This is a genomic window from Brenneria izadpanahii (assembly GCF_017569925.1).
In the GTDB taxonomy this organism is placed as follows: domain Bacteria; phylum Pseudomonadota; class Gammaproteobacteria; order Enterobacterales; family Enterobacteriaceae; genus Brenneria; species Brenneria izadpanahii.
Window position 1 is genome coordinate 4550612 of the sequence record NZ_CP050854.1, and the last position, 115343, is coordinate 4665954.

At 51.2% G+C, this 115343-nt stretch carries 114 protein-coding genes, 3 tRNA genes and 4 pseudogenes (1 of these 121 cut by a window edge); 52 read left to right on the plus strand and 69 right to left on the minus strand.

Going from position 1 to position 115343, the window contains the following annotated elements:
* The 5 genes from licT (HC231_RS20275) to HC231_RS20290 all read left to right on the plus strand — a co-directional run.
* Positions 1–376: the end of a BglG family transcription antiterminator LicT gene (gene licT / locus HC231_RS20275; protein WP_208228481.1), read on the plus strand. It extends 458 nt beyond the left edge of the window; the window shows 376 of its 834 coding nt (coding positions 459–834); its start codon lies off the left edge, out of view; it ends in the stop codon at positions 374–376.
* Between the two features lie 190 nt (positions 377–566).
* Positions 567–914, plus strand: a complete 348-nt coding sequence (locus tag HC231_RS24065; protein WP_246494587.1) for a PTS transporter subunit EIIB — start codon at positions 567–569, stop codon at positions 912–914.
* Positions 914–2440: a glucose PTS transporter subunit IIA gene (locus HC231_RS20280; protein ID WP_246494588.1), complete on the plus strand. Its 1527-nt coding sequence runs from the start codon at positions 914–916 to the stop codon at positions 2438–2440. Before HC231_RS24065 ends, HC231_RS20280 begins: the two co-directional genes overlap by 1 nt.
* A 121-nt stretch (positions 2441–2561) precedes the next feature.
* Positions 2562–4214 (plus strand): carbohydrate porin, encoded by a 1653-nt coding sequence (locus HC231_RS20285; RefSeq protein ID WP_208228482.1) that lies wholly within the window; start codon positions 2562–2564, stop codon positions 4212–4214.
* Between the two features lie 11 nt (positions 4215–4225).
* The gene (locus HC231_RS20290; RefSeq protein WP_208228483.1) at positions 4226–6874 is read left to right on the plus strand and encodes a glycosyl hydrolase; all 2649 of its coding nucleotides are present in this window, start codon (positions 4226–4228) and stop codon (positions 6872–6874) included.
* 272 nt (positions 6875–7146) lie between these two features.
* On the opposite strand, the gene HC231_RS20295 is transcribed toward HC231_RS20290, so the two are convergent.
* The 6 genes from HC231_RS20295 to rlmE all read right to left on the minus strand — a co-directional run bounded on the left by HC231_RS20295 (position 7147) and on the right by rlmE (position 12892).
* Positions 7147–7233: transfer RNA gene (locus HC231_RS20295), tRNA-Leu, on the minus strand.
* Positions 7234–7296: 63 nt separating this feature from the next.
* A complete protein-coding gene (secG, locus tag HC231_RS20300) occupies positions 7297–7635 on the minus strand; it encodes a preprotein translocase subunit SecG (RefSeq protein WP_208228484.1) in 339 nt (112 codons plus the stop codon).
* Between the two features lie 340 nt (positions 7636–7975).
* Entirely contained in the window at positions 7976–9310 is a 1335-nt protein-coding gene (gene glmM / locus HC231_RS20305; protein ID WP_208228485.1) for a phosphoglucosamine mutase, read from the minus strand.
* Positions 9311–9318: 8 nt separating this feature from the next.
* Positions 9319–10152: a dihydropteroate synthase gene (gene folP, locus HC231_RS20310; protein WP_208228486.1), complete on the minus strand. Its 834-nt coding sequence runs from the start codon at positions 10150–10152 to the stop codon at positions 9319–9321.
* A gap of 119 nt (positions 10153–10271) precedes the next feature.
* Complete coding sequence (ftsH, locus tag HC231_RS20315) at positions 10272–12215, minus strand: ATP-dependent zinc metalloprotease FtsH (RefSeq protein ID WP_208228487.1); 1944 nt, start codon at positions 12213–12215, stop codon at positions 10272–10274.
* 47 nt (positions 12216–12262) lie between these two features.
* On the minus strand, positions 12263–12892 hold the full coding sequence (gene rlmE / locus HC231_RS20320; protein ID WP_208228488.1) for a 23S rRNA (uridine(2552)-2'-O)-methyltransferase RlmE: 630 nt from the start codon (positions 12890–12892) through the stop codon (positions 12263–12265).
* A gap of 227 nt (positions 12893–13119) precedes the next feature.
* On the opposite strand from rlmE, the gene yhbY reads away from it, so the two are divergent.
* Complete coding sequence (gene yhbY, locus HC231_RS20325; RefSeq protein WP_208228489.1) at positions 13120–13413, plus strand: ribosome assembly RNA-binding protein YhbY; 294 nt, start codon at positions 13120–13122, stop codon at positions 13411–13413.
* Positions 13414–13541: 128 nt separating this feature from the next.
* Here yhbY and greA read toward each other — a convergent pair whose 3' ends face one another.
* Positions 13542–14018, minus strand: coding sequence for a transcription elongation factor GreA (gene greA / locus HC231_RS20330; RefSeq protein WP_208228490.1), 477 nt, complete (start codon positions 14016–14018; stop codon positions 13542–13544).
* Positions 14019–14286: 268 nt separating this feature from the next.
* On the opposite strand from greA, the gene dacB reads away from it, so the two are divergent.
* Complete coding sequence (gene dacB / locus HC231_RS20335; RefSeq protein ID WP_208228491.1) at positions 14287–15720, plus strand: serine-type D-Ala-D-Ala carboxypeptidase; 1434 nt, start codon at positions 14287–14289, stop codon at positions 15718–15720.
* Between the two features lie 169 nt (positions 15721–15889).
* Here dacB and cgtA read toward each other — a convergent pair whose 3' ends face one another.
* From cgtA to rplU, 4 genes are all read right to left on the minus strand, one after another.
* On the minus strand, positions 15890–17062 hold the full coding sequence (gene cgtA, locus HC231_RS20340; RefSeq protein WP_208228492.1) for an Obg family GTPase CgtA: 1173 nt from the start codon (positions 17060–17062) through the stop codon (positions 15890–15892).
* A 293-nt stretch (positions 17063–17355) separates the two neighbouring features.
* Positions 17356–18315 carry a DMT family transporter gene (locus HC231_RS20345; RefSeq protein ID WP_208228493.1) on the minus strand — a complete coding sequence of 320 codons (960 nt, stop codon included), beginning with the start codon at positions 18313–18315 and terminating at the stop codon, positions 17356–17358.
* Between the two features lie 88 nt (positions 18316–18403).
* Positions 18404–18661 carry a 50S ribosomal protein L27 gene (gene rpmA / locus HC231_RS20350; protein WP_208228494.1) on the minus strand — a complete coding sequence of 86 codons (258 nt, stop codon included), beginning with the start codon at positions 18659–18661 and terminating at the stop codon, positions 18404–18406.
* Positions 18662–18680: 19 nt separating this feature from the next.
* Positions 18681–18992, minus strand: coding sequence for a 50S ribosomal protein L21 (gene rplU, locus HC231_RS20355; RefSeq protein ID WP_048636291.1), 312 nt, complete (start codon positions 18990–18992; stop codon positions 18681–18683).
* A 260-nt stretch (positions 18993–19252) separates the two neighbouring features.
* Between rplU and ispB the strand changes: the two genes are divergently transcribed.
* Complete coding sequence (gene ispB / locus HC231_RS20360; protein WP_208228495.1) at positions 19253–20224, plus strand: octaprenyl diphosphate synthase; 972 nt, start codon at positions 19253–19255, stop codon at positions 20222–20224.
* A gap of 29 nt (positions 20225–20253) precedes the next feature.
* Here ispB and HC231_RS20365 read toward each other — a convergent pair whose 3' ends face one another.
* Both HC231_RS20365 and HC231_RS20370 read right to left on the minus strand, forming a co-directional pair.
* Positions 20254–20625, minus strand: coding sequence for a DNA-binding protein (locus HC231_RS20365; RefSeq protein ID WP_208228496.1), 372 nt, complete (start codon positions 20623–20625; stop codon positions 20254–20256).
* Positions 20626–20893: 268 nt separating this feature from the next.
* Complete coding sequence (locus tag HC231_RS20370; protein ID WP_208228497.1) at positions 20894–21280, minus strand: DNA-binding protein; 387 nt, start codon at positions 21278–21280, stop codon at positions 20894–20896.
* 186 nt (positions 21281–21466) lie between these two features.
* Here HC231_RS20370 and HC231_RS20375 point away from each other — a divergent pair, with 186 nt between their 5' ends.
* Positions 21467–21748, plus strand: a complete 282-nt coding sequence (locus HC231_RS20375) for a helix-turn-helix domain-containing protein (protein ID WP_208228498.1) — start codon at positions 21467–21469, stop codon at positions 21746–21748.
* A gap of 41 nt (positions 21749–21789) precedes the next feature.
* Here HC231_RS20375 and mdh read toward each other — a convergent pair whose 3' ends face one another.
* Complete coding sequence (gene mdh, locus HC231_RS20380) at positions 21790–22731, minus strand: malate dehydrogenase (protein WP_208228499.1); 942 nt, start codon at positions 22729–22731, stop codon at positions 21790–21792.
* 470 nt (positions 22732–23201) lie between these two features.
* On the opposite strand from mdh, the gene argR reads away from it, so the two are divergent.
* Positions 23202–23672 (plus strand): transcriptional regulator ArgR, encoded by a 471-nt coding sequence (gene argR, locus HC231_RS20385; RefSeq protein ID WP_208228500.1) that lies wholly within the window; start codon positions 23202–23204, stop codon positions 23670–23672.
* A gap of 44 nt (positions 23673–23716) precedes the next feature.
* On the opposite strand, the gene tsaD is transcribed toward argR, so the two are convergent.
* Positions 23717–24733: a tRNA (adenosine(37)-N6)-threonylcarbamoyltransferase complex transferase subunit TsaD gene (gene tsaD / locus HC231_RS20390; protein ID WP_208228501.1), complete on the minus strand. Its 1017-nt coding sequence runs from the start codon at positions 24731–24733 to the stop codon at positions 23717–23719.
* A gap of 226 nt (positions 24734–24959) precedes the next feature.
* Between tsaD and rpsU the strand changes: the two genes are divergently transcribed.
* From rpsU to rpoD, 3 genes are all read left to right on the plus strand, one after another.
* Positions 24960–25175 carry a 30S ribosomal protein S21 gene (rpsU, locus tag HC231_RS20395; RefSeq protein ID WP_001144069.1) on the plus strand — a complete coding sequence of 72 codons (216 nt, stop codon included), beginning with the start codon at positions 24960–24962 and terminating at the stop codon, positions 25173–25175.
* A gap of 136 nt (positions 25176–25311) precedes the next feature.
* On the plus strand, positions 25312–27066 hold the full coding sequence (gene dnaG, locus HC231_RS20400; protein ID WP_208228502.1) for a DNA primase: 1755 nt from the start codon (positions 25312–25314) through the stop codon (positions 27064–27066).
* A 155-nt stretch (positions 27067–27221) separates the two neighbouring features.
* The gene (gene rpoD / locus HC231_RS20405) at positions 27222–29060 is read left to right on the plus strand and encodes an RNA polymerase sigma factor RpoD (protein WP_208228503.1); all 1839 of its coding nucleotides are present in this window, start codon (positions 27222–27224) and stop codon (positions 29058–29060) included.
* A 93-nt stretch (positions 29061–29153) separates the two neighbouring features.
* On the opposite strand, the gene mug is transcribed toward rpoD, so the two are convergent.
* Positions 29154–29651: a G/U mismatch-specific DNA glycosylase gene (gene mug / locus HC231_RS20410; protein WP_208228504.1), complete on the minus strand. Its 498-nt coding sequence runs from the start codon at positions 29649–29651 to the stop codon at positions 29154–29156.
* A gap of 148 nt (positions 29652–29799) precedes the next feature.
* Here mug and HC231_RS20415 point away from each other — a divergent pair.
* A tRNA-Ile gene (locus HC231_RS20415) sits at positions 29800–29875 on the plus strand.
* A gap of 310 nt (positions 29876–30185) precedes the next feature.
* Here HC231_RS20415 and HC231_RS20420 read toward each other — a convergent pair.
* From HC231_RS20420 to HC231_RS20520, 23 genes are all read right to left on the minus strand, one after another.
* Positions 30186–30944, minus strand: coding sequence for a reverse transcriptase domain-containing protein (locus HC231_RS20420; RefSeq protein WP_208228505.1), 759 nt, complete (start codon positions 30942–30944; stop codon positions 30186–30188).
* A 1031-nt stretch (positions 30945–31975) separates the two neighbouring features.
* Entirely contained in the window at positions 31976–33631 is a 1656-nt protein-coding gene (locus tag HC231_RS20425) for a hypothetical protein (RefSeq protein ID WP_208228506.1), read from the minus strand.
* Between the two features lie 3 nt (positions 33632–33634).
* Entirely contained in the window at positions 33635–34168 is a 534-nt protein-coding gene (locus HC231_RS20430; protein ID WP_208228507.1) for a baseplate complex protein, read from the minus strand.
* Positions 34140–34874, minus strand: coding sequence for a hypothetical protein (locus tag HC231_RS20435; RefSeq protein ID WP_343073005.1), 735 nt, complete (start codon positions 34872–34874; stop codon positions 34140–34142). Before HC231_RS20435 ends, HC231_RS20430 begins: the two co-directional genes overlap by 29 nt.
* Complete coding sequence (locus tag HC231_RS20440; RefSeq protein ID WP_208228508.1) at positions 34871–37144, minus strand: phage tail-collar fiber domain-containing protein; 2274 nt, start codon at positions 37142–37144, stop codon at positions 34871–34873. Before HC231_RS20440 ends, HC231_RS20435 begins: the two co-directional genes overlap by 4 nt.
* A 7-nt stretch (positions 37145–37151) precedes the next feature.
* The gene (locus HC231_RS20445; protein WP_208228509.1) at positions 37152–37784 is read right to left on the minus strand and encodes a phage tail protein; all 633 of its coding nucleotides are present in this window, start codon (positions 37782–37784) and stop codon (positions 37152–37154) included.
* Positions 37777–38961, minus strand: a complete 1185-nt coding sequence (locus HC231_RS20450) for a baseplate J/gp47 family protein (protein ID WP_208228510.1) — start codon at positions 38959–38961, stop codon at positions 37777–37779. The genes HC231_RS20445 and HC231_RS20450 overlap by 8 nt, the downstream gene beginning before the upstream one ends.
* Positions 38951–39286: a DUF2590 family protein gene (locus HC231_RS20455; protein ID WP_208228511.1), complete on the minus strand. Its 336-nt coding sequence runs from the start codon at positions 39284–39286 to the stop codon at positions 38951–38953. Before HC231_RS20455 ends, HC231_RS20450 begins: the two co-directional genes overlap by 11 nt.
* Positions 39286–41550, minus strand: a complete 2265-nt coding sequence (locus tag HC231_RS20460) for a phage tail tape measure protein (protein WP_246494589.1) — start codon at positions 41548–41550, stop codon at positions 39286–39288. The genes HC231_RS20455 and HC231_RS20460 overlap by 1 nt, the downstream gene beginning before the upstream one ends.
* Positions 41551–41618: 68 nt before the next feature.
* Complete coding sequence (locus HC231_RS24440; protein WP_390290705.1) at positions 41619–41801, minus strand: DUF6890 family protein; 183 nt, start codon at positions 41799–41801, stop codon at positions 41619–41621.
* Positions 41802–41809: 8 nt separating this feature from the next.
* Positions 41810–42067, minus strand: a complete 258-nt coding sequence (locus HC231_RS20465; RefSeq protein ID WP_208228513.1) for a putative phage tail assembly chaperone — start codon at positions 42065–42067, stop codon at positions 41810–41812.
* Positions 42064–42243 (minus strand): hypothetical protein, encoded by a 180-nt coding sequence (locus tag HC231_RS24070; protein WP_246494591.1) that lies wholly within the window; start codon positions 42241–42243, stop codon positions 42064–42066. Before HC231_RS24070 ends, HC231_RS20465 begins: the two co-directional genes overlap by 4 nt.
* On the minus strand, positions 42200–42556 hold the full coding sequence (locus HC231_RS20470) for a hypothetical protein (protein WP_208228514.1): 357 nt from the start codon (positions 42554–42556) through the stop codon (positions 42200–42202). Before HC231_RS20470 ends, HC231_RS24070 begins: the two co-directional genes overlap by 44 nt.
* Positions 42556–42897 carry a M15 family metallopeptidase gene (locus HC231_RS20475; RefSeq protein WP_208228515.1) on the minus strand — a complete coding sequence of 114 codons (342 nt, stop codon included), beginning with the start codon at positions 42895–42897 and terminating at the stop codon, positions 42556–42558. The genes HC231_RS20470 and HC231_RS20475 overlap by 1 nt, the downstream gene beginning before the upstream one ends.
* The gene (locus tag HC231_RS20480) at positions 42884–43189 is read right to left on the minus strand and encodes a phage holin family protein (protein ID WP_208228516.1); all 306 of its coding nucleotides are present in this window, start codon (positions 43187–43189) and stop codon (positions 42884–42886) included. Before HC231_RS20480 ends, HC231_RS20475 begins: the two co-directional genes overlap by 14 nt.
* Positions 43190–43198: 9 nt before the next feature.
* On the minus strand, positions 43199–43654 hold the full coding sequence (locus HC231_RS20485; protein ID WP_208228517.1) for a DUF2597 family protein: 456 nt from the start codon (positions 43652–43654) through the stop codon (positions 43199–43201).
* Positions 43654–44793, minus strand: a complete 1140-nt coding sequence (locus HC231_RS20490; RefSeq protein WP_208228518.1) for a DUF2586 domain-containing protein — start codon at positions 44791–44793, stop codon at positions 43654–43656. The genes HC231_RS20485 and HC231_RS20490 overlap by 1 nt, the downstream gene beginning before the upstream one ends.
* Before the next feature lie 2 nt (positions 44794–44795).
* Positions 44796–45500 (minus strand): phage virion morphogenesis family protein, encoded by a 705-nt coding sequence (locus tag HC231_RS20495; RefSeq protein WP_208228519.1) that lies wholly within the window; start codon positions 45498–45500, stop codon positions 44796–44798.
* Positions 45497–45997 carry a phage tail protein gene (locus HC231_RS20500; RefSeq protein WP_208228520.1) on the minus strand — a complete coding sequence of 167 codons (501 nt, stop codon included), beginning with the start codon at positions 45995–45997 and terminating at the stop codon, positions 45497–45499. Before HC231_RS20500 ends, HC231_RS20495 begins: the two co-directional genes overlap by 4 nt.
* Positions 45994–46446: a head completion/stabilization protein gene (locus tag HC231_RS20505; RefSeq protein WP_208228521.1), complete on the minus strand. Its 453-nt coding sequence runs from the start codon at positions 46444–46446 to the stop codon at positions 45994–45996. The genes HC231_RS20500 and HC231_RS20505 overlap by 4 nt, the downstream gene beginning before the upstream one ends.
* A gap of 95 nt (positions 46447–46541) precedes the next feature.
* The gene (gene gpM / locus HC231_RS20510; protein WP_208228522.1) at positions 46542–47243 is read right to left on the minus strand and encodes a phage terminase small subunit; all 702 of its coding nucleotides are present in this window, start codon (positions 47241–47243) and stop codon (positions 46542–46544) included.
* Between the two features lie 2 nt (positions 47244–47245).
* Positions 47246–48283 (minus strand): phage major capsid protein, P2 family, encoded by a 1038-nt coding sequence (locus tag HC231_RS20515; RefSeq protein ID WP_208228523.1) that lies wholly within the window; start codon positions 48281–48283, stop codon positions 47246–47248.
* 69 nt (positions 48284–48352) lie between these two features.
* The gene (locus tag HC231_RS20520) at positions 48353–49180 is read right to left on the minus strand and encodes a GPO family capsid scaffolding protein (RefSeq protein WP_208228524.1); all 828 of its coding nucleotides are present in this window, start codon (positions 49178–49180) and stop codon (positions 48353–48355) included.
* Between the two features lie 156 nt (positions 49181–49336).
* Here HC231_RS20520 and HC231_RS20525 point away from each other — a divergent pair, with 156 nt between their 5' ends.
* The 3 genes from HC231_RS20525 to HC231_RS20535 are packed head-to-tail and all read left to right on the plus strand — an operon-like array spanning position 49337 to position 52451.
* Entirely contained in the window at positions 49337–51109 is a 1773-nt protein-coding gene (locus HC231_RS20525) for a terminase large subunit domain-containing protein (RefSeq protein WP_208228525.1), read from the plus strand.
* On the plus strand, positions 51106–52134 hold the full coding sequence (locus HC231_RS20530) for a phage portal protein (protein ID WP_208228526.1): 1029 nt from the start codon (positions 51106–51108) through the stop codon (positions 52132–52134). Before HC231_RS20525 ends, HC231_RS20530 begins: the two co-directional genes overlap by 4 nt.
* Positions 52131–52451, plus strand: a complete 321-nt coding sequence (locus HC231_RS20535) for an Ogr/Delta-like zinc finger protein (protein WP_208228527.1) — start codon at positions 52131–52133, stop codon at positions 52449–52451. Before HC231_RS20530 ends, HC231_RS20535 begins: the two co-directional genes overlap by 4 nt.
* Here the strand turns inward: HC231_RS20535 and HC231_RS20540 are convergent.
* The 6 genes and pseudogenes from HC231_RS20540 to HC231_RS20565 all read right to left on the minus strand — a co-directional run bounded on the left by HC231_RS20540 (position 52428) and on the right by HC231_RS20565 (position 56454).
* A complete protein-coding gene (locus HC231_RS20540; RefSeq protein ID WP_208228528.1) occupies positions 52428–52637 on the minus strand; it encodes a hypothetical protein in 210 nt (69 codons plus the stop codon). The two genes, HC231_RS20535 and HC231_RS20540, sit on opposite strands and share 24 nt — an antisense overlap.
* 89 nt (positions 52638–52726) lie before the next feature.
* A pseudogene (locus HC231_RS20545) lies at positions 52727–54789 on the minus strand (replication endonuclease).
* 1 nt (position 54790) lies between these two features.
* Positions 54791–55597: a Dam family site-specific DNA-(adenine-N6)-methyltransferase gene (locus HC231_RS20550; protein WP_208228530.1), complete on the minus strand. Its 807-nt coding sequence runs from the start codon at positions 55595–55597 to the stop codon at positions 54791–54793.
* Positions 55594–55827, minus strand: coding sequence for a DUF2732 family protein (locus HC231_RS20555; protein WP_208228531.1), 234 nt, complete (start codon positions 55825–55827; stop codon positions 55594–55596). Before HC231_RS20555 ends, HC231_RS20550 begins: the two co-directional genes overlap by 4 nt.
* Positions 55828–55900: 73 nt before the next feature.
* The gene (locus HC231_RS20560; RefSeq protein ID WP_208228532.1) at positions 55901–56251 is read right to left on the minus strand and encodes a hypothetical protein; all 351 of its coding nucleotides are present in this window, start codon (positions 56249–56251) and stop codon (positions 55901–55903) included.
* A gap of 2 nt (positions 56252–56253) precedes the next feature.
* Positions 56254–56454, minus strand: a complete 201-nt coding sequence (locus tag HC231_RS20565) for a phage filamentation protein Fil family protein (RefSeq protein WP_208228533.1) — start codon at positions 56452–56454, stop codon at positions 56254–56256.
* An 85-nt stretch (positions 56455–56539) separates the two neighbouring features.
* Here HC231_RS20565 and HC231_RS20570 point away from each other — a divergent pair, with 85 nt between their 5' ends.
* On the plus strand, positions 56540–56791 hold the full coding sequence (locus tag HC231_RS20570) for a hypothetical protein (RefSeq protein ID WP_208228534.1): 252 nt from the start codon (positions 56540–56542) through the stop codon (positions 56789–56791).
* 108 nt (positions 56792–56899) lie between these two features.
* Here the strand turns inward: HC231_RS20570 and HC231_RS20575 are convergent, their stop codons facing one another.
* On the minus strand, positions 56900–57406 hold the full coding sequence (locus tag HC231_RS20575; protein ID WP_208228535.1) for a phage regulatory CII family protein: 507 nt from the start codon (positions 57404–57406) through the stop codon (positions 56900–56902).
* Between the two features lie 33 nt (positions 57407–57439).
* Positions 57440–57658 carry a regulator gene (locus tag HC231_RS20580; RefSeq protein ID WP_208228536.1) on the minus strand — a complete coding sequence of 73 codons (219 nt, stop codon included), beginning with the start codon at positions 57656–57658 and terminating at the stop codon, positions 57440–57442.
* A 115-nt stretch (positions 57659–57773) separates the two neighbouring features.
* Here HC231_RS20580 and HC231_RS20585 point away from each other — a divergent pair, with 115 nt between their 5' ends.
* From HC231_RS20585 to HC231_RS20610, 6 genes are all read left to right on the plus strand, one after another.
* On the plus strand, positions 57774–58337 hold the full coding sequence (locus HC231_RS20585; protein WP_208228537.1) for a phage repressor protein CI: 564 nt from the start codon (positions 57774–57776) through the stop codon (positions 58335–58337).
* Between the two features lie 16 nt (positions 58338–58353).
* Entirely contained in the window at positions 58354–59523 is a 1170-nt protein-coding gene (locus tag HC231_RS20590; protein ID WP_246494594.1) for a DUF262 domain-containing protein, read from the plus strand.
* Positions 59504–60106, plus strand: coding sequence for a HEPN domain-containing protein (locus HC231_RS20595; protein WP_208228538.1), 603 nt, complete (start codon positions 59504–59506; stop codon positions 60104–60106). Before HC231_RS20590 ends, HC231_RS20595 begins: the two co-directional genes overlap by 20 nt.
* A gap of 91 nt (positions 60107–60197) precedes the next feature.
* Positions 60198–61262, plus strand: coding sequence for a phage integrase (locus tag HC231_RS20600; RefSeq protein ID WP_208228539.1), 1065 nt, complete (start codon positions 60198–60200; stop codon positions 61260–61262).
* Between the two features lie 699 nt (positions 61263–61961).
* Positions 61962–62477: a type VI secretion system amidase effector protein Tae4 gene (locus HC231_RS20605; protein WP_208228540.1), complete on the plus strand. Its 516-nt coding sequence runs from the start codon at positions 61962–61964 to the stop codon at positions 62475–62477.
* Between the two features lie 2 nt (positions 62478–62479).
* Entirely contained in the window at positions 62480–62863 is a 384-nt protein-coding gene (locus HC231_RS20610) for a hypothetical protein (RefSeq protein ID WP_208228541.1), read from the plus strand.
* A gap of 349 nt (positions 62864–63212) precedes the next feature.
* Here HC231_RS20610 and HC231_RS20615 read toward each other — a convergent pair whose 3' ends face one another.
* Positions 63213–64172, minus strand: coding sequence for a YopT-type cysteine protease domain-containing protein (locus tag HC231_RS20615; RefSeq protein ID WP_208228542.1), 960 nt, complete (start codon positions 64170–64172; stop codon positions 63213–63215).
* A 537-nt stretch (positions 64173–64709) separates the two neighbouring features.
* On the opposite strand from HC231_RS20615, the gene HC231_RS20620 reads away from it, so the two are divergent.
* Entirely contained in the window at positions 64710–66098 is a 1389-nt protein-coding gene (locus HC231_RS20620; protein ID WP_208228543.1) for a glycoside hydrolase family 1 protein, read from the plus strand.
* A 115-nt stretch (positions 66099–66213) separates the two neighbouring features.
* On the opposite strand, the gene HC231_RS20625 is transcribed toward HC231_RS20620, so the two are convergent.
* The 8 genes from HC231_RS20625 to rlmG form a co-directional block, all read right to left on the minus strand.
* Entirely contained in the window at positions 66214–67677 is a 1464-nt protein-coding gene (locus HC231_RS20625; RefSeq protein ID WP_208228544.1) for a DUF1593 domain-containing protein, read from the minus strand.
* Positions 67678–67690: 13 nt separating this feature from the next.
* On the minus strand, positions 67691–69286 hold the full coding sequence (locus HC231_RS20630) for a carbohydrate porin (RefSeq protein ID WP_208228545.1): 1596 nt from the start codon (positions 69284–69286) through the stop codon (positions 67691–67693).
* 291 nt (positions 69287–69577) lie between these two features.
* Positions 69578–70411 (minus strand): BglG family transcription antiterminator LicT, encoded by an 834-nt coding sequence (gene licT, locus HC231_RS20635; RefSeq protein WP_208228546.1) that lies wholly within the window; start codon positions 70409–70411, stop codon positions 69578–69580.
* A 131-nt stretch (positions 70412–70542) separates the two neighbouring features.
* A complete protein-coding gene (locus HC231_RS20640) occupies positions 70543–72468 on the minus strand; it encodes a beta-glucoside-specific PTS transporter subunit IIABC (protein WP_208228547.1) in 1926 nt (641 codons plus the stop codon).
* Between the two features lie 369 nt (positions 72469–72837).
* Positions 72838–73197: a CopM family metallochaperone gene (gene copM / locus HC231_RS20645; protein WP_208231454.1), complete on the minus strand. Its 360-nt coding sequence runs from the start codon at positions 73195–73197 to the stop codon at positions 72838–72840.
* A 166-nt stretch (positions 73198–73363) separates the two neighbouring features.
* The gene (gene spy / locus HC231_RS20650) at positions 73364–73852 is read right to left on the minus strand and encodes an ATP-independent periplasmic protein-refolding chaperone Spy (RefSeq protein WP_208228548.1); all 489 of its coding nucleotides are present in this window, start codon (positions 73850–73852) and stop codon (positions 73364–73366) included.
* A gap of 231 nt (positions 73853–74083) precedes the next feature.
* A complete protein-coding gene (locus HC231_RS20655; protein ID WP_208228549.1) occupies positions 74084–74380 on the minus strand; it encodes an MbeD/MobD family mobilization/exclusion family protein in 297 nt (98 codons plus the stop codon).
* A 164-nt stretch (positions 74381–74544) separates the two neighbouring features.
* A complete protein-coding gene (rlmG, locus tag HC231_RS20660; protein WP_208228550.1) occupies positions 74545–75684 on the minus strand; it encodes a 23S rRNA (guanine(1835)-N(2))-methyltransferase RlmG in 1140 nt (379 codons plus the stop codon).
* Between the two features lie 182 nt (positions 75685–75866).
* On the opposite strand from rlmG, the gene HC231_RS20665 reads away from it, so the two are divergent.
* The 3 genes from HC231_RS20665 to sstT all read left to right on the plus strand — a co-directional run bounded on the left by HC231_RS20665 (position 75867) and on the right by sstT (position 79629).
* Positions 75867–76865 (plus strand): Gfo/Idh/MocA family protein, encoded by a 999-nt coding sequence (locus HC231_RS20665; RefSeq protein WP_208228551.1) that lies wholly within the window; start codon positions 75867–75869, stop codon positions 76863–76865.
* Positions 76866–77192: 327 nt separating this feature from the next.
* Positions 77193–78146, plus strand: coding sequence for a TerC family protein (locus HC231_RS20670; protein ID WP_208228552.1), 954 nt, complete (start codon positions 77193–77195; stop codon positions 78144–78146).
* 235 nt (positions 78147–78381) lie between these two features.
* Positions 78382–79629: a serine/threonine transporter SstT gene (gene sstT / locus HC231_RS20675; protein WP_208228553.1), complete on the plus strand. Its 1248-nt coding sequence runs from the start codon at positions 78382–78384 to the stop codon at positions 79627–79629.
* Between the two features lie 98 nt (positions 79630–79727).
* Here sstT and HC231_RS20680 read toward each other — a convergent pair whose 3' ends face one another.
* The 4 genes from HC231_RS20680 to uxaC form a co-directional block, all read right to left on the minus strand.
* The gene (locus HC231_RS20680) at positions 79728–80270 is read right to left on the minus strand and encodes a YgjV family protein (RefSeq protein WP_208228554.1); all 543 of its coding nucleotides are present in this window, start codon (positions 80268–80270) and stop codon (positions 79728–79730) included.
* Positions 80271–80360: 90 nt separating this feature from the next.
* Entirely contained in the window at positions 80361–81851 is a 1491-nt protein-coding gene (locus HC231_RS20685; protein WP_208228555.1) for a UxaA family hydrolase, read from the minus strand.
* Positions 81852–81868: 17 nt separating this feature from the next.
* Complete coding sequence (locus tag HC231_RS20690; RefSeq protein ID WP_208228556.1) at positions 81869–83320, minus strand: tagaturonate reductase; 1452 nt, start codon at positions 83318–83320, stop codon at positions 81869–81871.
* 122 nt (positions 83321–83442) lie between these two features.
* Complete coding sequence (gene uxaC / locus HC231_RS20695) at positions 83443–84852, minus strand: glucuronate isomerase (protein WP_208228557.1); 1410 nt, start codon at positions 84850–84852, stop codon at positions 83443–83445.
* A 400-nt stretch (positions 84853–85252) separates the two neighbouring features.
* Between uxaC and HC231_RS20700 the strand changes: the two genes are divergently transcribed.
* The 10 genes from HC231_RS20700 (at position 85253) to HC231_RS20745 (ending at position 92647) form a co-directional block, all read left to right on the plus strand.
* Entirely contained in the window at positions 85253–86554 is a 1302-nt protein-coding gene (locus tag HC231_RS20700; protein ID WP_208228558.1) for an MFS transporter, read from the plus strand.
* 409 nt (positions 86555–86963) lie between these two features.
* The gene (gene exuR / locus HC231_RS20705; RefSeq protein WP_208228559.1) at positions 86964–87740 is read left to right on the plus strand and encodes a transcriptional regulator ExuR; all 777 of its coding nucleotides are present in this window, start codon (positions 86964–86966) and stop codon (positions 87738–87740) included.
* 448 nt (positions 87741–88188) lie between these two features.
* The gene (locus HC231_RS20710; RefSeq protein WP_208228560.1) at positions 88189–88863 is read left to right on the plus strand and encodes a DedA family protein; all 675 of its coding nucleotides are present in this window, start codon (positions 88189–88191) and stop codon (positions 88861–88863) included.
* Positions 88864–88865: 2 nt separating this feature from the next.
* The gene (gene mzrA / locus HC231_RS20715) at positions 88866–89246 is read left to right on the plus strand and encodes an EnvZ/OmpR regulon moderator MzrA (RefSeq protein ID WP_208228561.1); all 381 of its coding nucleotides are present in this window, start codon (positions 88866–88868) and stop codon (positions 89244–89246) included.
* Positions 89247–89250: 4 nt separating this feature from the next.
* On the plus strand, positions 89251–89628 hold the full coding sequence (locus HC231_RS20720; RefSeq protein ID WP_208228562.1) for a DUF1090 domain-containing protein: 378 nt from the start codon (positions 89251–89253) through the stop codon (positions 89626–89628).
* Positions 89629–89903: 275 nt separating this feature from the next.
* Positions 89904–90209 (plus strand): ElaB/YgaM/YqjD family protein, encoded by a 306-nt coding sequence (locus HC231_RS20725; RefSeq protein ID WP_208228563.1) that lies wholly within the window; start codon positions 89904–89906, stop codon positions 90207–90209.
* A 14-nt stretch (positions 90210–90223) separates the two neighbouring features.
* Entirely contained in the window at positions 90224–90619 is a 396-nt protein-coding gene (locus HC231_RS20730) for a phage holin family protein (RefSeq protein WP_208228564.1), read from the plus strand.
* Positions 90616–90900, plus strand: a complete 285-nt coding sequence (locus tag HC231_RS20735) for a YqjK-like family protein (RefSeq protein WP_208228565.1) — start codon at positions 90616–90618, stop codon at positions 90898–90900. Before HC231_RS20730 ends, HC231_RS20735 begins: the two co-directional genes overlap by 4 nt.
* A gap of 259 nt (positions 90901–91159) precedes the next feature.
* Positions 91160–91555 carry a DoxX family protein gene (locus tag HC231_RS20740; RefSeq protein WP_208231455.1) on the plus strand — a complete coding sequence of 132 codons (396 nt, stop codon included), beginning with the start codon at positions 91160–91162 and terminating at the stop codon, positions 91553–91555.
* A 99-nt stretch (positions 91556–91654) separates the two neighbouring features.
* A complete protein-coding gene (locus tag HC231_RS20745; protein WP_208228566.1) occupies positions 91655–92647 on the plus strand; it encodes a glutathione S-transferase family protein in 993 nt (330 codons plus the stop codon).
* Positions 92648–92704: 57 nt separating this feature from the next.
* Here HC231_RS20745 and HC231_RS20750 read toward each other — a convergent pair whose 3' ends face one another.
* Positions 92705–93601, minus strand: coding sequence for a LysR family transcriptional regulator (locus tag HC231_RS20750; RefSeq protein ID WP_208228567.1), 897 nt, complete (start codon positions 93599–93601; stop codon positions 92705–92707).
* Positions 93602–93723: 122 nt separating this feature from the next.
* Between HC231_RS20750 and HC231_RS20755 the strand changes: the two genes are divergently transcribed.
* Together HC231_RS20755 and zur are read left to right on the plus strand one after the other, a co-directional pair.
* Positions 93724–94425: a pirin family protein gene (locus tag HC231_RS20755; protein WP_208228568.1), complete on the plus strand. Its 702-nt coding sequence runs from the start codon at positions 93724–93726 to the stop codon at positions 94423–94425.
* A gap of 110 nt (positions 94426–94535) precedes the next feature.
* The gene (gene zur / locus HC231_RS20760) at positions 94536–95045 is read left to right on the plus strand and encodes a zinc uptake transcriptional repressor Zur (protein WP_208231457.1); all 510 of its coding nucleotides are present in this window, start codon (positions 94536–94538) and stop codon (positions 95043–95045) included.
* Between the two features lie 763 nt (positions 95046–95808).
* Here zur and lexA read toward each other — a convergent pair.
* Both lexA and HC231_RS20770 read right to left on the minus strand, forming a co-directional pair.
* Entirely contained in the window at positions 95809–96417 is a 609-nt protein-coding gene (gene lexA / locus HC231_RS20765; RefSeq protein WP_208228569.1) for a transcriptional repressor LexA, read from the minus strand.
* Positions 96418–96525: 108 nt separating this feature from the next.
* Positions 96526–96891, minus strand: coding sequence for a diacylglycerol kinase (locus HC231_RS20770; RefSeq protein ID WP_208228570.1), 366 nt, complete (start codon positions 96889–96891; stop codon positions 96526–96528).
* A 127-nt stretch (positions 96892–97018) separates the two neighbouring features.
* On the opposite strand from HC231_RS20770, the gene plsB reads away from it, so the two are divergent.
* Positions 97019–99484: a glycerol-3-phosphate 1-O-acyltransferase PlsB gene (gene plsB, locus HC231_RS20775; RefSeq protein ID WP_208228571.1), complete on the plus strand. Its 2466-nt coding sequence runs from the start codon at positions 97019–97021 to the stop codon at positions 99482–99484.
* Positions 99485–99547: 63 nt separating this feature from the next.
* On the opposite strand, the gene ubiA is transcribed toward plsB, so the two are convergent.
* The 5 genes from ubiA to HC231_RS20800 form a co-directional block, all read right to left on the minus strand.
* A complete protein-coding gene (gene ubiA / locus HC231_RS20780; RefSeq protein ID WP_208228572.1) occupies positions 99548–100411 on the minus strand; it encodes a 4-hydroxybenzoate octaprenyltransferase in 864 nt (287 codons plus the stop codon).
* Between the two features lie 24 nt (positions 100412–100435).
* A complete protein-coding gene (gene ubiC / locus HC231_RS20785) occupies positions 100436–100957 on the minus strand; it encodes a chorismate lyase (RefSeq protein ID WP_208228573.1) in 522 nt (173 codons plus the stop codon).
* A 333-nt stretch (positions 100958–101290) separates the two neighbouring features.
* Positions 101291–102943 carry a chaperonin GroEL gene (gene groL / locus HC231_RS20790; protein ID WP_208228574.1) on the minus strand — a complete coding sequence of 551 codons (1653 nt, stop codon included), beginning with the start codon at positions 102941–102943 and terminating at the stop codon, positions 101291–101293.
* Between the two features lie 46 nt (positions 102944–102989).
* Positions 102990–103283 (minus strand): co-chaperone GroES, encoded by a 294-nt coding sequence (locus HC231_RS20795; protein ID WP_208228575.1) that lies wholly within the window; start codon positions 103281–103283, stop codon positions 102990–102992.
* Between the two features lie 219 nt (positions 103284–103502).
* Positions 103503–103973 (minus strand): FxsA family protein, encoded by a 471-nt coding sequence (locus HC231_RS20800; protein ID WP_208228576.1) that lies wholly within the window; start codon positions 103971–103973, stop codon positions 103503–103505.
* Positions 103974–104357: 384 nt separating this feature from the next.
* Here HC231_RS20800 and aspA point away from each other — a divergent pair, with 384 nt between their 5' ends.
* The 9 genes and pseudogenes from aspA to ccdB all read left to right on the plus strand — a co-directional run bounded on the left by aspA (position 104358) and on the right by ccdB (position 111024).
* Complete coding sequence (gene aspA / locus HC231_RS20805; protein ID WP_208228577.1) at positions 104358–105797, plus strand: aspartate ammonia-lyase; 1440 nt, start codon at positions 104358–104360, stop codon at positions 105795–105797.
* Between the two features lie 183 nt (positions 105798–105980).
* Positions 105981–106313, plus strand: coding sequence for a divalent cation tolerance protein CutA (gene cutA, locus HC231_RS20810; RefSeq protein WP_208228578.1), 333 nt, complete (start codon positions 105981–105983; stop codon positions 106311–106313).
* Complete coding sequence (locus HC231_RS20815) at positions 106289–108007, plus strand: protein-disulfide reductase DsbD (RefSeq protein ID WP_208228579.1); 1719 nt, start codon at positions 106289–106291, stop codon at positions 108005–108007. Before cutA ends, HC231_RS20815 begins: the two co-directional genes overlap by 25 nt.
* 313 nt (positions 108008–108320) lie before the next feature.
* On the plus strand, positions 108321–108896 hold the full coding sequence (locus HC231_RS20820; protein WP_208228580.1) for a transcriptional regulator: 576 nt from the start codon (positions 108321–108323) through the stop codon (positions 108894–108896).
* A 128-nt stretch (positions 108897–109024) separates the two neighbouring features.
* Positions 109025–109100, plus strand: a tRNA-Phe gene (locus HC231_RS20825).
* 161 nt (positions 109101–109261) lie between these two features.
* Positions 109262–110011: pseudogene (locus HC231_RS20830) on the plus strand (tyrosine-type recombinase/integrase); the annotation flags it as partial.
* Positions 109966–110439, plus strand: a pseudogene (gene mobC, locus HC231_RS20835) (MobC family replication-relaxation protein); the annotation flags it as partial. The pseudogenes HC231_RS20830 and mobC, both read left to right, overlap by 46 nt.
* A 58-nt stretch (positions 110440–110497) precedes the next feature.
* Positions 110498–110716: a type II toxin-antitoxin system antitoxin CcdA gene (gene ccdA, locus HC231_RS20840; protein WP_208228581.1), complete on the plus strand. Its 219-nt coding sequence runs from the start codon at positions 110498–110500 to the stop codon at positions 110714–110716.
* Positions 110717–110718: 2 nt separating this feature from the next.
* A complete protein-coding gene (gene ccdB / locus HC231_RS20845; protein ID WP_208228582.1) occupies positions 110719–111024 on the plus strand; it encodes a type II toxin-antitoxin system toxin CcdB in 306 nt (101 codons plus the stop codon).
* A 258-nt stretch (positions 111025–111282) separates the two neighbouring features.
* Here ccdB and HC231_RS20850 read toward each other — a convergent pair.
* Positions 111283–112445 (minus strand): IS3 family transposase gene (locus HC231_RS20850; RefSeq protein WP_208228314.1). Its coding sequence is split into 2 segments (ribosomal slippage): positions 111283–112187 and positions 112187–112445, totalling 1164 coding nucleotides; the frame shifts between segments, so codons are not numbered across the junction.
* 53 nt (positions 112446–112498) lie between these two features.
* On the opposite strand from HC231_RS20850, the pseudogene HC231_RS20855 reads away from it, so the two are divergent.
* Together HC231_RS20855 and HC231_RS20860 are read left to right on the plus strand one after the other, a co-directional pair.
* Positions 112499–112753: pseudogene (locus HC231_RS20855) on the plus strand (IS3 family transposase); the annotation flags it as partial.
* Between the two features lie 122 nt (positions 112754–112875).
* Positions 112876–115227 carry a hypothetical protein gene (locus tag HC231_RS20860; RefSeq protein ID WP_208228583.1) on the plus strand — a complete coding sequence of 784 codons (2352 nt, stop codon included), beginning with the start codon at positions 112876–112878 and terminating at the stop codon, positions 115225–115227.
* Positions 115228–115343: the final 116 nt, after the last annotated feature.

Below are 115343 nucleotides of genomic sequence, written 5' to 3' on the forward strand. Positions count from 1 at the left end.
GGGGTTTATCGCCATGCATCTCGCCAACGCCAGTCACGACGGCAGCTGGAATGAAACCATGCTGGCGACGGAGATGATCAAAGACATCCTCAATATCATCAAATTCGAGCTGTTTATCAGCTTTCACGAAGAGGATGTCGATTATCAACGCCTGATCACGCATCTGCGTTTTTTTACCCTGCGGGTACTGAAACGGCGCCCGGTGGATCATAAGGATCTATCTATTTACCAAGGCATTAATGAAATGATGCCCAAGGCTCATCACTGCGCATTAAAAATTGCCGACTACATGAAGGAGAAACACAGCTACAAGTTGACCATTGATGAAATCATGTTCCTGACCATACATATCAACCGGATTATGCATTCCAGCTAAGGCGTACCGGTCGGCAGGAAAAGACAAAAGACAGTCATATTTTGTTCAAGGCGTAACTTCGACACAGGCGCAACTTGACACAGGGAACGCGGGTTCCCCCCCGCAATTGGTTTTTATGGCGCGCTAGCTCTGGCCGCCGCCTTATTTGCGCCGCCGCGAGCGGCCATGAAGTTAATGGACCTTGACAGATATGAACGATAAAGCATTGGCGCAAGCCATAATAGAAAATGTCGGCGGAGAACAGAATGTGCAGTCCGTGGTGCATTGCGCCACGCGGCTGCGTTTCTCACTCAAAGACGATCGTCGGGCGAATCCCGACGCCATCAACGCCATGGACGGAGTTATCACCGTCATCAGCAGCGGCGGCCAGTTTCAGGTCGTTATTGGCAACCGTGTGCCGCTGGTATACCGCGCCATCGGCGAGTTCACCGCGTTAACCGGCGATACCGCGCCGGCCGGCGGCGACGGCAAGAAAAAGACCGTCCTTGAAGGGATAGTAGATATTGTTACCGCTATTTTCACCCCGCTGCTGGGGTGATGGCCGGAGCCGGTATTCTTAAAGGGTTGCTGGGTATTTTCATCGCGCTGGACTGGATGGCCAAACAGGATCCCACCTATATCATTCTGTATGCGGTATCCGATGCGCTATTCTTCTTCCTGCCCGTTTTCCTCGCCATTACTTCGGCGCGCCACTTCAAGGTCAACGTGTTCGTCGCCGTCACTCTGGCGGCGGCCATGGTCTACCCCTCGATCCAGACGCTGTACCAGACCCATGCGGACGTCAATTTCCTCGGGCTTCCCGTGGTGATGATGAATTACAGCTCCTCGGTATTTCCCATCATTATCCTGGTGTGGCTCAGCGGCTACGTGGAACGGTTCTTCAATCGCCATATCCATGAAAGCGTCCGCAATTTCGTTACCCCCTTCCTGATACTGGTCATCATGTTCCCGCTGCTGCTGCTGACCTTCGGCCCCTGGGGAATTTACGCCAGTGAATTTATCGCCTCGCTGTTCAAAACGCTGTACGGCACGTCGCCGGTGCTGGCCAGCGCAGTCCTGGCGGGAACGTCGCAAATGCTGGTAATCCTGGGCGTACACTGGGGGTTCGTGCCGGTGTATATCAATGACGTCGCCTTTATGGGGCGCTCCTACCTGAAAGCCGCGGCGGCGCCGGCTATCTTCGCCCAGTCCGGCGCGGTACTGGCGGTGATGCTGAAAACCCGCAACAAAAAGTTCCGCGGCCTGGCCGCCTCCGCTTTCGTTTCCTCGCTGTTCGGCATCACCGAACCTGCGGTGTACGGCATTACCCTGAAGCTAAAACGCCCGTTCCTGTGCGCCTGCGTCGGCGCTACGGCGGGCGGCGCCATCGTAGGGTATTTCCAGAGTTCGGCCATCTCCATGGGGATGACCAGCCTGCTGACCATTCCCATCTTTTACGGCCCCGGTTTCGGCGGATTCCTGGCGGGTCTGGCGGTGGCGTTCGTCGTCTCCGCAGTGCTTGCCTGGTTCGTCGGCTTCGAAGATGTGCCTGAAGAGGGTGAAGCGGCAACGGCCGGCACGCCTCCGGCACGCGCCGCAGACCTGGCGGCGGATAAGGCTGCGGCGTTCGGCGAGGATGACGACATCATAATGCCGATCAACGGCACATTGGTTCCCCTGTCGGAAGTGAACGATAAGGCATTTTCCAGCGGCGTGGTGGGAGAAGGCATCGCCATCATACCGGAAGAAGGCCGCGTCTACGCCCCGGTCGACGGCGTGGTCGCCATGACCTTCGACAGCGGTCATGCCGTGGGGATCCGTTCGGCGCGGGGCATCGAAATCCTGATCCATGTGGGAATCGACACGGTGCGCTTACAGGGCCGCCACTTCACCTGCAAAGTCACGGAAGGACAGTCCGTCAAACAGGGGGAACTGTTGATTGAATTCGACCTGGAAGCGATCCGCCGGGACGGGTTCGATCCGGTCACGCCGGTGATCGTCACTAACCCCGGCGAGTTCAGGCGGCTGGAAATCCAGCGCCAGCCTGGTCTTCAGGTGGGAGATATCCTGATGAGGGTCGCCTGACGCCCTCCATACCATTCGTCTCGTCTGATAGTTAACCATTTTCGAAATGACGCCTGTCGTTTCGCGGGTGACGTGCGTCCGAAAAACACGTCGGTGATCTCTGGAATGAAGGAAAACGACAATGCATAACACATCTGTATCCTATAGAAAAATCGGCGTTGGCCTGGCGCTGGCCGCGGCATCGTGGTCCACGCTGGCCGAAGCGGCGCCGTTAACGGTGGAGCAACGGCTGGCGGCGCTGGAAAAACATTTACAGCAAACGGAACAACGGCTTGCCCAGACCGAAAAAGAACTACAGCACTATAAACAGGCGGAGAAGTCTGCCGCCGCCCCGGCCGCGGCGCGCCCCGCGCAACCTGACGTTTCCGCCGCTGAACGGCCCGCGCAGGTTGCCGCCGTCACTTCGGCTCCGGCTGCGAAAACCGCCGCGCCGGATGGCCGGCAAAGCGCGGACGGCGCCGCGGGAAATCTGACTCTACAGCAGATCAGCGATTACGTAAAAAACGACATCGGCGTGGTATACAGCGGCTCTTTCCGCACCGGCTGGGCAAGTACGACCAATGGCGGCCCGAAATCCTGGGCGATCGGATCGCTCGGCCGTTTCGGCAACGAATACGACGGCTGGTGGGATCTGAACGTCAATAAACGGGTGTACGAACAAGGCAACAAGAGCGTCTGGGCCAATATCAAGATGGAGGGGGATTTGGGGCTGCAACAGACCAATGAAACCTTTGAAAAAGGTTACGCCGGGGGCGCCTTCGCCAAATTCAGCAAAATGTACATCAATACCAAAGGGTTCCTGCCCTTCGCTCCCGAGGCGAGCTTCTGGCTGGGCAAACAGAATCTGCCGATGTATGACGTGCAACTGCTGGATTGGAAGAGCTTGCGCACCAGTTCGGGCGTCGGCGTCGGCATCGACGACTGGAAAGTCGGCCCCGGTACGCTCGCCATGTCGCTAACCCGCGCCGATGTGGATAACTATAAGATCGCCTGCAAAGAGTCCGCCACCAGCTGTAGCGATACCACCCAGGTCAACGTCAATGCGGTGGAGCTGCGGTATAAAAACCTGCCGCTTATCGGTAAATCGACGCTTGAACTCGACGGCAAGTATGTAACGTCCAACAAGACCGATGAACAGAGCAATCAGGAAAGCAGCGGCGAATACTATCAGGTGAAACCTGCATGGCTGTTGGGCGGCATCGTGCGCAACACCTTCTCCGGCGGGAAGAATGAATCGTCCCTGCAGGTCGCCAATAACTCTCTCGCCAGCCAGTTCATGAATATTTCCGATGCCAATCCCGACTACGACAGCGGCAGTTCGTATTACGGCCGTCACAGCGGCGGCGTCGGCTGGCGTCTCATCAATCAGGGCGAATTTATGCTGGGAGACAGAATCATCATGGCCCACGCCGCCGTAATTGGAGCCGGACAGGATCTCTACTCGTATAATACCGGGGCGCATACCGACTTTAAAACCCTGCGCTTAGTGGCGCGGCCGGCCTGGATATGGGATACCTTCAATCAGACGGCGCTGGAACTGGGCTGGTTCAAACAGAGAAATACGGTCGACGATAGCGACTATGATGAACAAGGTTATAAGGTAACGCTGGCCCATACCTGGAAGATAGCAACCAGTATCATGGATTCACGCCCCGAGATCCGCTTCTACACCACGTACCTCAAGGCGTTGCAAAATGACATCGATAGCGTGAACTTCAACGATGGGAAAGACCATCAGATCAGCTTTGGCATACAGACGGAAGTGAACTGGTAAAGGAAATCGACATGATGAAAAAGCTACATGAAATCAACCGGGGCGAAGAGGGAAATTATCTTTTCCCTTTCTTGTGGCTGCATGGAGAGGATGAAGCGACGTTGACCCGCCATGTCGATGCCATCGCCCAGGCCGGCATGCGGGCTTTCTGCGTCGAGGCCAGGCCGCACCCCGATTTTCTCGGCGAACGCTGGTGGCGGGATATGGATGTGGTAATGGACCGCGCGCGGCAAAAAGGCATGCGGGTATGGCTGCTGGATGACGCCCACTTCCCCACCGGCGGAGCTAACGGACGCGTGCGGCGGGATTTTCCGCATTTACAGAAAACCTTTCTGAAAATTCATCAAAATGATTTTCACGGACCGCGATCGCACACCCACTTCCTGTTGGATTGGGCGCGGGCGATCCCGCGGCCGGGGATTCTATCCGCGCATGACAACCCCTATCTGCAACCCGATTACCCCAACCGTATCGTCGGCGTGGTCGCCGCCCGGCTGCTGGATTATGAGCGGGTGGATCCCGCCAGCCTGACGGACCTGAGCGACAGAATGCGCAACGGCGTACTGTACTGGGATTTGCCGGAGGGCGACTGGCGGTTGTTCACCCTGGTAGAGACTCAACAAGGGGGAGAGAAGGCAACGGAGGGTTATCTGGACCCATTGCGCGCGGAGGCGACGCAGGTATTGATCGATACGGTGTACGAACCGCATTTCCAACGCTACCAGCAGGATTTCGGCCGCACCTTCGCCGGTTTTTTCTCCGATGAACCGCGCTTTGGCAATACCAGCGGCGCCGGCGCCATTGTGGGACAACAAGAGATGGTGCTGCCTTGGAATGATGAAGTGCTGGATCTGCTGCGACAACCGTTAGGGGCCGAAGCACTGAAGCTGCTGCCGCTGTTGGCCGTCGAAGGCGGTGAGATAGCGCATCGCGTGCGCTATCACTACATGGATATCGTCAGCGGGCTCTATAGCGCAAGGTTCAGCGGGCAATTGGCCGCCTGGTGCCGCCGGCATCAGGTCCAATATATCGGGCATATCATCGAGGACAACAACGCCCATGCCCGGCTGGGATATGGCGCGGGCCATTTCTTCCGCGCCTTGCGCAATCAGGATATGGCGGGCATCGACGTGGTGCTCAATCAGATCGTGCCAGGGATGGATAAAGGATATTTCAAGGCATTCACTTCCCAGGGATGGGACGGCGAGTTCTTTCACTATGCGCTGGCCAAGCTGGGATCTTCCCTGGCCCACGTTACGCCGGGCATGAAGGGCAGAGCATTTTGCGAGATTTTCGGCGCTAACGGCTGGGCGGAGGGGCTCTCGCTGATGCGCTGGCTGACGGATCATATGCTGGTGCGGGGCATCAACGCCTTTGTGCCCCACGCCTTCAGCGCGGCGCCGTTCCCGGACGCAGACTGTCCGCCGCATATCTATGCCGACGGTCACGATCCCTTGTACCGCTTTTGGCCTTACTTTACCCGCTACGTAAACCGGGCGGCGCACCTGCTTTCCGGCGGGCGCAGCGCGGCCCGGGTGGCGCTGCTCTACCATGCGGAAGCCGAATGGTCCGGGCGGGCCATGCTGCTCCAGCAGCCGGCGCGCGAGCTGATGCAGCGCCAGATTGATTTCGACATCCTCTCTCTGGACGATGTGCTGGCGGGCGAAACGGCGCGGGGCGGCCTGCGGGTAAACCAATCCACCTACCAGACGCTGGTGATCCCCTGGTCCGAGGCGTTGCCGGCCGCAGGTATCGAACGGCTATTAACTCTCGCCCGGCATCAGGTCAATCTGAGATTCATTCGGGAACTGCCAGAGCGCTACAGCGATCAGCCGCTGGATAAAGGCCTGGCGCAGTTGGCTAACGAGCCCGCCGTATGCGCAGTCGAACTAACCGGACTGGCCGACCATCTGGTCGGGCTGGGCATGGCGGAAGCCCGGTGCGATGAGGCGCAGCCCTGGCTGCGTTATTACCACTACTGCCAGGACGACGGGGATATCTTCATGTGGTTCAACGAACATCCCGGCGCAACGCTGACGACGGAGATCGCCCTGACGCGGCCGGAGCCGCAAGCGCTGTATTTCTACGAACCGCAGGATAATGCTTTCAGCGCCGTCGACGTCCGCTGGCAGCAAGGAAGCGCCGTGTTCACCCTGAGCCTGGAGCCAGGCGAAAGCCGTTTCATGGTGACGGGGCGGAAATTTGAGCCGGTGCAGAAAACGCCCCCGATGCGGGCAAGCCGATCGTTGGATGGACCTTGTATGGTTTCGCTATCCCGGACGGAGGATTACCCGCGTTTTAGCGCCGAGTTCCCCCTGGAGAAACGCCTCGATCTGGCTGCTCCCGAACGCTTCCCTGATTTTGTCGGAACGGTGCGCTACGAATACCGGCTCCAGTTGGAGAAAGAGACGGAGTTGGCCTGGCTTCACCTGTCCCAGGGCGTCGAGGCGGTAGAAGTCTTCGTCAACGGCAGCGCTGCCGGAGTGCGGATAGCGCCGCCCTACCGCTTCCCGCTGGGGAATAAGCTGGTGGCGGGCGAGAACCGCATTGTGCTGGAGATAACCAATACTTTGGTGAAATCGCAGAAGGACTATCTGTCTCACTTTCTTCCCCAGGATCCTACCGGCATCGTAGGCGATATCCGAATCGAGCTATATTGAGCGCACGGTTCGGCGCCATTACCAGGTTAGAGGTGAGAGCAGAAGAAGCGGAGCCATCGGTTAGTAAGTGGATACCAACCGTTAAAATGCCCCGCTTTCTTCGAACCGCGCGTCCGCAAAGCTGGAAGCATCGAACTCCCCCTATTACAGCAGGCCGATGCAGGTTGCATCAGGTTGAGGCCGGGGGGAAGCTGAACAGAAGGGAAAGCCGGTAAATCCGTAGGGTTGAGATAAAAAAAATAGACGTCCATCGACGTCTATTAATTTTGTATTGGTACCGAGGACGGGACTTGAACCCGTAAGCCCAATCGGGCACTACCACCTCAAGGTAGCGTGTCTACCAATTCCACCACCTCGGCATCACAATTACTGCTATGTCACAACAGTGACGAGCACTGCCGTTACATTACTCGTTACAACGATTACTGCGGAATATCGCTCGCTGGCGCTGAAGGCGCGGCAGGCGTTGTTGTCGGCTGCTCTACCTTTTCAGGCTGGCTCAGGTTTTCCCATTCGCCGCCAGTCTTATTATGCTGTGAACTCATGTTGCCCAGCACCAGACTGATAATGAAGAACAAAGTCGCCAACGCCGCAGTCATGCGAGTCATGAAATTCCCGGAGCCGCTCGAACCGAACAAAGTGGCAGAAGCACCTGCTCCGAACGAGGCTCCCATATCAGCGCCTTTACCTTGTTGCAGCATAATCAAGGCAACCAGCCCGATCGCTATCAACAGGAAAATGACTAACAGAGCTTCGTACATAGTTGTACCTGTAACCGTTTTCCCCATAGATCTATGGAGATTTTAAATTCTTGCGGCAGAGAACGAGAGCCGCGTCTAATCCGCTAAAGCCGATGAGAACTGTCATCCCTTATTAAGCGGGTCTGAATACTAACCAAAGGCTGCTGCGTAAGCAAGGGTAATTTAGCCGCCGTTTGCTGATTGAAGAAAAAAACATCGGCTTTCGCTACGCCGGCCTCACGGAGCGCCTTATCTAGTTGATTGCTAAGGTTAGCCAACCGCTAACCGAATCGGTAATTATTTAAAATAGCGGTATCGCCAGAATAACGGCGGCGCCGTTTTCTGGCTCATCCCGACGGGTTTAAACCGCTTTTACCGCATCGGCAATCCGATTGGCCAACGCAATTACCGTTGCCTCATCTTCGCCTTCAACCATAACGCGAATCAGCGGCTCCGTGCCGGATTTTCTCAGTAATACCCGCCCCCGGCCTGTCAGCTCTTTCTCAACATCCTGTGTTACCTGCTGCACCGTCTTGTCCTCAAGGGGATCGTTCTCGCCGGAGAAACGAACGTTCACCAGAATCTGCGGGAACAATTTCATGCCGCTGCACAGGTCATGTAGACTCATATGGTTTCTGACCATCGCAGTGAGCACTTGCAAACCAGCGATAACCCCATCGCCCGTCGTCGTTTTATCCAGAAGAATAACATGACCGGAGTTTTCAGCGCCGATGCGCCAACCTTTGGCCTGCATCATTTCCAGTACATAGCGATCGCCGACTTTGGCGCGGGCAAACGGAATTCCCAGTTGTTTTAATGCGAGCTCTAATCCCATATTACTCATCAGGGTTCCCACCGCGCCGCCGCGCAGCTGTCCCTGACGTAAACCTTCGCGAGCGATGATATACAGGATCTGATCGCCGTCGACTTTGTTACCCTGATGGTCAACCATAATCAACCGGTCGCCATCGCCGTCGAATGCCAGCCCCACATCGGCTTTTTCCGCCACGACACGCGCCTGTAGCTGCCTGACATCCGTCGCGCCGCACTCTTCATTGATGTTCATTCCATCCGGTTCGCAGCCCATGGAAATGACTTTCGCCCCCAGCTCGCGCAATACGCTGGGAGCGATGTGATAGGTTGCGCCGTTCGCACAATCAACCACGATTTTCAGGCCATTCAGGTTCAATTCACTGGGGAATGTTCCTTTGCAGAATTCGATATAACGCCCGGCGGCATCAACGATGCGATTCGCTTTCCCCAATTCCGCCGATTCAACGCAGGTCAGCGGCTTCTCTAATTCAGCTTCGATCGCTTCTTCCACTTCATCAGGCAGTTTAGTCCCGTCGATGGAGAAAAATTTAATACCGTTGTCATAGTAAGGGTTGTGAGAGGCGGAAATGACAATACCGGCTTCCGCTCTGAACGTTCGCGTCAGATAAGCCACCGCCGGCGTCGGCATCGGTCCGGTAAAAGAGGCGGATAAGCCGGCCGCGGCCAGCCCGGCCTCTAACGCAGACTCCAGCATATAACCGGATATTCGGGTGTCTTTGCCGATAATAATTTTACGCGAACCATGCCGTGACAGCACTTTTCCCGCGGCCCATCCCAGCTTCAACACAAAATCGGGGGTAATGGGGCTATCGCCCACTTTGCCCCTCACACCGTCAGTCCCAAAATATTTACGGTTACTCATAATAATTTTTATTCCTTTGCTGAAAGAGTCGCTTCAACTATGCGCATCGCATCTACGGTTTCTTTTACGTCATGAACGCGAATAATTTGCGCCCCCTGCATCGCCGCAATCACCGCGCATGCCACACTACCCTGCACCCGTTTTACCGGCGGAACCTTGAGCAGTTGTCCAATCATGGACTTTCTGGACATCCCGACCAGCAGCGGCAATCCGAAACGGTGCAACTCGCTCAAGCGAGCCAGAAGCTGATAATTATGGGCCAGATTTTTACCAAATCCGAATCCAGGATCCAGCAGCAGCTTACTTTTCGGGATATTGCCGTTCACACAGCGCTCAATCTGCTGTTGAAAAAAATCCCCGATCTCCGTCATCAGATCATCATAATGGGGATTATTCTGCATCGTTTTTGGCAATCCCTGCATATGCATCAGGCACACCGGCAGGCCGGCGGCGGCGGCGGCGGCCAAAGCGCCCGGTTCTTGCAATGAGCGAATGTCGTTAATCAGGTGGGCGCCCGCTTGCGCGGAAGCGGTGATCACTTCCGGTTTTGAAGTATCGACGGAAATCCAGGTTTCAAAACGTTGAGCCAATGCCTCGACGACAGGAATCACACGTTCCAACTCTTCTTCCACGCTCACTTCATCCGCCCCTGGACGGGTCGACTCGCCGCCAATATCAATCAGCGTCGCGCCGGCGGCAATCATCTCCTGCGCATGAAACAGCGCCGCATCCAGCGTATTGTGTTTACCGCCATCAGAAAATGAATCAGGAGTGACGTTAAGAATGCCCATCACATTGGGTCGAGAAAGATCCAGGGTTGATCCTCTGGCGATCAATTGCATGATTGTCCCTCAAATCGTTGGCTTAAAACTTATCCGGCAGGCAGTTTAGTAAAAAACCCCGGACAAGTCCGGGGTTTGTAGTTGCAACCGTGTGTAATGCAATCAGCATACTGGTTGAATTATTTCTCGCCTAACTGCTCGGATATTGTGTTACCCGGATTGGGCGTACGGGATTCATCAACCGGCGTCGGCGCTTTGGGCGAGCCGCCGCTGCCAGAACTGCTATCCGGTTTCTGCTCTTCCCAACCGGCCGGCGGGCGAACATCTTTACGCGCCATCAGATCGTCAATCTGGGGCGCATCAATGGTTTCATACTTCATCAATGCATCCTTCATTGAATGAAGGATATCCATATTCGCCATCAGTAATTCACGGGCACGTTGATAGTTACGCTCAATCAGCGACTTAACTTCCTGGTCGATGATTCTGGCCGTTTCATCCGACATATGCTTGGCTTTCGCTACGGAACGGCCCAGGAATACTTCGCCGTCTTCCTCTGCATACAGCAGCGGACCGAGTTTTTCGGAAAAGCCCCACTGCGTTACCATGTTGCGGGCGATAGACGTCGCAACCTTGATATCGTTTGACGCGCCGGTGGAGACTTTCTCCGCACCGTAGATGATTTCCTCGGCCAAACGGCCGCCGTACAGGGTGGAAATCTGGCTCTCCAGCTTCTGACGGCTGGCGCTGATCGCATCACCTTCCGGCAGGAAGAACGTCACGCCCAGCGCACGGCCGCGCGGAATAATCGTCACCTTATGCACCGGATCGTGTTCCGGCACCAGACGGCCGATAATCGCGTGTCCGGCTTCATGATAAGCGGTGGACTCTTTCTGCTGTTCCGTCATCACCATGGAGCGACGTTCCGCCCCCATCATGATCTTGTCTTTGGCCTTCTCAAACTCGACCATCGACACAACCCGTTTATTACCGCGGGCCGCGAACAGCGCGGCTTCGTTGACCAGGTTAGCCAGATCGGCGCCGGAGAATCCAGGCGTGCCGCGGGCAATCACGGAAGCATCGATATCCGGAGCCAAAGGTACGCGGCGCATATGCACTTTCAGAATCTGTTCGCGGCCACGGACATCCGGCAAGCCTACAACCACCTGACGGTCAAAACGGCCTGGACGCAGCAGCGCCGGGTCAAGCACATCAGGACGGTTAGTCGCGGCGATAACAATGATGCCTTCGTTACCTTCAAAGCCATCCATTTCAACCAGCATCTGGTTCAGCGTCTGTTCACGTTCATCGTGACCGCCGCCCAGACCTGCGCCACGTTGACGGCCTACCGCGTCAATTTCATCGATAAAGATGATACAAGGCGCGGCTTTCTTTGCCTGCTCGAACATATCACGAACGCGGGATGCGCCCACACCAACGAACATTTCAACGAAATCTGAACCGGAAATGGTAAAGAAAGGCACTTTCGCTTCACCGGCAATCGCTTTCGCCAGCAGGGTTTTACCTGTCCCTGGCGGACCGACCATCAGAATGCCCTTCGGTATTTTACCGCCCAGTTTCTGGAAACGGCTCGGTTCACGCAGATATTCGACCAGTTCACTGACTTCTTCTTTTGCTTCGTCACAGCCAGCGACGTCGGCGAAAGTCGTTTTGATCTGATCTTCGGTCAGCATACGAGCCTTGCTCTTGCCAAAGGACATGGCGCCTTTACCGCCGCCGCCTTGCATTTGGCGCATGAAGAAGATCCAGACACCGATCAGCAACAGCATTGGGAACCAGGAAATAAAGATCGAAGCCAGTAAACTCGGCTCTTCCGGCGGCTCACCAACGACTTTCACATTCTTCGTTAGCAGGTTATCCAGTAGCTTGGGATCGTTGACAGGAATATACGTCGTGTATCTGTTGCTATCTTTTTTGACAACATTGATCTCACGCCCGTTAATGCGTGCTTCACGGACCTGATCCTGATTCACTTCAGTTAAAAAGGTTGAATAATCCACCCTACGGCCATTCGACTCGCTGGGCCCAAAGCTCTGAAAGACAGACATCAGCACGACTGCGATGACTAACCAGAGAATCAGGTTTTTCGCCATGTCACTCAAGGGATTAACCTCATATTACAACTGTGTTAAAAAACAGCGTTAGGGTACTACAGTTTGCGCCCTGTCGCTACGATATACACTTCACGAGATCTGGCACGCGAAGCGTCTGGTTTACGAATTTTAACCTTCGTAAACAGGGAGCGAATTTCCCGCAGGTATTCATCAAAACCTTCTCCCTGAAACACTTTTACCAGGAAACTTCCGCCTGGCGCTAAAACATCCCGACACATACCAAGTGCTAATTCAACCAGATACATCGCTTTCGGAATATCAACTGCCGGAGTACCACTCATGTTCGGGGCCATGTCGGACATCACCACCTGAACTTTGTTGTCCCCAACCCTTTCAAGAAGGGCGTTAAGGACTAATTCATCACGAAAATCCCCTTGTAGGAAATCGACGCCAACAATAGGATCCATAGGCAAAATATCACATGCAATGATGCGGCCCTTACCGCCGATCTGCGTCACGACATACTGTGACCAGCCGCCAGGCGCCGCACCTAAATCCACAACAGTCATTCCGGGTTTAAACAGTTTGTCGCTCTGTTGTATTTCATCAAGTTTAAACCAAGCTCGCGAGCGGAGCCCTTTTTTCTGCGCCTGTTGCACATATTTATCGCTAAAGTGTTCCTGCAACCAGCGACTGGAACTTGCAGAACGCTTTTTAATGGCCATCTATTTTCCAACTATTCTCAGTAAGGCGCTATACCCTTTATCTTTCAAGCCGCATCTCTGCGTTGGCAGCCCTTCGGCCGCCGCCCTGATGCATCTCGAAATCTTTTGGGCGTAATTGGTAAGTAGAAACCTCGCTCTCAGCCTCCAATCCGTATAACCAATTTGGTTATAATCATGAGATGGCGGTAGAATGAGCCGTTTTCAATCCCAACCTAAGCAAAAAGACAATGAATCTAAGTAATAAACAAAAACAACACCTGAAAGGTCTGGCGCATCCGTTAAAACCGGTGGTCATGCTGGGCAATAACGGCCTCACCGAAGGTGTTCTGGCTGAGATCGAACAAGCATTGGAACATCACGAACTGATCAAAGTTAAAGTCGCGGCTGAAGAGCGAGAAACCAAAAATTTGATCATTGAAGCTATTGTTCGTGAAACCGGGGCCAGCAACGTTCAGGTTATAGGTCACACGCTGGTACTCTATCGTCCTTCGAAAGAACGTAAAATAGTGTTACCACGATAACATTTTTTATTTCAGGATACTCAGTTTTAACGGAAAGGTGCCACGCCTATCCGTTAGAGAAAAGGCCGCAAGCGGCCTTTTTCTTTTCTTTACAAACTTTGTTGGTTTTATCATCAAGGCAATGAAAATTACAGGTATTCAACGCTGACGATTTCATATTCGACGTCGCCGCCCGGCGTGCGGATTACGACGATATCGTCCTGTTCCTTGCCGATAAGCCCGCGGGCGATAGGCGAGTTCACGGAAATCAGATTCTGCTTAAAATCAGCTTCGTCATCGCCAACGATGCGATAAGTTTGTTTTTCTTCGGTATCCAGATTAAGGATCGTAACGGTCGCGCCAAAGATAACGCGCCCGGCGGCTGACATTTTCGTCACGTCGATAACTTGCGCATTGGAAAGTTTGGCTTCGATATCTCGGATACGCCCTTCGCAAAAACCCTGCTGCTCACGCGCGGCATGGTATTCCGCATTTTCTTTCAAGTCGCCATGCTCACGAGCTTCAGCAATCGCGGCAATGATTTCAGGCCGGCGGACGCTCTTTAAAAAATCCAGCTCTTCGCGTAATTTTTCGGCACCACGTAACGTCATCGGAAATTGTTTCATATTATCTATACCTCTAGAAAATCCGTACGCCTCAAATAATCGTCATCCTGACACGTTAAAAATCAAATACGACGGAGTATCTACTTACATGCCAGTGTTTTCCGGCAATTAAACAAAAGTAACCAGCCCCGGAAGAAAATTTCCAGGCCGGAAGCGGTTTTGCATTTTGATACGTATTTTAACTCAGAGTTCCATAGGGATCATCGTTTACTTTAGACCTTATTGCGCCGTAGTATGACCGCACGTTACCCCGTTGTTAGCTGAGATTATGCGTTTTTCATCGATCATTCCCGGACTTGCCTGCGCTTTTGTCCTGCATGCGAATGCAGCGACTGTTGAAGATCATATCCAGTATCTGCCTGACGGCGCCAATCTGGCTCTGGTCGTACAGAAAATTGGCGCGACGACCCCTACGCTGGCCTTTAACAGTCAACAGATGGCGCTCCCCGCCAGTACCCAAAAGGTGTTGACCGCGCTGGCCGCGCTCTTGCAGCTAGGTCCAGATTATCGTTTTGTCACCACGATGGAAAGTCATGATCCGATCTCTAATGGGCAATTGCGCGGTAATCTGATCGTTCGCTTCAGCGGAGACCCGACGTTGAAGCGTCAGCAAATACGCAACATGGTACAGGAACTGAAAAAAAGCGGAGTGCGGGAAATCGAGGGCGACGTTATGATCGATACCTCCGTTTTCGCCAGTCACGATAAGGCTCCCGGCTGGCCCTGGAACGATATGACGCAGTGCTTCAGCGCGCCGCCTTCGGCGGCGATCGTCGATCGCAACTGTTTCTCCGTCTCGCTCTATAGCGCCCCTAAAGCGGGCGATAACGCATTCATTCGCGTCGCGTCTTATTATCCGGTGCAAATGTTCAGCGAGGTTCGTACGCTGGCTAAAGGCTCCCCTGACGCGCAATACTGCGAATTGGATGTGGTTCCCGGAGAACTGAACCGATTTACGCTCACAGGCTGTCTGACGCAGCGAGAAGAGCCGCTCCCGCTGGCCTTCGCGATCCAGGACGGCGCCAGCTATGCCGGCGCGATTGTCAAAGACGAGCTACTACAGGCGGAGATCAGAATAAAAGGCAGTTTACGCCGTCAAACGCGGCCGAGCCCCGCCGGCAGCATACTGGCGCAAACCCAGTCCGCGCCGTTGCACGACCTACTGACCATTATGCTGAAAAAATCCGACAACATGATCGCCGATACCGTTTTTCGCACCATCGGTCATGAACGATTCAACGTACCCGGCACATGGCGCGCCGGCGCTGATGCGGTTCGTCAGATTTTACGTCAAAAAGCCGGGGTGGATTTAGGCAATAGCATCGTGGTTGACGGCTCCGGGTTGTCCCGTCATAACCTGATCTCACCGGCCACCATGATGCAGGCGTTACAGTATATCGCCCAGCACGATAACGAGCTGAATTATATAGAAATGCTGCCGCTTGCCGGCTATGACGGCACGCTGCAGTATCGCGGCGGCTTACATGAAGCGGGCGTGGACGGTAAAGTTTCTGCGAAAACCGGCTCGTTGCAAGGCGTTTATAATCTGGCGGGATTCATCACTACGGCCAGCGGACAGCGAATGGCCTTTGTCCAATACCTTTCCGGCTATGCGGTGCCTCCGGAAGATCAACGCGCGCGCCGCGTTCCCTTGGTGCGTTTTGAAAGCCGCTTGTACAAAGACATCTATCAGAACAACTAAAATAATACCGCGCCTATTTTTGCGCAGTATCATGAGGCTCTGAGAGAGGAAAGAAATCGGGAATTTATCGCCGAAAATCAAATAAATTCCCGATATGACAGAAAGGAACCGGCGGCCTGACCAGATGGAAAACCTATTGTTTTCCATCGAAGCCTTCCGCGGCGCATCATCAGTGTTGATAAATGGTTTCGACGCCTTCTTCGTCTTCGTCGTCCCAATCATCATCCCAGTCATCTTCGGCTTCGCTTTCTGCTTTCGCCAACTGCTCGCGATGATAATCGTCCCACATGAACTCGACTTTTTCCGGCGCGCTTTCTTCAATCGCCATCGCTTTAGGCTGTACTTTCAGGAAGTTCATCACATCCCAGCACAACGCGTTAACCCCTTCGCGATTAGCCGCTGAAATCAGATAATACTTCTCTTCCCAACCTAATGCCGCGGCAATATCTTTAGCCCGTTTTTCCGCTTCGGCCTTATCAAGCAGATCGACCTTATTGAATACCAGCCAACGCGGTTTTTCAGACAGCCCCGCGCTGTATTGCTGTAATTCATTCACGATCACTTTGGCGTTTTCCACCGGATCGGACTCGTCAATCGGCGCCAGATCGACCAGGTGCAGCAATACCCGACAGCGCTCCAGATGCTTCAGGAAGCGAATACCTAGCCCTGCGCCGTCAGAGGCGCCTTCAATCAGCCCTGGGATATCGGCGACGACAAAGCTTTGCTCGCTGTCCATGCGAACAACGCCGAGGCTCGGAACCAACGTGGTAAAGGGATAATCGGCCACTTTCGGCTTGGCCGCTGAAACCGCGCGGATGAAGGTCGATTTACCGGCATTAGGCAGCCCCAGCATACCGACGTCCGCCAGCAGCAGCAGCTCCAGCATCAATTCACGTTCTTCCCCCGGCGTACCGTCCGTTTTCTGACGCGGCGCGCGGTTGACGGAAGACTTGAACCGGGAGTTCCCCAATCCATGCCAGCCGCCTTTGGCGACCATCAGGAGCTGTTGATGACGAGTCATATCACCCAACACTTCGCCGGTTCCCTTATCCAGCACCCGGGTGCCGACAGGAACCTTGATCGTAATGTCTTTACCGCGTTTGCCCGTACAGTCGCGGCTCTGACCGTTTTGTCCGCGCTCGGCCCGGAATGATTTTTCAAAACGGTAGTCAATCAGCGTATTCAGGTTTTCATCGGCCAACAAATAGACATCGCCGCCGTCGCCGCCGTCGCCGCCGTCAGGGCCGCCATTTGGAATATATTTTTCGCGGCGGAAGCTAACGCAGCCATTACCGCCATCACCCGCCACAACCAGAATTGTGGCTTCATCTACAAACTTCATTCATTCTCTCCGCAAAAAACCAATAGAGAACATCTACTTGTTTTAGGCTATTTATTGGTTCTTTTTGGCGTAACTTTTTGATTTCAAGGAATACCGGCATAAATGCCATCAACCATTAAAAACCGACGCACCAGAACCTATTTCCGGCAAAGGGGCGGATTGTACCCGCTTCCCTCAACATTTTCATCTGTATTAAAAGTAAACAGTATAGAAGGAATATCAAAACGGCACTACCACATTACCGTTACGGGCCGCTATCGCCCCGTTTTCATCGCTCGTTCGGCCACTCCGCCCTATTTAGGCAACACTATGGAAACGGGTTCTTTTCCCCCTGGGAAAAAACGGTGTCCGACCGCAGAGAACATCGCTCCCGCCACAACGACCAAAGCGCCGACATACCCTAGCAAGTTAAGCGCGGTAATCCCAAAATACGCGGGCCAGAACAAAGCCAATAGATCGGAGAAAAACAGCGAGAATAGCGGCGTGAGCGTAATCACAGCGCTCACCTGGGCTGACTGCCAACGCGCCATCGCCTCCGCCAGCGCGCCATAGCCTATCAGCGTATTCGCGCCGCAAAACAGCAGACAGGCGAACTGCAGGCTATTGAGCCGCAGAATAACCTCCGGGTGGGCAAATGGCGTAATGAGCAAGACGCAAAGCACATAAAGCAAGAGCAAAATCTGCTGCGACGTCAGACGACGCAGCAATACCTTCTGCGCAACGCCGTACATTACCCATACCGCGGCGGCGCAAACGCCCAGCAGTACGCCCAAAGTGTAATCGGTAAGGCGGGTGAAAATTTCAATCAGGCTGGCGTTAAAGAATAAAACCAGTCCGCACACCAGCGTCGCCGCGCCAATAACCTGCGTAACGCGCATCTTTTCTTTCAGGATGAGTACGCTGGCGAACATCATGCCGACAGGCGAAAGTTGACCAATGACCTGAGAAGCCGTGGGACTGAGATATTGCAAAGATGAGCTGAAAAAAACGAAATTCCCCAGTAATCCACAGGTTGCCGCCACCAATACAATCAACCAGCGGCGGCGACGAAAAATCCGCAGCGGGGGCAATTGCTTCCGAGAGAACAACATAAGCCCCAGGCCGATCGACGCGATGAGAAACCGATACCAAACAACCGTATAAGGTTCCATCACGGCCAGAACCTGTTTCATGGCGATCGGTAAGGCGCCCCAGCATATTGCCGTGGTCAACGCCAGACAAAGACCGATACCAGTCTGTTGCTTAGTGTTCATGTTCGTCTCAGGTGATTGAACGGGATCAGAATGTAAAAAGCCCCGCAACGAATTGCGGGGCTTAAATCTGTAGACCTAACGCGAAAAATTATTCAGCGACGATGCTGATATATTTACGGTTTTTAGGGCCTTTTACTTCGAACTGAACTTTACCGTTAGACAAAGCGAACAGCGTATGGTCCTTACCGCAGCCTACGTTGCTGCCAGCGTGGAATTTGGTTCCGCGCTGACGAACGATGATGCTGCCCGCCAATACTGCTTCGCCGCCGAAACGTTTTACGCCCAGGCGTTTGCTTTCTGAGTCACGACCGTTACGAGTCGAACCGCCAGCTTTCTTGTGTGCCATTTATCCGCTCTCCTAAATCTTAAGCGCTGATGCCGGTGATTTTCACGTCAGTGAACCACTGACGGTGGCCCGCTTGCTTACGATAGTGTTTACGACGACGAAACTTAACAATCTTAACTTTCTCGCCACGACCGTGAGCAACAACTTCAGCTTTAATTTTACCGCCATCGACGAAAGGAACGCCGATTTTGATTTCTTCACCATTGGCAATCATCAGAACCTGATCAAACTCAATAGCTTCACCAGTTGCGATGTCCAGCTTTTCCAAGCGAACGGTTTGCCCTTCGCTTACTCGGTGTTGTTTACCACCACTTTGGAAAACTGCGTACATAAAAAACTCCGCTTTCCGCGCACTCAACGTATGATTATCCAGAGTGCACTATAAATATTCACAATAGGGCGCGAATTCTACGCAAAAATACCGAGGATGACAAGTGCAGAATCACAGGATGTGCAGAAAAAGAGTACAACATATTAACTGCCGTTTATCTCTCCCATTTTTCCAGTACAATCAACTCAACAAATCCCATCATATGCCGATATGAGACAGAAATCTTACGGCGATGTTGAAGAAATCAGCTGGCACAAACCATGAATCTAGAACAAATCACAGCGTTAACTGCCCAGGACATGGCGGCCGTTAATAAGGTAATTATTGAGCAACTGAACTCTGATGTCGTTCTCATCAATCAACTCGGCCACTATATCATCAGCGGAGGCGGAAAGCGTATCAGACCGATGATCGCGGTGCTTGCAGCCAGGGCGCTGTCCTATGAGGGGCATAAACACGTTACCGTCGCCGCACTGATCGAATTTATTCATACCGCCACATTGTTACACGATGATGTCGTCGATGAGTCCGATATGCGCCGCGGCAAGGCCACCGCCAATGCGGCCTTCGGTAATGCGGCCAGCGTATTGGTCGGCGATTTCATCTATACCCGCGCATTCCAGATGATGACCAGCCTGGAGTCGCTGCGCGTGCTGGCATTAATGTCGGAAGCCGTCAATGTCATAGCCGAAGGGGAAGTATTACAGTTGATGAACTGTAACGACCCCAACATCACCGAAGAGAGCTATATGCGGGTGATTTACAGTAAAACCGCACGATTATTTGAGGCCGCCGCCCAATCATCGGCGATCCTGGCCGGCGCGACGCCTGAGCAGGAGAAAGCCTTGCAGGATTACGGGCGTTATCTGGGAACCGCTTTTCAGCTTATCGATGACTTGCTGGATTACAACGCGGACGGCAAAACGCTGGGCAAAAATACCGGCGATGATCTTAATGAGGGTAAACCGACCTTACCTTTATTACATGCGATGCATAACGGTAATGCTGAGCAGAGCGCAATGATTCGCAAGGCAATAGAGGAAGGCAACGGACGTCATTTGCTTGACCCGGTGCTTGCCGCCATGCAGCAGTGCGGTTCGCTCGACTACACCCGTAAACGTGCGGAAGAAGAAGCTGACAAAGCGATTGCCGCGCTACGGCCCTTACAGGAAACGCCCTTCCGCACGGCGCTTGAGGGCCTCGCCCATTTGGCGGTGCAACGCGATTTCTAACGGGGCTGCTTCACTGCGATGATCATCTTTCACGCCGTCCGATCATCTTCGCTATTATCCAGCCGAGACAGCATAGCCACGATCCCCTCGCGCATGATGAAGTTTATCAGCCGGGATTGCTCGCTTTCCGAAAGTTGATGAAATATATGTATCCAGGAAGCCAGTAATGCTGGCTCTTTTTTCACCCCGTATTCAGGCGACGCTTCCTCTTTCATCAATAGCTGACTCTTCACCTCATCCGGCAGACTGTGGATAGAATATTCGACGCCGCGTCCTTGAACGCCTTTGCGTTTCCGTTTTTCCCAGCCGTCTTCGCGGGCCCGTTTGTTCAATCCTTGCGGAGATTTAGGCAACCCGCCGACCCCCGTCAGCTCATTAGTGGCAAACCATTCTTTATCCATACCCTTCACTCCCTTGTCTACGTTGCAAACGCGATTTCGATTTCCGTCCAATAATTTCCATATAGTAGACTATTATTACCCAAACCTTTAACGTCTACGCGTTATAAATACCATTAAAACACATAAAAATCACTGTCCTTATGCCAGGGCATCTGGACATTTCAAGGATGAAGGGAGAGGGAGTATTGTGGAAGAATGGGAATGGAATGAAGAAACAAGGGGGTATTGCCATCTTTACTGACAAAATAAGCAGATGGCAAAATGGTGCTTATTCGGCGGTCACGCCGGGATCGATCTTCTCATCCGCAGACGTAATTCCCAGCTGGCTTAGCGTGGTCGACACGCCAACTCTCAGAATATGAGCGATCAGTTTATCTCTTTCCGTTTCAGAGAGTTGATCATAAATCTGCATCCAGATAGTCAGCGTGGCGGGCTGTTTCCCTGAATATGACGGAGAGTCGCTTTCAAGTAATAACAATTTTTTTACCGTGTCGGGAAGACTATGAATCGAATACTCGACGCCTCTCCCCTGAATCCCCCGACGACGGCGCTTCTCCCAACCATCTTCACGAGCGCGCTTATTTAATCCCTGCCTTGATTTAGGAAGTCCGCCGACGCCAACCAGTTCATTGGTAGCAAACCACTCTTTTTTCATAGCTTTTCATCCTGATAGTGCCATTCCTAACAAAAACGAGGTTAATTGGAATTTTTTTGAGAAATTTATAGGAAATTGATGCTATATTATTTCCTAATAATCATGTCATGTTAGCTTGGCATATAACTAACATCCGTTATTTATACCACTAATGAACAGTCGTCTTATAGCAATAAGGGAAGGATTATGACTTTAAGGAAACATGACTGGCATCCCGCTGATATCATTGCCGCTTTGCGCAAAAAAGGCACAACGCTGGCTGCGGTATCCCGCGCTGCCGGGTTAAGCTCATCAACGCTGGCTAATGCGCTTTCACGTCCGTGGCCTAAAGGGGAGTGGTTGATAGCCGATGCACTGGGCGTTCATCCATCAGAGATCTGGCCAAGCCGCTACTACGATCCGGAAACCAACGAGCTTATTGACAGAAAAAAGCTTATCCGCCCCAATGAAAAGAAGAGCCGGAGATAAAATCTCCGGCTCTGAATTCGTGATGGTAAAAACAGGAGCGTTTATTGGCCCTTAACGAAAGACTCGCCTAATTCGATATCCTGATTAAGCGTATCCAGCATATTTTTAAGCGCTTCTTGTTCAAACGCACTTAAAACGCCGATGTCTTTACGTTCAACGATGCCATTTTTACCCAACAGCACCGGCTGCGCAAAGAAACGGGCATATTGGCCATCGCTTTCGACATAAGAACATTCAACAACGCCGTCGTCACCCAGCAACGCGCGCGTTAATGACAGGCAGAACCGCGCCGCAGCCTGTCCCATTGACAGAGTTGCCGACCCGCCGCCAGCTTTTGCTTCCACGACTTCCGTACCCGCATTCTGGATACGTTTGGTCAAATCGGCGACTTCCTGGTCGCTGAAGCCGATCCCCGGCACCTGCGACAGCAGCGGGAGGATCGTCACGCCGGAGTGCCCGCCGATAACCGGTACGTTGATATCTTCCGGCAGTTTGCCTTTGAGTTCGGCGACGAAGGTATTGGAACGGATAATATCCAGCGTGGTCACGCCGAATAGCTTATTTTTATCGTATACGCCGGCCTTTTTAAGTACCTCGGCCGCAATGGCGACAGTCGTATTGACTGGATTGGTGATAATACCGATACAGGCCTGCGGGCTGGTATTGGCGATTTGCTCGACCAGATTACGGACGATACCCGCATTAACATTGAACAGATCTGAACGATCCATTCCCGGCTTACGGGCTACTCCGGCGGATATCAACACAATATCCGCCCCTACCAGCGCTGGAGTTGCATCAGGACCACAGTAACCTTTGGTTTTTACTGCGGTAGGAATATGGCTCAGATCGACAGCCACCCCCGGCGTCACCGGCGCGATGTCATAAAGAGATAATTCTGAACCTGAAGGAAGCTGGGTTTTGAGGAGGAGAGCAAGGGCCTGACCAATGCCGCCTGCCGCACCAAGAACTGCAACTTTCATCCTAAACTCCTTATAATCGTAAAGTACAAAAATGCCGCGAATTCATTTAATAGAAGAATTAACACAAGAAGAAAAAGTAAAACGTATTCACTTACCGTTAGTGGATACTACTTAAAGACCGGGCGTACCCTATGTCCATAATAATAAATCATAAACGGCTATTAATTAGAAAGGTAAGTAAAGTTAGTGGGCTTCGAGTTAATAACGTAGCACTCATTTATTGCCCATGAATAGGAGGGCTACGACACAGTAATCATCAATATATGAATAACATCATTCTGATAACATTTGATTCACTTTTATGTGACGTGTGACGCATTTTTCAGACTCGGGTGACCCACAAACTTTTTTAATCGTTTTTTCAAATGGCCACAAGTCGCGGCTGGCGATAATATACGCACCGCAGTTGCATAAAAATTCATTAATCTGCATAATCACGGAGTAAACAACTCTGATAAATCCGGTGCAGAATGCGTAATTCAACAAAACAAGAAGACTTAGTTAAAGCGTTCAAAGCGCTGCTGAAAGAAGAGAAATTCAGCTCTCAAAGCGAGATTGTTCAAGCCTTGCAAGACGACGGATTTGAAAACATCAATCAGTCCAAAGTCTCGCGCATGTTGACCAAGTTTGGCGCCGTACGTACGCGCAACGCAAAAATGGAAATGGTCTACTGCCTGCCGGCGGAGCTGGGAGTGCCCACCACCACCAGCCCGCTAAAAAACCTGGTGCGCGATGTCGATTTCAATGACGCCGTCGTGGTTATCCACACCAGTCCAGGCGCGGCCCAGCTAATTGCCCGTCTGCTCGACTCGCTGGGCAAGTCGGAAGGCATACTGGGCACCATTGCCGGCGATGACACCATCTTCACCACTCCCGCCAGAGGATTCAGCGTCAAACAACTCTATGAAGTCATTCTGGTGCTGTTTGAACAAGAGCTCTAACGGAAACAAAACCCGCATTATCCCGATGCGGGTTGATTAACGGCTCAGATGGCAGGTAATTCAGCCAACGGCCAGCGCGGGCGCACCGTTACGCCCAGATCCTGCGTTTCCCCCTGCTGTTGCAGGCGGATCGCCCCCGCATAGGCGATCATCGCGCCGTTGTCCGTACAAAACTCGGGGCGGGCATAAAATACCGAGCCCCCCCGGTTTGCCATCATCTCGCCCAGACGTTGACGCAGCGTACGGTTAGCGCTTACTCCCCCCGCCATCACCAGCCTTTTGAAGCCGGTTTCATCCAGCGCGCGGCGACATTTAATCGCCAGCGTATCCACGACGGCGTCTTCGAAAGCGCGCGCAATATCCGCCCGCGTCTGTTCATCGTCGCCATTGCTGCGGATCGTATTGGCGGCAAACGTTTTCAGGCCGGAGAAACTGAAATCCAGCCCGGGACGATCGGTCATGGGGCGCGGGAAAGTAAAGCGCGCGGCGTTCCCGGTCTGAGCCATTTTTGACAGCATCGGTCCGCCGGGGTAATCCAATCCCAGTAATTTTGCCGTTTTATCAAACGCTTCGCCCGCCGCATCATCAATGGACTCCCCAAGCAACCGATACTCGCCGATGCCGGTTACGCTGATTAGCTGCGTATGCCCGCCGGAAACCAGCAATGCGACAAAAGGAAATTCGGGGGGATTGTCTTCCAGCATGGGCGCTAATAGATGCCCCTCCATGTGATGCACCGCGACGGCGGGAACATTCCAGGCAAACGCCAATGCCCGGCCGACGGTGGCCCCGACCAATAACGCGCCCACCAGACCCGGACCGGATGTATAGGCGACGCCGTCAATGTCGCCGGCCTTTAAATTCGCTTCGCGCAGCGCAGCCTGGATCAACGGTACGGTTTTACGAACGTGATCGCGGGAAGCCAGTTCAGGAACGACACCGCCGTAATCGGCATGGAGTTTTATCTGACTGTACAACTGATTGGCGACCAAACCGGCCTGAGTGTCATAAATGGCAATTCCGGTTTCATCGCAGGATGTTTCGATACCCAATACGCGCATTGCTGTTCCTACTTTAATTACGGTACAAGCCGGGGTTGAATGCAGCTTGCTTCATGCGGCGGATAGTCTACCATAAGCCCCCCGGTTTCCGCGCTGGCGGAGGTTGGGTGTTTTATGATCGTCCAGCCCTTTACAAGGGGCCCCTGTTTGCAGTAGAATTCCGCACCATTTTGAAAAGGCTGGCACAAGGCCAGCGGCAAACCGAATTTATTGAGGTGAGAGGCACATGCCGGTAATTAAAGTACGTGAAAACGAGCCGTTCGACGTAGCTCTGCGTCGCTTCAAGCGTTCCTGCGAAAAAGCGGGTGTTCTGGCTGAAGTTCGTCGTCGTGAGTTTTATGAAAAACCGACTACCGAACGTAAGCGCGCTAAAGCGTCTGCAGTAAAACGTCACGCTAAGAAATTGGCTCGAGAAAACGCACGCCGCACTCGTCTGTATTAATTTTAGGAGGTTTTCCTCCACCGCGTGATTAATCCGCAGACTTAGTAGTTGCATACGAAGGCCGTGCTTTCCGAAAGGAATGCGCGGCTTGCTGTCGTTTATAAGCTGTCGTTCATAAGTTAAGAAACAGGGGCTTATGGCTGGACGAATTCCACGCGTATTTATCAATGATCTGCTGGCTCGCACCGACATCGTCGATCTCATAGATGCGCGCGTCAAACTGAAAAAGCAGGGCAAGAATTATCATGCGTGCTGTCCGTTCCATCACGAAAAAACCCCCTCATTTACCGTAAACGGTGACAAACAGTTCTATCACTGTTTTGGTTGTGGCGCTCATGGCAACGCCATTGACTTTTTAATGAATTACGATCGTCTCGATTTCGTTGAAAGCATTGAAGAATTGGCTGCCATCTATGGTCTTGAAGTGCCGTATGAAAGCGGTACCGGACCAACCCAGCTTGAACGCCATCAACGACAAAGCCTGTATGAACTGATGGGACAACTGAGCGAGTTCTATCAACAGGCGCTTAGCCAGCCTGCCGGCGCGCCGGCGTTACATTATCTGCAACAACGCGGACTGAGCGCCGAAGTAATTAGTCATTTTGCTATTGGTTTCGCACCGTCCGGCTGGGACAACGTTTTAAAACGTTTCGGGCGTAACAATGATGACCGCAGCACATTGAACGATGCCGGCATGTTGGTGACTAATGAGCAAGGCCGTACATATGACCGCTTTCGGGAGCGGGTCATGTTCCCCATCCGGGATAAACGGGGACGGGTTATTGCCTTTGGCGGTCGGGTATTGGGCGATGGCGTGCCGAAATATCTGAACTCGCCGGAAACTGAAATTTTTCATAAAGGCCGTCAGCTCTATGGCCTGTATGAAGCACAGCAGAACCATCCGGAACTAAAGCGGCTGCTGGTGGTTGAAGGGTATATGGATGTGGTTGCCCTGGCGCAGTTTGGTATTGATTATGCGGTTGCGTCGCTGGGAACCTCCACGACGGCCGATCATATTCAGTTGCTGTTCCGCGCCACAGACCAGGTCGTCTGCTGTTATGACGGCGACCGCGCCGGACGAGAGGCGGCATGGCGCGCGCTGGAAACTGCGCTACCCTATTTAAACGACGGTCGCCAGTTACGCTTTATATTTTTACCTGAAGGGGAAGACCCCGACACGCTGGTTCGTAAAGAAGGCAAAGATAGCTTTGAGCAGCGGATGGAGCAGGCTCTGCCGCTGTCGCAGTTTCTGTTTGAAACGCTGCAACAGCAGGTGGACATGAGTTCGCCCGATGGGCGCGCTAAGCTCAGCACCCTGGCTCTGCCCTTGATTGGTCAGGTTCCAGGTGAAACATTGCGCTTATATTTACGTCAGCAGTTGGGTAACAAACTTGGGATTCTGGATGACAGCCAGCTTGACCGGCTGTTGCCAAAAGTGGCCGAACATGCTCAAGCATACCAGCCGCCCCAGCTAAAAGTCACAACTATGCGTATACTTATAGGGCTATTAGTTCAGAACCCAAGGCTTTCAGCGGAAGTACCGGAACTGACGCTGGAAGGAATAGAAGAGAGCAAAGTGGCCGGTCTGAGCCTGTTTCAGGATCTGGTAAAAACCTGTAACGCCAGCCCGGGAATGAATATGGGTTTGCTGCTTGAAAAATATCGAGACAGTAAATACCGGAAGCAGCTTGAAACTATGGCTTCCTGGAACCATATGATCGAAGAAGACGAACTGGACGATAAGTTCAGAATAAGCCTGGCGGAGCTCTACGATCAACTGTTGAGACAGCGTCAGGAAACATTGATTGCCCGTGAAAGAACCCATGGGCTGAACGCCAAAGAAAAAAAAGAACTTTGGTCACTGCAACTGGCTTTAACCAGAAAAAACTGATTACCGAGGCTTAATTGCCGATAAATAGCAAGGTAGAACCTTGTCAAGAGCCGCTACAGGGTCCGCGGCGATTAGAAAAAAAGCCCTAATGCTATTGTTGGCGAATGACGCCGACCAACACCAACCCAAATACTCTGAAGTGTGGATACCGTCTTATGGAGCAAAACCCGCAGTCACAGCTAAAGCTACTTGTCACCCGTGGTAAGGAGCAAGGCTACCTGACCTATGCCGAGGTCAATGACCATCTGCCGGAAGATATCATCGACTCCGACCAGATCGAAGACATCATCCAGATGATTAACGACATGGGCATCCAGGTGATGGAAGAAGCGCCGGATGCAGATGATCTATTACTGGCAGAAAATACCAACGACGCGGATGAAGACGCGGCAGAGGCTGCTGCTCAGGTGTTATCCAGCGTTGAATCGGAAATCGGCCGTACGACCGATCCGGTTCGTATGTACATGCGTGAAATGGGTACCGTTGAATTGCTGACGCGCGAAGGCGAGATCGATATCGCCAAGCGTATCGAAGACGGTATCAATCAGGTTCAGTGTTCCGTTGCCGAATACCCGGAAGCGATTACCTATCTGCTGGAACAGTACGATCGCGTCGAAGCGGGCGAAAGCCGCTTATCCGATCTGATTACCGGATTCGTCGATCCCAACGCGGAAGAAGATATCGCGCCGACCGCCACCCATGTCGGCTCCGAGCTTGCCGGCGAAGATCTCGATGACGATGATGACGAAGAAGATGACGAAGACGACGCTGATGATGACAACAGCATCGATCCTGAACTGGCTCGTCAGAAATTTACTGAACTGCGTGAACAATACGAAACGACGCGTCAGATCATCAAGACCTACGGCCGCAGTCACGCTAAGTCGGCTCAGGAAATTCTGAATCTGTCCGAAGTCTTCAAACAGTTCCGCTTAGTGCCGAAACAGTTCGATTTCCTGGTTAACAGCATGCGTTCAATGATGGACCGCGTGCGTACTCAGGAACGTCTGATCATGAAGCTGTGCGTTGAACAGTGCAAAATGCCGAAGAAAAACTTCGTCACCCTGTTCTCCGGCAATGAAACCAGCGACTCCTGGTTTACTGCGGCGATAGCCATGGCCAAGCCGTGGTCTGAAAAGCTGAACGTCGTGGAAGAAGACGTTAAGCGCAGCCTGCAGAAATTGCATCAGATTGAAGAAGAAACCGGTCTGACGATCGAACAGGTCAAAGACATCAACCGTCGTATGTCGATCGGCGAAGCGAAAGCCCGCCGCGCGAAAAAAGAGATGGTTGAAGCGAACCTGCGTCTGGTTATTTCTATCGCCAAGAAATACACCAACCGCGGCTTGCAGTTCCTTGACCTGATTCAGGAAGGGAACATCGGTCTGATGAAAGCGGTGGACAAGTTTGAATATCGCCGCGGTTATAAGTTCTCGACCTATGCAACCTGGTGGATCCGTCAGGCAATTACCCGTTCCATCGCCGACCAGGCGCGCACCATCCGTATTCCGGTGCATATGATTGAAACCATCAACAAACTCAATCGTATTTCCCGCCAGATGTTGCAGGAAATGGGCCGCGAGCCGACGCCGGAAGAACTGGCCGAACGGATGCTAATGCCGGAAGATAAAATCCGCAAAGTGCTGAAGATCGCCAAAGAGCCGATTTCGATGGAAACGCCGATTGGCGATGATGAAGATTCGCATCTGGGCGACTTTATCGAAGACACCACGCTGGAACTGCCGCTGGATTCCGCAACGTCGGAAAGCCTGCGTTCGGCGACGCACGACGTGTTGGCCGGCCTGACCGCGCGTGAAGCGAAAGTGCTGCGTATGCGTTTTGGTATTGATATGAATACCGACCATACGCTGGAAGAAGTCGGTAAACAGTTTGATGTTACCCGCGAACGTATTCGCCAGATCGAAGCGAAAGCGTTGCGTAAGCTGCGTCATCCAAGCCGCTCGGAAGTGCTGCGCAGTTTCCTGGACGATTAATTCATTTTTTAATGATTAACGCCGCTGAAATAACCCCGGACCACCGGGGTTATTTTTTACCGGCTGCCCGCCGCCAATGCGTTGCTGCCGTTTTTATCCGCCGCCGCGCAATGCCTGATAAAGCGTCTGATAAGATTCGACCAGCGATTCCAGCGTCGCACGGTTCAATCCGCTGGGGTTAGGCAGCACCCAAACCTGAGTTTTCCCGATCGTCAACGATTGACGCCCCCAGGCGACTTTCTTGATGCCAAAAGCCTGACTGAACGCCTGCTTGCCCAATACCGCAAGAGCCTGAGGCTGGTAACGCCGCATCTTCTCAAGAATGGCCTCGCCGCCCTGCAACAGTTCATTCCGTTTCAATTCGCTCGCCTCTACCGTCGGCCGCTCCACCAGCATGGTAATGCCGCATCCGGTATCCAACAAATGCCGTTCTTCTTCAGGCTTGAGCAATCGTTCGGTAAATCCTGCCTGATGGATCACTTTCCAGAATCGATTGTTCGAGTTGGCGAAATGATAACCGTGATGAGCGGTCGATAATCCCGGATTGATACCGCAGAAAACGACCTTAAGATTGGTTGCCAAAATATCCATGACATGACGTCCCCTTTACGGCGCACTTTCCGTTGTTATCGCAAAATCTGACAATAATAACAATAAGCTATCCTGCATAGAAAACAGACATCCGGCCGCACAGCTATAGACCTCCCCCCACAGATTACCGTATAATCGTCGCCCGTCCGGCCCCTTAGCTCAGTGGTTAGAGCAGTCGACTCATAATCGATTGGTCGTTGGTTCAAACCCAACAGGGGCCACCAAATTTTATCTTTAAAATCATGAAATTAAGCCACTTTTAAACAAGTGGCTTTTTAGTATCTAAATGCCAGTGGCAGCAAAATGGCAGCAGAGTATCTATTAAGATATCTAGAAAATAAAAATTACAGCAATCTGAAGAGGGATTTTTCAACATGGCAATGACAAAATGTAAAGAGTGTAAAAAAAGAGGTTTCTAATTCAGGCATTTCTAGGCTCGAATCCTAGCACCCCAGCCAAATAAAACTGATAAAACGGCAAGAAACGGGGCGACATAGTGGTGAAAGCTATTTTTATAAAAAAATCCCTAGATGCTCATCTGAAGAGCCTAGCTTGCTGCTGATTTACACTGCCAACATATGAAGCAATGCCTTTACGTTCATGCTCATTCTCGCTTTTGGCATAGGCGATCAAAAATTCAACAATCCTCGCAGCTGAAACCTTCAAGTTGTTATTAGATAGTTCTAAATTGAAAACTTTGATTTTCTGTGACGGCGGTTGCGTTTTTGTAGTATTTACCTCATAACGAGATTTTTTCAGAGCTTTCAGTAAGTTATTGAAGTTAAATACTAATACATCAATATCGGTAGATGAAATAATAATATCATCCATATAAACAGATACAATAACCTGCCCCTTTTTGACCATGGCGTTCAAGGTACTACCAGCAAATGATCTGTGTAAACATAGTGTTGCTAATATCGGAGACTGGGGATACCCATAAGGAATAGCGAATTTTTGACCATCAGAGGAAGGAATCCTAACTGTAGAAAGTTTAGCGATTCTCCTTGCTTCGTTATATGGAAAGAAAAGCTTTAGCTCTCGCGTTACCCGGCTTTGACTCGTTGAATCAAAAAAGCTTTTTATATCGATCAAGGCGAAAAAGTTACTGTTGATATGCTTTCTTGCGGCAGCAACATGCCCACCATCTCTCATATGGTAATAATATAACGGTGGTATCCATTTGTTTCTTATTTGTTCATGTAATGACTTGCCAAAGATAGCTGTTTCCTGAGATGGTATATAAACCCATTTATTTTTTTTCAGTTTGAATTTATGTTCCCAAGTTCCCATTCAAAAAATAAGGCCTTTTATACACATAGTTAAGGGCTACGTGAATGTAGCTTATGACTTTCTCAGCAAAAGCTATCAATGCATTGAGAAAGACTAAGACTGTAGTGCAAGTCTTAAGCACATCCACTAAGCCAATTTTGCTCTTTTGCATAATTGTTCCCTCCGTACAACCCTGACGTTTCTTAGCGCAAGCGCATAGCCCAAACTAAAAAATGAAAAATTTATAATTAAATTTTCCCATACACGTAGCAGCCCGGCGATTCGTAGCGGGGCGATTCGCGACGACCCGTTAGACGCTACATTCGTGTGACGACATGTGACGAAATGTACAGAGAGGCCAGGACTTCCCCGGCTAACGTCAGGTGATGTATAGATTACACCGTGAATAAAACTTACGAAACAGATTTCAGTTTATTCATACCCATAGATTTTCCTTCAATTCCGCACTACGTTAGGTTCTCTACTATCTGGAAATGTTACTAAACGCCCCTCGACTTTGAACCCTCGTTGACAAAATCCTCATAAAACTCTTATTTATCTGATAGATAAATGTACTGACAGAGCCATAGGAGATTATGAAAACTGAAAAAAACTGAAATTCCTTTCAATCTTTTCAGTTTGGTGTTTCCACCAAGACCCCAGCAGCGGCGCGGGCTGGCGTACCCGTTTGTAGAAAAATAAAACTGAAAAATGTTTATGATCCGAAAACCGCAGGCGGGTGCGGTGTAGCGCCGATTTTGTCATGCGACCATTTATTTTGCGTGTGCGTTGGCTGCGCCTGCGGGGCGTGACGAGGTGATTGAGGTTTATAGGTTCGTGATGGTGTGATATGTAGGCAGCGCGCTTTATGGGGCGTCTGAGAGCGTTTTATGACAGGCGTAAAAAAGCCCGCGCGCGGCGGGCTTGGTTTTCCCTGGTGTCATCATTATCGTTTGCAATCCAATTAAATAATGACACCGGGTTAGTTTATTTTATAAACGTTTATACAGATCGATTATGGATTATTGATCGGTTGCGTCGATCAATTGTTATCACTCCCCAATCACCGGACTGTATTTCGTTTGCAGCGCCCCTGATTTGGTGCCGGTTGCTGCAATAGCCGGAGCATTCAACGGCGTGCCGGTGTTGTTGTGGGTATGGCTGGCCGTTTGCTTGGCCAGTTCTTTTACCACGTCCAGCGTGTCTAACATCAACTGCATGACGTTGATTTGCTGGCTACCGACCCATACCACCGGGGCAATGATATCCTGACGCGCCCCGGCTATGCTACTGCGGATCTGGCCGATTTTCTCCATCAGGTTCTGGCCAATATCCACCGTAGCCGATTTGCCGACGCTGGCCACATAGCCCGCCTGCGTAGCCAGGCTGTAATCCCCTTCCGCTATCTGCACAATCGCCCCAGCCAGCAAAGTGGCCGTACCCAGCACCGTGGTTTTATCCGTGGCCTGGATGGTTGTTTCTCTGGCTACGATCGTGCGGCTTTCTTCGTCTGCGGTTACAACCCGTCGCATAGATGATTCATTGATTGTCTGGTCTGTCTGCCGTTCCCAGTCGCCCGCCACCGTGACACGCTGTGACACTTCCGCCCGTTGCTGCTGTAGCTGTTCCCCTGGCTTAATATCCGGCAGGCTATGCCCCTGCGCCAGCGTCTGCCGGACAAAGGGCTTATCCGGGCGACCTTCGGTAAAACCGACCTCGACCAGCGTTCCAGCAGGCGGAAACTGAAACATGCCCGATTCACCGCCCGCCATTGGCACCGGCAGCGGTACAGCGGGATAAATGGGGGTGTCTTTAGCCGGGTTGCCGTCTGCATCCAGCAGTTGCAGATCGACGGCATAACGGGGCCGGAACGGATCGGCAACGTTGCCACTGGTCACGCCTTCCGTTGGCGCTTCGACGCGGGCGAACCGTGGCAGATGAAGCCCCGCGGATAATTCCGGGTAAGCCGCATCAATCTGCCGTTGCGCCGATGTACGCTGTTCCCGTTTTCCCGTTGCTGCACTAACGGGCGTCCAGATGATTGCAATATCATCATCGGTCAGCCTGACCGATGTAATGCGCTGATTATTGACGACCACACCGGGCCGCACAGACTGGATCAGCGGCAAGGTCATACTGTTGCCCGCCGCCTGCGCCTGGCTGAATTCTGCGGGGATCTCGATGGGTTTATCTGCAAATATCGAATGTGGCCAACTGCCAATATACAGACCGCCATCCGGCAACGGTTGCCAAATATAATCATCAATGCCAAATGCCGCGCCGATGTTGGCCAGTAGTTGATAGCCGGTACCGCTATGGGTGAAATGTGGGATCGGCGTGGTGACATAATCGGCTTCCGGTAGATGCACCGTTAAACCGCTGTTTCCCTCCAGCCAGGCGGCAAGCTGCTTAAGCGTGGGATGCTGAAACGAACATGGCCACATCCGTTCAAAGATCCCCGCCAGTTCACGCACAAACAGTTTTTGATAGCCATTCTCGGCGGGTTGTGAGCGTTCAACATAGCCGGTAAACCAGCGCAACACACTGTCGGTATAACCCACATCCAGCCGCACCAGTTTACCGGTATAATCCTGATCGGTTTCTACCGTGATAAAGCCACGGCCACAGGCGTTTAATTCCAACACCATATTGACTTTAACCAGGTGAACGGCGTCACCGGATAACATCAACCGCTTAATCGGTTTCATCCCTTACCCCAATGCGTCATTGACCGGTTTCAGCACCTTGCTTTCAAACCAGCTTAATCGCTCTTCACTCTCCGCTGAACTGCTGCCCCCTTTTACGCCTGGCGTCTGCTTTTTCGACTCAGTTTTGCTCCCGGCGCGGGTATCACGTTTCTCTGCCACACTGATATGTTCACGTAACGTGAAGGTAACCAGCCATGCCTGTTTCCCATCCTGTTTAGGCGCGTCAATCGAGCCGGTAAAGGTAGCCAGCCGAAAATTAATGGCCTGAGCCGTATGGTTGGCCACACGGTAACGCTTAAGCTGGCCCCCTTCTTTCGCCTCAGCCAGCGCCCACAGACGGGTTAATACTTTTGCGTCAGTAAAGGGAATAATGCCGGATATGCGCAATTCTTTAGGCTTGATGCCCTGCTCCGCGTTTGCCGTGCTCGACGTCTGGCCAGACTGGTCTTTATCCTGAAATTGCATAGACGGGGTGACGGTAAGGCTTTTCAGCGGGATAGCTTCACCGTCAAGGGCGAGGGTAATTATCTGGCTCATGGATCATGCCTTCCAATGCATCAAATGATTCACCCACAAACATCATGGCCACCGTATACACGGCAGACGGCTGCGGGACGTTCTTCACCAGTTCAGCAGCGATCACGCTGCTTTGTCCTTTTCCTGTAAATACCCAGGCGCGGGCGTTACCTTGCTGTAACGCGCTCAGCCCCTGGCTGATTTTCCCCAGCAGACTATTGCGAGCGGCTGTAAAGCTGGCTAACTGACCTTTGATGCCATCAATACCGCTACTGGCTGCGGCCTGCTGCTGTGCGGCGGCAATGCGCTGCGCGTTCAACGCCTGGCGATTGGTTGATACGGACAACGGCACGACTGAGGGCAATCCCTGGCTTTTAGCGGGCAACTGCATTTTTACCCTGTCTAGCTCTGCCGCCGCCTGCGCCATTCGGGCCACCAACGTAAACGCCGGGGCCGGAAATACCGCCGTCATGGCATTTAACCGCTGCAAAAAATCATCGTGGGCGGTACTACAGATCATAATCACCGTAACGGCGATTTCACCCACGGCGGCCTGTAACCGACTGGTCAGATAGGCCACGGCATTAGCCGGGCTTAGATAGCTGCCGGTTGCCGTTTTCTGGCCTACGCCATAGATCCACGGATGCACCGGCACAATAGCGCAATTCACCGCGCTCATATTAGCCGGGAAACGGATATCTGCTTCACGCCATCGCATATTCATCATGCCGCTTTAGCCATAACGTGATAGTGAACATTCGTGTTGTTCCCCACTCCGTTTTTGTCCCACACATCCCAACGATGGGAAAAACCCGTGTTTTTAACATCAAAAATCCGACCAACCCAACCATTGGGGCCGCTATAGCCACCGACTTCGCTGTAAGTAATATTAATAATGTTGCCCAGTTTTAACGGGAATAACACCGCTTTTTCCACTGATACCGTCGTCTCAAAAGAACCGAATAATTCGATCATTCCATCAGAATATTTACGCCAGTAATAGCCATCACCAGAACCAGACTCAACGATTGAACCCGCTACCGTAATGTCTTTTGTACCATCAAAATCTATTCCGTTGATTTTCCGTGGTGCTGCCAGCTTCGTCGCGGCGGTAGCGGTCGCGGTCTTCATTAAATAACGGCCATCAGACTCTGTTTTATTCCAGGCATTGATATCCGATGCCTGCAAATTCACATCAGCCGAAAGCGGCTGTCCATTGATACGAATAGAACGTAATGCATATTTTTTCGCAGCATCCGCATCCGTAAGTGCCCCTATGTCTGCGGCACTTGGTTTATTGTTTGGGCTGTAAACGCGTTTTCCACTTTCAGAAATAGTGCCAACCACATATAGACCGCCTGCGCCATTCAATGACGCCAGCTCTTCTAATGAATCATTGTTTCCATTCCAGAAAGTAAAGCCACCGCCACCACTCCCCCTGTGGTTAACAAAATCCGTTCTCCCGGCACCATTAACCCGGTTCCAACAAATATGCGCCCCTTGTGATTCGGGCAATGCTGGCCCTGGCGCTGTCACTTTCAGAATGTTATTAATCGTCAACGGGCCAGATAGAACACCACCGGATAAGGGGAGCTTTTTAGCTATCTCGTTTAACATCGTCGTGGAGAAATTCGGATCGTTGCCAAGCGCTTTCGCCAGTTCCTGCAATGTATCCAACGCGCCCGGCGATCCATTGACTAACGCCGTAATCGCCGCTTTCACAAATGCCGTATTGGCCAGTTGTGTATCATTGGAGGCTTGATCGGCGGTTGGCGCGGTTGGCTTTCCTGTCAGTGCTGGGCTGACGAGGGGGGCGAATTTCTTCGTCGCGTCCGCATCGGTCAGCGCCCCAACATCACCCGCGCTGGGTTTATTGTTCGGGCTGTAGACGCGTTTTCCCTTTTCCAGCAATGTATTAACATTGACGTTATGCCCCATTTCTACATTACCGTTAGCCAGATCAATTCTAAATGGGCGTAGGGCGTTCCAACTCCCTTTCCTATCGCCTTTGTTGGTTAACAGCAGGTAAAAAGCACTGCTATCGCTACGCAAGATAACGCCGTAATCACCGTAAATCAGACGCATGGCATCGGCAGATGAGGAAAGCAGTTCTCCGGTCATGGTATCGCCTGCTTTTTTTAAAAAAACCTCGTCTAAAGCGGCAATTGGCGATACCTTGCGATTATCCGCAAGCTGTCCGTTAACAATGGTGGCAATTTTCGCCACATAATGATCGTAACCTGCCGCATCCGTATAATTTTTCAGGTCAGCAACCGCTTTAAACGTAATACGATTCTGCCAGGCTCCCGTAGCCGTCCCCTGGCGGCTAACGTCCAGCCAGACCGCCGTATTGGCGGTTACGGTCAATTTGGCTACGGCATCCAGTTGTACCCGCAACCCGCTGACATAACCAACACCCGGCGCAATCGTGGCCTGTGTTCCGGCCAGCGATACCTTAAAACCGTCATTCAAAAATGCTGCTACACCGTAATAGTCCTGCATGGCCAGCCGGTGCGCTTCGTCCATGCTGAACAGACGCGCGGAAAAATCGATCTGCCACGTCTGCGCCGATACGTTGATTTGCGTCGCTTCCGCCGCACCATCAAACTGCATCGACAGATTGCGCGTTAAGCTATTACCCTGCTGGCCGTTCTGCGTTTTCAGCTTCTGCTGGGTACGCACATGGACAATCATCAATACCGTATTGGTTTTGCTATCTACCAGACCTATCCAGTTGTACTCCCAGTCGCCAATCGTGGTATCCAGCACCACCGAATACACCACCGCATTATCATTGAGTACGCCCGACTGCGTGATCGCCGCCGTGTGTTTAATGGTTGCTGCCGCTGGCATTCCCTCGTCACGGTTTACCGGTTTGTTTTCATCCTGATTGGGGATCAGGGCAAAAACCACCTTATCCGGCACGGCGGGTAAGCCGTCTAAAATCTTGCTGACATTCCACGCTTCAAAGGCGCGGGTTACTGCACTTTGTGCCATACGTCCCTCACAAACTGGCTGTAAAAAATTCCGTTGATGCCGTAAATCCCGGCGCACCGACTGACTGACTACCGGTAATCAGGCCGTGTGATAACACTGCACTGGCCGTGTGATAGGCCGAATCATGACTAAATTCTCCAGCGTGGCCCCTGACCGATACTGCGTTCAAGACATCAAAACTGTAGCGGCGGCAGGTACGGCCATATTGACGGATGAGGCTCATCATCAGTGCGTTGTAGGTACTCAATTGCTCATCGTTGATACGCACCAGTATCACATCCCAGTCATACCCCGCCTGGCGCTCTTTTAACCGCACGTCTCCAATATCCAGCCGCTGGAAAATAGAGACAAAACCCGCCACGCTGCCCGCATCTTTTGCGTTAATAAACGCATACTTCACCCGCTTGCGGTACAGGCTAAGCGGCTCCCCGTTAAACCGTTCGATATCCCGCTGATAGGCCAACACGTTAAGCAACGGCACCGGACAGGTTTCCGCGTCCAGTTGCTGCAACGGCCAGCGCATCCAGCCATTCACCTGTTGCCAATACCCTTTACCGGCGCGGAGTAATTTGGCCGGTTCGCCTTTATCCATCCATGACGGCAGGCGCAAGCTATCCAGTTGCTGTTTAAATTCAGGCATTCCGGATCACCACTGTTAACGTTCTCAGACGCGGAATATTTAAAGCGCTGACGATATCGACCAGGGAAAATGCCACGGAATCTATCAGGCCGAATTCCCGGTGTAGCTCGCGCCCCAGATTGGAGAAAGAGAAACGGGCATACGGCCAGGTTTTTTTTACGTCATACTCGCTGTTTTCGCGGAATGCACAGCGCACCAGATTTTCACACCCCGTACGCAGTGCGGTTAATTCGTCCGCCGTCACGTTGGCCAGATTGTTTACATACAGCGTGACGGTTAAATCATGCTGCGTTTCCGGCATGGCCATACACTGCATATCATCACCATGGCCGTGATGCCCCTGCGCGGTGATGTAGTCATTAACCGCCGTAATAAACGGGGTTGAAATCACGCCGGAATCCAATAAAAGATAGGCGTTAGCCGTTCCCGGCCCGCGTGGCGCATCGTGCAAAAAGAAAATACGGTCAATGCTCAGCCCCGCGACGGCGGCAATCATGCTGCGGTATACCGCATCGGTGTGATAGTTGCCGACCAGGTTGTACTGGTTGCGGCAACGATCGCGCAGGTCATCATCGGCTTCCTGATCCGCGCCTGGCGTCAGCAGCCAGTTTTCTTCGTTTTCCGCCCGATCAATGCCAGTCACGGCCACAGGCAAAATACGGTAGTAACCCGGTGCCAGATTAAACGCGCCGCCGTCACCGGTTGCCGACACCGGCACTAACCCGCTGACGCTGCCAGCGGGGATCGCGGTATCAGCCGTGACGCGCAAGCTATAGACCTGACCATTAATGCGCTCGGTCTGGATCACCGTTCCAGCAGGCACCAATACCGCCGCACCGGCATTCGACTTGATGAACCGGATCGCTCCGCTCGCTGCCGTGGCCGGTTTACGAACAACATTGACGCCCCAGGCGAACAGATCCAGAAACGCGCCTGTCGCTGTGGCCAGAAACATATTGGCCAGCACGACATTAATCAGGACGCCTTTCAGCCACAGCACCGGCGTGGTGACAATCGCGTTAATCAGCCGCCAGAACGGCGACATGCGCGACGTGTTGGTGATCAACCCTTCCGCCTTGACCAGCATCTGAAACTGTTCCGTTATGGCTTCGGTCGTGACCGGCATCCCGGCATCAATCAATACCTGTTCATAATCAATCTGCGGTTTAGTCGTCATAATCAGCACTCACCTGAATACGGCCAAAATCATAGGTCTCTGCGGTGATCCATAACCGCGTTTGCGTTTCTTCGCTCAGTACAACCGTGCCGGGAATAATGCGTTCATCATCTTCAATGAGAATAATAATTTGCGTCATAATATCGGCGCGTAATGTTGGGCTACGTTCAGCGATTAACTTTGTCGTTAGCCCGCTTTCAATAATGGCGTGTACACAGTCCTGCCCGATACTGACGCGGTTATTGCACACAATGGGTTCAAGACCGGTATTTAAATTAAAATCACGATTTGTAATTAATAAGTCGATATATTTCGCTTCATCCATTAGCGCAACTCTTCCCACTCGCTTAATTGTTCCGGCGTCATACCTTTATCCGTATGAATAACCACGCTGCCAAAATGTTTACTGTTATCGGTATAGGATTTGCTACTGTTGTTAATTTCTTTATTTACTCCCCCGCGCTCTATACCTTTTAATTTCCCACCGGTTAACAACTCATTATTACCCGGTTTAATACTCGCAGGCATGGCTGGTTCCTTTAAACGCGCTGGCATCACGGCAACATTTGGGATCGATGCAGCTACGGCAGGCGTTGGCATAATGACCGATGTTAAAGTCGTTTGTGTATTCGGTGCTGACTTCACAACCTGCTCAATCGGCTGTATACCACTGACGGGTGATGAAACCTGATTCATCGGAACGTCGATATTGATGCCGGGGATATAATTCAGCTTTTCGATAATCCAACTATACGTTTCAGAAAAGTGTTTCTTTATGGCCTCCCATAAATTAGAGAACACATTCCCCAGCGTTTTGGCGATGGTAATAAAGGATTCAACAGGTGACTGAATCGAAAAATTATCAATAACATCACTCCAGCCCTGTTTGATAATGCCGAATATGTCCCATAAGAATTTCAATCCACGGATCGCCGCTTCAATAGGCATTAACAGTAAGCCGATGCCAGACGCCACAATGCGCCCGAATGTTTCACCGGCGCTGGTCGCTCCTACTAACTGATCTGCCGTCATTTGCACAGGAGAAAGGAGGTTGCCAAACCAGTCAAACAGCGTTTTCACCCCTTGCCATACCACGCCCAACGCTGCACCAATCATATCAAACAGCCCCGAAAAAGGAGAAAGTGACCCGGCTGCGGCAGAAAAACCTGAAATAAAGCCCGTCACAAACGCCTTAATGGGTTGCCAGAGCTTAACCAACAAAACGATTAGCCCCGTAATAGCGGCACCAATCAGCACAATTGGCCAGGTAACCAGACCAAACGACAGCGCCCCCGCTCTGGCGGCTATACTCGCAGCCAGAAAGCCCGAACGTAGCCACTTCAGGATACCACTGAACGCCGCCGCCGCCCGATTACCAACCCACATAGCCAGCGCGTTCAACCTGAATAAACGTGACAACGGGGAAAGTATTCGTGTTAAGCCCAATACTACAAAACCGTGAATCCCCATCACGATGTTGGCCACCGCCCCCGCTGCGGCAAAACTCAACACAGCAAGCACGGCATAACCGATCACACGGGTAATATTGGGGAACAACGTTTGCCACCTGAGCAACGTCTGACCGGCATCCGCCATCTTATTGATCAGCGGATACAGCACCGGCAACAGTGTGGCTCCCATCGCCGCGCGTATGGCATACCAGACCGCGACCAGACGATCCCAGGGATTCGCCATTTTTTCCGCCATTTCCGTGGCGCGTTTCATGCCGTCGCTGCTGCCCAGTTCGGTAATATGCCGCTGCAATACGCCAACGTTGCCGTAAAGCTGCTTAATCACCGCCGCGCCGCCGCCAAAGGCTTCATCCAGTTCCTTCTGTGCTTTCAGGTTCCCTTCAATGCTGGCCCCGTACTTACCGTGCAATTTTTCCAGCATTTGCGGCATAGACAGCATCTTACCGGTAGCATCGGTGAAGTTTAGCCCCAGTTTTTTGGCACCTTCTGCCGCACCAGTCAGAAAGGATTCATACGATCCGCTGGCCTCACTGCCTAACGTGCGCTGTAACTCGCCCAGCACGGCCATTTGTTCATCCATGCCTATGCCGAAATTGGTACCCGCACCTTTTGAGCCTTCCATCAAATCCTTGATAGCCGCCATTTCAGTGCCAAACGCCTGGCGCATATAGGCAGCTTTCCCGGCAACCCGTTCCGCAAAATCCACATTCCCCAGCGCCTGCGCCTCAGTTCGGAAATTGGCAAACATCTGGCCCATGAATTCCGTGGTTTCCGCTGCTGTGGTTTTCAGCGCTGCCGCCACCGTATTGGTGATTGTGGTCATGCGCGGCAGTTCGCCGTCAGATAACCCACCGACTGACGATTTAATCATCTCCGTGGACTGCACAAACTCCAGCGCTGACTTACCGTATTGGACACTGTATTTCAGACCATTTTCTGCAACCTGCTTTAGCGTAGCGTCGCTCACGCCCTGGGCCGATGCAGACAACAGCGCATCATTCATTTCAATGGCCGGGGCGAGCGCATCACGGATCGCTAAACCGGTGGCAAACAGCCCCGCGCCACCGATCGCAATCCGTTTGAATGCCGCCTGTGATTTTTCCGCAAAGCCGGTCACTGACGATTGCGCCTGTTTAATCGGGCGCGTCAGTTTGTCGATCAGGCTTAAGGTAAAATCCAGTTGCTTCATGAGTCGCCTTTAAATGCCAGCGTAATACCGTTTCCCACAGCAATACGCATTTTTTCCCAGTAAGAATTATCCAGCCAGACGGCGCGGGCTAAATTATCGGTATCGTCCGGCTCATGCGGTAAATAATGCCGCCGCAGGGTTAAAGCCTGTTCGATAAAATTATTGTCAATGGCCCGCAACCGTTCGGTTAGTTTTTTACTTCAATATCCAGTTTGGGCGCATAGTGAGTATTTACCGCCTCGGTAATTTGCAAAGCGGCACCCGGCAATTTTAATAACTCGTCCAAATCGGCTTTACTTTCCGCGCTGGCAATACGGCGTAAATAAGTCACTGCCGGGGCAATTTTATTATCCATTGCCATTTCATTAATCAGGCCGTTATATGCAACCGTATTCGGCTCAAACGTTAATTCCTTTCCTGCGATAGTTAATACAATCTTGCTCATGGCAACTGTTCCCTTTGATTTATTTCATCCACTAACTGATTATGCCGGGCGGCACAATCGGCATATATTTCCGGCCAGCCCGTTAATAGCATGGCGGCATCGGTACCGGTATTCCCCGTTAAGCGCGGTAAATTAGTGACCAGACATTTCTTTTTCAGGTTTTCCTGATAATGCACGTTCGGTTCTTTCAACGCTGGCGTTGTACAGGCTGACAAATTCATCAGACAGACACACGTTAGTAAAAACCGGCTTAACGATTTCCCGGTAAATTTCCTTGTTTGGCGCATTACGTATCGCCTCCAGTTGGCTTTCCAGCTTCTGCCCTGATTGGCTGGCGACGGTCTGCATCGCCAGGCGGGATTGCTCACCGGCTGCGTTGGCGGCATTGGTTACGACAAGCTCTACGCTATCGCGTTGCCAGTTGGCCACCTGCCAGCCTGCGGCAAAAACGCTGACCAGTACGACGACAACCAACCAGAGCTTATTCATCAGCGCACCCCGTTATGTTCCAGGCTAAAGTGATTGCCGTCCGGGCGGGATTTAAAGCGTCCGCCCCAGCTACCGCCCAGCGATTCCCAGTATTCCCCCAGCGGCAAATAAGCCTCGGTCTGCGTCTGGTACTCTCCGTTGATAAACAGGTTTAAATCAACCGCCAGCCGCTGCGTATGCAGACTGTTGGCAATCCCTGCGCCGCTTTTTGCGTTCAGCTTCGCCTGTTCCGGCGTGCGGTAGGCTTCGCCAAAGGTCAGCCGGTAGCCATGTTCCCCCGCCCAGTTGATTAGCTGGGCAATCAACTGGGTAAAAAGCTGCTGTTTCTCACTTAACGTCATGCTTTCCCTTGCTCCCTGTTAACAAACTACTTCCCCGGCGACGCAACCAGATTTCAACCGCCTGGTGACCGGCAACGCCAAACGCCGCCCCCAACCCGGTGATCGCCAGCGGCGATAGTCCTGGTATCCAAATCAGCACAGCCCCCGCAGCCATTGACGTAGCGGCACCCAAAATAACCCGGCCAATAAACAGGCGGGGCGTGATCTTTTCATCACTGGCCAGTACCTGCCCAGCGGCGATAACGCCCCCAAGCGTCAGCAGCCATAACACATACTTTTCATATTCCTGCATGGGGTTTCCTTACCCGATAAGTTTTTCCGTCAGTTCCGATTCCAGATACGGAATGCCGTTGATACGCACAAAATCCGGGCTGGTCACCACGTACTTGATTTTGTGCGTCACCACGCTGCCGCCCTTCGGATCGTTGTCCAGAATGTCGCTCACAATCAGCTTGCAACCGAACGCTTCCACCTTAATTTCTTCGTTACCGGCTTTGGCGTACCACATCAAATCAACCGGCTCGATACCGCGCCACGATCCCGCGCTACGCGCTTTTGCCGTAACGATAGCCAGGCTTTTGGTACTGAGTTCCATTTCACCTTCTGCCGCTACATCGCCCGACACATAACCATCAGGGACGCCCTGCGTCTGGGCGGCGGCGGTATTATCCGTAATGCTCAGGCCAACTTTTTCAACATGAACCAGATCGCCATCCATATTGAAATCAAACGACTGGCCGGAAATCCGTTTCGTCATTATTCACTCTCCAGTGACTGATCCAGAATCAGGCTTACCGTGATGCCTTTCGGGCATTCATAGGTACGCACCGTGATATAAATTTCCACTTTGGTTTTGGTTCGCCAGGTGATAGCTACGTCGCCATCCTGCGGCGGCTTTACCTCGCCGGGGAACGTTATGCCATTAATCTGGCTGCTGCGGGACATTTCGCGCAGTGTCTTGGCAAAATACGCCTGGTGTGCGGCAATGCTGCCCGGCGTGCTGTTCAGGCTGCGATCGGCAATTTTAGCAATCGCCTGGAGGCGCACACGCCGCGCCGCCTTATCGACAATGCGTAGGTTTTCGATCGCCTGATAGTCGCCGCCTTCCACATCCAGCGTACGGCCATCCGACCAGTAATAACCGTCATAGTCCGGGTACCACATCGGGACGCTGTAACGCTGGGCTTCCAGCGCCTGCAAGGTAGCCAAATCCAACGGTGCGCCCGTCGCATCAACCGGCAGCTCGGTTGCGCCCATTTCCAGCAATGCGCCGGTCTGTACTCTTGCCGGGCTATCGGCAATGGTCACCGCCCGGTTGCACAAACGACCGGCCAATACGCCCGGCTCATTGCCCCATAATCGCGGCACAAGCTGCACAGAGGGAACGGCGGCACCATCCTGCAACGCACTTAAACGCAACAGATAACCCGCCCAATCCTCACCGGCCTGTACGCCATCCACCGCCAGAATAAACCACGTCCAGCGGCCAAATTTAGCGATCAACTCCGCCCGCAGACTGGCCGCAGCTTGGATCGTGTCTTTGGTCGCGCCCAACGTCAGGACAACCCCTTCCACGCTAGCAACGCGCTGCGCGGCTTTTACGGCTTCCGTCCAGACCTGATCGACACCTTCGACGGGCAGATCTTTAGGCAGGACACAGATAAAACCGCTCCAATTCTGACCAGCGTTTAACATCGCCGCATTTACCGTGCGTTTCAGCACCGAATCCGCCGCGCCCAGCAACACATCCAGATCGCTTTGGGTGTTTACCGGCACGGTTTTGGCCACCTTGTCCTTTCCTGTTCCCACGCCAACGAACAACAGCACCCGTTCGATCTCGTTGGTTTCGCCCTGTAGCTGGTTAACCTGGTTAACCTGTACCGTTGGCCAACTCATACCTACCCCTTGATATCCTGCGCTTTTACGTTCCAGCCAAAGCCGATCGCCTGTAGCTGACGCGCCAGCGCCTTGTTAAATTCATCATCGTTCATGCCCAAAAACGGACGGGCGGGAACATCCACGGTCCAGGCGGCTTTTGCTGCCTTACCGCTTAACTTTTTGATTAACAACCCCGCCTGATCAAATTTCAGGGTTTCCTCGATTTCCTTGTACGGCGGCTTACGCCATCGGGTACCGCGTTTCACTTTGTACCCTAACGCCCGTAGCTTTCTTGCCTGACGGCGCGTCGCCATTCGTGCCGGATCACGGTTTCTTTTCCCTGTTCTCTGGCGACGAATGTTGGTATGCATACCGTTTTGTTGCCCATGCCCTACCACGCCAGCGGGTACCGATGTATTGCCATTCCGATACCCGCCACCTTGCAGATAGATCCGCACCGCTTCGACTTCCGGCATTTCACGGATATGCAGCAGCTTGGGCATATTGCGCAGCATCTTGCCGCGCCGTTTCGTTTTACGCGGTGTCCATGCCTCACCATCAGGCGCTTGCTGCTGCCGGACATTGCGTTTTGCCGCTGTAATCACCCCATACTTGGCCAACCGCCACAGAAGCCGTTGGCGTTTTTTGGGCGGAAAATTCAGCTTTTGCAGCGCCTGACGTAATTCCTTAAGCTGTGATTTACTCAGTTCACCGTTGATAATCATGCGGGCTGACCGATTACCGCGCCGGTTTCATCCGCGCCAAAGATTCGCCCTTCCGTGGCAAACCATATTTCAGGATCTGCCAGGCGATAACGCTTGCCATCAAAGGGGATGATCCCTTTTGGATCCTCAACAATGGCCAGCGATTCAGCCAGCTTAAGCGTCACCACCACCACCGCCGTTTTCTGGTCGATAACATCGATATCCAGCGTCGGTAACTCCATATCCAGCCCGGCATCCATAAAGGGCTGTTCATCCTGATTGGTCTGCCAGACCAGCAGCAGCGCACATAAATTACGCGGATCACATTCCCGGTAAGGAAAACGCTCCCAGCTCAGCACCGCATCAAACTGCATGACCGCCAGTTGATACTGTCCCTCGCCCAAATCCCGCTGGGCGGGGATAAAACTCACCTCATCCATGAGGCTGTCAAATCCCTGCATCACACGTTCAGGCAAACTTTTCCTGATAAACCCGGTCAATGCATCCAACTGGCTCATACCTGCCTCACCGTGGCACGTTTTAGCCCTTTCATGCGGCGGATAACGATCGCCGCCTCCGCCAGCAGTCCCTTGCGTGTTTCATCTCCATCCTGTCCCGGATGAGACTCGCGGCGGCCAATGGTGGCGAACTCACCGATCAGATCGGCTTTCGCCCTGGCAAACACCGCTTTTTGATACTGCGCACACAGCAGATTTTTTCCATCCAGGCTCACTCCTGGCACGGCGCTGGCCATTCCATAGCCGCTATCCCTGTGCTGCTGTTCAACGCGGAGTAAATCGGCGTTGACCTCACCGGCTGCGGTTAACAACGCCTGTGCCACCGTTCCGGCGTCAATATCTGCCGGGATGGTGCGCTGCGCCTGAAAATCGCGCAGGTTCAGATCCGGCCAAAATCCATTGTTGGCCAGTACCGCATCCTGATAATCAACCGGTGTTCCACTAAACATAAATCCCCCGTAAAAGGCGGGCTGACCGGCTTCCACGGCACATAACACAAACGTGTATTGCCTCAGCCGCGCCCGCCTGGCTTGCGGTAGTCGTTTTAATGCTTCTGCAATGATCGGATGCGGGCGGCGATGGTTTTACGCATCGTGCCGACGCCAACCTTGCGGTGATATTTCTCAGCCTGGGCCAGCAGTAAATCCGCTTTCTCAAGCAGCGCCACATCATCCGATGCCGTCGCCCTCGGCTGCCCGTTATCGTCACGCAACAGCAGCAACCCGGCGAACTTGAACCACTTGGCGGTAATCTCCTCATGCAGCCGCCAGTTTTCCGCCACGTTGTTAAACGTGCGGGAAAAATACGGCTCCACGCTCTGCCCGCTATCTGCGGTCTGCTCCGCCCATTCCAGCACCGTATCCGCCACGAACGCGGCAAAACTGCGCTTGATGTTGTCCGGGGTGCGCTGTCCCTGCTCAATGGCGATATCCGCCCAGTCCAACGCCTGATCAAACTCGTCAACGTCAAACAGCCAGACGATGCAGTACGCAAAGATGGGATGTTGGTACACCTCGCCGCTGTCCAGATATGCCCGAACCGTAGGCAACCAGCGCGGCAGCAGTTCCCGCCGCTTCATCTCCACCCGGTCACGGATCATGGGTTGGCTTTTCAGCCGCTCAATGTCGTTTTCCAACGCCCGGATCTGCAAATGCAGACTGTGACCACCGGTAATCGGCTGGCAGCGGGATAGCTGCTGTTCAGCCTGTAACCGGGCGTTATGACGTTGAGCGGGTGAAAGCGCCATGCTTACGCCCCGTCACCCGCAGGCGGGTTTTCTGGCTCTGGTACCGTGCCGATGGTGACCGCTGATTCATCGATCGCCGCGTACAGTTCCGGGTATTCCACCGCGTAGCCTTCGTTACGCAGGTACTTGTTTTCGTACTGTTTGCGGTCTTCCACGAACTCGGCTTTACGCTGACGTGTATTGCGCTGGGTATAGATATGCAGGTTGCTAAGCGTGGTCACTACCATGCGCTTGCCGGGCATAAACGGCGGGACAATGGCGTGACGTCCGGCGATCGTACTGTCCAGCATCTGCGCGGCGATTTTCTCGGTAGGCCGATCGGCTTTCTGGAACAGGCGGTATTGTTCCGCCGCCACCAGGTCAGCGCCGACCAACACCACCAAACGCGGATCGCTGCGGTATTGCTGCGGGATCTTGGTATTGATAAGGTCGGACGCCATCGCATCCAGCGACTTGTAATCGCCGTTTTCATCCAGCGTCACTTCATCAGTGATGATCTGCCGGCCGTTTTTGAAGGTCTTGACCAACGCATGCCAGCCAATATTGACGTCTTCACCATTTGGGTTTTTATCCGGATCGGTAGATTTGGCCACAGATGTGCCGTTAAAGCCGATACGCAGCATATCCAGCGCAAACGCCTGATTAGAGAACGCCTGTACCTTCTGGAAAAACTCGTTTTCCCCACCGGCATTCGCCCAAACAGACAGCAGATCCCACGGCAGCGCCGCGCAAGAATCCGTCTCGACCAGTTTGTACTCGTTACCCTCCACGCCGACGCCGCGAATAAAACGCCCGCCCTGTTTACGCCCGGTATGCAATGCGGAACTACCAACAGACACCACCTGACCGGAAAGCTGATCCACGTCCGCCACGGTAATCATGGAAAGAAAATCCACCGATTCCAGCAGCGCATCACGCAGTTGCGTTTCTTTCGGATCGGACAGCGCAAAATACCGGGATACATCCGGCACCCCATGCGCCTCTGACAGAGCGGCGGCAAACGACGCTAAATATTCACGCGCCCGCTGATTTAAAAACATAGAAATCCCTCTCGCTTATTGGCGAAATAAAAATAAATGAAATAATCGACTGCGTATTACCGCGACGAATTAAACCAAATGGCTAAAGCGTTTTTCTTTCTCGCCAATTTTACGTTGCGGTAATTTGGTGATTTTTTCATCCAACTTGCCAAAGTTTTTAATAATCTGCGGCAGGTTAGTGCGCAGGGTGGCAAATTCCTGCGTATCAACAACTTCTTTCACCACGTCCAGATCTTCCTGTACTTCTTCCTGTCCGGTTTCCAACGCGGCCACACGTTCTTCCAATGCGGTTAAGGCTTCCGCCAGCGCCTGCAATTTATCGCTGCCCTCTTCATTGCCTGCGCCTTCTTCCTCAGCAAAATTTTTCGGTTTAATACCGAACAGGCTATGCCACGTCTTTTTTTCTTCCTTTGCCATCGTCTTTCCTTTAATTTCCTTAACTTCATCAATCACCAGCGGCTTTAACGCGCCAAACAGGCGATCGCCTTTTTTCCCTTTATTAAAGCGCAGTCGTGTAGTGCCGACACTGGCCGGGGTATTAGTGACGCCCAGCCCTTCCAGATAGGTTTTTCCCGTTCCGCGAAAATTACCGTCTGGCGTTAACTCCACGGAACAAAATAGCAATTGGCCGTCCCGGTTGGCCTGCAACAAGTAGTTATTAGGGAGCAACTGGGCGAACAAACGCACCAGCCCGTCTTCCCCTGCTTCCGCCTTAACCGTCAGCACTTCGCCAACGTTGCCATACCACTGTTCATGCTCCGGCCAAATCAAGGCGGTATACAACTCAGGGTTATAGGTTTCGGCGGCATCAATTAACCACTGGCGTTCCATTTGCCGTTTATCAACGGTTTCGCCTTCCGTGGCAATACAGATCCAGTTAGTCATTAACTGCGACATTATTATTTTCCGTTTCGTTGCGACAAATGGATTATTGACGAATAAAAATAACGCGGCGAGGGTTTTAATTCTTATACATTCGGTTATTCATCCTTTCCCGAACATCTCCGACTCAACACAAAATAAATAATAAAAATAACACCGCATAATAGCGGCATGGCCAAATATTCCGATGAATTAATAGGTGTGGCGCGGGCGCTCTATTTAAAAAGAGCGACACCTAAAGAAATTGCCGCTGATTTAAATCTGCCGAATGCGCGGATTGTTTACTATTGGGCGCAGAAATTTAACTGGTCTGATTTACTCAGCCATGAAAGCACAGAAGAAGCGATCGAGCGCCGTTATCAATTACTGGTCGGGCGCGATAATAAAACCGAACTGGAGTTAAAAGAACTCGATACGCTGATCGCCCATGCCGTGAAGCTGCGGGCGCAGAGCAATAAGCACAAAGAGAAGCTGGCAGAAGCCAAAAACAGCCGTCAACACGGTAGCTATGAGGAAGACGACAAGCGCCCAGCTAAAAAACGCCAGTACCGCAAGAATGATATTTCCAGCCTAAGCAAAGAGGATTTTGACGCCTGGGCGGAAGAACACCTTTTCGGCTATCAGAAGCACCTACGCGACAACATCGGCGAGGCGGTGCGCAATATCCTGAAAAGCCGTCAAATCGGGGCAACCTGGTATTTTGCTTTTGAATCCTTTGAAAACGCGGTTCTGACCGGCGATCCACAAATCTTCTTATCGGCCAGCCGCGCCCAGGCGGAAGTGTTTCGCTCCTACATCGTCAATATCGCCCAGCAGTATTTTGATATTACCCTGACTGGCAACCCGATCCGCCTTAGTAACGGGGCTGAACTGCGTTTCCTGTCCACCAATAAAAATACCGCGCAGTCATATAGCGGGCATCTGTACTGCGACGAATACTTTTGGGTGCCGAACTTTGCCCGCCTCAATGAAGTGGCCAGCGCCATGGCCACCCATGACAAATGGCGCACCACCTACTTTTCTACGCCCAGCGCCAAAACCCATCAGGCTTATCCGTTCTGGACAGGCGAGGAATGGAAGCGCGGCAACAAGAAACGCGCCGGGGTTAAATTCCCTGACTTTGACGAACTGCGCGACGGCGGGCGGCTCTGTCCTGACGGCCAGTGGCGCTACGTTATCACGATGGAAGATGCGATCCGGGGCGGGTTCAATCTGGCCAGCCTCGATAAGCTGCGCAACCGCTACAACGTGGATACGTTCAACATGCTGTATATGTGCGTGTTTGTGGACAGCAAAGACGCAGTATTCAGCTTTGACGACTTGGAACGCTGTGGCGTAGATCCGGAAATCTGGCAAGACCATGACCCAAAAGCCCCGCGGCCCTTTGGCAACCGGGAAGTATGGGGGGGCTATGACCCCGCCCGCTCCGGCGACCTGTCCACCTTTGTGATCGTCGCTCCGCCTGTTTATGAAGGCGAAAAATTCCGGGTACTGCGGGTAATCAACTGGCAGGGGATGAACTTTCGCTATCAGGCCAACCAAATTAAAAAGCTATTCCAGCAGTACAATTTTACCTATATCGGCGTGGATATTACCGGCATCGGTACAGGCGTATTTGAAAATATCCAGCATTTTGCCATGCGGCAAGCAACAGCCATTCGCTACGGCGTAGAAACCAAAAACCGCCTGGTAATGAAAGCCGCTGACGTTGTGGAAAGTAAGCGCATTGAATGGGATCAGGATGAAAAGGCGATCCCCGCATCGTTTATGGCCATCAGAAAAACCACCACGGCCAGCGGCAACGGCATGACCTTTGTTGCCGACCGCAGCGCAGAAACCGGCCACGCGGAGGCATTCTTTGCTATCGCGCACGCGCTGGACAACGAACCGCTGAACTATGAGAACAAGCCCCAATCCCGATGGAGACTGAAAAAAGCAGCATGAAAAGGAAATCACAACGACGCGGACAGGAAGCCCAAAACGCCCCGCGCAAAAAAATGAGCATTATCACGTTTGGCAAGCCAGAACCGGTATTAACCACCGGCACGGATTATCACGATATCTGGTATGACAATAATTTCGACCACTACACGTTACCCATTGACCGCCTGGCCCTGGCTCAGCTTATCAACCTGAACGGCCAGCACGGCGGGATAGTCTACGCCCGCCGCAATATGGTGATTTCAGATTATCAGGGCGGCGGCTTGACGCATGACGAGATCGGATCGGCGGTGTTTGACTATCTCACCTTTGGCGATATCGCCATTCTGAAAGTGCGTAACGGCTGGGGTGTCGTGGTTGACCTGGTGCCACTGCCCGCGCTTTATACCCGACGCCGTAAGACCGGGGAATTTGTGGTATTGCAGGACGGCGAACCGCTGGTTTACCCGGCAGATGATGTGATTTTTATCAAGATGTACGACCCGCAACAGCAGATCTACGGCTTGCCGGACTATATCGGCGGTATCCATTCCGCGCTGCTGAACAGTGAAGCGGTGATTTTTCGCCGTCGCTACTACCACAACGGGGCGCATACGGGCGGTATTCTCTATACCAGCGATCCGAATATGACGGATGAGATTGAAGAAGAAATAGAACGACAGCTTACCAGCAGCAAGGGGATCGGTAACTTCTCCACCATCCTGGTAAACATCCCTAACGGCGATAAAGAAGGCGTCCAGTTTATCCAGATGGGGGATATCAGCGCCAAAGATGAATTTGCCAACGTGAAAAACATCAGCGCCCAGGATGTACTGAACGCTCACCGCTTCCCGGCTGGATTGTGCGGCATTATCCCGCAGAATGCCGCAGGGCTGGGCGATCCTGAGAAAGCACGCGATACGTACCGAAAAGATGAAATTATCCCGATACAGCGCCGCTTTCGTGACGCTATCAGCGCCGATCGTGAAATTCCGGCACATTTACACCTAATTTTTAGTGATGACACAACAAAGTCAGGTGCGGCATGAGGCGAAAACCGTTAAAATTCCAACAGTTTGATTTGATTGGAGCCAGAAACATGCGCGTAATGAAAGTATTCTGCCCTGAATGTAACGGCAAGGCGGTGATCCGCAAAACTGTGCGTAAACACCGCCATATCTCCGATTTGTATTGCGCCTGTTCGGATGTGGAATGCGGTCACACCTTTGTATTGAATGTGACCTTTTCACATACGCTCAGCCCCAGTGCAAAATCTCAAGACAGCTTATTGAAGGGGATTGTTGATAACTTAAACCCTGAACGGCGTCAGATGTTGTTAACCTTATTGCAAAGCCCTGCCGCCTGAATCACCCCCGCCCTGGGGGTTTTTATTTCCGTACTCATCCAGCCTACCAACTAATTCCCTAGTCAATTCTGCAATCCAATTAATCGCCAATTCGCGATCGGCATCATCACACTGGCGTTCCGTCACCAACCGCGCCACTAAATCAATACGCTGCAAAACCAGCGTTTCAAAAAACAAATCCGGCACAAATCCCCCTCAACATCACTGTATATATAAACAGTATATCAAAATGTTTCTGAATTAATACTGTATAAGCTTATTGTTTTCTAACGTGATTAATTTTCGGCCCAGTTCCACCCTGGCCACAAATCGTTATCCGTTGATTTTTCAACCTCGTTTAGCTGCCCGTTGACCATCCGCAACAAGCGATCACCCTCTATCGCCAGATTACCCCCCGTAAAAGGATGTTAATCTGCTCATTATTTCCACTAAAACCCCGCCCTTTTAACAAGTCCGATAATCGTCGCCTAACCCCCGGCGTACAGTTATTGACAGAACTCCAAGGGGCGGCGTTGCCGCCAGAAAAACCCGCCTCCGCTGACGCTTCGGCCAACTTCGGGACAATATTCCACTTAACCAGACGAGTAACGACCTCCGACGCCGCCCCCAGCAGCGGCGAATAAATACCCTGTACGCGCTGCACGTCCTCCGCGTATTGGTTGCCCTGCTCGGTGATTTCATAAGCCAGACGCACGACAAGATTGTCGCGTGATACCAATGCCCCACCCTGCGCCTGGGTGTATGCCGCCCAATCGCCTACATCAGCCGCCGCCAGCACAGCATCCATTCGAGCATCATCAAGCTGGATATCACGCAGGCGGCGCAGTTCACGATAAACCGTTACCGGCGCACCGCCGATTTGCTGAAACTGCCGGATACGCCAGCGTGACGCCCAGGCGGAAACGGCTTTTGACATATCTTTCAGGCTTTCCCCTGTTTCATCGTCTCTTTCGTCGTCCAGGGCAAAGCCATCAATATTTTTTGAAATGTATTTGGCGATATAGCCGGTTGCCGAACCTTTGGCGGGATCGATAGGTTCGACGTGAAAACGCGCCTTTAATGCCTTTTCACTTTGTAGTTCTTCGGAATCTTCAAGACGGGCGTAATAGCACATAATGTCGCGCACCTGATCGACATGTTCAGGCGGCATAAACAGCAGCATATGCCAGTGCGGTGTACCGTCGTGATGCGGCTCGACGACGCGAAAACCGAATACGCTGATTTCCTCACGCGATAATGCGGCGCGGATTTTCGCCCACACGCGACAAAGATACTTTTGCGTGTCTCGCGGGTTAGCGCCATTCCATTGGCTGACGAAACCACCTCCGCTATGTACGGCATGATATTTTGACGGCGCGGTGATGGTGTAGAACTCACCTGCACAGCCCATTTCATTGGCCAGATCTTCAAAGCCGCGCATTCTGACCATCAATTCACAACGGCGTATGGCCGGATTGGCATTGCTGCCGTTTACCATATCGTTTAAAGAAACACGCTCGCCGGTTTCAGGGTTTTCGAGATCGAACGTTTTAAAAAACTCACGGTTACGCTTTTTTTGTGCAATCCATTCCCCCAGCGTAGTGCGGGAAACATACGCGGATGCCGCCTTTTGCACCTGCCCTACGGCAATGGCCAGATGCTCACGTTGCAGATCGCGGCGGTGCTTGATGCGCACACGCCACCATTCCGGCGACATCATGCGTAATAGACCGGATTCAGCGCTATGCGTTGGCAGCGGCCTGCGGCCTTTGACAAACTGCGCCCAGTAAGGCGGCTGTGTGCCAGCCTGTAACGTCAACCGTCCCAGGTGACGAAATGCCAACAGCGTGATGCTGCGCATATCGAGATCGGCAGCATTCTTAATGCCGCGCTCGGTATAGTCCCTAAAGCTGGCTGCCATAAAATCCGCCAACTGGACAGACAGGCGGCGGATATCATCGCGATCATAGGTCGGCAGTCTTTCCAGATCATCAGAGAATGGAAATGGAATATCGCCAGCAGACAGGAATGTTGTTTGATAGCGTGGCAACACTTTGCGCAGGCGTGGCAATACGCTTTCACCCAACGTACGGCGTAAAAACGTATTGGCGCGGCGGCGGCCTTTATGTTCATCGGATTTAAACAGTGTTTCATAGCGCTGACCAAAATACTTGGCCAGGTAATCCGGCAGGTCGGCAAAATACGGATGCCGCCAGTCATGATCGGTCTTATCTACATGCCAAAGAATGCGTTCAACGTAGCTCACCCCGCCCGGTACACCAGGAGAAAATTGCTCACGCTGCCAGTTCAGGGCAGCGTGATAAGCTCCGTTGTGTTCTTCGGTTTGTAAAAGGGGCATATTACTGCCCCATCGTCGCAATCACTTCATCAGCACGGCTGCGATTACCGTTGGCGCTGATCGTGCGCGGGGCGGTGATATGATGGATTTCAAAACCAGCATATAAACCGGCATCAGCGGCAATACGACTATTTGAAGCAATTACAGGTCTTCCACTTCTGGCGACAGAAGCCAACTTTGTGGCCAAACGGTACTGATCGTGTTTGGTGAATCCATCAGTATGGTATTGGGTGAAATTGGCCGTATCTGTGGTTGGCATATAGGGCGAATCGCAGTACACAACATCACCCGGACGAACCAAATCCAGAGTTTCGCCAAAGTCGCAGCACAGGAACGTAGCCCGCTGGGCTTTTTCAGCGAAAAGACGGATCTCTTTTTCGGGGAAATACGGCGTTTTGTATTTACCGTAAGGAACGTTAAATTCACCTCTCTTATTGTACCGGCACACACCGTTAAAACAGTGCCGATTCAGATAGAAGAACAATAGCGATTTACGATAAATATCTATGACAAAATTAAACTCAAGACGACTCTGGTAATAGCTATATTCATCATTGAGTATGTCAAACATCCCCCGCGCATCGGCAAGAAAAGATTCCGGCAGATTTTTAATGCACAGATAAAGGTTGATCAGGTCAGGATTGATATCCGCGATCAGGTATTCGTCATAGTCCGTGTTCAGCATGACAGCACAGGAACCGGCAAACGGTTCAACCAGCCGTTTCCCGGCTGGCAAATGTTCACGCAGCGTTTCCATAATGCGGGCTTTGCTGCCTGCCCATTTCAGTGGGGTGCCGTTAATACTCATATGCAAAGTTCCTGCGCTGAATGTTCAAAACGCACAGCCTCTTTATGCAAAAGCTCAATAATTTCCGTGGCGGTAAACTCTTTTTGCTGGGCATGAATAGATAGCGCTTCAAGACGCAGAGAAAAGGCTAAATGCTGGTCTTTCTTTTCATCCAGACGCGCTTTATTCAGCAGAGAAATCAACGCATCGTTATTGGCTACTTTCATGTTTCTTGTTTCAATGTTTCTCATGGCTTTTTCCTGTTTTCAGGTAATACGAATCCCCGGCCAATTAAGGCTGTGAAAAAGAAATACGTATTACGGGTTAATTAATAGACTGGTTTTCTTTCTGTTCCGTGTCTGGCTCGGAACAACCGACAACAAACACACTTCGCCCGAAATGCCCTGGCTGAAATGCGGCGGTTTTCTCATACATGCGGCGCAAAATTAAAATACCGCCCCACAACACACGCCGCTGATTAACGTCAAAATCAACCCAGTTATAGCCTACATGCCTTTTCCCCAGCTTCGGGCGGCAATGGAAGATCAGATCTTCGCGTTCGCGTTGCGTGGCTGACTCCCAAAATAATTGCGCCGGGTTATCCGTTCCTGAAATCATGCGGCGCAACGATTTAAGCTGTGCGGGCAATTCCAACACTCCATTTGCAGAAATCATGATTAACCCCTTAATCCCATCAGACGACGCCACCATGAACGACGCTTAATGCGCACATACGGCAAACGCCCTTTGCTAAACTGGACACGGCAGGCAGACGGTTGCCAACGTTGACCGTTAGGTAACTCAATCCAGCCGTGACCATGATTCGCCAGTTGCGGCGTGGGTGACTGACTTTTAAGTAAACGAGCAATTGAAATCATCCTTTACTCCTTCAATTACCGGGATGTTTCACCACACCCGGCGCGTGATATTCTGGCGCTCTCACACAGCCAGAAAGGTAACAACATGGAAAAGTTAATAAAAAACATGATCTATCCTGACTCATGGGAAATATTCACTCTTAACAATGGTCATCAGGCTACTGTCAGTATCCGTTTTGATTACAATCCTACTGAAACAGATACAGTTCCCTCTGCTCAGGAAGTCGCCACCACATTTGAGCTAAAAGACTTAAAAGAGCTAATCAGCGATCTGCAAAAGCATGTTGATGCAATTGAAAATGGCGATTTAATTCAGCCTGAATCTCAGGTTCATTAACCAGGCTGATTACTTGTTTCTTACCAATTCGGCGGGTTGTGAGTAATACCGCATGACCTGCCGTTTTAAATGATGTTGTTACTGCTTTTCTTTTCATGCTGTTATCCATCAAGCTAAACCCGGCATAGCGCACGAACTCATTACATCCACGGCTGCGGCCATCATCGGGGTTGATTGGAACCGGGCTTCAACAGAAAGCACAATCAGCGATAGGTTGCGGATCGCGCTGTTTGCCCGGTTAAGAATGGCGTTTTTACGCGCCTGTGACATAGGTACGGTTGATACTGCTTCCCCAGCGATCGCGCCCACGTCCGCCGTGGCGCTTAACGCAAACACCGGCACATTGTGTGAACTAGCCTCATTACGCGGCACTGATGGCAGGCAGTTAATCTGCAACAGTAGGCCATCCAGCAAGGTGGCATCCTCCGTATGATCGGTAATGGCCAGCAGTTCACTACACGTTAACCGGTGCGGTTGCTCCGGGTTCAGTTTGTTACGCAATACCTGTGAACGGACACCGACAGCAGATGCGATCTCTTCAAGGTTGTGCGCCAGCGCAAACGCTCGGCAAGCAGCATCAAAATGCGGGTGTTTAGAGATTTGATAATCAAACATGGCAACCCCCTGTTCTCTCTCTCAGAATCGCAATCAGACAGTTAGTACAATTTTGCAATCTGCCAGGGCTTGAACGGTGAGTGCGGCCATGTTGATTTCGACTAAGCCTTTTTCATCACTTTTAGATTTGATAGGCAAACGGCCATCTTTAATCATTAGGCGGGCGGTTGACTTATCCGTTGCAGTACGGCGGCAATACTCAGCTAAAGGCAGGTAAGGTTCAGGAATGGTGATTGTAATGTTAGGTCTCATAATGCAATATCCTATATTTAGTGATATTTGATGGTATTTGTTCGATTTGGGAATCTTTGCAGATACTACGATCGCTTTTGGAATTCGTCAATAACAAGATTGCTTTTGGAATCACATGAATTTTACTAACGGCGGACGTGGCGCTATTGAGCGTCTTGTAGAGGCATATGGCTTTAGTACCAGACAAGCCTTATGTGACCACTTAGGAATATCGAAAAGCACTTTAGCCACGCGCTACATGCGTGACATTTTTCCTTCTGACTGGGTGATACAGGGAGTCTTAGAAACCGGGGTATCCCTACAATGGCTAACAACTGGTGAAGGCCCGATGTATGAAGATGGGAAAAATGACGTTGTTAGCATCCCCCGCCAGAAGCTGGTTAATGGAAAACTCTACGATTCAAACTACTATATGTTTGATAAGGCGTTTCTGCCCGATGATCTGCAAGACCCGATCGTTATCTTAGATGGTGATATCACTTACATTGCCGATCGTAAGTTTGATGAAGTGACTGACGGGAAATGGCTGGTTGAGATTGAAGGTAAAGTCAGCGTTCGTGAGGTGCTCAGACTACCTAACAATAGAGTTAAAATTATTTCAGGTACGAATAGTTTCGAATGTAACGTAAGTGAAATATTTTTCAATAGCAAAATACATTTTGAATTAATTAAAAAATGATAAAAAGGGATCGGAAATGAGTATAAACTCAAGCAATGATGTAAATGAAGACAAATCACAGCATGATATAATCGAAAATATATCAGAGGAAAATGAAGATTCATACAGCAATGATGACTTGTATAATATAAACTCATGGGGTGCTGATTTATCTTTTCGTGAATTAATAACAATGTATGATGAAGACGAGTTATTAAAACCCGAGTTACAAAGGAATTACGTATGGGATAAAGTTGAAGCTAGTCGATTTATCGACTCCTTACTACTTGGGTTGCCTGTTCCTAGCGTATTTCTTGCTAACACCCAGGATGGAAATAAATTAATAATAGATGGTTTTCAAAGAATAATGACCGTCTACGATTATGTAAAAGGCATTTGGTCTAAAGATAATAAAATATTTAAACTTTCCAATAGTGATAAAATCAATGAAAAATGGAGAGGAAGAGCGTTTAAAGAGCTAGAGCCATCTGAACAAAAGAAAATAAGGAGTACTACTATTCATGCGATAATATTTGAACAGACACATCCTAATGATAATGATACAAGTCTTTATCAAATATTTGAAAGAATAAATACAGGTGGTCGTTCATTATTAGCACAAGAAATTAGAAATTGCGTTTATCAGGGTAAATTTAATTCATTACTAATTGAGCTAAATAAAAATAAACAATGGAGAGAATTATTTGGGAGCCCAGATCCTGATACTAGAATGAGAGACATGGAGTTTATTCTTCGTGTTTTCGCTTTAAATACAGATGAAGTTAAAATGTCTCAAAGCGGCAACATTTCCCTAAAAAAAATATTAAACGAATTCATGGGGAACAAAAAAAACAACACCCAACCATTTATTGATAAATTTAGAAATGACTTTAATAAAACAATAGATTTCATATACAACAACATAGGTGAAGACTCATTTTTTAATATTATACAATCCACTCCATCTAAGATAAGAAGGCGATTTTACCCGACCATATTTGATGCTGTGTATATTTCCACATCCATATATTTAAACAGTAGGAATAATAATTTTAATAGTCCCCACAATTTAGAAAGTAAAAGACTTGGACTCCTTCAAGACGCTACATTTAGAGGTTACATAACATCAGGAACTATGCAAACCGATAATATACATGGGCGGATTTCTATGGTGCTGGAGAGTTTATATGGCCTTCAATATAAGTAACGATAGAGCTCTAGAAAGCATTAACAATTGCTTATCTGAGCTATTAAAAATAGAACATCTTATTGAAGGAATGGGAAGTACAAGTACTCCTGTACCATATTTAACACGTTATGCCATAATAAAAGCATGTGGCACTATAGAATATAGCTTTAAGACGATAATTTGTGATTATAATTATACATCACACAATACCCAAATAAGAAACTTCATCGACGGTAAGTTTAGAAATAGCTCAATGAATCCTAATTACGACAATATAATTAAAGGACTACAACAATTCGATAAGAATTGGTCTAAATCCTTTATTGAAAAAGTTAAGGCACATCCAAACAAACAAAAATTACACACATCCTTATCATCGCTAAATACAGCAAGAAATACATTTGCTCATGGCGGAAGTCCTACCGCCTCATTTACCAATGTAAAGGATTATTTTCTTGACTCCATAAAATTTATTGAATTAATGGAATTAGCAATTATTGAATCTGACGTTACGCAAGAGCAAGAGCAAGAGCAAGAGCAAGAGCAAGAGCAAGAGCAAGAGCAAGAGCAAGAGCAAGAGCAAGAGCAAGAGCAAGTGTAGTTAATTTTTATGTATAACATAAGTTAACTCATACATTGACTACTGTTTTTATATACAGTAGAAATACAGCCCTCAGTTAACAGGGGGCTGCATGGCAATAAGTAAACAACCATCAGGGAAGTGGCTATTACAGTGTTTTCCCAATGGCCGTGACGGTAAGCGCATACGCAAGCAGTTTACTACCAAAGGTGAAGCGCTAGCCTATGAGCGCTACATCAGAGACGAATCAGAGAACAAGCCTTGGCTGGGTGAAAAACAAGATAAAAGAACCCTGGCCGATCTGGTTGATATCTGGTTTCGTGCGCATGGCGTTACTCTCAAAGATGGGGAAACCCGAAAAAGCGCCATGACTTACGCCTATGAGAAAATGGGAAAACCACTAGCAATAGAATTCAATGCCCGGTTATTTTCCACCTACCGCGAGAAACGTTTAAGCGGGGAGTTAGCCCGTTCTGAAACCGTAAAACAGGTTACACCTCGCACGATGAATCTGGAATTGGCATACTTCCGCGCCATGTTTAACGAGCTTATACGCTTGGATGAATGGAACGCCCCCCACCCTCTGGCAAAGATCCGCCCTTTCAGAACAGAAGAAAGTGAAATGGCTTTTCTGAGTCTGGATGAAATAGAAAAACTCTTCATAGAGTGCGAAAGTAGTCGCGCCAAACATTTGCTGCTGATCGTAAAAATATGCCTGGCCACTGGTGCAAGATGGTCAGAAGCGGAAAGCCTAACCCCCGCCCAAATAACCAACAACCGAATCACCTACATTAAAACCAAAGGGAAAAGAAATAGAACGGTACCGATCAGTGAAGAACTGAGCAAAGAGATTACCAACGCTATACCCAAAGGTCACGGCAATAGACCAATATTTATTCCCTGCTATTCTGCGTTTCGCTCTGCACTAAAACGCGCAGGCATTGAAACACCAGCCGGCCAGCTTTCGCATGTGCTACGCCACACATTTGGCAGCTACTTCATGATGGAAGGCGGCAACATTCTGGTACTTCAAAGAATACTTGGCCATACTGACATAAAGGTCACCATGCGCTACGCGCACTTTGCTCCCGACCATCTGAATGATGCCTTATCACTCAACCCATTAGCCTTGATGAAAAGTGGCAACAAAATGGCAGCAGAGAAAACCAACATATAGCATCCATTAGCACTATATAATTATCCTTATTCTTAATAATCAGTAAGTTACTGATTTAAAAAGGCACGGCATCGTTCTCATAATCGATTGGTCGTTGGTTCAAACCCAACAGGGGCCACCAGAATTTCAAGGAGTTACGTTAACAGCGTAGCTCCTTTGTTTTTTGGGATACTTATGGGATACCTCAGAACGGTAACAGCAGGTATTAAAAAGGGCCGCATAAGCGCCCCTTACAGATAGCCAAACAGTGAAAGTCACAGCCCCATAGACTTCTTAACCCGTTCACCAAAGATGGGCCACACTGTTTGCTGAATATTTTCCCAAGCTGAACCACAGACTTTCATCAGTAATTTTTAGCTTTCCCGCCATTCTCTTGATTAGCCTCTGAAACCTCACTTTCAATATCCGTTCGTTGCTCAGCGCCAATCTGCAATCCTTGACCTCAAGAATGGAGATTAACAGGGAAACCACTCAGAATCTGTTCCAGTAATAACCATCATCATTTGCTGTATCCGTTCACCAGCAGCTAATAAGGGACGGCTGCAACGCACCTATAACGCCACGTATCTAAACAGTGACGCATGGGAAAGTTTAAGAACAGTCTGAAAAACAAACGGCGGTTTCTTGACTTGATGAAGGGCTTTGAACTCTAAAAACCAAAAGACTATATTCGCATTTTTACATATAAGGGACTATCAGATGAGCATTACATTCGCTGCGCTCTGGAGCACACATCCAGAAATTAACGGGGATGAGGCCCCTTGTCGGCGTAAAGATGGACATAAGGCTTTTGATGACCAGTGCGCCATTAGGTTAGGAACCGCATTAGCGCGCTGCGGGTATGATGTGACTAAACTTCACGCGGAATTTTGCTGGCTGCATCCCAAACAGCAAGGGCATATCTTGCGCGCGGAAGAACTGGCAAACGCACTCAAGCGGACTTCCATTCCCGGTTTATTTCCGGCGATTAAAGTTGACGTTAATAATTTTCAAAAAGCACTCAAGAACCAGACTGGTATCATTTTCTTTAAAGACTTTTGGCGACGGGGTAATGAATCATTTTCCAATAGATCAGGTGACCACATTGACCTATGGAATGGCACCAGATTGACAACAAAATTAAGCTACCTGCGCATACAATGGGGAGTCAGTATAGAAGGAATCGCATCCGACTTCTTTGACTCAAAAGAAATCTGGTTTTGGAAGGTGATTTGAAAATGAAGAAATTTATTTCCTGCTTGATACCAGCCCTGATTGCTCCCGGAATTTTAATATATAGTCTCTCTTTTTCTGCGTCACAATATGGCCCGTTTTTTGATAGTAATGACAAAATGGAATCTAACTTGTTAGCTGTTCTTGTAACTGCAATTTTCCTTTTTATTATTTACGGTGTTATGAGTTATCGTATTATTTCACCTGCATCTAAAAGCATTCTTCTCTCTATTGCCGGCATGATAATAGCTGGCGCTATTTTTGTATTTCTTGTTGGTTTTGTTCTTAGTGATTCTTTAAAAACTCAGTTTGGTTTTGCAATAATTATTTTTGATGCTTTGATGATAGCCATTGGTGGTTTATTACCCATTAAAATATTCTCTTCCTAAAACCCCATAAAAAGAATGCAATTACTAAGTTTTATTTTATGCGGCACGGTGTTAGTCGGCATTATTATGTTTATTTTATTTCCACCTGTTACTTTGCCGGGTCAATATATGGCGAAGATCAAATATCACTGAGTGCTGCAACATTCTTCATCGGTATGTTTTTATGTATTGTAGGGGGAGGAATTATTGGCGGATTATTTGGCCGATATAAGCTGAAAGGTTAATTGAGGCAGGCATGGGAAGCGTTATCAAAATTTGGCATTCGGCGTTGCTGCTGGCCGGGGTGGCGGCACTTCTCATCCATCCCGGCACGCTTGGCGGAAGTGCGCTATCGCTGATGATGGTGCAATTAGCGCACGGTGACGGGCAGCACTTCCACCGTCGGTACGGGAAACGATTGTGAATTCGTTGCGATGATAGCGCGCATGACGGTGGGGATATCGCTTCTTTTCATGCGAAACTCGCCAAGATTGGGATCAAACAGCTTTACCCGGCTGCCATCCGAATGCGCCGCAATGACGTGGCCGCTAGCGGAGTGAGACATATCCCGCCCAAACAGGATCAGCTTTGAACCTCGGTCAAACAGGCTTTCAGACAGCCGCTGCATAGCCTCGCCTTCATCCGTCATGACATCCACCGTATCCGCAGATGCCGAATGAGGAATAATGCCTAATCTCCGCACCGTCTCATGCATAGGGTCTTCCTCCTCATTGGCATGGAACCGGTTTTCGTAGTCACGTTGTAAATCAATGACCTCCGGCGTCCTATCCGCAAGGCGATGCATACGGCTACCGGCGCTGCTTTCACGGCTGTTCACATCGTTTAACCACAGCGCGCTATAGATGACGCAAGCCCCTGGATGGTCCGGCTCATGCTCTTCAAGCGCGCCGTTCTGGTCGAAATCGGCCACCCGGAGAGACGACCATCCCGCGCCTACGCCGCTGGATAGCTGTTCCTCACGGTTGGAGGACGAAGCGCACAGCCCATGCATCAACGCGCCTTGCCAGTTTTTTAGGCCGCTATATAGCGGCTGGTGCGGAAAACGTCCGGGCGCCATGTTTTTTTGGGCTGACGCATGCTGAGTGAACGCTTGCTCCAGCAATTTACGGCTTGAACTGTCCAGACGATCATGAAGCGCGGCCATATGGGATCTGAATTGGTCGCGGCTGCCGAAGCGCTGGGATGCCAGCCAAGTTCTGGCTTCATCAAATGTGGCGAACCGCAGGGCGTCTTTTGATGCCGGAACGTCTTGCCCCGGCTGTAGCGATTGAGGGCTAATGCCAATAGCCCGAATGCTTTGCGTTTCCATCAATATTTCATCCTTCTATGCGCAGAAATTTCAAATGCCAGGCGCTGGAAAGCGAAGAGAGGGTAAGTAAGGGAGACCAACGCGCCTGAACCTGAAAGATGGCGGCTATGCAAAATGCGTGGCGATTCCACGCGCAAACCGTGTCGTAACCGAAACTGTCGTCATGTTCGCAATAAGTTGCGAAACGGGAGTGGTCATGATTGAGTGGCCGAACCGATAAATAGGTTCCATTGCTAACGTCTGCCAGCGCGGGCGTTTCCCCTTTCGGCTATTCAAAACCCGACGTCGAATGCGCTAATTGTTGTGACAAAAATCACATAAACAAAGGATGGCATTGCCGCAGACGACCAGGATCGTATAGTGTCCCTCTATGACGTTACCGCGACACGCGGGCGAGACTTGGGCAAAGGTGAGTGAATTACACTCTCTTTTGCCCAAGTTTTTTTTTGCCTGCTATCCGGCATCGATGCGTAATTTCTGGGGAGCAGTTCCCCAGCGTTACGCGGCTGCAATGACATTGAGTAAGAGGAGAAACAAATGAAGGCATTCCCCGCAGGTTTTTTATGGGGCGGTTCTATGGCGGCTAATCAGGTTGAAGGCGCATGGAATGAAGATGGTAAAGGGGTGTCTACCTCTGACCTCCAGTTACAGGGAATACACGGCCCGGTAACAGAACGCGCTGAAGGCGTGAGCTGCATCAAAGACGTGGCCATCGATTTTTATCATCGCTATCCGCAGGACATCAAGCTGTTCGCCGAAATGGGCTTTAAGGTATTGCGGACCTCCATCGCCTGGACGCGTATTTACCCGGAAGGGGATGAAGCGCAGCCCAATGAAGCTGGATTGGCATTCTATGACCGTTTGTTTGATGAGATGGCGAAATACCAGATTCAGCCATTAATTACCCTATCCCATTATGAAATGCCTTATGGCCTGGTTACGAAACTGGGAGGATGGGGCAATCGTGAAACCATTAACCATTTTGAAAAATATGCCCGAACCGTCTTCACCCGCTATAAGGATAAGGTGAAGTATTGGCTAACCTTTAATGAAATCAACATGGCGATACACTCCCCCTTCACCGGCGTTGGGCTGAGCGGCGAGCCATCACAACAGGATATTTATCAGGCTATCCATCATCAGTTGGTGGCCAGCGCCCGCGCGGTGAAGGCCTGCCACGACATCATCCCCGACGCGAAAATTGGCAATATGCTGCTGGGCGCCGTGCGCTATCCAATGACCTGCCATCCGAAAGATGTGCTGGAAGCGCAGAAGAAAAACCGGGAATGGCTGTTTTTTGGCGATGTTCAGGCACGCGGCGCTTATCCGGTCTGGATGAAGCGTTACTTTAAGGAAAATAATATCGCATTGGATATTACCGAGCAGGACAAAAACGATTTACGCCACACGGTGGACTTCGTGTCATTCAGCTATTACATGAGCGGCTGCGCTACCTTTGAGCCAGAGAAATATCAGTCCTCGCGCGGCAATATCGTACGCTTAATCCCCAATCCGCATCTCAAAGCATCGGAATGGGGCTGGCAGATCGACCCCGAAGGATTACGCTTTTTGCTCAACGAGCTCTACGACCGGTATCAGAAACCGCTGTTTATCGTCGAAAACGGGCTGGGCGCGCGGGATGAGATCGACGCCGACGGCAGCATTAACGACAGCTACCGTATCGACTATTTGCGCCAGCATCTGATTCAGGCGCGTGAAGCCATAGCCGACGGGGTGGAACTGCTGGGATATACCAGTTGGGGACCGATCGATCTGGTAAGCGCAGGCACGGCGCAGATGTCAAAACGCTATGGTTTTATCTATGTCGATCGCGACGACGCAGGGCAGGGAACGCTGGCGCGCCGGCGTAAAAACAGTTTCTACTGGTACAAAGACGTGATTGAAAGCAACGGCGAATCGCTCTAATCATCGGCCGGATAACCCATGAGCGCCGCGTTTACGCAGCGCTCGTCAACGGTAAGAAGCCAATCAGCGCACAGGTTATGCTCCGCCGTGCGCTTTCACCGCCCTATCTCCGTATTCACTGCGCCGCAGGCAACACCGTAACAATCGCCCGCCGGTAAGACGTTAATGCCGGAGAGCCATTGTCCCGGCCTTCCAGAATAATGTGAAACGGCGTAGCGACTTTGACGTCCGGCGCGGTAAAACGGGTTTCCCCGCCTTCGCTATGAGACAGCTCAATCCCCGGCCCAAAATGAAGGCCCAGCGCCGTTGCCGTCGGTTCTTTATATTGCCACCAATGATACGTCACCCGATCGCCGTCAATATCGCCGGAACCCTGAGCCGATAGTTTCACCAGCTCGCCGGATTTCACCTGCCAGGACACAATCTGCGCGCCCGGCTTGCCATTGAGCACCAGATTCGGATTATGGTTCGCCTTCTTCACCTCTCCGGTCAGCGTCCAGTCCATTCGGGCGGCGAAGTCGTTCTGGAAAGCATCGCGCCACCGCCAAATCGTCGCTGGCGCCGTGCGGTATTTTTTCCCGTCGACGCCGATAACCTCATCCGATGTACTGACGCGCAGTCCGCCTGCGTCATCCGGCGCGATAGCGCCATAGCGCCCTCCCCAACCGCCATATTCCGGATGCTCCGGGTCGCCAAGCCCGTTACGCAGCAAATAGAGGAATGATGGCGAATCGCCCTCCATCGAATACTCCACCGCCGGATAGACCGCGCCCAAAGGCCCTTTCCGCCGGATGTTCTCCTGCAGCCAATCGTTATTCACCTTGCTCATATCGCCGCCAACCGCGCGCGCTGAAGACATACCGATCCAGGTAGACAAGAAATACTCATTCCAGGCGTGAATACTGGTGATGTAACGCAGCTGCGGAAAATTTCCTCGGATCCAGGCGCCGGTATTATCCTGATCGGAAATGGCATAAACACGAATTTTACTAATGAAAGCATCAACCTCTGCCGGCGTCCGGCGGGCTTTCACATCATACAGCGCCTGCGCCAGATCGACTCCGCCGCCCCATAGGGTAATCCACAAAGGGCGAGCGTCCTGTTTATCGGCGGCCTGAATGATCAGTTCCGATGCCTCTGTCGATTTGCCATCGCCGACATGCGCCATGCCGAATCCCGCTCGCCCGCTGCGAACAACATTCCGTAACGCCTGAGCGGAAGGATATCCTTGCGCGTGTTTTTGCAGATTGGGCAACACACGCTGGTAGGCGTCAATCCGTTCAAGGATCATCGGCGTATTGACCTTATCGCGTAGCCAGGTTGAGGTTGTCGCCACAATGCCTTCTACATCAAATTCATTGCTGTACACCAAAAACCGTACCAGGGATTGGGAGTCATCCGGCTCGTTACCAATATCGCTCAGAATCAATATACGCGTTTTTTCTACGTCCGCCGTAACCGGCGCAGCGCCCTTCTCCGTTACGGCGGCGGTTTGCGCAATAGATAATGCGGGGCCATACGCCGCCAGCAGACAGGCGCTCAATGAAATTGATTTAATATATTTGGCTGATAAAAACATGTTTTCCTCCTTATCAGAAAACCACTTCAGCTTGAACGCCAAAACTTATTTGATAATCTTTTTTATCGTTAAAACTATGGTTATCAATTTCATTTTCCAGCGCTTTAAGATAACTGGTGTAGAAACGGATTTCCGGACGAGACCGCAAAAGACTGGTATCCACCTTGAGCGTATGCGCCAGCGTCACCTTATAACCAGATTCATCATAATTAGCGTTATTGGCGCTATTTTCCTGAATAAAATAACCTAGCTCTAGCGCCGTTTGGTTAATTCTATTCCAAATATAAGAAGGACGAATCACCGCCCGGATGGTTTCAAAATCGGTGTGCGCCCCTGTATTGACTGAATAAAGGTCATTACCACGACCATATACCAGCGAATGCGCCATAATAACATCATCACGCAAGTATATTTCTCCCTGATTGACCAATCGCCAGCCAATACCGCCGCTATGAATGCCATAATAAGAGCTGTTATAGTCAAAATCAGGGTTAGCCCCGGAAATATTCATAAATTGACTGGCCAAAGAGTTATTGGCGACTTGCGCAGTCAGTTCATTAAATCCCCCCAACAATGGGTGACGTAAAATAGCCTGGCTCAGCCATGACGATTTTACCTTATAGTCATCGCCGGAGGCTTGCGCTGCTTTTTGCTCATCCGTCTGGTTAGCGAAGGCATATTTCGCGCCGACTTCAAGCGAAAGATCCTTGCTCAATGTAATATCTTTATATCTGACTTCCGCAATATTGACGTTAACCTGGGTAGTATCGCTACATATCGATGTTTCGCAAACCGTACTGTAATTATCAATATCATTACGCGTCAACGCCATGCTTAACGAACCGACGGGAAGCAACCAGTTTTCAATACCCAGCCCGGTACCGGAAAGGGTCCGATCGCTTTTCCAGTCCAGCATCTGAATTTCATATTGCGGCAGCGTGTGTTTGCCTATCCAGAATTTTGCTTCCGGCGCAAACGGCAGAAAACCGGTCGTTTCAACAAACAGTTTGCTGAGTTTCCCCATGCCGCCGCCGGCCATTCCTTTATCAAAGGTCTCATTGCTTTGAGATAATCCCAGATCGCCTTCAAACTGTACATTCGCCCAGATCGATTTATTACCTTCCTGCCAGGCGCGTTTTTTTAATGACAGATTGTACCATCCGTCATATTCATTGCCGAATCGCCCGAGCGATCCCACCGCCCAGGATTTAGGACCGCCATTGGTCGTTGAGGCATATCCGGTACGGAAATAACCCGAATATTTAAAACCGGTATCATCCTGAACATATTGGCTGATTTTTTTCAGTGTGGACTCTGAAAGCACCGGCTCACTTTCATTAGCAACGGGTTTAGTTGAGGCCGGCGTAGCCGATAAACGCCCGTCCGCTGCCGCGATTTCTTGTGATTTCACCGCCGAGCGCTGCGTGGTTCTTTCCTTTTTTTCATAGGCTTGCAGCTTTTCCTGCGTAACCCGCAACTGCTCTTCCAGCAACGTCATCCGCTGTTCAAGCGTTAATGTCTGAGCGATAACATCCGGAGCGACGCCATAACAGGATAACAGCATTAACGCGATCGCTTTCTTTCTGAACGCCCGATATTTTTTCTTCATTATTTTATTCCTCATTAGTATCGACGACCATCTCCCGATCGTACTTTGTAGTGATATATCCCTGGTGCGGCTAAAACGATAACTATGCTTTCACCATTCATTTCCCCAGATTAAAAAAAAACCTGCCCAGCAGGATGAAAAACAATTTTCATCTTGCAAGACAGGTTTCGCCTGAATTAAATCAGTCACGTCCTATTTATAATCACTATAATTTAAACCAGCTTATTAATTCAACTTTTGAAACATTGAAGTGTGAACAACATCACCGGCGAAACGCAATAAAATATCTCATTATTCATTACGATTTAGTCGATTGATATGAATAGTCAAAAACATAACTTCATCAGTCGTCAATTGGCACTGATAATGTTGCTCTATATAATGATAAACTCTCATTGCGCAAGCATAAGACACTTTCATTAATTCTTTTATACCGTAATAAATGCTATCATCGGCATGGCTTACCACGTTACGATTAAATAATCGCAACGCAAAAAACTTTAAATGGGTAATAAATCGCTGATAATCGATAGAGCTTTCATCATACTTGATATTCAGGTCATATTTTACAATCGTCAAAATATCCTTAATAAAGGTCGCGCTTTGCATAGTGCTTTGCATATCGCAGTTATTTATCGCATTAAACAGATGCAATGCAATAAATCCCGCCTCATCATCCGGTAAACGAACTTGCAGTTTTTCTTCAATAATATCCAGCGCGTCTAATCCGATAGAAAACTCTTTCGGGTAGAAAAGTTTAACCTCCCACAGTAATTGATTATGAATTCTCATCCCTTCTTTATGGCGTTTGACCGCAAAGTTAATATGGTCGCTCAAGGCCAGAAACAAGGTATCCTGTAGTTCAGCGTTCAATACATTACGCGCCAGCGTAACGATCCGCTCGGTAATATCCAGATAAACGGGCGGGATTTCCGCCAGAATTTCTGCGAAAAAGTCATTCAATCCGCCGCTGGTTTTGAGAAAACGGCTTTCAACCTTTTCTTCATCCACCCAATCGCCATTCTTCTTGCCAAAACCGATGCCGCACCCTAGCGCTACACACTCTTTCCCCTTATCCGTCACCACCAGCACCGCATTGTTACTTAATATTTTGTTTATTTTCATCACTACGCCCGTATGGTTGTTCCGACAAGGCAATGGCGCCGATGGTGCAGCCATTGCCCTGTTCGTATACTTCCGTCATCCTTGCGTCTTGATTTCTCGCGATGGATAGCCATCCCCGATCTTGTGCGGCTTTATGCCAATGCGATGATGGTATCGCCGACTTTTTGATAACGTTCGGTGCTGAGGCTGAATATCCGATAATCATCCGCGTTAGTGACCACGATGGGCGTCACGGTGTCATAGCCGGCTTTCGCTATCTCATCGAGATCAAACTCAAGCAGCAGCTGGCCTTTTCTCACCTCATCGCCCTCTGCGACCCGCATGTGGTAATGCTTGCCTGCCAACTGCACCGTATCGATACCGACGTGAATCAGGATTTCGGCGCCGGCCATTGAGCGGATGCCAATAGCGTGACTGCTGGCGAACGTGCTGACGATTCGCCCGTCAACCGGCGAATAGATGCGCCCTTCCTGCGGCCGGACGGCGATCCCCGCCCCAACGACGCCGGAGGAAAACACTTTATCATTCACGTCCTCCAGCGGGATCAGTTCGCCTTCCGCCGGGGAACCAATCCGTTCGCCGGAGGCGGGCACATCCTTCAGATCCACGGCGGCGGCCTGCGCTCCGCCGGATGCGGCTGGTGATGCCGAAGACGCGGGGGAAGAAGATGAAGGCGCGGCAGACGGCGTTGGCGTAGCTGGCTGCGCGTTCGGTTCATCAAATCCGACCAGCATGGTTAAAACCAGACTGGCGACAAAAGCGATGACGCAGCCGATGATAAAGCCCAGAAAACCTTCACCGTAGAAGATAGGCAGCGTCAGCAATCCGGGCATTCCCATGGAGATCGCCGAACTTTTCGCATAGCCCGCCACCGCGCCGCCCATCGCCGCCGCGATCACCGCACAGACAAACGGTTTCTTCAGCTTCAATGTGACGCCGTACACGCCGGGTTCGGTGATGCCGAACAGCGAGGCGATAAACGTGCTGCCCGCCAGCGCTTTGAGCTTTTTATCCTTGGTGCGCAGCATCACTCCCAACAACGCGCCGGACTGGGCAAAAACAGATGGACTGGACGCGGCTTTGAGATAGCTCTGTCCCATTACGGAAATATCGTTGATAAAGACGGTGACGAATCCCCAGTGCACCCCAAAAATCACCAGAATCTGCCACGCGGCGGCAATCAGCGCGCCGGCGAGAATCGGGTTGAAGCTATAAATGCTCACGAACAGCGAGGCGATGACTTCGCTGGCCGAGATACCGATCGGCCCGATGGTCATCAGCGTTAACGGCACCATCAGAACCAAAAGGAAGAACGGCGTCAGAATATTACGAACGCTTTCATGAATATGACGATTCAGGAAACGTTCGATACAGGACATCAGCCACACGCTGAAAATAATCGGGATCACCGATGAGGTATATTTCATCATGATCACGGGCAAGCCAAAGAAAGTGACGGGTTCGCCGGCATCGAACAATCCCTGAATCGTAGGGTAAATCAACGCGCCGGCAACCGATACCGCCACAAAGATATTGGTTTCAAATTTACGCGCGGCGGTGATGGCTAACAGCATCGGCAGGAAGTAGAACAAACTGTCGGAAGCCGCATGCAAAATGACATAAGTGCTTTCCTTGCTGTTCAACCAATTAAACGCTATCGCGATGGCCAGCACGCCTTTCAGTACCCCGGCCGCCGCCATCGCGCCCAGCAATGGGGTAAAGATCCCCGCAACCAAATCAATCAGCCGCCCCATGATCGAGACGTGTTTTTCCGATTCCGCCGCCGGACGTTCGCTACTGCGATCCTCAAGCAATCCTGAAATCGAGCCAAAAGCGCGATAGACCTCCGGCACCCGGTTACCAATGACCACCTGCAACTGCCCTGAACCGTTGACCACCGTAATGACGCCGTCCAACGCCTCCAACGCGGCCAAATCCACCCTGGCGTTATCCACGATCTTAAAGCGCAAGCGTGTTGCACAATGAACCAAAGTGGAAACGTTCGCCTCTCCTCCGACCAACTTCAAAATATTTTCTGCTAGCGCGTTGCTATTCATAATGACACTTCCCGTTTCGTAAATGGCTGCAATTGTCTACAACCCACATCACCTTGCTTGCGTCCGCTGGCCAGCAGAAAAAAAGCAAAAAAAAACCTGGATAAAGCAGTGTGTGGCACACTGTTTTATCCAGGTCTCGCCCAGAAAATTCTGGTGGCGTCCTATGCGCTATTTCTAACAAGCTAATGTAGAGAAAGCTACTGTTACGTTTTATTTTGTGAAAAACATCACTAAATTTTTCTTACGCGCGAACCATCAGTCAGCCTGGAGCCGGACGTTCCCCGCCCGATCGGAACCATAACATTACGCCTAACCAACGATTACCGGCGCCGCTTTTATGCGGCGGCGCCGTCATCAAATAAGGCATGGCTACGGCTTATCGTGCTTATCCAGCCACGCCTGCATCTGGTCTATTTCCGGCTGCTGGGCCTTGATAATCGCTTCCGCCAGCTTGCGCAATTCCGGATCCTTGCCGTACTGCAATTCCGTTTTAGCCATATCAATCGCCCCTTGATGATGGGCGATCATCCCTTTGGCGAACGCCACGTCAGGATCGCTGGACAGTATTCCTTCCTGCATCTGGGCGTGCATCTGATCCATCCCCTGCATATAGGCCTGCTGCGACTCGCTTACCCCATCGGAATGATGGCCGCCGTGCGCGCCGTCAGCGGCAAAAACGGACAAGGGAGCCAGTAGGACGCCGGCAATCAAGAAATGTATTTTCGTCATCATTACCTCTATTTCTGGCCAGTGAAATGTCCTATTAAAAGTAGGCCTTCCCCCAGGGGGAAGGTCAAGATGCGAGGGGAAAAAACAATAGAAAAACCGCCGAATCTATCCGCCGCGAAAAATTCAGCGGTAGATAAATCCGGCGGTCTTAAGGGCGTGCTATCGCTTATTCAGCCGGTTTTGCTTTGTTGTCCGGTCTTGGCGGTTGAGTCAAACGTTTTTCAAAATTGTCGTTGTACTGCTTTTTCTGTTCGGCAGTCAGGATGTTATAAATCTTGTTCTGCGTTTCCAAACCATTCAGCCGCATTGCTTTACGGTCGGCATCAGCCTTATCTAACTGCGCCTGAGCTTTCGCGGCATCAAAACTGTCGGCTATCACCAGGTTATGCATTTCACGACGTTCGTCCTGCATTAATTTACGCATATTGTCATGGGATGCCTTTACGATCTCTTTTACTTGCTGTTTCTGAGCGTCCGTCAGATTCAGGTCTTTCAGCATCGTTTCATGATGCATACTGCGAGGACCGGGTCCGCCTTTACCATCTCTTGCCATTCTCACTTCCGGATGGCCTTTTTGCACATCATTAGCGTGAGCGATGCCCGCCGTCCCCAACGCCAATGAAGAGGCGATCAGAAGTGTGGTTAATTTACGCATAATTTATCCTTCTATTTGGGTTAACTCTCATGGACGACCATTGTCGTGCTGTCGGGAAGGAGTATAGGCCCGGCAGTTTCAGTTAATTAGAGCAAGGGTAAATATCTGCAAGTAATGTATTCACATTTCCGGCAAATATGGAGAATACGAAGAGAGTGTGTAAGGAAGCGGCAGAATTACGTTAAACCATACGCGACCTATCCGTCAGCGCGGATATGGCCGATAGAGAAATTAAGGCAGCGAGCGGAGAAACTCCGACGCATCTTTTGCCAACGCATCAATATGGGCGCTGATAATTTTGACTTTATGAAGCAGAGGGTTTCGTTCCGGCGAGCTGTCCATCGCGTTCAACTGGGCGACAAGCTGTTTAATCTGTTCGCCAAGCTGCGCTTCCCGCTGTTTGGCCTGCGACAGCTGCTGCTGGAGATGTTGATAATCCCGCTGCCAGATCTGCTGCTGTTGCTGAATAGTTCGTTCCAGTTCCTGAAACGCGCCATCCAGTCTTGTCTCCAATTCTTCAATCAACATAGAGATTCCTTCGGCCTGATTATGCGGCGAATTATAATGGCACTCTCTCCCGACAACAAACAATCCGGCCGGTCATTGCCATATGCCCGCTTTTTACGCGCCGCCCGCTGACGATGGCGATAACCGAAAGCGCGCCGGGCAGTCACGCCACCCGGCGCCCCGGCTTAGCGGCCTGCCGCCGTTTTCACCGCCCGCAGCACAACGAATTTTGCGTTGCTGGCGATGACCTCGCAATTACCGAACAGACGCTTCAATTTATGAAAGTAATCCAGATGGCGATTGCCCACGATTCGCAGTTCCCCGCCGATCTCAAGGCAACGGCGGGAATCGAGGAACATTTGCCAGGCAATGTTATCGGTAATGGCCTGCTGCTGATGGAACGGAGGATTACACAATACGGCCTGCAGGCTGTCGCGTCCTACGCCGGACAGACCATGATTAACGGCGAATCCACAGCGCGCCTTATCCTGGGGGCAGTTAACCTCGACATTCATCTGGCTGGAGGCTATCGCCATGTAGGACTCATCAAAAAAGCTGACGAGAGCGGCAGGGTTCGCCGCCAGCGCCGCCAGCCCGATAACCCCGTTGCCGCAGCCTAAATCGACGATTTTTCCGTCGATATCCTGCGGCAGATGCTGCATAAAGAAGCGTGCGCCGATATCCAATCCGCCGCGCGAAAAAACATTGGCGTAATTATGGATACGATAACCATATTCCTCCAGTTCCCAAACTGTAGTTGGCGACTGCTCACTTACTTTCAAATCCGCTACTTCACAATGGATCAGGCGCGCTTTTTTCCAGGCCAGCGACGTTTTGGTCGGCCCCAGGATACGTTCGAACAGTTGCAGCGTCGACGTATGAATATCCCTGGCTTTGGCGCCGGCGATAACACGCGTTTGCGGCGTAACCACCGTCCTCAGTCTACGCAGCTGATATTCCAACAGCGCCATGGTTTTCGGGATTTTAATAACCACTAATGCGGGCGCTTCGGGTAAGTCGGCCAGACTGTCCAGAAGCTCTACGGAGTCGGCGTCGAAGCCGTTCAACGCCAGATTATGCCGGGTGGCCAACTGGCTCATGTAAGAATCGCTGATGCTAACCGGCGACTGAGCCTGCAGCCCGCAGGCCAATGCCCCGAAGGCATCATTAAAAATCAGGCGCGGCCCTGGCGCGATCTCCAGCGATGAAAGCTCACGCAGCAAAAACTCATCCGCCGCTTCCCACGCCTGCAACGCGGTGTTATCTGCTACTTGAGGATAACGCACCAGTGTCAGATTACGCGTTTCCAGCTCGAGTTGGCTCATTGACCCCTCCTGAATCACAAAATTTGCGCTGTTTATCCCTTAAAATGACGCGTCAGTAAATGCTTTTCTCGGACAAACAGGCAAAAGGCATCGTGAATTGTACTTTAACAATAATGTTACCTTGCCATTTCGCCATGATAATCTGATATCCCTCATCAACGTCAGCAGGATACCAAACGCTTATGATTCGCTTCGCTATTGTGGGAACAAGTTGGATCACTCGCCAGTTTGTCGATGCCGCACACGAAACCGGAAAAATGAAGTTGACGGCCATCTATTCGCGCACGCCGGAAAAAGCCTTGCAATATCAGCTTGATTATATGGTCGATGCGCGATTTGACTCGCTCGACGAGATGGCGCAATCCGAGTTGATTGAGGCCGTTTACATCGCTAGCCCCAATTCACTGCACTGCGAACAGGCCTTGCTCTTTCTGAGCCATGGCAAACACGTTATCTGCGAGAAGCCACTGGCTTCCACCCAGTATGAGGTTGAGCAGATGATCGCCTGCGCCAAAGCGCATCGGGTCGTCCTGTTCGAAGCCTTCAAGACCGCCAGCCTGCCCAATTTCAACGTCGTAAGGCAGGCGCTGCCCAAGATCGGTAAGTTGCGTAAGGTGCTGCTGAATTATTGTCAGTATTCTTCACGCTATCCGAAATATCTGGCGGGAGAAAATCCCAATACCTTCAATCCGGCGTTTTCGAACGGCTCGGTAATGGATATCGGCTACTATTGCATCGCCTTCGCCGCGGCGATATGGGGAACGCCAGGTACGGTACAGGCCAGCGCAACGCTGCTGGATAGCGGCGTCGACGCCCACGGCTGCGTCCTCATGAAGTATGATGATTTTGATGTCACCATCATCCACTCCAAAGTCAGCGACTCCGACGTCGCCAGTGAAATTCAGGGCGAAGAGGGTTCTCTGGTCATTGAAAAGCTGTCTGAATGTCAAAAGGTTACGTTTGCGCCACGTAATGGCAAACCCTTGGATCTTAGCCGGCCGCAGCATATCAATAGTATGCTGTATGAGGCGGAAACCTTTGCCGACCTGGTGGAAAACAATGTATTGGATCATGCGGAACTGGAGCGCTCACGTGCCGTGGCGGGCCTGTTAACGGAAATCCGCCGCCAAACCGGCGTACTTTTCCCCGCGGATGCCGTGACGCCGGGCGACTCAGGCTAGGCGTTTTTTCGCCGGCGCGACGATATTTATTTGACCCGGATCATATTTTCACCTATCTTCTGACCAGCAAAGGGGAGTAACTTTTCCGCCGGTTAATCGTCATTACGATGCGATACCCAATCATTTCAACAGACAGCCAATACGTCTGCGGTTTGAAAGACAAAGGGTAAAAAATGCATCCGGTTACCGGGCAACCTTAATCAGATTACTGCATTAATGTTGTAAGTGAGACCTTGCCGGAAGGCGAGGTGCACTTGCAGCTATAATGATAAGCGGCCAGCGTCTTCCGATGTTGGCCGTTTTTCTTTTCGTTTAAGGATATTTGCTATGCACACCATTGGCACGCCGTGGTTATGGGGCAGCTTTGCCGTCATTGTTGTCGTTATGCTGGCCATCGACCTGCTCTATCAAGGGCGCAAAGGTTCGACGGTAATGACATTCAAGCAGGCCGCCGTCTGGTCGATTGTCTGGGTAACGCTTTCTTTACTGTTTAACGCAGGTTTCTGGTGGTATCTGGACGGCACGCTGGGGCGGGAAGTGGCCAATGCTCAGTCGCTAGCGTTCCTGACCGGCTATCTGATTGAAAAAGCGCTCGCCGTCGATAACGTATTCGTCTGGCTGATGCTGTTCAGCTATTTCTCCGTGCCGCCGCAATATCAGCGCCGGGTTCTGGTTTACGGCGTATTAGGCGCAATCATCCTGAGAACGCTTATGGTGTTCGGCGGCAGTTGGCTGGTAACGCAATTCCAATGGCTGTTGTACGTATTCGGCGCCTTCCTGTTATTTACCGGCATTAAAATGGCGTTGGCGAAGGAAGATGGCGACGACATCGGCAACAAACCGATGGTACGTTGGCTGCGCGGACATTTGCGCATGACCGACAGCATTGAAAACGACAAATTCTTTGTCCGCCGCAGCGGGTTGTTGTATGTCACACCGCTGTTTTTGGTGTTGATACTGGTGGAGATCAGCGACGTGATCTTTGCCGTTGACAGTATCCCGGCCATTTTCGCCGTAACGACCGATCCCTTTATCGTATTAACCTCCAACCTGTTCGCCATTTTGGGCCTGCGCGCCATGTACTTCCTGCTGGCCGGCGTGGCGGAACGTTTCTCTCTGCTGAAATACGGACTGGCGGTCATCCTGATCTTCATCGGCGTCAAAATGATGCTGATCGATATATTCCATATTCCCATCGCCGTTTCGTTGGGGGTTGTCGCCGGCATTCTGGTTATTACCATGCTGATTAACGTGTGGGTCAACCGCCGCGCGGCGCAATAACCGCTCCGCTTCCTCAATTGCCGTACAGCGCTCTCTGTGCGGCAATCGCCAAAAAAACCGACGCAGGGCAGAAAAAATACCGCTGCCTCTTCTCCTTGTATCATTTTTTCATATACTGACACGCGCAAACATACTTAGTTACGGAATAGAAAGAAATCCGGCGCGACTGCCGCCCAGGATTTCGCCTCTGTAAAAACACCATCACACCAAAGGAAACGGCCTTGCCGTCAATACTATGGAAAATAAACAGTCACGTTTTTTGCAGTACATTACGCGCGGTAGTCTAGTGCAACAGATACTTTTCGGACTGGTCGCCGGGATTATTCTGGCCTCTGTATCAACCAAAGCCGCCATTGCCGCCGGCTTGCTAGGCTCGCTGTTCGTTGGCGCGCTGAAGGCCGTTGCGCCGCTGTTAGTGTTAGTGCTGGTCATGGCATCCATCGCCAACCATCAGCAAGGGCAGAAAACCAATATTCGCCCGGTATTGGTGCTTTACCTGATCGGAACCTTCTCGGCCGCGCTGATCGCCGTGGTACTGAGCGCCCTATTCCCCTCAACTCTGGTGCTCAACGCGCAGGCTGAGGACATCACGCCGCCATCAGGCATCGTGGAAGTGCTGGAAGGGCTGTTGATGAGTATCATCGCCAATCCCATCCACGCGCTGCTGAACGCAAACTACATCGGTATTCTGGTGTGGGCGGTTGGATTAGGCATCGCATTCCGTCATAGCTCGCAGAGCACCAAAACCTTGATTAGCGATGCCTCCAACGCGGTGACCGTTATCGTCCGCGTCGTTATTCGGTTCGCGCCGCTGGGGATTTTCGGTCTGGTGGCGTCAACGTTGGCCGAAGCCGGTTTTGACGCGCTGTGGGGTTATGCGCATCTTCTTATGGTGTTAATCGGCGGAATGCTGATGGTGGCGTTGGGGATTAATCCGCTGATCGTTTACTGGAAAACCCGCAGAAACCCTTATCCGCTGGTATTCCGTTGCCTGCGCGAAAGCGGCGTCACCGCCTTTTTCACCCGCAGCTCCGCCGCCAATATTCCCGTGAATATGGAACTGTGCCGTAAGCTGAATCTGGATGAAGACACCTATTCTGTCGCCATCCCGCTGGGCGCCACCATCAACATGGCGGGCGCCGCCATTACCATCACCGTGCTAACGCTGGCGGCGGTCCACACGCTGGGCATTCAGGTCGATCTGCCTACCGCGCTATTGCTCAGCGTTGTGGCGTCAATTTGCGCCTGCGGCGCGTCTGGCGTCGCAGGCGGATCGCTGCTGCTGATCCCTCTGGCTTGCAGCATGTTTGGTATTTCAAATGATATCGCCATGCAGGTCGTCGCCGTTGGCTTCATTATCGGCGTCTTGCAGGATTCGGCGGAAACGGCGGTCAATTCTTCAACGGACGTGATCTTTATCGCCGCCGTATGCCAGGCGGAAGAGGCAAAGCTGGCGAAACGGGAACGGCTGAGCACCATGTAATGGATGCCGGGAATAGCCATTATTAGCGGCGGCTATTCCCGCATTTTACGCGTAAACGCGATGCAGGCCGCGGGCAAATACGGAAAAAACGTTTTTCGCTAGGCTTTACCGGCCTCTTTCCTCTCCACCTTAAACGGATCGATACCGCGTTTCTGCATCCGCCAGAAGCGAATAATAGTAAATCCGTTCATCAGCAGAAAGCAGCCTTCAATCATCGAGCCGCCAATCGAGCCCAGCCAGATATTATGTATGACCCAGCACGCGGTCGAACACCATATCACGCAGCGCGTGGTTAAACCGGATGTACGAAACAGCGCCCAGGTACTGGCGACCGTACCCAATACCGGCAGAAGCTCCATCGCATGCCGTATACCGCTCAAACCGAAGGCCAGCGTCAGAGCAATAAACACAAACATTACGGCGATATTGTGCGTTTTAAGCGATATCACGGTACGCACGGAGTTCAGCGCCGCGCTAGCCCCCGCCGCATTCGCCCCCATCAGGAAAAAGTGACAGCTGATAACCGCGCTGTAGACCGAAAGCTGTATTTTGAATTTCTGGTCATTACGGTTAAAAAACATGGTAATACCGACCAGAAAGGCCAATATTCCCACCGACTGGGCAATCCAATAATGTGTCATGATCCCTGCCTAATAGAAGACGACTGCGCAAAAGCAAAACGGCGCCACATGAATGAAACGCCGTTTTATTTTAATCGTGATGCAACAGGTTTACAACGTCACGCCGCTCTTAAAGATCGCCAGTTCCCGGAAATCATTGATTTCATTTTTGGCCCGCTTGCCATTGGCTATCTCGACGATAAGATCGACAAACTGCATCAGCAGCGCATCCATCGTCATACCATGGATCAAACGGCCGGCATCAAAATCGATCCAGTGCGGTTTCTTCTTCGCCAGTTCACTGTTGGTGGCCAGCTTCACCGTCGGAACAAAACCGCCATAAGGCGTACCCCGCCCGGTACTGAACAGCACCATATGACACCCGGCTCCCGCCAGCGCGCTGGTCGCCACCGCATCATTACCCGGCGCGCTAAGAAGATTAAGGCCCGACGCGCGTAAACGCTCCCCATATTTCAGCACGTCAACCACTTTACTCTGACCCGCTTTCTGAGTACAACCGAGAGATTTCTCCTCCAGCGTGGTAATACCACCCGCCTTATTGCCCGGCGATGGATTTTCATAAATCGGCTGCTCATGAGCGATAAAATACTGTTTAAAGTCATTAACCATATGGACCGTTTTTTCAAACGTGGCCTCATCACGGCAACGGCTCATCAGGATACGCTCTGCGCCAAACATTTCCGGGACTTCCGTCAGCACCGTGGTGCCGCCGTTGGCGATCAAATAATCCGAGAAACGCCCCAGCAGCGGGTTAGCCGTAATCCCCGACAGCCCGTCGGAGCCGCCGCACTCCAGACCGAACTTGAGTTCACTGAGTTTGCCGGGTACACGCTTGTCGTGACGCATGGTCTGATAAAGCGCATGCAGACGCTCCAGCCCGGCTTCCACTTCATCATCCTGCTGCTGGCAGATCATAAAATCGACCCGCTGCGCGTCATATTCGCCCAACGTAGAACAGAAGGCATCGACCTGGTTATTCTCACACCCCAGGCCGATCACCAATACCGCCCCCGCATTCGGGTGGCGCACCATGTTCTGCAGCATGGTGCGGGTGTTTTCATGATCCTGCCCCAGTTGAGAGCAGCCGAACGGATGGCTAAACAGATAAACGCCGTCAATACCCTCCGCATCGTGCGTTTCTTTCAGAAAACGCTGTTGGATCTGACGGGCAATGCCGTTAACACAGCCCACCGTCGGCAGGATCCATAACTCGTTGCGGATACCGACATCTCCGTTCTTACGGCGATAAATCCGCACCTCCCGATCTTTCATTTGCGGCGGCAGGTTGATGAACTCCGGCTGATATTGATACTCATCCAGATCGCTCAGGTTGGTCTTGGCATTCTGGGAATGAATATGCTCGCCGGGCGCAATCGCCGCCAGAGCGTGGCCGATCGGCAGGCCGTATTTGGTAATCATCTCTCCGGGAGCGATGGCTTCCAGCGCAAACTTATGTCCGCGCGCCACATTCTGCCGCAGCGTCACCACATCGTTACCCACGGAAACCGTTTCGCCTTGTTCCAAATCGCGCAGCGCCACGGCCACATTGTCCAGTGAGTGAATTTTTATCGTGCTTTGCATGGATAAACCTTTTGCTATTAGCAATAGCGAGCCACCGCAGAGCGCATGCCGCTCTCAACGATAGTTTGCAACTGTTGTGTCACCTGTGACGCCAGCCCCGCAACCTGCGTCAGATCCTGCCCCCAGTGCTCGGCATCGCCGAGTACGGCGTCGACCAACTCGGCCAGACCGACGCGTTTTTGCGTAACTTCGGTCCATAAAGCGGAATAGCGCTCCAGCCAGCGGGCGTCGTCCTGCAACGGATAGCTTTCGCCATTGCGCACGCCGCGGTAAAAGGCGATTAGCGCCGCCAGCGCGAACGTCAAACGGGCCGGAAGCTCACCCCGGCGTTCACGATATGCCAGCAGCTGCGGCAATATCCGGGTGCGGAATTTTGTCATGCCATTCAAAGCGATAGACAATAATTGGTGTTGAATGAAGGGATTACGGAAACGGCTTAACACGGCCTGAGCAAACGACATCAGCTCATCGTGCGGCAAATCAAGAACCGGCACGATCTCCTCGGCGATGGTTTTTTCCACAAATGCGCCAATCCGGGCATCATTCATCGCTTCCCCGACGGTATTCAACCCGGCCAGCCAGGCCACCGGCACCAGCGCCGTATGCGCGCCATTCAGAATGGCGACTTTGCGTTCCTTATAGGGTTTGATGTCATCAACGATGCGAACATTGAGAGCCAGCTTGTCCAGGCGTAATTCCTGCGCCAGCCATTGCGGCCCTTGAATCACAAACAGATAGAAATATTCGGCGGTATCCAGAAACGTATCGGCGTAACCTAACTCCTGTTGCAAGCTGTCGACCTCAGCGCGCGGATAACCGGTAACGATCCTGTCCACCAGCGTGGAGCAGAACGTATTATGTTCATCCAGCCAGTCGGCAAACGCCGGCGTCAGTTGCCACTGTGCGGCATAACGCAGCACTAGTTCCTTCAACGCCGCGCCGTTGTAGTCAATCAGCTCGCAGGGCAGCAATATCCAGCCTTTATCCGCAGCCCCGTCGAAATAGCAAAAACGCTCATACAGCAGACGAGTCAGCTTGGCCGGGAAACTGGCGGGCGGAGTATCGGTCAGACGATCGTCCGCGTGATAGCTGATACCCGCCTCGGTGGTATTGGAAAAAACGAAACGGATATTCGGATCGTGGGCCAACGACAAATATTCATCAAACTGACGGTAGACATTGATCTCACGGTTAACGGAGCGGATCAGTCGCGTTTCACGTACGGCTTCCCCTTGCTCGTTCAGGCCACGCACGATGGTGGTGTACAAACCATCCTGGGTATCCAGAGCCGGAGGGAAATCCGTATCTATCGGACGAACCACAACGATCCCCGCATCCAAATCGGTATGTTCATTGAGCAAATCCAGTTGCCAGTCGATAAAGGCGCGCAGAAAATTACCCTCACCAAACTGGATAATGCGATCTGGATGCCGGCGGCCGGGAAAATTACCACGATTTAACGTTTGCATTAATTTAAGTTACCTCAGGACAGGACGCACATGCAGGGCACCGGCTGATTCAACACCGCGATCATCCTTGCCCAAAATTACAATGGCGGGCGGAGCGCCATACCGCCTCCGCCCGCAACGGCTTACAGTTCAATGGCGAAGTAATTTTTAGCGTTATCAAAACAGATGTTCTTCACCATTTCGCCCAGCAGCGGAAGATCGGCCGGCGCTTCTCCGTCTTCAACCCAGCGCCCGATCATCTGGCACAGAATGCGGCGGAAATACTCGTGACGGGTATAAGAAAGGAAGCTGCGGCTGTCGGTCAGCATCCCCACAAAGCGGCTCAGCAAACCAAGCTGCGCAAGCTGGGTCATCTGACGCTGCATACCGTCTTTCTGATCGTTGAACCACCAGCCGGAACCAAACTGCATCTTGCCTGGCGTACCTTCGCCCTGGAAGTTGCCCACCATAGTGCCGATTACCTCGTTATCGCGTGGGTTCAGGCAATAGAGGATGGTTTTCGGCAGATGATTGTCTTTTGCCTGCGCATCCAGCAGGCGGGAAAGCGGCTGGGCCAGCGGCTGATCGTTAATCGAGTCGAAGCCGGTATCCGGTCCGATAAGTTTCAACTGGCGGCTGTTATTATTACGCAATGCGCCGATGTGGTACTGCTGCACCCATTCGCGACGGTGGTATTCACTGCCAAGGAATAACAGAACGGCGGTTTTAAACTGCGCCGCTTCTTCCGGAGTCGCTTTTTCGCCGCTCAAGCGACGGGACAGGATCGCATCCAGCGTGGCGTCATCCGCTTCGCCATAGACCACTACGTCCAGCGCATGGTCGGAAACTTTGCAACCGTGCGCGGCAAAGTGGTCCATACGTTTTGTCAGCGCATCGCGCAGATCGCTGAAACGGGTAATTGAGGTATCGGATGCCGCTTCCAGACGGCGCATATAATCAACAAATCCTTCCGCTTCAATATTGAACGCTTTGTCCGGCCGCCAGCTCGGCAAAACCTTAATCGAGAAGCTGCCGTCCTGCGCGATGGATTTATGATGACGCAGGTCGTCGATCGGATCGTCGGTGGTTCCCACCATTTTCACGTTCATTTGCTGCATGATGCCGCGAGCGGTGAATTCATCACGCTCCAGCAAAGCATTGCCGCGCTGCCAAATATCTTTCGCCGTTGACGGCGATAGCAGCGTGCCGGTGATGCCGAACGGACGGCGCAGTTCCAAATGCGTCCAGTGATACAGCGGGTTGCCGATAGTATGAGGAACGGTGGCCGCCCAGGCTTCGAATTTTTCCCAGTCGCTGGCGTCCCCGGTACAAAAACGCTCAGGCACGCCGTTGGCCCGCATCGCACGCCATTTGTAATGGTCGCCTTTCAACCAGATGTCATACAGATTTTTGAACCGGTAGTTTTCCGCTATCTGCTCCGGCGGTAAATGGCAGTGATAGTCAAAGATAGGCTGGCTAACGGCATAGTCATAATACAATCGACGGGCAAATGCGCTATCCAACAAAAAATCTTCACTGAGAAACTGAGGCATAGTTTTCTTCCTTACCGTGCGTCTTGTGCACTAAATAGGCTGACCGTTTAAAGATATCACACCAATTATGTTCGATATTGCATATAAATTGTGAGGGCATGATCGCAAAAATCTAACAAACGGCACATTATCACTGCACCTCTATCATATCTCCGCATCAGTTCCTCCTTTCAAAGCCGATTTTACTATTCCACGTGAAAATTATGGTTTTGTGATGTCACTCAACCTTTAAAGTTGTATGACAAATTATTGTAGCGCTGCCTTAAGCAGGGATTCAATCTCTATCGCATCAAGAGCGTGTCTTTCCTGACAAGTACAAAAAATAGGCGTGTTTTGCCTGCACCGTGACGCCGTTTGGCGTGGCATCGCAGTACTTTTATTCACTCGGAGAGAAATTGAAATGCGCAAAATTAAAGGATTACGCTGGTATATGATCGGACTGGTGACCATCGGCACCGTGCTGGGATATCTGACGCGTAATGCAATCGCGGTCGCCGCGCCAACCTTACAAGACCAATTGCATATCACGACACAGCAGTACTCCTACATTATCGCTGCTTATTCAGCGTGTTATACCATCATGCAGCCCATTGCCGGCTATGTGCTGGATCTGCTCGGCACAAAAATCGGCTATGCCGTGTTTGCCATCATGTGGGCTCTGTTTTGTATGGGAACCGCGTTAGCCAACAGCTGGGGAGGACTGGCAATCGCCCGCGGCGCAGTCGGGATGGCGGAAGCCGCCATGATCCCCGCAGGTTTGAAGGCCAGCAGCGAGTGGTTCCCCGCCAAAGAGCGTTCCGTCGCCGTCGGTTACTTTAACGTCGGCTCCTCTATCGGCGCGATGGTCGCCCCGCCGCTGGTCGTGTGGGCCATCATGCTGCATAGCTGGGAACTGGCGTTCATTATTACCGGCGCGCTGAGTCTGATTTGGGCGATCTGCTGGCTGATTTTCTATAAGCATCCGAAAGAACAGAAAAAACTCAGCGATGAGGAACGCGATTACATCCTCAGCGGACAGGAAGCCCACCATCAAACCAATAATGCGAAGAAAATGTCCGCCTGGCAGATTTTGCGCAACCGCCAATTCTGGGGAATTGCATTGCCGCGCTTCCTGGCTGAACCGGCATGGGGAACGTTCAATGCCTGGATCCCGCTGTTTATGTTTAAAGCCTATGGCTTCAACCTGAAAGAAATCGCCATGTTCGCCTGGATGCCGATGCTGTTTGCCGATTTGGGCTGCGTTCTTGGCGGCTATCTGCCGATGCTGTTCCAGAAATACTTTAAAGTTAATCTGATCGTTTCCCGCAAGCTGGTGGTTACCATGGGGGCGGTGTTGATGATTGGCCCCGGCATGATCGGCCTGTTTACCAGTCCGTACGCCGCCATAGCCTTGCTGTGCGTTGGCGGGTTTGCCCATCAGGCGCTGTCCGGCGCGCTGATTACGCTCTCTTCCGATGTTTTCGGGCGCAATGAAGTCGCCACGGCCAACGGTTTAACCGGCATGGCGGCCTGGATGGCGAGCACCCTGTTTGCGCTGGTGGTCGGGGCATTGGCCGATACGCTGGGCTTCAGCCCGCTGTTTGCCGCCCTGGCCGTGTTCGATCTGTTAGGCGCCCTCGTTATCTGGACGGTATTGCAAAACCGCCCCGCCATAGAAGTCCTAACGGAGCCAAAGGTGTTAAAAGAAGCGCAGCAACACTGATTATTTGAGTTTGACGGTAAAATTTTCGCCATTGTTGCCGTCAGCAACCCGCCCGTCCTCCCCCTCGTCAGGGGGAGGAGACGACCCATTAAAAAACGTCGGTCCTTGTCATGGACAACAAATTGCCAGATCTGTGTTTCGCTTCCCGATGAAAAAAAGATCTGGGGCGGGATTGGATGCAAAAGGTTTGTCAGCAGCCTGATTTCCTGCCTTTACCCTCGATCGGGCGTCATTCAATACCGGATCGGCGCCCTCCCCGCAAAATGTTATCGCTGCGAATAACTGTGACCCCGACATTGGTTGCTGTTACCATTAAGTGGTATAACAAATCATCATCTGAAAATTTATAAGATAGGAATTTAGGCCCTGACATAGTACACGGACCGTCATCTATCTAAGAGCAGGCATCATGGAATTCACAGAACCCCGACGTCTATACCGGCAACTGGCCGCGGAATTAAAGCAGCGAATTGAAAGCGGCGTTTATCAGGTTGGCGAAAAATTGCCCGCGGAGCGCTATATTTCTGAAGAAATGAACGTCAGCCGCACCGTAGTGCGCGAAGCGATCATTATGCTGGAGGTGGAAGGATATGTTGAAGTCCGCAAAGGCTCTGGCATTCACGTCATTTCCAACCAACAGAAAAACCTGCTAACCAATAACGGCGACGTCGAGTTCGTCACCGCCGGCCCGTTTGAACTTCTTCAAGCGCGTCAACTAATTGAAAGCAATATTGCCGAATTCGCCGCGACGCAGGTTACCCGGCAGGATATCGTGCAACTGATGGAAATTCAGGAACACGCCCGCCAGGAAGATCGCTCCCGCGATTCACCGTGGGATCTGAAATTTCATGTACAGGTGGCCTTATCCACGCAAAATTCGGCGATGGCGACCATCGTCGAAAAAATGTGGAGCCAGCGCGTACACAATCCATACTGGCGTAAACTGCACGAACATATTGACGATAAATCCATCGAAAGTTGGTATGAGGAACACGATGAGATCCTTAAAGCGCTGATTCGCAAAGATCCCTATGCGGCTAAACTCGCCATGTGGCAGCATCTGGAGAACACAAAGCAAATGCTGTTCCGCGCCACCACCGACGATTTCGAATTTAATGTCGATCGCTATATGTTTGCGGAAAATCCGGTCGTCCACTTGGATCAGATCAGCGGCAACAAACCCTGACGCCGCTCCCACTATTGCCCTCTGGCCCGGAGGCGAGGGCAAAAGGTCAAAAAGCGTCGATTTCTGTCAGAGAGTGTAAAATATGGCGGAAACACCGATATTTCATCGATAACATGCCTTAAATCAACCCGCTTGTGTGATATTTTCCTGTCTCAACAACATCGGTTTTGTTACAGTTAGAAGGTCTTTTTTACGTTTAATTCGTGGCTTGGGGGTTAAAACGCGTCAATGGCTGATTTGGATATCAACCTAATATTCAGATGACGTGAGCAAAAATAAGAATCCGTCCAGACCCCGTATTATCATTGGTGCAATCCAGCGAATAAACTTTAAAGCAACCGTGTTGGAGCGTGCCATTTAATAAATTGAGTTTACCCTTATATATCATGCCCGGGAGCGTTCGCGTCGCCGCAGGTTAATGTTATGCCGCAGTATTAGGAAATGTCGGATGGATATTATTAAAGAACTGTTAAATGCGCTTTGGCTTCAAGATTTCGATGTCCTAGCCGACCCTAAACTGGTATGGACCATCTACATTTTACTGTTTTTAATTCTTTTTTTGGAAAATGGCCTATTACCGGCCGCTTTCTTACCCGGCGACAGCTTACTCATCCTGGTTGGCGTTCTGGTTGCCAAAGGCACCATGAACTTCCCCTTTACCATTGTCTTGCTGACAACGGCGGCCAGTCTGGGATGTTGGGTCAGCTATATTCAGGGGAAATGGCTAGGTAATACGCGCGTAGTGCAGAGCTGGCTGTCGCATTTACCTGCGCACTATCACCAACGGGCGCACCAGCTTTTCCATCGTCACGGTCTTTCCGCGCTATTAGTCGGGCGCTTTCTGGCATTTGTACGCACGCTGTTGCCGACGATTGCAGGTTTGTCTGGCTTAAACAACGCCCGTTTTCAGTTCTTTAACTGGATGAGCGCGCTATTGTGGGTATTGATTCTGGTGTCCGTCGGTTTTGCATTGGGAAAAACGCCCGTCTTTCGCAAATATGAAGATGAGTTGATGTTTTTCCTGATGATGCTGCCGCTGGCGCTGCTGTTTATCGGCCTGTTTGGATCCCTATTCGTACTTTGGCGTAAAAAGCGTACCGCTAACGCGGAAAAAGGAAATTAACGGTGTTCATTCGCTGGCTTTACAACAAAAAATCATGGCGAATCTTGCTGTTGGCCGCATTGCCGCTCCTTGCGTTGATGCTATCCTCTCATCGTTCTCAGGATGAGGCCATGTTGCACATCCAACCGCTTTACCAAGGCGCGGCGCTGCCTGACGGCTTCTATATTTATCAGCGGTTAAATGAACGCGGCATCGCGATAAAAAGCATTACGCCGGCCAAAGACAGCCTGATCGTCCGTCTGGTGTCGCCGTCGCAGAGCGTCGAAGCCAGAGATGTGTTGCGCGTCTCCTTGCCTAAAGCGAACATCACGACGCAGCAAACCGCCCAACCCACCCCTTTCTGGCAACAAAAGCTGACGCAAAAACAGTCAAAATTAGGATAACAAATTGAAAATACATCATTTAATAGCCGCTATCGTATTGGTGTTCTCCGGCAATACTCTGGCGCAGACCGCCAATACGCAAGAGAGTTGTTTACAAAAAGAGCAGGAAATTCAACGTCAGATCCAACATGCCCGCCAAAACGGCAATCAGCATCGCGTCGCAGGATTAGAAAAAGCGCTGGATGGGGTAAAATCACATTGTACCGACGAAAAGCTGGCCGCCGATCGTCAGGACAAAATTGCGGATAAACGAGCGGAAGTAGCTGAACGGCAGCGCGAGCTGAATGAAAGCAAGCAAGAGGGCGATGCGCAAAAAATTCTTAAAAGAGAGAAAAAGCTGGCTGAAGCCGAGCAGGAATTACAGGCGTTGCAAAATAAGTAAATAGATCAAGGGCCGCGATATAAATTATTTGCCTGCTAAAAACCGTTCAACCTATAGCTCAATATAAATAATCGCCCCCCATCGGCTTAAGCGCGCCGCCGGAATTATTTATTTCGCCAAATGATTCCGGCGCCAAAGCGGCCCGGCCTTGACCCGCCCGCAACATCTGAAAATATACAATAAGTTATAAGAATTATCCGCCCCGGTTAACAAGCAGAAATCGAAAATTAGTCTATAGTTGATACTCTAGGCTTATAACATAAAGGTTATCTAACATGGCTAAAGATCAGAGTTCTGAGGTTTTACGCGCTGAATTAAAATCACTGGCGGACACATTGGAAGAAGTAATCAGTGGCTCCAGCGATAAATCCAAAGCGGAATTGGATAAACTACGCAGTAAAGCGGAAGCGGCCTTGAAAGAAACACGCTCTCGTCTGAGTGAGACCGGCGAGCGCATTGCCAGCCATACTCGTGAAGCGGTGGGATGTGCGGATGACTACGTCCGTGAAAATCCGTGGACTGGCGTAGGTATTGGCGCAGCGATTGGCGTTGTGCTTGGCGTTCTGCTTTCCCGTCGTTAATTACTCTGACAATTATGACTGATCAACAACGACACGGCCCCGCTAGCGGGGCCATAGCTTCAGTGCAACGTATCATCACCATTCTTGTCAGTATGGTTGAAACGCGCGTCCGTCTGGCGGTTATCGAGCTGGAGGAAGAAAAGGCCAACCTGATTCAGTTGATTATCATGGTCGGGCTAACGCTGCTTTTCGCCACCTTTGGTTTAATGAGCCTGATTGCATTGATTATTTGGGGTGTCGAACCGCAATATCGTTTATTTGCACTGGGTTGCATTACCGCCACCTTGCTGGGGTTATCCGTTATTATCGGCATATGGACCTTGCTGAAGGTTCGGCGCTCAACGCTACTCAAGTCAACCCGCAAAGAGTTGGAAACCGATCGCGCACTGCTGGAGGATGAATCAAAATGAGTCCTCAACAGCGCGATAAAGAAAAAATCCGGCTTCTACGTAAAATCCAGCAGCAGAGGCTGGATTTATCAGCGAATAAAAAATACCTGCTGGAATCAACCGCCCCTTACGATCGCTACTGGCACAACCTGCTGCAATGGCGAAAATATTGGGTTGTTGGCTCCGGCCTTATCGCCATCTATGGCATACGCCATCCAAGCAAGCTAATCCGCTGGGGCCGCCGCGCGGTTGGTCTATGGGGAACGCTGCGCTTTTTTCGCAAAACTTTATCCAACCGCTAGCCTTTCCCGCCGTCATACACCTTGCTTGCCCTATGCCCGCTTTGCTCATCTGGCGCATGCGCCGCTTGTACCCGGCGAATTGATGCCGTTTAAACATCAATTTTTCTGAATTAAACCGACAATTATACTCGCTGTTACCTTCTGTCATCTCTCTATAGTATCGGCTCCATAACCTGACGGCAGGGCATATTTCCAGTAAGTACCTGCTACTAACACGTTTATGGCGATGATGCCTTTGAAGAAAAATATTGGAGAGATGATGAAAAATTTAGAAAGCACTGCCCTGTTGGTTGCCCGCATTTTAATGCCCATTCTCTTTATCGTGGCGGGTTATGGAAAGCTGGGCGATGCCTACGCCGGAACCCAGCAATACATGCAGTCGATGGGCGTTCCGGCTTTCCTGTTGCCGCTGACGATTCTATTAGAACTGGGTGGCGGTCTGGCAATTCTGTTCGGCCTGTTAACGCGAACGGTGGCGCTGTTCACCGCCGGCTTCACCATCTTGACGGCCCTGATTTTCCATACCAATTTTGCTGAAGGCGTAAACCAGGTCATGTTTATGAAAAACCTGACTATCGCGGGCGGTTATATACTATTAGCAGTAACCGGTCCCGGCGCATTCAGCCTTGACCGTATCCTGAATAAAAAGTGGTAAGGAGAGCCATTTCCCTGCCAACCCACTAAACAAAACGGCGACAAGCGCAACCCTGCGATCTTGTCGTCGTTGCGCATAGTTTACTTAACGGGAGGATCTATGGGACAACTGGTTGATGGCGTATGGCACGATACCTGGTATGAAACCAAATCTACCGGCGGCCGTTTTAAGCGTTCAGAATCACATTTTCGCCACTGGATCACGCCGAACGGCGAGCCCGGCATTACCGGCGACGGCGGGTTTCCGGCGGAATCCGGGCGTTATCATCTGTATGTTTCCCTCGCCTGCCCCTGGGCGCACCGTACTCTGCTGATGCGCAAGCTGAAAGGACTGGAGACGCACATCGCCATTTCCGTGGTACATCCGTTGATGCTGGACCACGGCTGGACATTTGCAACCGATTTCCAGGACACCACCGGCGATTCGTTATACCAGCATGAATTTCTCTATCAGCTTTATCTGCACGCCGATCCCCACTACAGCGGACGAGTCACCGTGCCGGTGCTGTGGGACACCGAAAAACATACGATAGTCAGCAATGAGTCGGCCGATATCATCCGAATGTTTAACAGCGCCTTTGACGATATCGGCGCTAAACCCGGCGATTACTACCCGCAGGATCTGCGCGCTCAGATTGATGAACTGAACGGCTGGATCTATGACAAGCTCAACAACGGCGTCTACAAAGCCGGTTTTGCCACCAGTCAGCCGGCTTATGATGAAGCGGCGACAGAGGTGTTTGCCGCCTTATCCAGGTTGGAATCGATTCTTGGACAACAACGTTACCTGACCGGCGATCGTCTGACGGAAGCGGATATCCGGCTGTGGACGACGCTGATACGCTTTGATCCGGTCTATCATACCCATTTCAAGTGCGATAAATACCGCCTAAGCGATTACCCGAATCTGTATGGCTTTTTACGCGATATTTACCAGATGCCCGGCATCGCCGACACCGTCAATATGGCGCATATCCGGCACCACTATTACCGCAGTCACAGCACCATCAATCCACACGGTGTGATTTCATTGGGGCCGGAGCAGGATCTGAACAGCCCTCACGGGCGCGACAAGCAGTTCACCGGCAAATAAAACCGGGGGAAAGACACATACCCTACCGTGTCTTTCCCCGGTTAGCGGCGAAAAGACTCAGGCATGGTTCAATAATTTCGGTATTTCTCGTAAAAACCAGGACTTAGCCTCACCCATGCTGTCACGCCGCCAGGCCATGATAATCTCGCTTTCCATAGAATATTCCGGGCTGACCACCCGCAACCGCCCTTCGGCGATATCCTCGGCGACCATGGGATAAGGCATTGTCGCCACTCCCAGCCCGGCCAGTAATGCCCGCCGTTTATCATCAATAGAACTGACGGTCAGCCGCTGCTGTTTATCCAGCAGCTGTACGGTCAGCACCGGGCGTTCACGCGCCGTATCCGCAACGGCGATACCGCGGTATTTCACCCGGGTGACTTCGGAAAGCGGTTCAGGCTCCTGATGTATCGGATGGTCGGGGCTGGCGACATAAATATTTTTCAACGTATAGAGCTTGCGGGTGTTCACCTCGGAAGAGGCGCGAAAATGCATATCCGGCGCAATGACGATATCGGCCCGTCCTTGTTCCAAGCGCTCCCATGCTCCCGCCAGCACTTCCGTCAGTATCGAAACCTGCGTATTGGCCTTCAGCGATAATTTATCCAATAGCGGGAATAGCTTCTCAGTGGGAATAAGCGCTTCAACCACGATCGTCAAATGCGTTTCCCACCCGCGGGCCAGCGCCTCGGCGTCCGTGGTGAGCTTATCGGCCGCTTCCAGCAGTATCCGCCCACGATCCAACAACATACGACCGACATTAGTAAATTTAGTGCGGTGTCCTGAACGATCGAACAATACCACATCCAACTCTTCTTCCAGTTTTTGCATGGTGTAACTGAGCGCCGAGGGTACGCGGCCCAACTCATCAGCCGCCGCGGCAAAACTTCCCCGGCGATCGATCGCATCCATAACCCTTAAAGCTTCCAGCGTCAATGCTCGTTCTTTTGACATGTTCTACTCATTCAGGAATTTTGAATATACTCACCAGATTAACTAGCTAACAATCCACCGTCCACACAATTACTATGTGTTTCATACCATTTGTTTAAGAAATTTTGTCCGAGTCTCATACCATGATCATAAAAAGAGCAGCAGAGCAATGCGGTCAAGCTGACTATGGCTGGTTGCAGGCGCGTTATACCTTCTCTTTCGGCCATTACTTCGATCCGCAACTGCTGGGCTATGCCTCGCTGCGAGTGCTGAATCAGGAAGTGCTGACGCCAGGGGCATCGTTCCAACCCCGCACTTATCCGCGCGTCGATATTTTAAACATCATCCTGCAAGGCGAAGCGGAATACCACGACAGCCACGGCCACCACATTCATGCCAAAACCGGCGACGTCTTGCTGCTGGCGACCCAGCCCAGCGTCAGCTACAGCGAACACAATACCAGCGCCAGTAAACCGCTGACGCGGATGCAGCTATGGCTCGATGCCTGCCCGACGCGGGAAAACACGCCGCTGCAGCGATTGACGCTGAATAAAACCGGCAACCGCCTATTGGCCTCTCCCGAAGGGGAGGACGGCAGTTTGCAACTCCGTCAGCAGGTGTGGATTCACCACCTTGAGCTGCAGGACAATGAGCGGAAAAACATTAAGCTGAACGGCAATCGAGCCTATCTTCAGTCAATCCACGGCTCGGCCACTATCAGCAGTCAGCAACACGGCGGCGATACGCTGTATTGCGGCGACGGCGCGTTCATTCAGCAGGAAGACGAATTAACCATCCAGGCTGAAACGCCGCTACGCGCTTTGCTAATTGATTTGGTCGCTTAACTTTTCCCCGCGTACATCCGCCTGCCGACGCTCGGCGTCACTGATTCTACGTTTTCCCTCAGCCGTGGTAAGATGTCTGTCTCTTTCTTTTGCGTCGAGGTTAAATGACAATGGATTCAACCAATCAGGACAAACTACTTGCCCAGGCTGAACAGATTTGTCAGCACCGTGGCGTACGCCTGACAACGCAACGGCAGGAAGTTCTGCGGCTGATGGCTCAACAGACCGGCGCCATCAGCGCATACGACCTGCTCGATCTATTACGGGTATCTGAACCTCAGGCGAAACCGCCGACGGTGTACCGCGCGTTGGATTTCCTGCTGGAGCAGGGATTTATCCATCGGGTGGAATCAACCAACAGCTATGTGCTTTGCCACCACATCGAGGATCACAGCCATACTTCGGCGCTGTTTATCTGCGATCGTTGCGGCCAGGTCACCGAACGTCAAACAGAAGGTGTGGAAGAGACGCTGCGTCAGTTAGCCCAACAGGCGGGATTCACCCTGCGTCACAGCATTATTGAGGCTCACGGATTTTGCGAGGACTGCCAGGAAGTGGCATCCTGCAAACAACCCGACCACTGCGATCACGACCATACCATTCCCATTAAAAAACGCTGACGCAATTTAAGATAAGGATGGGATGGGAACATCCGTTGTTCCCGGTTATACCGCTGAAACCGGAGTTTTGCAGTCAGAAAGAAAATAAACCGCTCGTCTCTTTCCAAACCTGCATGACTGTCATCGCCACAAGAATACGGCAAATGGTTAACACCTCGACACAGGAACCCATTATCCGAACTTGCGCGTGTCAGCGTTACCGATTAGCAGCCGTCGTTATCTTGCTTGCCCATACCTTACTTCTACTTCTTCTTTTTTAGCCGGTTATTTTGACGATCACCGCATATCAAGGGGTTCATCGCCGTCCGGCCGCTCATCATCCCACGAAAGCGCCATTCGCCCGCCCGTTCGGGCGTTCCCTCTGTTTTTAGTTTCTACTCTGACTCGCGCTTTATTCATAGCAAATATCGCCATATAAAGTGAATTATCGCACTATCGGCAAAAACCGCTAATAAAATAAAAAAATATCAACGTGAAAAACAAACTTACCTTAATATTCACGGCGGAAAATAGTTTCACTTTAATATTTAAATATACATTCAAGCGCCATCATTAATAATTCAATTGAGAAATATAATATTTAGAATTTAATGGAAAAAGCAGGAATGGCGCCACAAATCGGATAGAGGGAAATGCAACAAAATGCATCAATGATATCCGACACGAATGAAAGAGATAATCAATATCGCCCCAAATATGAGGCGAATATTAAACCCGAATAACCGCTTAGCCAGATGGACGCCAGGCTTTCAACGCGCCGACATCAACTCCAGTCGCCGTTGCGAATAACGCCGACGGCCAGTCCCTCAATAGAGAAACTCTGTTGACGCAGATCGACGACAATAGGCGCGAACTCTTCATTTTCAGCCAGAAGATGAACGGTGTTACCCTGTTTTTTCAATCGCTTGACTGTTACTTCATCTTCGATGCGGGCCACTACGACCTGCCCGTTATGCACATCCTGCGTTTTATGCACAGCCAGTAAATCGCCATCCATAATACCAATGTCTTTCATCGACATCCCGCTAACGCGCAACAGGAAATCGGCGCTGGGTTTGAACATTGACGGATCGACCTGATAATGACATTCAATATGCTGCTGAGCTAAAAGCGGTTCGCCTGCCGCTACGCGGCCAATCAACGGAATGCCAGCCTCTTCTTCCATCAACAGACGAATACCGCGCGATGCGCCGGAAACAATTTCAATCACGCCTTTACGCGCCAACGCCTTCAAATGCTCTTCCGCGGCATTCGGTGAACGGAACCCCAGCTGTTGGGCAATTTCCGCCCGCGTTGGCGGCATACCGGTTTGCGCTAGATGATCGCGGATCAGGTCGTAAACCTGCTGCTGCCTGGCTGTTAATGCTTTCATTCCGCCCCCTGGTTGTTTATACAGTTTTGCTGTGAGTATATACAGCTAATTGCCAATTGGGAACCAGGATGTGAGTAAACCGCGGTTTTTATTAATTTCTGGAAGCCTTCACGCAAAATACTGCCAGAGAATGCTGCCCCAGACGACGGCCGCCAGCAAAATAGCGACGAACACCGCCGCCGAACCAATGTCCTTTGCGCGGCCGGATAATTCATGATGTTCAAGACCGACACGATCGACTATCGCTTCAATCGCGCTGTTTACCAGTTCAAATAGCATGATCAACACGATTGCCCCGATAAGCAGCAATTTTTCCACTAAGGTTACAGGTAACAGATAGGCGATGATCGCCCCAATAACGGTCAGCAGAATTTCCTGGCGGAATGCCGCTTCATGTCGCCATGCCTGCTTCAACCCCTGAAGGGAATACCCAGTTGCTTTGATTATCCGGGCTATCCCCGTTGCTTTCTTCATCTATCCTCCATTATTTATCAGCGCTCGCTCACGTTTTAACGCATTTCCGTTGTCTTATCACAACAGATCTCCAGCGCAGTTTCTGGTATCCTTGCGACGCATTGCTAACAAGAGGCTTCAAGTTGTTATGTCAGGTTGGCGTAAAATTTATTATAAACTACTGAATTTTCCACTCAAACTGTTAGTGAAAAGTAAGGTCATCCCCATAGACCCCGTAGCTGAGTTGGGGTTGGATCCCTCACGTCCGATCCTCTATGTGCTGCCTTACAATTCTCAGGCGGATTTACTGACGCTAAGGGCGAAATGCCAGGCGTTAGGTCTTCCCGATCCTCTCCAGCCGATCGATATCGGCGGAGCGCAACTACCCAGTCACGTTTTCATTAACGACGGTCCGCGGGTTTTTCGCTATTACGTACCCAAACAGGAATCGGTAAAGCTGTTTCACGACTATCTGGATCTGCACCAAAGCAATCCCGAGCTGGACGTGCAGATGGTGCCGGTATCCGTCATGTTTGGCCGCGCTCCTGGCCGCGAGGGACAAAATCAGGCAACGCCGCATCTGCGCCTGCTCAACGGCATTGAGAAATTTTTTGCCGTACTGTGGTTGGGTCGAGACAGTTTCGTCCGTTTTTCCAGCCCGGTGTCATTACGCTATATGGCGACCGAACACGGTACCGACAAAACCATCGCGCACAAACTCGCCCGCGTCGCCCGCATGCACTTTGCTCGCCAGCGCCTGGCGGCGGTCGGCCCGCGTCTTCCGGTACGCCAGGAGTTGTTTAATAAACTGCTTAACTCCAAAGCGATCAAAAAAGCCGTTGATGACGAAGCGCGCAGCAAAAAGCTCTCCCATGAAAGAGCGCAGCAAAATGCCATTGCTTTGATGGAAGAAATTGCCGCCGATTTCTCTTATGAAGCCATTCGCTTATCGGATCGCGTATTAGGCTGGACTTGGAACCGTCTCTATCAGGGGATCAACGTTCACAACGCCGAGCGCGTGCGGCAACTGGCGCAGGACGGGCATGAGATAGTCTACGTGCCCTGCCACCGCAGCCACATGGATTACCTGCTGTTGTCCTACGTACTCTATCACCAGGGATTGGTTCCTCCGCACATTGCGGCCGGGATCAACCTGAATTTCTGGCCGGCCGGCCCGATCTTCCGCCGGCTGGGGGCATTCTTCATCCGCCGTACGTTTAAGGGCAACAAGCTGTATTCCACCATTTTCCGCGAATATTTGGGCGAACTGTTTACCCGCGGCTACTCCGTCGAATACTTTATGGAAGGCGGACGTTCGCGCACCGGACGTTTGCTGGAACCGAAAACCGGCACCCTGGCCATGACGATTCAGGCCATGTTGCGCGGCGGTACGCGCCCCATAACCCTGGTGCCGATCTACGTGGGTTATGAGCACGTAATGGAAGTTGGAACCTATGCGAAAGAGCTTCGCGGCGCGACGAAAGAGAAAGAAGGCTTTATGCAGATGGTGCGCGGCTTGCGCAAGCTGCGTAATCTTGGACAAGGTTATGTGAATTTCGGCGATCCGTTGCCGTTAACCGCCTATCTGAATCAGCATGTGCCGCAATGGCGCGATGCCATTGATCCGATTGAAGCGCAGCGGCCAAGCTGGCTAACGCCAACAGTTCAGAATGTCGCGATGGATATCATGACGCGCATCAACAACGCCGCCGCGGCGAATGCCATGAACCTCTGCTCCACCGCATTACTGGCTTCGCGTCAGCGCGCGCTAACCAGAGAGCAGATGCATGAACAGTTGGATTGCTACCTGCAACTCCTACGCAATGTTCCTTATCATAAAGACATCACGGCGCCTGAAAAAACGCCCGCCGAGTTGCTGGAACATGCGTTGAGCATGGATAAATTCGAGGTCGAAAAAGACAGTATCGGCGATATCATCATCCTGCCGCGGGAGCAGGCGGTGCTGATGACCTATTACCGTAATAATATCCAACATCTGCTGATCCTGCCGTCGCTGATCGCCAGTATGGCGATCCATCACCGCCATATAACCATGACCGAGTTGATCCGCCAGATTACGCTGATCTATCCCCTGCTCCAGGCGGAACTGTTCCTGCATTACAGCAAAGAGGAACTGCCGGCGGTGTTATCCGCTTTGACGGAGGAACTGACGCGGCAACAGCTGCTGTCCGTCAAAGAAGAGGCGCTGTTTATCAATCCGGCGCGTATCCGTACGCTACAGCTCTTGGCGGCGGGAGTGCGCGAAACGCTGCAGCGTTATGCCATCACGCTGTCATTGCTGGGGGCAAACCCTGGCATCAATCGTGGAACGCTGGAAAAAGAGAGCCGGAATATGGCGCAACGGCTGTCGGTTCTGCATGGCATTAATGCGCCGGAGTTCTTCGACAAAGCGGTGTTCTCTACGCTGGTCGCCACCTTGCGCAGCGAAGGTTACATCTCTGACAGCAGCGAAGCGCCTCAAAGCGATATTCTGGAGATATACAACACGCTGGGCAATTTGATCACCCCGGAGGTCAGACTGACGATTGAAAGCGCCAGTTCGCCCGCTGAAGCGGAAAGCCCGAAAACCGAGCCCATTCCTCATCAGGAGTAAACTCCGAAAAGAAGAAAGGCGGCGATGATATCGCCGCCTTTCTTATATCTATCCGCCGCCCGTTTACAGGCCGAGCAGCACGCCGATAAACAGCGCCATGCCGACATAGTTATTATTCTTGAACGCCCGGAAACACGCGTCCCGTTCTCGTCCGGCGATCAGCGTCTGCTGATAAACAAATAGCCCGGCCGCAATCAGCAGCGCCCCGTAAAATAACGGTCCCAGCGATATCATATAGCCAAGAGCCGCCAGCAGCAGCAGCACGCCCAACTGCAGCAAGCCAATAATCAGCGTGTCAAAGCGGCCAAACAGGATAGCGGTGGATTTAACGCCGATCTTGAGATCGTCATCCCGATCGACCATCGCGTATTGGGTATCGTACGCCACCGTCCAGCAAACATAAGCCAAAAACATCATCCAGCAGGTTGCGGGCAGTGATTCGCTAACCGCCGCATAGGCCATCGGAATCGACCAGCCGAACGCCGCGCCCAGCACAAACTGCGGCAAATGGCTGACGCGCTTCATAAACGGATATATCCACGCCAGCGCCAGCCCGGCAACCGAAAGCCAGATGGTCATCTTGTTCAGCGTCAGAACCAGGCCGAATGCCAACATAACCAGCACCACAAACAGGACTTTTGCAGACAGCTCGCTAACCATGCCGCTGGGCAGCGGACGTGAAGCCGTGCGCTTCACGTGACCGTCAAAATGGCGATCGGCATAATCGTTGATCACACAACCCGCCGCACGCATCAAAAAGACGCCGGCGACAAAAACCAGCAATGTCCACGGCTCAGGCGCGCCTCGTCCGGCCAGCCACAACGCCCACAAAGTCGGCCACAGCAACAATAGAGAACCTATCGGCTTATCAATACGCATCAACCGACAGTAAGCCAACCATTTCCCCGCTGTTACACTTCTTTCCAACGGACTAATCTCCTCAATTACCGGCTAGCCTTCGCGGCCATCCGTCAAATAAAGCGGTGCCTCTGATAAAAACAGCTCGGTCAACAACAGTGGATGACCAGAAAGGCACAAACGGGAACGCCGCGCCCACAACCCGTCACAGAGTCCGGTATGTATATAATCACGCGTCAAATCGTCATGCCGAAAAAGATAACGCCCCAGGGGCTCATTACCGATTTTTGTCAGGTCGATACCGGCGCCCCCCAGCGTTTGCCGGGGAATCAAAGTGCGGCCGAATAACCAGGGACGCCCGTCGCCATAAAGCACGACTTCACGCAGCCAATAACGGTCGCTGACGGGCAGGAGCGCCAGCTCATCGTTCAATTCCCCCGGCGGGATAAAGCGCTCATTGCGAACGGATACCGTCAGCCGATCGCAATATCCATCAAGACGCTGCGTCATTGAATCCGTTTCCATCAGCCAGTCTTTGATGCGCCCAGGGATTATCGCGGGCGGTTCGATAAACCATTCAATCGTGTGCAGGGAAAATTGCAACCCATCAGACATTATCCCTACTCCACTCAGGGGTGATTGGTAAATAAAGTAAGCGCTTCATATTGTAGCGCAGAATAGCGCTCTGATAACACGTTCTAAACCTATGGTTACCTGATACGACAGTATTTCCTCAACTTAACCAAGGCAGTAGAAAGTCAAAAAATAGAATAAAAATCAAGGAGAAAATTAAACGGGAAACAGGGGCGGCGGCTAGAGGATGACAAAATAAAAGGCGCTGACCGGTGTTATCCATCAGTCAGCGCCTTTTGTACAGCATAGAAGAAACAGCTGTAAAGCCGGTCAAGCCGCCATCAGAACATTAGCCCTCATGACGGCGACGCCGCATTACATCATTCCACCCATACCGCCCATGCCGCCCATACCGCCGGCCGCGCCTAAATCTACCTTTTCTTCTTTCGGCAGATCGGTAACCATACATTCGGTGGTGATCATCAGACCAGCAACGGATGCCGCGTATTGCAGAGCGGAACGGGTAACTTTGGTTGGATCCAGGATACCGAAGTCCAGCATGTTGCCGTATTCTTCAGTCGCCGCGTTGTAGCCGTAGTTGCCTTCGCCCGCTTTAACGTTATTGGCGATAACGGAGGCTTCTTCACCGGCGTTAACCACGATCTGACGCAGAGGCGATTCCATTGCGCGCAGCGCAACTTTGATACCTACGTTCTGATCTTCGTTGTCGCCTTTCAGGCTAGCCGCGGTGATAGAGGAAGCCGCGCGAATCAGCGCCACGCCGCCGCCGGCGACCACGCCTTCTTCCACTGCCGCGCGGGTGGCGTGCAGGGCATCTTCAACGCGAGCTTTCTTCTCTTTCATTTCAACTTCAGTTGCGGCGCCGACTTTGATAACGGCTACGCCGCCAGCCAGTTTAGCCACACGTTCCTGCAGTTTTTCTTTATCGTAGTCTGAAGTCGCGTCTTCAATCTGCTGACGGATCTGAGCAACACGACCTTCGATAGTCGCCTGGTCGCCCACGCCATCGATGATGATGGTGGTGTCTTTGTTGATAACAACGCGTTTGGCCTGACCCAGATCTTCCAGCGTGGTTTTTTCCAGTTCCAGACCGATTTCTTCGGAGATAACCGTACCGGCGGTCAGGATAGCGATATCCTGCAGCATGGCTTTACGACGGTCGCCGAAACCAGGAGCCTTAACAGCGGCCACTTTCACGATACCGCGCATGGTGTTGACCACCAATGTCGCCAGCGCTTCGCCTTCAACATCTTCCGCGATGATCAGCAGCGGTTTGCCTGCTTTAGCAACGGCTTCCAGAACCGGCAGCATTTCGCGGATGTTGGAGATTTTTTTGTCAGCCAGCAGGATGTACGGGCTTTCCAGCTCAACGGAACCGGTTTCCGGTTTGTTGATGAAGTAAGGGGACAGATAACCGCGGTCGAACTGCATACCTTCAACAACGTCCAGTTCGTCTTGCAGGCCGGTGCCTTCTTCAACGGTGATAACGCCTTCTTTACCGACTTTTTCCATCGCTTCTGCAATCAGTTTACCCACGGTTTCGTCGGAGTTTGCAGAGATGGTGCCAACCTGTGCGATGGCTTTGAAATCGGAGCAAGGAACAGATTGTTTTTTCAATTCTTCAACCGCGGCGATCACGGCTTTATCGATACCGCGTTTTAGATCCATCGGGTTCATGCCCGCGGCAACGGCTTTCAGACCTTCAGTGATGATGGACTGAGCCAGTACGGTTGCGGTGGTGGTGCCGTCGCCTGCCGCGTCGTTCGCTTTAGAGGCAACTTCTTTAACCATTTGCGCGCCCATATTTTCGAACTTGTCTTCCAGTTCGATTTCACGCGCTACAGAAACGCCGTCTTTAGTGATGTTTGGCGCACCGAAGGATTTATCCAGTACAACGTTACGGCCTTTAGGGCCCAGAGTAACTTTCACTGCATCAGCCAGTACATTCACGCCGCGCAGCATTTTTACGCGAGCGTCATTACCGAATTTTACGTCTTTAGCTGCCATTGGTGTATTTCCCTTAAATTCGTTCAGTTCAGATGATTACGCGTAATTACGCTTCAACAATTGCCAGAATGTCGCTTTCAGACATGATCAAGACTTCTTCGTTATCGATCTTCTCTGACTTCACGCCATAGCCATCATTGAAAATAACAATATCGCCTACTTTCACATCCAGCGGCTTAACTTCACCATTTTCCAGGATGCGCCCATGGCCGATGGCCAGTACTTCACCACGGGTAGATTTACCTGCAGCGGAGCCGGTCAGAACGATACCGCCAGCAGATTTGGACTCAACTTCTTTGCGCTTGACGATCACGCGGTCATGCAATGGACGAATTTTCATTGATAGCTCTCCTTTGAGAAAGTCCATATCAGTTTAGGATAAACGCCAGCTATGCCTTCATATCTGGCCTTGTGGTGTTTTAAGTGGGGGCAATTCTTTTTCCTTCAAGGGGGGAAATTTATTTTTTTTGCACCGAATGGCGTTTTTTGCCGCAAACAAAATAAAAAGTGATTTTTATCAAAAAGATAACCACTTTTCATTATGTGACTAATCTAACACTCAGCGATCGTCGTTTTCATCCCGATGGTCAAGATTTCTGCGCACATCGTCCTTACGCTGATACTCGCCTTCAAACGTATTGCCGCCAGACGCCGACGCTCCGGGGCCGGAACGCCAGATATGCAAGTGCGGCATCAACTTGAGGGTCAAACGCTTTTGTACCGGCGGCAACAATAGCAACAGCCCCAGAAAATCAGTGAAGAATCCGGGAACCAGCAGCAGAAAACCCGCCAGCACCAGCGATACGCTTTTTACCATCTCCGCCGCCGGGCTTTCACCCTGCGCCATCTTCTGTTGCATTTGCACAATCGTTTTCATTCCCTGATTGCGCACCAGCGACACGCCGATACAGGAAGTGAACACCACCAACAACAGCGTTATCGCCACGCCGAGAACCTCCGCCACCTGGATAAACAGCGATATCTCTATGTAAGCGAAAAGAAAAATTAACAGCAACGGTAACCAGCGCACCTGATTCTCCTATTTGTGAAAACGCCTGTTGTTAAAAACAAACGCGATTGTTGTAAACAAATTATGTTATTGAAAACAAATATGACCAGGCATCACTGCTCTGCACATTATAATCTACTGAGATGGTAGCGCGATCAGCTATTTTCAAGCTATGACACAGCTATTTGTTATCTGAAAGTGGTGAGTCGTGACGACTATCACAGTTCATTTATCTGAGTGTAATGGAAAGATCAGATAGTGATCTAGGCTACTATTTTTTTTGATATATACAGCATATCATAATGCAAATGAACGTAGATTCAGTCGATAACTCTACAATCGCCGCCTGTGATATTGCAATTAGTTCAAACAATTTCTAGTCAGCAGAATATAGAGAAGGCTCTCATGTCAGATAACATTCGTATTGAAGAAGACCTGTTAGGTACCAAAGAAGTTCCCGCGGATGCCTACTATGGTGTTCATACCTTACGGGCTGTCGAAAATTTTTACATCAGTAACAGTAAGATAAGCGATATCCCCGAATTTGTACGCGGTATGGTCATGGTTAAAAAGGCCGCGGCGCTGGCGAACAAGGAACTGCAAACTATCCCGCGCAAAATTGCCGATGTCATCATCCAGGCCTGTGATGAGGTACTGAATAACGGCAAATGCATGGATCAATTTCCAATAGATGTTTATCAAGGCGGCGCGGGCACCTCGGTAAATATGAACACCAACGAGGTGTTAGCCAATATTGGCCTGGAATTGATGGGGCACCAAAAAGGCGAATACCAATATCTCAATCCAAACGATCATCTGAACAAGTGCCAATCGACCAACGACGCCTACCCCACCGGGTTCCGCATCGCCGTTTATGCTTCTATTCTGAAACTGATCGATGCGCTGACACAGCTTGGCGATGGCTTCGAACGTAAGGCCAAAGAATTTGAAAACGTATTGAAAATGGGGCGAACCCAGCTGCAGGACGCGGTTCCCATGACTTTGGGCCAGGAGTTTCACGCTTTCAATGTGTTACTGAAAGAAGAAAATAAAAACTTGCTGCGTACCGCGGAACTGTTGCTGGAAGTGAATCTCGGCGCGACGGCCATCGGCACCAGACTGAATACGCCGGATGGTTATCAGCAGTTGGCGGTACAGCGCTTGGCGGAAGTCAGCGGCCTGCCCTGCGTTCCGGCTGAGGATCTGATTGAGGCGACCTCCGACTGCGGGGCATACGTTATGGTTCACAGCTCGCTTAAACGCCTGGCCGTGAAGCTGTCGAAAATCTGTAACGACCTGCGCTTGCTCTCATCCGGGCCGCGGGCCGGTCTGAACGAAATTAACCTGCCGGAATTGCAGGCCGGTTCGTCAATCATGCCGGCCAAAGTCAACCCGGTCGTTCCGGAAGTGGTCAACCAGGTATGTTTTAAAGTGATCGGCAACGATACCTGCGTCACTATGGCTTCCGAAGCAGGGCAACTACAGTTAAACGTCATGGAGCCCGTTATCGGTCAGGCAATGTTTGAGTCAATGCACATTCTGACCAACGCTTGCTACAACCTACTGGAGAAATGCGTGAACGGCATTACGGCTAACAAGGAAGTCTGCGAGGCATATGTCTTCAACTCTATCGGCATCGTCACCTACCTAAACCCGTTCATCGGCCATCACAACGGCGATATCGTCGGCAAGATCTGCGCGGAAACCGGCAAAAGCGTCCGGGAAGTCGTATTGGAACGCGGTCTGCTGACGGAAGCGGAACTGGATGACATTTTCTCCACCCAGAACCTGATGCATCCGGCATATAAAGCCAAACGTTACACCGACGAGAGCGATGCCTCTTAATTTCTGACATCATTTTTAAGGCGCGCCGGTTCCCCAAGGAACGGCGCGTCTTTACTTTATTATGCTTGGGAACTTTTATATCGGTCGTCCGGCATAACGGCCAACCAAGTCAATCCGCATAATTCCCCTCCTCATATAAAGCAAGGTATAGTGTCCCTATGTTCACCTTAAACGGAGGCCACGATGTCAGACCGCCCTGCTTGCGATGCCGTCGTTATACTCTGCACCGCGCCTGATGAGTCTTGCGCGCAGCGGCTCGCCGCGTCATTACTGGAAGCGAAGCTCGCCGCCTGCGTGACGCTGCTGCCCGGCGCCCGCTCGTTTTATCACTGGGAAGGCAAACTTGAGCAACAATCAGAAATACAAATGCTGATCAAAAGCGATGCCTCACATCAGCAGACTCTGCTGACTCACCTGAAACAACATCATCCTTATCAGACGCCGGAACTGCTGGCGTTGCCGGTATTGAATGGCGATAACGATTATCTGACATGGCTCAACGCATCTTTACGCTGATTTTCCTGTTCCTGACCGCACTCGGCGCGACGACCGCGGCGGCCTCCCCCTTTGACCCAAACGACTTTGGCAGTAGCCAGGGCTCGCCTTTTTTACCGGTCAACCGAGCCTTTGCCTTTGATTTTCAGCAGCGGAATGACCGATTAACCGTTCGCTGGGAGATTCAACCCGGCTATTATCTCTATCGCCAGCAGATAAAACTGGAGGGCCGCGATGCTGTTCTTGGTCGTGTCGATTTACCGGCGGGCGCCAGCCATCAGGATGACTATTTCGGTCAGGTTTTCATTTTCCAGCGGCAGGTGTCGTTCACCATTCCGCTGCTTCAGGTAAATGAAGGCGCAACGGTCAAAGTCACCTATCAGGGCTGCGCGGAAGCGGGTTTTTGCTACCCGCCGGATACGCATATCATTCCGCTAAGCCAGATTGTCCAGGCCGCAGGCGGGGGCTCCGCGCAACGCCCGCCGTCATCTGAGACGCCGCTTCCCTTCTCCCCCTGGTGGGCGCTATTGATTGGCATCGGCGTCGCGTTTACCCCCTGCGTGCTGCCCATGTACCCGTTGATATCCAGCCTGGTGCTCGGCAGGGAAACGCGGTTGACGCCCCTGCGCACCTTCTGGCTATCGATGACTTATGTGCAGGGGATGGCGCTGACCTACACGCTGCTGGGATTAATCGTTGCCGCCGCGGGACTGCGTTTTCAGGCCGCGCTGCAGCATCCGTACGTTCTGATAAGCCTATCGGCGCTGTTCATCGCGCTGGCGCTTTCAATGTTCGGTCTGTATACCCTGCAACTGCCCTCCGCCATGCAAACCCGCCTGACGGCATGGAGCAATCGTCAGCAAGGCGGTTCGCTGACGGGCGTATTCAGTATGGGCGCGCTGGCGGGATTAATCTGCTCCCCGTGCACCACGGCGCCGCTTAGCGCAATCCTGCTTTATATTGCGCAAAGCGGTAATTTATTGGCGGGAGGGGGTTCGCTGTATCTATATGCATTAGGAATGGGTCTGCCGCTGATTTTGGTCACGCTGTTCGGCAACCGGCTGCTGCCACGCAGCGGCCCGTGGATGCAATACGTCAAGGAAGCGTTTGGGTTTGTCATTCTGGCGCTGCCCATTTTCCTCCTTGAGCGCATACTGGGCGAAAGCTGGGGGGTAAGGCTGTGGAGCCTGCTGGGAGTCGCCTTTTTCGGCTGGGCGTTCACGCTGAGCCTACGCAGCCGTAAAGGATGGATGCGCGGCGTTCAGCTACTGCTGCTGGCGAGCGCGCTGGTTGCAACGCGGCCGCTGCAAGACTGGATATTCCCGCCAGCGGGGTCTGAACCGCGGCACGCCTCTTCCGCCGTCAGTTTTACGCCGGTGGCCAACGTTGCCGGTTTGGATAATGCGCTGGCGGGAAGTCATCAACCCGTTATGCTCGATCTGTACGCTGATTGGTGCGTAGCCTGCAAAGAGTTTGAAAAATACACCTTCAGCGATAGCAATGTGCAACGCCTTTTATCGCGAATGACATTATTACAGGCCGACGTGACCGAAAATAAGGCGGAACAGAACATGTTGCTGAAGCGGCTACAGGTTCTGGGGCTACCCACCATTCTGTTTTTCGATGCGCAGGGTAAAGAGATCCCCGGCTCGCGCGTCACCGGTTTTATGGACGCGGAGAAATTTCAGGCGCATTTGCAGAAGTTCAGTCCGTAAACGACACTATTCATACCCAATAGATTTCGAGTTGCAGGAAGGCGGCAACCGAGTGACAAATTCGTCGGGAACGAATTTGACCAGCCAACGGCTGGCCTTCGGTGAGAGACAGGATGTCTCTCATTAATTCCCAGGAGCTTACTGAAGTAAGTAACTGGGGTGACAAATCTGCCGGGAGCAGATTTGAACGCCGCTGGCGGCGGCCCCACTGGGGCGAGGCCCAGGGAAGGGCCAAGTAATTAGGCAGCCAACGCACCTGCAACTTGAAAGATGAAGGGTATAATCCGACAACCGCTTTTCTGGAGGAGGCCCAATGCAACGGGAAGAGGTTCTTGAACACGCACTCACGCTATTAGAGCAGCACGGTTTCGCCATGACCACTCTGGAAATGCTGGCTAAAAAACTGGACGTTTCCATAACGGAGTTACTGCCGTTTTGGCCCGATCGCGAAGCCCTGCTTTATGATAGCCTGCGCTATCACAGCCAACAGGTTGATGTCTGGCGGCGACAGCTTCTGCTGGATGAAACCAAAAGCACTGAGCAAAAACTCCTGGCGCGCTATCAAGTGCTGCATGATGCGGTAAAACAACAGCGTTATCCCGGCTGCCTGTTCGTCGCCGCCTGCAGTTTCTTTCCGGATATTAACCACCCGATACATCAGATCGCAGAGCAACAAAAGCAGGCATCCTATCGTTATACCCGAGACCTGCTGGAAGAGCTGGAAACTGACGATCCGGAAATGGTGGCTCAGCAGATGGAACTGATTTTGGAAGGATGCTTAAGCAATCTGCTGGTAAAACATCAGGCATCAAGCATTGCAACGGCGCGGCGGCTGGCTGAAGATGTTCTTCGCTTTTCGCTATGTCGTAAAAACGGGGCATTAACCTGACATCGGAAGCAATAAGAAGCGCGGCTTGCGCGCGTTGGCTGAAAAGTCGACAGTCAGTAGGGTTTTCCACGCATTAACTAATAAACCCGTTGACGACAAGCAGTCAATACGGTTTAATGCGCCCCGTTGCCCGGATAGCTCAGTCGGTAGAGCAGAGGATTGAAAATCCTCGTGTCCTTGGTTCGATTCCGAGTCCGGGCACCACCTTTCCTTTTTTATGCTTCCTTATCAATTCCTATGTGTATGTAATTCAATAAGTTGGCGTAAAAATCTTTTCCGATGCGTTTTGATTTATCCCTTCGTATCGGGGAATTTGTGGGTCAGATTGCGGGTCATTCAGTTCGATGAACGGGAGTGACCCTCATATGTTAACTGACAGCAAAGTCCGATCCGCGAAATCTCTCGCAAAATCTTACAAGCTCACCGATTCGCAAGGTCTGTACCTCACGGTATCCACCAGCGGCGCTAAGCTATGGTATTTCCGCTATCGCCTCGGCGGTAAAGAAAACCGTCTGGCCTTTGGCCCTTACCCTCAGACTACGCTGGCGGAAGCCCGCGAAAAGCGCGACGCGGCGCGTAAGCTGCTGGCGTCCGGCATCAGCCCTGCCCTGATCCGCAAAACGGATAACACCATCGTTGATGAATCCCGCACCTTTCAATACATCGCCACCGCATGGCACACCAGTTGTCTTAAGCTCTGGTCGGACGCTCACGCCGATAAAATTCTTACCTGCCTGAAACGCTACGTTTTCCCCGCGATTGGCGCAATGGATATCGCACAGGTTGAAACCCGCCATCTGGCACAGCTTGTTAAGGCGATTGACGATCAAGGCGTGCATGACGTCGCCGGACGGGTGCGTCAGCATCTGACCAAAATCATGCGCCACGCCGTACAGCAAGGAGTAATCAAATATAATCCGGCTTACGATCTGGATGGCGTCGTAACCCCTGTTGTGACCCAACATCATCCCGCCCTGCCGCTAAAACGCCTGCCGGAACTGCTGGAGCAGATGGATAACTATAAAGGCCGGGCGCTGACCCGTCTGGCGCTGGAGCTGAGTCTGCATGTTTTCCTGCGCGGTTCGAGCCTTCGAAAGTCACTGGCTGGACGCTGGAGCATCACCTTGATAACCAGCGTGCCCGGATCATTCTGGAGAAGAAAGGCGCTTATGGATGGGTTAGTGGCGCTTGTTCAACGTTTCGCAGTCGCTATCAGGTATATCATCGCCCGGATGGAGTGAGAACGTTACCAGACGGAATCGTTATCACCGTTGAAACCGAGCGCCGCCTGAAAACCAAAGCCCGCTACCAGTCGATTATCACCAGCCATTTACTGGCGCGTACTCAGCAACACTGGATGTACGTTTTCTATATCGTGCCCAACCCGCAGATAAAACGCGCGATTGAGCTGCTGTTCAATAGCGTCAAACACGTCATAGTGAATCATCAGCACATCCCGCTGAAAGCAAAGCACCGCCATGTTTTTCGGGTCTATGCATTTGAGGAGTTGAAGCAGTTAGAGTTGAATTTTTATTTTGGCTAATTGCTGAACAATTATGCGAAGTATATACTCACAGTGTGTATAAGAGAGGATCACTATCATGAAACACCGCGTCAGCGTTACCGTAGACAAAGACAATTATCAGGTTCTGAGTGCTGCCGGAGTCAACATTTCTGGTCTGGTGAATGACGCCATTGGCAAAGAAGCCCGCCGTATCAAGGCTGAAGCATGGAAGAAGGAAAACCGCGAAGGAATGGAAGAAGTCGCCCGATTTATCGAACAGCATGGCTCGTTTGCTGATGAAAACAGGAACTGGTGATCATGCAATTCATTGTTTATCAATACAAACGCGCCAGTCACTACACAATGTTTGTCGATGTACAAAGTGATATTGTCGAGACACCAAAACGTCGCATGGTCATCCCACTTATCGAGTCACATCACCTGTCTGAGAAAGTGAATAAAGTGCTGTTCCCTCTGATCCGCATCGACGGCGAAGATTATCGGTTGATGACCACTGAGCTATCAAGCGTTCCCGTTGAAGTCATTGGTGAGGCTATCGCGGATCTTGGCGAGTATGCCGATGAGATTAAGGATGCTATTAATCTTATGTTTTGGGGGATTTGAGGGGACTCGAGATCATTCGTTGAATTCAGTCTTATCTATAACGATGCTCTCAAATTAGCTTTTGATGGATACCTCTAAAAAAGAATGGTGTGATTTATCGAGATACTTACAACAGCCACTTCGGCAACATCAGTCCGGAGGACTTTGAACTGGCTCCGTCCGTGAAGACAGAATTTGTCTACTCTCGTGGGGGGGCCCAATACTCAAAAAGTATTGGTTCAGTCAAACTGATCTTGCCCAGCAACGGTGGACACAGCCTTAAGCGAGGTTTCTTTCCTCAAATTGCACCGGGCTTAGCCCGCCGTTGGCACTATGCCGTCGGTGCCGATTGTAGTCTATCTCGATATACTCGAATACCGCCGATTTCATCTCCTCCCGCGTGTTGAACCTCTCACCGTGGATTAGCTCCACTTTCAGACTGTGGAAGAAGCTTTCCGCACAAGCGTTATCGTAGCAACAGCCCTTCGCGCTCATACTGCATATCAGTTCATTGTCTTTGATAACACTCTGATAATCATGGGAACAATACTGGCTCCCTCTGTCAGAGTGAACTATCACGCCGCGCGGCATCTTTCGCCGCCACAGCGCCATTTTCAGCGTATTGCACGCCAGCTCCGCCGTCATTCGTTCCGACATCGACCAACCCACCACCCGACGCGAATACAGGTCGATAACCACCGCCAGGTACAGCCAGCCTTCCTCTGTCCACAGGTAGGTGATATCCCCAACGTACTTCTGGTCCGGCCCCGTAGCACTGAAGTCCTGTTGCAACAGGTTCAACGCCACCGGCAGGTTATGCCGGCTGTTTGTCGTGGCTTTGAACTTGCGCGCCGCTCTGGCCCGTAATCCCTGACGTCGCAGACTGGCCGCCACCGTTTTACGGTTCCAGCCATGACCGGCTTCACGCAACTCCTGCGTCAGGCGGGGCGCGCCATAGCGCTGTTTGGCCTGTATAAAAGCTTGCGCCACCCGCTCATCACACTGCTGGCGGCGCATCTGCCGCGGTGAGGGGGATTGCCGGCGCTTCAGCCAGGCATACCAGCCGCTGCGCGAGACACGCAGTACCCTGGCCAGACTTTTCACTGAGAACGCCGCCTGATGCTGTTGTATAAAACCGTACTTCACTTCAGGCGTTTGGCGAAGTAGGTGGCCGCCTTTTGGAGGATAGCCAGCTCCTCATCCCGCTCGGCGAGTTGACGTTTAAGGCGGGCATTTTCCGTGGCCAGTTGCTGCTCACGCTCAGAGGTGGAGCCCTGCTGACGTTGTTTACTGCGCCAGGCGTAGAGTTGAGAGTCGTGCAGGCCGAGTTCCCGGGCGGCTTTGGCGACGCCGATGCGCTCAGCCAGCGCCAGCGCCTGCTGGCGAAACTCCGGGGTATATTGATTACGGGATGTCTTCTTCACAGATTTTGCTTGCGTCATGGTTCACCTTGTTAACGATTTTACTCGCTTAACAGCGTGTCCACCATTCGTGGGTAGGATCAGACCAAGGCAGTCAGTATACATGCATGAATGGCATGTCGTCCCTGAAACCAAATGGTCTGGAAGGTAGTATGGGTCGACGTAGTAACTGCCACGATAACGCGGTTGCTGAAAGCTTTTTCCAACTATTGAAACGCAAGCGGGTAAAGAAAAAAATTTACGGAAAGCAGGAAGAAGCCCGCAGCGATATTTTGGATTACATCAAAATGTTTTATAGCTGTGGGCGTCAGCATGGTTCAAACGATTAGATGCCACCAGCAGAATATGAAAACCAGTATTATCAACGGCTCGACGGTGTCAAGATTATTCGTGATGATTCACGACCCTGGCGTGACTGGTAACCGTTCACTTCGAATAGGAAAGTATCCGTATGCAGAGCAATGGTGGTGGCGCAGCCACAAACAGCGGTATAGATTTTCAGCAGAGAATAGCCGCTTACCTTGTCTTATCAATGGGGCTGAGTCTCGATATTAGCCGCACTCTGGACAGATCAGAGGGCTTAAAACTGCATGCTGTCGCCTTTGAAACAGATGACTGCGTTGATGACATTGTCCTGTTTCATGATGACTGTAAAACATATCTTCAGGCCAAACGTAAGCTGTCTCTCTCTGAGCAACCAGACTCTGATTTCTATAAAACCATTGAGCAGATTGTTCTCGGCTTCAGAAACAGTAAAAATAATGAAGACATGCTTATCATTGCTACCTCCATCGATTCTTCCAATAAAATCCTGCAAGATCTGAGGAAAATATTTGAGTCCGCTAGGCTAAACAAGGTGGGTTCGGTGACAAATCCCCTGTCTGCATCTGAAACGGATAGCCTAGCTAAATTACAGTCCTGTGTGGATAAGATCACAGCCGCTCATACTCTGAACTCCTTTTCCAGTGATGAGTTTCAACGGCTGATAAGAAGAATGGCTGTTATCACCTTTGACGTTACCGCCGGTGGACAACTGGAGAAGGCCTTTCTGATATCGATCGCCTGCCTACTTAATGTACAACCTGAATTAGTCTGGCGAACATTTATTTCCTATGCATTGCAGTGGTCTAAAAACAGACAATCTGTGGATCGTAAAACCACAGTAAAACTACTGGCTGACTTTGTTAAAAATAAACCTGCAGAGAATACCCCATCATCGGTTAGCCTCTGGAGTTTTGATCCTAAAAAATACGATATCTCCTCTGGTCGAGAAATAATATTAATGTCATCGTTTCTTCCTGAATATGATATCGGTCTGGTGGCATTTTATCGCTTTGATGAATCAGGTAATAAGAGAATTAAAATTTATGACACCCATGTAGAATTAGCGAATGGCGCTCAGTATAAAATACATGCCCGGTTTGCTACCTACGAAGGTGCAATACGTTTTCTTAAAACCAGTGAGTTTTTATCTGAAAAGAAATTGTTCGTTGGTGATATAAACAGTAATGAAGATTTTGACGCCATGCCTTTCGCTATCACTTATTCAGAAAAGATACGCAATCAGATCCTAGCCAACGCAGAGTCTGTCTGTATCCACTGCGGGTTTGGCGTTCATGATGCGGCTCTGCTGATTGAAGTAGACGAAATAGGCCTTCCTTCTGATGCCGGGATTATTCACCAAGACTGTTTACGTCCTTCAGATCGCATCCTTGGCATCTCAAAAATGGCAGATAACGAGACGCATCCTGAATTACGGGGTTTTGATCATCGCAAATGGCTGGACTGCCTTCCTGGCAGTCAGGCGTTGTGGATGGGGAGTGCGGATATCTCGACACTGAAACAGGTCGTTTGGAACGCTGAAAATGCAAAGGAGAAGAAAGGAACATTCTGTATCCGCGCGACGCTGGAGGATGGGAGTCAGCGTTACCTGCTGGAAAGAAGTAAAGTTCAACGCTTTTCAGAGTCGAAAGCGGTCACGACGTTAGAAATGATGAACCATTATCTTAATGATGCGCAAAAAGAAGGTAATCCATTAAGTTACAGTAAAGATGGCAATTTATTTGGACGTCGTCACGATCTTGAGGAAAAAATCCCTTATCCTCAGGAATTCGTCGAAATAAAAAAATATTCAATTGTAAATTACACTCGTGGAATTTCACTAAAATATGATATGGCCAAGGAATTCTATGCCCCGTTAATATCTTTCGTTAACCGTAATGATGAGGAGATCGTTCAGTTTTCGAAACAAATATTCCTGCTCACAGACCCTTTATCGATAAAACTTTATATTAAAAACTGGTCTACCCGAGGTTATGAATTACCGGATTATCGTGTAGATATTATCCCTTCAGATGATGTTTTTGATGACTTAATGTTTCGTTGCGAAGACGAGAATATCTCAGTTTTAGTTAATCCCTGGTTTAATACGAAAAAAGAACTGACCAAAGGGTATCATTTCATTAGCATGTCCGATCTGAACACGTCCTCTTCCTCTTTGCTGGTCGTCTTCTCTAACCTAGACGGCAGCTTCAGTCATATTTTTCGTGATTTCAAAAACGATATTACTCTTCTGCTCAGTGATGATTGTCACAATGAGGATTGTCAGTGTCCTGGCTGCCGTTTGTTACAGGATGAATCGGACAGAATGGGTGACGCGGGGGTCGCCCGGCAGATATTACTGGAAGGGATCATTGCCTTTGAGATTATCACGCCCCGTGAATGGTCCGCAGATATACTCGCTGCGCAAAGTGTGGACTGGAAACCATGGCAGCAAAAAATCATAGGTGAGGAGCAGGATTGAGACCTAACGTAAACAGGCCCATTGAGCGGCCTGTTTATTTAATTGCCCGAACAAATGGGCATTAATTACGGCCAGCCGTTCCCTCTAACCTAAATCCCAAACAACGCCAGTGACTC

What these genes read in the sequence shown, in the direction of transcription:
- HC231_RS24065 (WP_246494587.1), top strand. Translation starts at nt 567, where the DNA reads ATGAACGATAAAGCATTGGCGCAAGCCATAATAGAAAATGTCGGCGGA.
- HC231_RS20280 (WP_246494588.1), top strand. Translation starts at nt 914, where the DNA reads ATGGCCGGAGCCGGTATTCTTAAAGGGTTGCTGGGTATTTTCATCGCG.
- HC231_RS20285 (WP_208228482.1), top strand. Translation starts at nt 2,562, where the DNA reads ATGCATAACACATCTGTATCCTATAGAAAAATCGGCGTTGGCCTGGCG.
- HC231_RS20290 (WP_208228483.1), top strand. Translation starts at nt 4,226, where the DNA reads ATGATGAAAAAGCTACATGAAATCAACCGGGGCGAAGAGGGAAATTAT.
- secG (WP_208228484.1), bottom strand. Translation starts at nt 7,635, where the DNA reads ATGTACGAAGCTCTGTTAGTCATTTTCCTGTTGATAGCGATCGGGCTG.
- glmM (WP_208228485.1), bottom strand. Translation starts at nt 9,310, where the DNA reads ATGAGTAACCGTAAATATTTTGGGACTGACGGTGTGAGGGGCAAAGTG.
- folP (WP_208228486.1), bottom strand. Translation starts at nt 10,152, where the DNA reads ATGCAATTGATCGCCAGAGGATCAACCCTGGATCTTTCTCGACCCAAT.
- rlmE (WP_208228488.1), bottom strand. Translation starts at nt 12,892, where the DNA reads ATGGCCATTAAAAAGCGTTCTGCAAGTTCCAGTCGCTGGTTGCAGGAA.
- yhbY (WP_208228489.1), top strand. Translation starts at nt 13,120, where the DNA reads ATGAATCTAAGTAATAAACAAAAACAACACCTGAAAGGTCTGGCGCAT.
- greA (WP_208228490.1), bottom strand. Translation starts at nt 14,018, where the DNA reads ATGAAACAATTTCCGATGACGTTACGTGGTGCCGAAAAATTACGCGAA.
- dacB (WP_208228491.1), top strand. Translation starts at nt 14,287, where the DNA reads ATGCGTTTTTCATCGATCATTCCCGGACTTGCCTGCGCTTTTGTCCTG.
- cgtA (WP_208228492.1), bottom strand. Translation starts at nt 17,062, where the DNA reads ATGAAGTTTGTAGATGAAGCCACAATTCTGGTTGTGGCGGGTGATGGC.
- HC231_RS20345 (WP_208228493.1), bottom strand. Translation starts at nt 18,315, where the DNA reads ATGAACACTAAGCAACAGACTGGTATCGGTCTTTGTCTGGCGTTGACC.
- rpmA (WP_208228494.1), bottom strand. Translation starts at nt 18,661, where the DNA reads ATGGCACACAAGAAAGCTGGCGGTTCGACTCGTAACGGTCGTGACTCA.
- rplU (WP_048636291.1), bottom strand. Translation starts at nt 18,992, where the DNA reads ATGTACGCAGTTTTCCAAAGTGGTGGTAAACAACACCGAGTAAGCGAA.
- ispB (WP_208228495.1), top strand. Translation starts at nt 19,253, where the DNA reads ATGAATCTAGAACAAATCACAGCGTTAACTGCCCAGGACATGGCGGCC.
- HC231_RS20365 (WP_208228496.1), bottom strand. Translation starts at nt 20,625, where the DNA reads ATGGATAAAGAATGGTTTGCCACTAATGAGCTGACGGGGGTCGGCGGG.
- HC231_RS20370 (WP_208228497.1), bottom strand. Translation starts at nt 21,280, where the DNA reads ATGAAAAAAGAGTGGTTTGCTACCAATGAACTGGTTGGCGTCGGCGGA.
- HC231_RS20375 (WP_208228498.1), top strand. Translation starts at nt 21,467, where the DNA reads ATGACTTTAAGGAAACATGACTGGCATCCCGCTGATATCATTGCCGCT.
- mdh (WP_208228499.1), bottom strand. Translation starts at nt 22,731, where the DNA reads ATGAAAGTTGCAGTTCTTGGTGCGGCAGGCGGCATTGGTCAGGCCCTT.
- argR (WP_208228500.1), top strand. Translation starts at nt 23,202, where the DNA reads ATGCGTAATTCAACAAAACAAGAAGACTTAGTTAAAGCGTTCAAAGCG.
- tsaD (WP_208228501.1), bottom strand. Translation starts at nt 24,733, where the DNA reads ATGCGCGTATTGGGTATCGAAACATCCTGCGATGAAACCGGAATTGCC.
- rpsU (WP_001144069.1), top strand. Translation starts at nt 24,960, where the DNA reads ATGCCGGTAATTAAAGTACGTGAAAACGAGCCGTTCGACGTAGCTCTG.
- dnaG (WP_208228502.1), top strand. Translation starts at nt 25,312, where the DNA reads ATGGCTGGACGAATTCCACGCGTATTTATCAATGATCTGCTGGCTCGC.
- rpoD (WP_208228503.1), top strand. Translation starts at nt 27,222, where the DNA reads ATGGAGCAAAACCCGCAGTCACAGCTAAAGCTACTTGTCACCCGTGGT.
- mug (WP_208228504.1), bottom strand. Translation starts at nt 29,651, where the DNA reads ATGGATATTTTGGCAACCAATCTTAAGGTCGTTTTCTGCGGTATCAAT.
- HC231_RS20420 (WP_208228505.1), bottom strand. Translation starts at nt 30,944, where the DNA reads ATGGGAACTTGGGAACATAAATTCAAACTGAAAAAAAATAAATGGGTT.
- HC231_RS20425 (WP_208228506.1), bottom strand. Translation starts at nt 33,631, where the DNA reads ATGAAACCGATTAAGCGGTTGATGTTATCCGGTGACGCCGTTCACCTG.
- HC231_RS20430 (WP_208228507.1), bottom strand. Translation starts at nt 34,168, where the DNA reads ATGAGCCAGATAATTACCCTCGCCCTTGACGGTGAAGCTATCCCGCTG.
- HC231_RS20435 (WP_343073005.1), bottom strand. Translation starts at nt 34,874, where the DNA reads ATGATGAATATGCGATGGCGTGAAGCAGATATCCGTTTCCCGGCTAAT.
- HC231_RS20440 (WP_208228508.1), bottom strand. Translation starts at nt 37,144, where the DNA reads ATGGCACAAAGTGCAGTAACCCGCGCCTTTGAAGCGTGGAATGTCAGC.
- HC231_RS20445 (WP_208228509.1), bottom strand. Translation starts at nt 37,784, where the DNA reads ATGCCTGAATTTAAACAGCAACTGGATAGCTTGCGCCTGCCGTCATGG.
- HC231_RS20450 (WP_208228510.1), bottom strand. Translation starts at nt 38,961, where the DNA reads ATGACGACTAAACCGCAGATTGATTATGAACAGGTATTGATTGATGCC.
- HC231_RS20455 (WP_208228511.1), bottom strand. Translation starts at nt 39,286, where the DNA reads ATGGATGAAGCGAAATATATCGACTTATTAATTACAAATCGTGATTTT.
- HC231_RS20465 (WP_208228513.1), bottom strand. Translation starts at nt 42,067, where the DNA reads ATGAGCAAGATTGTATTAACTATCGCAGGAAAGGAATTAACGTTTGAG.
- HC231_RS20470 (WP_208228514.1), bottom strand. Translation starts at nt 42,556, where the DNA reads ATGAATAAGCTCTGGTTGGTTGTCGTCGTACTGGTCAGCGTTTTTGCC.
- HC231_RS20475 (WP_208228515.1), bottom strand. Translation starts at nt 42,897, where the DNA reads ATGACGTTAAGTGAGAAACAGCAGCTTTTTACCCAGTTGATTGCCCAG.
- HC231_RS20480 (WP_208228516.1), bottom strand. Translation starts at nt 43,189, where the DNA reads ATGCAGGAATATGAAAAGTATGTGTTATGGCTGCTGACGCTTGGGGGC.
- HC231_RS20485 (WP_208228517.1), bottom strand. Translation starts at nt 43,654, where the DNA reads ATGACGAAACGGATTTCCGGCCAGTCGTTTGATTTCAATATGGATGGC.
- HC231_RS20490 (WP_208228518.1), bottom strand. Translation starts at nt 44,793, where the DNA reads ATGAGTTGGCCAACGGTACAGGTTAACCAGGTTAACCAGCTACAGGGC.
- HC231_RS20495 (WP_208228519.1), bottom strand. Translation starts at nt 45,500, where the DNA reads ATGATTATCAACGGTGAACTGAGTAAATCACAGCTTAAGGAATTACGT.
- HC231_RS20500 (WP_208228520.1), bottom strand. Translation starts at nt 45,997, where the DNA reads ATGAGCCAGTTGGATGCATTGACCGGGTTTATCAGGAAAAGTTTGCCT.
- HC231_RS20505 (WP_208228521.1), bottom strand. Translation starts at nt 46,446, where the DNA reads ATGTTTAGTGGAACACCGGTTGATTATCAGGATGCGGTACTGGCCAAC.
- gpM (WP_208228522.1), bottom strand. Translation starts at nt 47,243, where the DNA reads ATGGCGCTTTCACCCGCTCAACGTCATAACGCCCGGTTACAGGCTGAA.
- HC231_RS20515 (WP_208228523.1), bottom strand. Translation starts at nt 48,283, where the DNA reads ATGTTTTTAAATCAGCGGGCGCGTGAATATTTAGCGTCGTTTGCCGCC.
- HC231_RS20520 (WP_208228524.1), bottom strand. Translation starts at nt 49,180, where the DNA reads ATGTCGCAGTTAATGACTAACTGGATCTGTATTGCCACGGAAGGCGAA.
- HC231_RS20525 (WP_208228525.1), top strand. Translation starts at nt 49,337, where the DNA reads ATGGCCAAATATTCCGATGAATTAATAGGTGTGGCGCGGGCGCTCTAT.
- HC231_RS20530 (WP_208228526.1), top strand. Translation starts at nt 51,106, where the DNA reads ATGAAAAGGAAATCACAACGACGCGGACAGGAAGCCCAAAACGCCCCG.
- HC231_RS20535 (WP_208228527.1), top strand. Translation starts at nt 52,131, where the DNA reads ATGAGGCGAAAACCGTTAAAATTCCAACAGTTTGATTTGATTGGAGCC.
- HC231_RS20550 (WP_208228530.1), bottom strand. Translation starts at nt 55,597, where the DNA reads ATGAGTATTAACGGCACCCCACTGAAATGGGCAGGCAGCAAAGCCCGC.
- HC231_RS20555 (WP_208228531.1), bottom strand. Translation starts at nt 55,827, where the DNA reads ATGAGAAACATTGAAACAAGAAACATGAAAGTAGCCAATAACGATGCG.
- HC231_RS20560 (WP_208228532.1), bottom strand. Translation starts at nt 56,251, where the DNA reads ATGATTTCTGCAAATGGAGTGTTGGAATTGCCCGCACAGCTTAAATCG.
- HC231_RS20565 (WP_208228533.1), bottom strand. Translation starts at nt 56,454, where the DNA reads ATGATTTCAATTGCTCGTTTACTTAAAAGTCAGTCACCCACGCCGCAA.
- HC231_RS20570 (WP_208228534.1), top strand. Translation starts at nt 56,540, where the DNA reads ATGGAAAAGTTAATAAAAAACATGATCTATCCTGACTCATGGGAAATA.
- HC231_RS20575 (WP_208228535.1), bottom strand. Translation starts at nt 57,406, where the DNA reads ATGTTTGATTATCAAATCTCTAAACACCCGCATTTTGATGCTGCTTGC.
- HC231_RS20580 (WP_208228536.1), bottom strand. Translation starts at nt 57,658, where the DNA reads ATGAGACCTAACATTACAATCACCATTCCTGAACCTTACCTGCCTTTA.
- HC231_RS20585 (WP_208228537.1), top strand. Translation starts at nt 57,774, where the DNA reads ATGAATTTTACTAACGGCGGACGTGGCGCTATTGAGCGTCTTGTAGAG.
- HC231_RS20590 (WP_246494594.1), top strand. Translation starts at nt 58,354, where the DNA reads ATGAGTATAAACTCAAGCAATGATGTAAATGAAGACAAATCACAGCAT.
- HC231_RS20595 (WP_208228538.1), top strand. Translation starts at nt 59,504, where the DNA reads ATGGCCTTCAATATAAGTAACGATAGAGCTCTAGAAAGCATTAACAAT.
- HC231_RS20600 (WP_208228539.1), top strand. Translation starts at nt 60,198, where the DNA reads ATGGCAATAAGTAAACAACCATCAGGGAAGTGGCTATTACAGTGTTTT.
- HC231_RS20605 (WP_208228540.1), top strand. Translation starts at nt 61,962, where the DNA reads ATGAGCATTACATTCGCTGCGCTCTGGAGCACACATCCAGAAATTAAC.
- HC231_RS20610 (WP_208228541.1), top strand. Translation starts at nt 62,480, where the DNA reads ATGAAGAAATTTATTTCCTGCTTGATACCAGCCCTGATTGCTCCCGGA.
- HC231_RS20615 (WP_208228542.1), bottom strand. Translation starts at nt 64,172, where the DNA reads ATGGAAACGCAAAGCATTCGGGCTATTGGCATTAGCCCTCAATCGCTA.
- HC231_RS20620 (WP_208228543.1), top strand. Translation starts at nt 64,710, where the DNA reads ATGAAGGCATTCCCCGCAGGTTTTTTATGGGGCGGTTCTATGGCGGCT.
- HC231_RS20625 (WP_208228544.1), bottom strand. Translation starts at nt 67,677, where the DNA reads ATGTTTTTATCAGCCAAATATATTAAATCAATTTCATTGAGCGCCTGT.
- HC231_RS20630 (WP_208228545.1), bottom strand. Translation starts at nt 69,286, where the DNA reads ATGAAGAAAAAATATCGGGCGTTCAGAAAGAAAGCGATCGCGTTAATG.
- licT (WP_208228546.1), bottom strand. Translation starts at nt 70,411, where the DNA reads ATGAAAATAAACAAAATATTAAGTAACAATGCGGTGCTGGTGGTGACG.
- HC231_RS20640 (WP_208228547.1), bottom strand. Translation starts at nt 72,468, where the DNA reads ATGAATAGCAACGCGCTAGCAGAAAATATTTTGAAGTTGGTCGGAGGA.
- copM (WP_208231454.1), bottom strand. Translation starts at nt 73,197, where the DNA reads ATGACGAAAATACATTTCTTGATTGCCGGCGTCCTACTGGCTCCCTTG.
- spy (WP_208228548.1), bottom strand. Translation starts at nt 73,852, where the DNA reads ATGCGTAAATTAACCACACTTCTGATCGCCTCTTCATTGGCGTTGGGG.
- HC231_RS20655 (WP_208228549.1), bottom strand. Translation starts at nt 74,380, where the DNA reads ATGTTGATTGAAGAATTGGAGACAAGACTGGATGGCGCGTTTCAGGAA.
- rlmG (WP_208228550.1), bottom strand. Translation starts at nt 75,684, where the DNA reads ATGAGCCAACTCGAGCTGGAAACGCGTAATCTGACACTGGTGCGTTAT.
- HC231_RS20665 (WP_208228551.1), top strand. Translation starts at nt 75,867, where the DNA reads ATGATTCGCTTCGCTATTGTGGGAACAAGTTGGATCACTCGCCAGTTT.
- HC231_RS20670 (WP_208228552.1), top strand. Translation starts at nt 77,193, where the DNA reads ATGCACACCATTGGCACGCCGTGGTTATGGGGCAGCTTTGCCGTCATT.
- sstT (WP_208228553.1), top strand. Translation starts at nt 78,382, where the DNA reads ATGGAAAATAAACAGTCACGTTTTTTGCAGTACATTACGCGCGGTAGT.
- HC231_RS20680 (WP_208228554.1), bottom strand. Translation starts at nt 80,270, where the DNA reads ATGACACATTATTGGATTGCCCAGTCGGTGGGAATATTGGCCTTTCTG.
- HC231_RS20685 (WP_208228555.1), bottom strand. Translation starts at nt 81,851, where the DNA reads ATGCAAAGCACGATAAAAATTCACTCACTGGACAATGTGGCCGTGGCG.
- HC231_RS20690 (WP_208228556.1), bottom strand. Translation starts at nt 83,320, where the DNA reads ATGCAAACGTTAAATCGTGGTAATTTTCCCGGCCGCCGGCATCCAGAT.
- uxaC (WP_208228557.1), bottom strand. Translation starts at nt 84,852, where the DNA reads ATGCCTCAGTTTCTCAGTGAAGATTTTTTGTTGGATAGCGCATTTGCC.
- HC231_RS20700 (WP_208228558.1), top strand. Translation starts at nt 85,253, where the DNA reads ATGCGCAAAATTAAAGGATTACGCTGGTATATGATCGGACTGGTGACC.
- exuR (WP_208228559.1), top strand. Translation starts at nt 86,964, where the DNA reads ATGGAATTCACAGAACCCCGACGTCTATACCGGCAACTGGCCGCGGAA.
- HC231_RS20710 (WP_208228560.1), top strand. Translation starts at nt 88,189, where the DNA reads ATGGATATTATTAAAGAACTGTTAAATGCGCTTTGGCTTCAAGATTTC.
- HC231_RS20725 (WP_208228563.1), top strand. Translation starts at nt 89,904, where the DNA reads ATGGCTAAAGATCAGAGTTCTGAGGTTTTACGCGCTGAATTAAAATCA.
- HC231_RS20730 (WP_208228564.1), top strand. Translation starts at nt 90,224, where the DNA reads ATGACTGATCAACAACGACACGGCCCCGCTAGCGGGGCCATAGCTTCA.
- HC231_RS20735 (WP_208228565.1), top strand. Translation starts at nt 90,616, where the DNA reads ATGAGTCCTCAACAGCGCGATAAAGAAAAAATCCGGCTTCTACGTAAA.
- HC231_RS20740 (WP_208231455.1), top strand. Translation starts at nt 91,160, where the DNA reads ATGAAAAATTTAGAAAGCACTGCCCTGTTGGTTGCCCGCATTTTAATG.
- HC231_RS20745 (WP_208228566.1), top strand. Translation starts at nt 91,655, where the DNA reads ATGGGACAACTGGTTGATGGCGTATGGCACGATACCTGGTATGAAACC.
- HC231_RS20750 (WP_208228567.1), bottom strand. Translation starts at nt 93,601, where the DNA reads ATGTCAAAAGAACGAGCATTGACGCTGGAAGCTTTAAGGGTTATGGAT.
- HC231_RS20755 (WP_208228568.1), top strand. Translation starts at nt 93,724, where the DNA reads ATGATCATAAAAAGAGCAGCAGAGCAATGCGGTCAAGCTGACTATGGC.
- zur (WP_208231457.1), top strand. Translation starts at nt 94,536, where the DNA reads ATGGATTCAACCAATCAGGACAAACTACTTGCCCAGGCTGAACAGATT.
- lexA (WP_208228569.1), bottom strand. Translation starts at nt 96,417, where the DNA reads ATGAAAGCATTAACAGCCAGGCAGCAGCAGGTTTACGACCTGATCCGC.
- HC231_RS20770 (WP_208228570.1), bottom strand. Translation starts at nt 96,891, where the DNA reads ATGAAGAAAGCAACGGGGATAGCCCGGATAATCAAAGCAACTGGGTAT.
- plsB (WP_208228571.1), top strand. Translation starts at nt 97,019, where the DNA reads ATGTCAGGTTGGCGTAAAATTTATTATAAACTACTGAATTTTCCACTC.
- ubiC (WP_208228573.1), bottom strand. Translation starts at nt 100,957, where the DNA reads ATGTCTGATGGGTTGCAATTTTCCCTGCACACGATTGAATGGTTTATC.
- groL (WP_208228574.1), bottom strand. Translation starts at nt 102,943, where the DNA reads ATGGCAGCTAAAGACGTAAAATTCGGTAATGACGCTCGCGTAAAAATG.
- HC231_RS20795 (WP_208228575.1), bottom strand. Translation starts at nt 103,283, where the DNA reads ATGAAAATTCGTCCATTGCATGACCGCGTGATCGTCAAGCGCAAAGAA.
- aspA (WP_208228577.1), top strand. Translation starts at nt 104,358, where the DNA reads ATGTCAGATAACATTCGTATTGAAGAAGACCTGTTAGGTACCAAAGAA.
- cutA (WP_208228578.1), top strand. Translation starts at nt 105,981, where the DNA reads ATGTCAGACCGCCCTGCTTGCGATGCCGTCGTTATACTCTGCACCGCG.
- HC231_RS20815 (WP_208228579.1), top strand. Translation starts at nt 106,289, where the DNA reads ATGGCTCAACGCATCTTTACGCTGATTTTCCTGTTCCTGACCGCACTC.
- HC231_RS20820 (WP_208228580.1), top strand. Translation starts at nt 108,321, where the DNA reads ATGCAACGGGAAGAGGTTCTTGAACACGCACTCACGCTATTAGAGCAG.
- ccdA (WP_208228581.1), top strand. Translation starts at nt 110,498, where the DNA reads ATGAAACACCGCGTCAGCGTTACCGTAGACAAAGACAATTATCAGGTT.
- ccdB (WP_208228582.1), top strand. Translation starts at nt 110,719, where the DNA reads ATGCAATTCATTGTTTATCAATACAAACGCGCCAGTCACTACACAATG.
- HC231_RS20860 (WP_208228583.1), top strand. Translation starts at nt 112,876, where the DNA reads ATGCAGAGCAATGGTGGTGGCGCAGCCACAAACAGCGGTATAGATTTT.